Source organism: Caballeronia sp. LZ034LL (assembly GCF_031451215.1).
GTDB lineage: Bacteria > Pseudomonadota > Gammaproteobacteria > Burkholderiales > Burkholderiaceae > Caballeronia.
On the sequence record NZ_JARUXR010000001.1, the window covers coordinates 2039976 to 2154194 of the forward strand.

The window sequence follows — 114219 nt, forward strand, 5'->3', positions numbered from 1 at the left end:
CACTGCAACAGCCATCGCACCAGCCGCAACTGCCGCCGCGCTCACACTGCGCATTCCCAGCTTGACGATGGCTCCCGCACTCATCGCCATCATGCCCATTGACACCATGCTGCCGACACCCTCCGGCAGCGTCGACAGATATTCCATCGGATCGAGCACGAAGCCCACGTGCGGATGCGGCAGAGGCATGACGACGCCCGCCGGCGTCTGAATCATGTGCACGTCCACGCCGATGACGGGCGTCAGGTGCGTGACCGCCGGCATGCCCATTAGGCTTCTTCCCTGCCGATCAGCTCGAAATCGATCGCCTGCCAGCAGAACAAAGACGCCCGTGAATCACTGCGAAAACACAGCCAATCCTTATGCACCGCCATCAGGCGGCGATCAACCAAAAAGGTTAGGTGCTCTGTCAGCATCGTGCGCTCTAAGCCTCGTTAATCGAAGCTATCGAGCCTGCTGCATCCGGCACTGCAACGGAATGATTAAAGTCTGAAAATGCGGAGGTGAGCGAGCGCTGGGAAAAACGTCGCAATGCTCACGTTGATCGAATTACCCGCACACCGCCTGCGCGTAATCAAGAAACCGGAAAGCAAAAGCCCAGTCACACGGACTGGGCCTGGCATCTGATGTCACTGGCCCGCCCTACACGACTCGAACGTGTGACCTACGGCTTAGAAGGCCGTTGCTCTATCCAGCTGAGCTAAGGGCGGATATCGACGCGCGCGGCATGAATGGCACAACCTACCGCGGATCTGAAGAGTCAGCGATTTTACCTCATTCCCGGTCGCCCGCGTCCCGCTTCGCCTAGAGCGGCTGCGGATGCATCATGAACCAGCCGAAGAAGAAGATCCCCGCGATCACGCAGTACACGCCGAACGACGCCAGCTTGCCGTGCCCTTCGAAGTAACGCATCAGGAAACGCACGCTGAGATAGGCCGCGATGCCCGTCAGCACGCCGCCGAGCACCGAATCAAACAACTGGCCCGGTGCATGGAACAGCTTCGGCAGTTCGAGCACGCCCGCCGCGAAGATGATCGGCGTGCCGAGCAGAAACGAAAACTCCGCTGCCGCCTCGGCCGTCAGGCCAGCGCCGACACCCGCGATCATCGTCAGGCCGCTGCGCGAAAAGCCCGGAATCAGCGCGCCGATCTGCGCCAGTCCCACCAGAAACGCCTGTTTGAACGTGAGCTTCTCCGGCGCCTGCAGCGCGCGGCGCTTCTGCAGCCGGTCGCCGAACCACAAAAACACGCCATTGACGATCAGCGCGGCCGCCACGATCCGCAAATCGTGAAAAAGTGCCTCAAGGCGCTTTTCGAGCAGCAAGCCGACGATGCCCGTCGGAATCGTACCGATGATGAGCGCCCACATCATGTGGCCGTCGTCGTTCTTGCGGCCGCCGAGCGACGCGAAGAAACCGCGGATCAGCGCAACCCAGCGCGCGCGGAAATACCACAGCAAGGCAATCGCGGTGCCGAGATGCAGCGCGACAAGAAACGGCAGCAACTGCGGTGCATGCTTGTCGATATGCATGCCGATCAGTCCGGGCACCAGCAAGGTATGGCCAAGACTGCTGACGGGGAAGAGTTCGGTAACGCCCTGCAGGACGCTCAGGAATACGAGAAACCACAGAGTCACGCGTCGGTCCTTTTTCGGGAAGGGAGGGACGCGCCGTGCAATGCATCCCGGCATCCCGCGCGTCGCGCGAAGCCGGACGAGGCGTACAGGGAGATCAGGCAGGAAGGCTGGATGACACGGCGCACAAACGGTCCCGATTATGCCGACAGGCCTATCGAGCGCCAAGCGCTACCGCACACAAAACAGCACACAAAAGACACCGACAGACAATCGTCGGCGGAACGACAGACTACAGAAAGCAAACTAGAGCAAACCCGAAAGAAACACCCTTGTGCAAGCCGCGATGCATCGGCCGGTCAGGCCTTCAGCTTGTACAGAAAAAGCGCCGTGCTCGCCCCGAAAAGGCCGAACATCGCGACACCCATCGCCATTGCCAGATCCATGGTCACTCCTTGTCCGTCTGGTTCCCAACACTCGGCACCTATCAGACCATATCGGCCGGACATCGGTCAGTCGCAATTTCCCGCAAAGGGTTTCCATGTAGAAAATTTGAGGCAGAATCGTCCCACTCGCGAGCAGCGCCGTCCTGCTGTCTGCTTGTCCCGACGCGCGCAAGCCCTACCCTCAATGGAGTGCACGGCCATCATGTCAACGCAACAGGAAATCATCGAAATCGAGCGCGACGGCGCCGCCCTTCTGCTCGCGCCGCATGCCGGCGGGCGGCTCATGACCTGGCGGGTCGGCGGCGAGCCCGTCATTCACTGGCCCGACGCGCCCGACTGGTCCAACCCCGCCAAGATCCGCGGCGGCAATCCGCTGCTGTTCCCGTTTCTCGGAAGGCATTTCGTCGACGGGCAGATCGGCCATTGGCGCGATCCCGAAGGCATCGTCCACGCGCTGCCCACGCACGGCTTCGCACGCGACCTGCCCTTCACCTGGACCCGCGACGCCGATGGCCACGGCGTGCGCATGACCCTCGTCGACAGCGACGCCACCCGCGCCGGCTATCCGTTCGCGTTCCGCTTCGAGGCGGCCTACCGCATCGTCGATGCGCACACGCTCGAGGTGGAACTCACCACGTCGAATCCGGGTGAAGTGCCGCTCCCCTACTACGCCGGCCATCACTTCTACTTCCATCTGCCGCACGGCCAGCGCGCCGAAAGCAGCGTGCAGCTGCCGCACACCGAACGCCGCCGGCAGTTGCCGGACGGATCGATCACCGCCGCCGAAGCAGGCCTGGCGAGCTACTCGCTGGCCGATCCGGCCATCGTCGACGTGTTTCACTGCCTCACGCGGCAGCCCGACGAACCGATGCTGCTGAACCTGCCCGGTCTCGGGCGCACGGTGCGCCTCGAACTGCAACAGCCCGATTCGGTGCCGTGGTATGCCGTCACCACCTGGACCGAATCGGATGCGTCGGACTTCTACTGCGTCGAACCGTGGATCGGCCTGCCGGACGCCATCCACAACGGCCGCGGCCTGCGCTGGCTTGCGCCCGGCAAGACCGAAACGGCGTCGCTCAGACTGGTCGTGACGCCCGCGGAATAATGCGCCGCGAGCGGCTTTCTGTTCGGGCAAACCCGAGCCTGTAAAATCCTGCCTTTCTTTCCGCCGCGCGCCAGTGCTCCGACTCCGCGCGGCGACGCCTTGCGAGGTCAGGTTTGCAAACAGGAATTCGACGGCTCGTCTGCACGTCACTCATCGCAGTGCTGGCCGCCTGCGGCTCCGCGCCGGTCGGGCCCGGCTTCTATAGGGTGGAGCGCGGCGACACGGTATCGAAGATCGCGCGCGCGAAGCGCACCAGCGTCGCCAACATCGCGCGCTGGAACGGGCTCTCCAATCCCGACGCCATCGAGGTCGGACAGGTGCTGCGCGTCGCCCCGCCCGCCGGCAGCGCGACATCGGCGACATCGTCGGCGGCCTCGTCCGGCTCGACGGATGCCAGCGCCGGCACCCCGTCGGCACCGCAACCGCCGGCACAGGCCAAGGCCGGACCGGGCGTGTCACTCGTCTGGCCTGCGCAGGGCAGCGTGATTCGCGGTTTCGACGGCAAGAATTCGAAGGGCGTCGACATCGCCAATGCGGCGGGCACGCCCGTCATCGCGGCGGCGGCCGGCAATGTGGTCTACGCGGGCAACGGCCTGCGCGGCTACGGCAACATGCTGATCATCAAGCACGACGACGACTACCTGACCGCCTACGCGCACAACCGCGCCCTGCTGGTGAAGGAAGGCCAGACCGTGCAGCAGGGCCAGCAGATCGCCGAAATGGGCGATACCGACAGCAACCGCACGATGCTGCATTTCGAAGTGCGCTACATGGGCCGCTCGGTGGACCCGGCGCGCTATCTGCCGTCGCGCTGAACGCGCGGCGGACGTTACAAGGAAGATCGATGAAGCTGAAGAAGAGGATGAACGCTGCCGCCGTCTGCGTGGCGCTTGCATTGACTGGCGCGCTCGCAGGCTGCGCGCATACGACGAAGATGACCTACCTGCCTTCGGGCGACACCGGCTTCGCCATCAATTGCAGCGGCGGCGATGCTGCCACCAGTTGGGCCGCTTGCTACAAGCAGGCGGGAGAGACCTGCGGCGCCTACGGCTATGACGTGATTTCAAAGGATGCCGACAACGGCGCGACGGCCGGCGGCTCGGTGGGCGGGATCTTTGGAGCGAACATCAAGAATCGCTCGATGGTGATCCGCTGCAAGCAATGATGGCTGTCCCGGCGGCGTGACGGCCGACGACCGGCCGCTCGCCACTCACGCGCTTTTTTCAGGCGTCGGAACCGGCCATGGCATCGTCTTCGGGGAGCGTGTCGGCCGGTGTGCGCCAGTGTCCCGACAATGGATCGATCCGCGCGGCAAACGCGAACAGCGAGGCCAGGCCCAAGGGGGCGACGACGGCGAAAACCCACAGCAGATTCATGATCGATACAAATTGAAACAATTCGTTGGATCATACCTGTCCAGCAAAATATTCGCTTGAATGTTTCGTCAGTGCGTGCGGCAGGTAGCAATTTCCGGATCTTTCTGAGCGGCCGACCCGGCGCCTCGGCCTCGCAACCCCTCGCATCCCCTTTGCAACCGGTTACGCTCCGAAACAAGCGCATACAGCCCTGCTCCACGCGCCTTCTTAGAATGTTTTCAGCCCGTGCGGTATCCGCGCGAACAGCCGACGCGGGTCAGAGGCCCCGGTGCGTGCGCATCGGGGCTTCGCCTTCACGCCGGCCGCAACGAGCGTTATTGCGGTTGGGCCGGCGCGATGATCATCGGCGGCGTCATGTCGGTGGGCACGCCCTTGTAGTCGGGCGGATCCTGCGGCGGATGCTTGTGATTCGGGGCGTCTGCGCATGCGGACAAGCCGAGCGCCAGCGAGAAGACAGTGACAAATGCAAGAACATTACGCGGCATGGTGCTCCCGGACAGGGTTGGACAGGCATCGGCTGAACGGACGGCCGATTGAATCTGATCGGACCTTCATCGGAGCGTTCAATCACGCGCCGAACGGACCTCAGAAACGGCAAAGGGGTTACAAGCCGTAACTTGTAACCCCTTCGTGTGTGGTGGTCGGAGCGATAGGATTCGAACCTACGACCCTCTGATCCCAAATCAGATGCGCTACCAGGCTGCGCTACGCTCCGACGAGCCGCGAATTGTAGCGTGCCGGCCACGCGTCCGCAATGCCGCACATGCATGCTGCTTGGCAACCAGGCGGCAACCACGCGGCAAGCACGCGGCAAGCACGCGCGGGCATGCAACTTCCTGTAACGGAGCCCGCGCGTGAACCTGCGCATCCCCCTTTCTCAGCGGAGACAAGCGATGAACCTCATTCTCTGGCGCCATGCCGAAGCCGAAGATCAGGCGCCGAGCGATCTCGCCCGCCAGCTCACCTCGCGCGGACGCAAACAGGCACAGGGCGTCGCGCGGTGGCTCAAGGCGCGCGTCGGCGATGACGCCATTTTGCTCGCCAGCCCCGCGACGCGCACGATCCAGACGGCCGAAGCATTCGGCGACCGCTATCGCGTCGTCGATACGCTCGCACCCGGCAACGGCGCGCAAGCCGTGCTCGACGCCGCGGGCTGGCCCGACGGCATCGGCGAGACGGTCGTGGTGATCGGCCACCAGCCGACGCTCGGCCGCTTGGCTGCCCTGCTCATGACGGGCACGGAAACGGAGTGGTCGGTGAAGAAATCGGGCGTCTGGTGGTTCCAGTCGCGCACGCGCGCGGGTGACGGCCAGACCGTGCTGCGCGCCGTCATCAATCCCGACCTGCTATGAGGTGAAACGGGTCACGCGAACGACGGCACGGATCAAGGCGTTTCACTGAAACGTCATTGCCATGCCATGCGAGCGTCATCGCGGATTACTACATTGGCGAGGACTCAAGCCACAGCCACGTCCTGTCGAGGAAAGCCAATGCAAGATCTGCCGACGCCCGTCCTGCAACTCGGAGCGGCATCCTTCTCGCTCGAATCGCGCCGTCATCTTCCGCGCACGTCCGAAACCCACACCGGACGCGAGCGCCTGCAAGTCTCATGGGCGCGCGACGACGACGCCCTGCGCGACGCCCAGCGCCTGCGCTATCGCGTGTTCTCGGAAGAGATGGGCGCGCATCTTTCCGGTCCCGCCGGACTCGACGTCGATGTCTTCGACGCCTATTGCGATCACCTTCTCGTACGCGATCTCGACAGCCTGCAAGTGGTCGGCACGTATCGCGTGCTGCCGCCGCATCAGGCCGCGCGTATTGGCCGCTTGTACGCGGAAAGCGAGTTCGACGTGTCGCGCCTTACGCACCTGCGTCCGAAGCTGGTCGAGGTGGGCCGTTCGTGCGTGCATCCCGACTATCGCAACGGTGCGGTGATCATGTCGCTGTGGGGCGGCCTCGCTGCCTACATGATGCAGAACGGCTATGAAACGATGCTTGGCTGCGCGAGCGTCGGCATGATCGACGGTGGTCACTACGCGGCGAATCTCTATACCTCGCTGTCCGCCGATGCACTGACGGCGCCCGAATACCGCGCGTTCCCGCATACGCCGCTGCCGGTCGAGGAACTGCGCACTGGCGCGAACGTCACTCCGCCGCCGCTGGTGAAGGGTTATCTGCGCCTGGGTGCGAAGATCTGCGGCGCGCCCGCGTGGGATCCAGATTTCAATACCGCCGATTTCCTCACGCTGTTCCGTCTCTCCGACATCAACGCGCGTTATGCGCGCCACTTCATCGGCGACATGCAGGGACGTTGAGCGGCACTGGCGGCGCGCGCTCAAAGAGAAGGCCCCGGCGCAATCATGCGGCGGGGCCTTCTTCGTTCAGGCATCAATGCTTCAATCACCCGTATAAACCACGCGATACGGACGTCCGATCTTCTCCCATTCCATGGCCTCCTGGACGAGGCTGTAATCGGTGAGCGGATTGTTCGTGACCCAGTCGCTCGGCAGACGCACTTCGAAGCCGCCGCCCGCCGTCCGCACCTCGATGCCCGGCAAGCCGACCTCCGCGCGCCGGCGCGACAACAACGCCGCGAGCCGCAGGCAGAACAGGAGCGTCCAGTCGACGTCGCGCGTCTGTGCGAGCTTGCCCAGCTTGCCCGCGTGTCCGAGCACGAGCGTGGCGAGACGCGCCTGATCGGTGCGTGAGAAGCCCGGCATGTCGGCGTTGCTGGTGATGTAGGCGGAGTGCTTGTGATAGGCGCTGTGCGCGATCGACAGCCCGATCTCATGCAGCGACGCCGCCCATGCCAGGAACATGCGGTTCTCTTCGCGCAGGTCTTCGTCGGGCTCGCCCAGTTGATCATGGAAGCTGATGGCGAGCTCGCCGATGCGGTCTGCCTGCGCCGCATCGACGCCATAGCGCCGCTTGAAGCCCTCCACGGTGACCGTGCGCATGTCCTGATGCTGCGAGCGACCCAGCAGGTCATAGAGCACGCCGAGACGCAGCGCGGCGTCGGTGGTGTCGGCATAGTCGATGCCCAGTTCCTCGAACACGCCGAGCATAATCGACAGTCCGCCCGCCAGCACCGGCACGCGATCCGGCTTGAGCGCGGTGAGCTTCAGCCGGTTGACGTTCTCCGCCTTGATGACCGCGCGCTTCAGCCGCTCGAGGCCGCCGCGCGAGATGCCGTGCGTGATGCCTTCGTCGTTGAAGCCGTTCGCCTCGATCAGCTCCGCCAGCGCGCGCGCAGTCCCCGACGAACCGATCGCCTGATCCCAGCCGGTCTGCTTGTATTCGCTCGAAATGATCTGGATCTCGCGCTTGGCGGCGAGTTCGGCCTGGCGCATCGTGTATTCATCGACGTTGCCGGACGGGAAGAACTGGCGGCTATGGCTCACGCAGCCGATGTAGAGGCTTTCCATGTGGATCGGCGTGTAGTGCGAGCCGATGATGAATTCAGTCGAGCCGCCGCCGATGTCGACGACGAGACGCCGGCCCGCGATCGCCGGTACGGAATGCGCGGCGCCGGCGTAGATCAGGCGCGCTTCCTCGCGTCCGGCGATGACTTCGATCGGAAAGCCGAGCGCCGCTTCGGCTTCGACGAGGAAGTCATGCGCGTTCTTCGCGACGCGCAAGGTATTGGTGGCGACGGCGCGCACCTGGTCCGGATGGAAATCGCGCAGGCGTTCGCCAAAACGCTTCAGCGCGTCCCAGCCGCGCACTTGCGACGCGCGGTCGAGCAGCTTGTCCCGCGAGAGCCCGCCGCCGAGGCGGACTGGCTCGCGCAGCGCATCGACCTGATAGATCTGGCTGCCGGCGGGCGTTTCCTCGACCCGGCCGACAATCAGCCGGAAACTGTTCGATCCGAGGTCGACTGCGGCAAGAAGGTGGGGATGTGTGACCATCGGAGATCCAGAGAAAACGTGATGTGGGAGAGCACTGTTGCTTCGGCACTGCTATTTCGGCGTTGCTACTGCGGCATGGCTGCAGCCGCGCTGTTGCAGCGCACGAATTCCGCACGAATTCTATTGCATGCCGGCGCCTTCCGCGTCGCCTGCTTCGTGAACCCTTTCACGGGCGCAGTGCGCACGCTCCGAAGACGCTATTCGCATTGTGAGTAGAATTTGTGAAAATCGTTCTGTCATCAAAAATACATCAAACTGTGAGAGCATTCGAGCGCACCTTTGCCCCTTTGATCGAGACACCCTCCATCCTGCCGATGTCCATCCGCTATCCGCTCTTCAACCGCGAACTGGGCATATTAGGTTTCAACGAGCGCGTCCTCGCGCAAGCCGCCGATACGACGGTTCCCCTGTTGGAACGCCTGCGCTTCATCTGTATCACCAGCAGCAATCTCGACGAATTCTTCGAAGTCCGCATGGCGGGTCTGCAAGAGCAGATGCGCGACAACCCCGGCACGCTGTCGCCGGACGGCATGTCCTTGCAGCATGTGTACGACCTCGTGTCCGAGCGCGCGCAGCGTCTCGTGCGCCAGCAATACTCGATGCTGCATGACATCGTACTGCCGGCGCTCGAAATGGAAGGCATCTACTTTCACGGCGCCGAAAGCTGGAGCGAGCAACAGACCGCCTGGGCGCGCGATTATTTCCACAATGAACTGCTGCCGGTGCTGACGCCGATCGGCCTCGACCCTGCGCATCCGTTCCCGCGCGTGCTGAACAAGAGCCTGAACTTCGTCGTCGAACTGGAGGGCACGGACGCCTTCGGACGGCAGGCGATGATGGGCATCGTGCAGGCGCCGCGTGCGCTGCCGCGCCTTGTGCGCATGCCGGAAGCGCTGTCGGGTTATCCGCACGGTTTCGTGCTGCTGAGCTCGTTCATGCAGCATTTCGTCAACGAGTTGTTTCCGCACCTGATCGTGCGGGGCTGCAACCAGTTTCGCATCACGCGCAACAGCGAGCTGTTCGTCGATGAAGACGAGATCACCAATCTGCGGGTCGCGCTGCAGGGCGAACTGCCGGCGCGCCATCTCGGCAATGCGGTGCGACTCGAGGTATCGGCGGAAACGCCGCCGCATCTCGTGCGCCGTCTGCTCGACGAAAGCCAGTTGAGCGAGCGCGACCTGTACCGCGTCAACGGGGCCGTGAACCTGGTGCGGCTGATGCAGTTGCCGGAGATGGTCGACCGGCCGGACCTGAAGTTCGTGCCGCATATTCCGTCGGTGCCCAAGGCGATTTCGAACACGACCAATCTCTTCGATGCGATCGATCAGGGCGACATCCTGATGCATCATCCGTACGAGAGTTTTCAGCCTGTGCTGGAGTTGCTGCTGCAGGCCGCGAAAGATCCGCAAGTAGTTGCCATCAAGCAGACCATCTATCGCACGGGTACGGATTCGCCGTTGATGGATGCGCTTATGCAGGCGGCGCGCAATGGCAAGGAAGTGACGGTGGTGGTGGAACTGCTGGCGCGCTTCGATGAGGAGACGAATATCAGCTGGGCTTCGCAGCTGGAGGCTGTGGGCGCGCATGTGGTGTATGGCGTGGTGGGCCACAAGTGTCACGCGAAGATGGTGTTGATCGTGCGGCGTGTGTCGCAGGGCGGCAAGCTGGTGTTGAAGCGTTATGCGCATCTGGGCACGGGTAATTATCACCCGCGTACGGCGCGTCTTTATACCGACTTCGGCCTGATGACCGCCGACCAGGAAATGTGCGAGGACGTGCATCATGTGTTCCAGCAGTTGACTGGCATTGGCGGGGAGATTGCGCTGCATCAGTTGTGGCAGTCGCCGTTCACGCTGCACGCGAAGCTGATCGACGCGATTCGCGCCGAAGCCGAGCATGCGCGCCTTGGGCGGCGGGCACGTATCGTTGCGAAGATGAATGCGCTGCTCGAGCCTACTGTGATTGAAGCCTTGTATGAGGCTTCACGCGCGGGCGTGAAGATCGATTTGATCGTGCGGGGGGTGTGTTCGCTTAAGCCTGGGGTGGAGGATCTTTCCGAGAACATCACGGTGAGGTCCATCGTAGGGCGTTTTCTTGAACATCATCGGATCTTTTATTTTTATGCCAATGGCAAGGAAGATGTGTTCTTGTCCAGTGCTGACTGGATGGATCGCAATTTCTTCCGCCGCGTCGAGGTCGCGTTTCCGATCCGCGATCGGAGGTTGAAGCGGCGAGTCATCGCCGAGGGATTGTCCGTTTGTCTTGGGGATAATCAGTCGGCCTGGGTCATGCAGAGTGATGGGCATTATCGGAAACGCCGCCCCGGGAAGTCTATTCGCAATGCGCAATTAGGGCTCTTGGCTAAGTTCTGTTCTTGATTTTTGTTGAGCGCGGGGCTGTTTTCGTTTGCCTGCGCTTCTATCAACTTCCCGCTTTCGCGTCGGTCTATTAGCACTGCCCCTCCCCGGGGCGGGGGTAACTTTCTTTGCTGCTGCAAAGAAAGTCACCAAAGAAAGCAGCTTTTCTTCCCGCCCAGCGTCACTTAACGGCACGACACAGAACCCCGTTTCTGGCCCGGCAGTAGAGAGTGCCCTCATAGGCCACACCGGGCGTGGATCGCGGACCCACTGTGAAATCGCACCACAGAACAAACTGGTGCAGCCCCTGCATGCTCCGGCGCTGCGCTACGCGCCGCCGTCGGATCAATCGGGTCTGCCCGTGCCGGCTTGCTGACACATCCATCTCACTGCATCAGCCCAACGTTGGTTTCCCTTGCATACCCTTCGGCAGCGCGTAGCGCTGGGCCGGCGCTTCCAATGGCTGTACCAGTTTGATGAACGGCGCGTTGTGGCAGTGGGTCCGCGATCCAAGCCCCGCTTGGCCTTTGAGGGCACTCTCTATTGCCGGGCCAGCGAGGCAGTTCTGTGTCGTGCCGCTAGGTGACGCTGGGCGAGAAGAAAAGCTGCTTTCTTTGGTGACTTTCTTTGCAGCGGCAAAGAAAGTTACCCCCGCCCCGGGGAGGGGCAGTGCTAATAGACCGACGCGAATACGGGAAGTCCATAGAAGCGCTGGCAAACACGAACCCCTAAGCCGCGAGAGACTTCCGAAAAGCCGTCCGCGAAGCGGGAAACCTGACGACGAACGTACTCCCCCTCCCCACTTCGCTTGTGACATCAAGCTCCGCATGATGCCTCTGCAGCACATGCTTGACGATGGCGAGCCCCAAACCGGTTCCACCGGTATCCCTCGAACGGCTGCGATCCACGCGATAAAACCGCTCCGTGAGTCGCGGAATATGCTCCGCCGGAATACCAAACCCGCTGTCCCTGACAGAAAACACCGCGCGATCCTTGACCCGCTCCCACAAAACATCAATAGTCCCGCCGTCAGGCGTATACCGCACAGCATTCGTGACGAGATTCCCAAGCGCACTCATCACTTCCGTCTCGACGCCCGCCACGGTCAGCGAGTCATCGCTATGAAACGTAATCCGATGCCGCCCATTGGAAAGATTGTTCGCATCGTCCTCGATATGCCGGATCACCGAACGCATGTCCAGCACCTCATCGCCCGGCGGACGCATGTCGCCTTCAAGATTCGCCAGCACCAGCAAATCGCGCACGATGTTCTGCATCCGCAACGCCTGCTGGTTCATCATGTCGAGATACCGCATGCGATCCGCTTCATCGAGCGGCAACTCGCGCATCGTTTCGAGAAATCCCGACAACACCGTCAGCGGTGTCTTCAACTCATGCGAAACATTGGCGACGAAATCGCGGCGCATGGAATCCGTGCGCTCCAGCTCGGTGATGTCCTGCGTCAACACCAGCTTGCGATTGTCGCCATACGGAAACACCTGCACCGACACCGTGTACTTGCGGTTCACGCCCATGCCGCGCATCACGAGCGTCTCTTCGTAATGGTGTGAATTCAGATAGCGGATGAAGTCGGGATTCCGCACCAGATGCGTAATGTGCTGGCGCAAGTCGCGCTTCGCATCGAGCCCGAAATGCTGCTCGGCAATCGCGTTGCACCACTCGATCTGATCGTGATCGTCCAGCATCGCGACGCCATTCGGCGAAGCCTGGATCGCCTGGATGAAACGCGCATGCTGCTGCTCGACCTGCCGCACCTGGGCATGCCAGCGCTTCGCGAGCTTGTGCAGACGGTAGTAGATTTCGCCCCAAACGCCGAGCGCGCTCGGCACCTCGCCGTACACCGGCGCTTCCAGCAGACGCCACAGGCGCTGCATGTGATAGGTGACGAAGAAGCCCTGCACGACAAGCATGAGCACCGCGAAAGCCAGCGCGACGCGCACGCCGGCCAGCGCGCCAAGCGCGGCGCTGATGCCCGCGAGCAGCGCGAAGGACACGATGGCGCGCGTCCAGATGATGTTCATGGTGGCGATGAATCTGAATGACGTTGATACGGCAGAACTGACGAGAAACCTGGCAGCAGCCGCCCCGCCGTGTCACGCCCTGCTTCAGGCGCTCTTCGCGAGCCGGTAGCCGCTGCCGCGGACCGTTTCGATCATAGCATCGCAGCCGGCCGGCTTGAGCGCGGCGCGCAAACGCTTGATATGCACATCGACCGTACGCTCTTCCACGAACACGTGATCGCCCCACACCTGGTCGAGCAACTGCGTGCGGCTGTGGACTCGCTCCGGATGCGTCATGAAGAAGTGCAGCAGGCGGAACTCGGTCGGACCGAGATCGAGCTTGATGTCGTTGCCCGAATGACTCGCCGCGACACGATGCGTCGCCGGATCAAGCCGCAAGCCGTTGATCGCCACCACGTCTTCGGTCAACTGCGGCGCGCGCCGGCGCAGCACCGCCTTGATGCGCGCCATCAGTTCCTTCGGCGAGAACGGCTTCGTGACGTAGTCGTCCGCGCCGATCTCCAGTCCGAGCACCTTGTCTTGCTCGTCGCCACGCGCCGTCAGCATGATGATCGGAATGTGCTTGGTGCGCTCGTTGTTGCGCAGCTCGCGCGCGAATGCAATGCCCGACTTGCCGGGCAGCATCCAGTCGAGCAGCACGAGATCGGGCAGCACGTCACTGATCAGGTTTTGCGCCTGCTCCGCGTTATAAGCGCGGATGGGGCAATGCCCCGCATGCTGGAGATTCACCGAGATCAGCTCGGAGATCGAGGGTTCGTCTTCGACGACGAGGATACTGCTGGGCATCGGCACCTCTGGACCTTTTTGCTTGGGTTGTTACGCGGCGAATTAACTCAACGCCTCGCGTTCGAGCTGGTCGCGCGACTTGTGCCGCACGTCCGTGCCCTTGACGATGTAGATGATGAACTCGGCGATGTTCTTCGCGTGATCGCCGATGCGCTCCACCGCCTTAGCGATGAACAGGTAATCCAGCCCCGCTGAAATGGTGCGCGGATCTTCCATCATGTACGTCACGAGCTTGCGCACGAAGGCGCGGAATTCGTCGTCGATGGCCTTGTCGTCCCGCACGATCTGCGCAGCCGCCACCGTGTCCAGACGCGCGAACGCATCCAGCGCACGGCGCAGGATGGACACCGCCATCTCGCCCGACAGACGGATCTCGGCGATGTTCACCGTGCGGCCCGCGCCGTCTTCGTTGATGCGCTTCACGCGCTTGGCGATCTTCTCGGCTTCGTCGCCGGCGCGCTCGAGATTCGTGATGGTCTTCGAGATGGCCATCAACAGACGCAGGTCACGCGCGGCCGGCTGGCGGCGCGCGATGATGTTGCTGCACTCCTCGTCGATCTCGACTTCCATCGTGTTCAGACGCGCTTCCGCCGCGATCACCTGGTCGGCGATGCCGATGTCGAATTCGTTCAGCGCCTGCATCGCCGCGATGATCTGCGACTCGACCAGACCGCCCATTTCCAGCACCTTCGACGACACCGCATTAAGGTCGGCGTCGAACTGGCTTGAAAGATGTTTGTCGGACATGTGTGCTCCTTAAGCCTGTGTGTTTTGCCTGGGCTGACGATCAGCCAAAGCGGCCCGTGATGTAGTCTTCCGTTTCCTTGCGGGCCGGCTTGATGAAGATCTTTTCGGTATCGCCGAATTCGATCAGTTCACCCAGATACATATAGGCAGTGTAGTCCGAACAACGCGCCGCCTGCTGCATGTTGTGCGTCACGATGACCACCGTGTAATCGCTCTTCAATTCGGCAATCAGCTCTTCGATGCGGCCCGTCGAAATCGGGTCGAGCGCCGAGCACGGTTCGTCGAGCAACAGCACTTCCGGACGGATCGCGATGCCGCGCGCAATGCACAGGCGCTGCTGCTGACCACCCGACAGGCCATAGCCGCTCTGCTGCAGCTTGTCCTTCACTTCGGTCCAGAGCGCGGCCTTGGTCAGCGCCCATTCGACGCGATCGTCCATTTCCGAACGCGACAGCTGCTCGAACATCTTCACGCCGAACGCAATGTTGTCGTAGATCGACATCGGGAACGGCGTCGGCTTCTGGAACACCATGCCGACACGCGCGCGCAGCAGCGAGATGTCCTTGGTGGTGTCGAGCAGGTTGACGCCGTCCATCAGGATCTCGCCTTCGGCCCGCTGTTCCGGATAGAGCGCGTACATCTTGTTGAAGGTGCGCAGGAGCGTGGACTTGCCGCAACCCGACGGCCCGATGAAGGCCGTGACCTTCTTCTCGGGAATGCGCAGGTTGATGTTCTTCAGCGCGTGATACTTGTTGTAGAAGAAGTTGAGGTTGTTCACCTCGATCTTCGGCTTCATCGAATCCAGCGACGGCGCGCCGTGCGTCGGACGCACGCTGCCCGGCACCGGACCGCGCTCGACCGGCTTGTCTTCAGTCTTCGAATTCAGGTGGTTGACACCACTTTCGACCATATTCATGGAATCACTCCGCCCTTATTTCTTCGAGAAGATCGCACGCGCCAGGATATTCAGACCCAGCACGCCGAGCGTAATCAGGAACACACCGGCCCACGCGAGCGATTGCCACTGCGGGAACGGACTCATCGCGAACTTGTAGATCGTGACCGGCAGGTTGGCGATCGGCTGATTCAAGTCCATCGAGAAAAACTGGTTTGACAGCGCCGTGAACAACAAGGGCGCGGTTTCGCCGGTGATGCGCGCGACCGCCAGCAGCACGCCGGTGACGATGCCGCCCACCGACGCCTTCAGCGTGATCGACATCACCATCTTCCACTTCGGCGTGCCGAGCGCGAAGGCCGCTTCACGCAGCGCATTCGGCACGAGCTTCAGCATGTTCTCGGTCGTGCGGATCACGATCGGAATCTGCAGCAGCGCCAGCGCGATCACGCCGGCCCAGCCCGAGAAGCGGCCCATCTTCGCCACGACGATCGCATACACGAACAGACCGACGACGATCGACGGCGCCGACAGCAGAATGTCGTTGATGAAGCGCGTCACGCTCGCGAGCCAGCCTTTCTGGCCGTACTCGGCGAGATACACGCCCGCGAGAATGCCGAGCGGCGTGCCGACGAAGGTCGCGATCACGACCAGCAGGATGCTGCCGACGATCGCGTTGGCGAGACCGCCGCCATCGGTGTTCGGCGGCGGCGTGGACTGCGTGAAGAGATCGATCGACAGGCCGCCGATGCCGAGCTTGAGCGTCGTATAGAGAATCCATACAAGCCAGATCAGGCCGAAGGCCATGGCCGCGAGCGACAGCGTCAGCGCCACCGCATTGGTGCCGCGACGGCGGCTCTGCAGCTTCTGGCGGGTCGCCTGGAGGCGCGCCGGATCCTGGTTGAAAGTAGCGGGACGGCTCATTATTTACGGCCCTCCCCGCGTTCCATGCGCAGCAGCATCAGCTTGGAGAGCGCGAGTACGAAGAAGGTGATCACGAACAGAATCAGACCGAGTTCCATCAGCGCCGACGTGTGCAGGCCCGGGCTCGCTTCAGCGAACTCGTTGGCGAGCGCCGAGGTGATGCTGTTGCCGGGCGAGAACAGCGAGACGTTGTCGAGCAGGTTGGTGTTGCCGATCACGAAGGTGACCGCCATGGTTTCGCCGAGCGCACGGCCGAGGCCGAGCATCACGCCGCCGATCACACCGGCACGCGTATAGGGCAGCACGATCTTCCACATCACTTCCCAGGTCGTGCAGCCGATGCCGTACGCCGATTCCTTCAGCAGCACGGGCGTGACTTCGAAGACGTCGCGCATCACCGAGGCGATATACGGAATGATCATGATCGCGAGGATCACGCCGGCGCACAGGATGCCGATGCCGATCGGCGCGCCCTGGAAGAACATGCCGATCACGGGCACGCCGCCGAGCAGCTTGCCGAGCGGCTTTTCGAAGTATTCGGCGAAGATCGGCGCGAACACGAGCAGGCCCCACATGCCGTAGACGATCGACGGGATTGCGGCCAGCAGTTCGATGGCGACGCCGAGCGGGCGGCGCAGCCACGCGGGCGACAGTTCGGTCAGGAACAGCGCGATGCCGAAGCTCACCGGCACGGCGATGATGAGCGCGATCAGCGAGGTCGCGATGGTGCCGTAGATGGGCACGAGCGCGCCGAAGGAATCGCTGGGTGGATCCCACTCGGCACGCCAGAGGAACGACAGGCCGAACTTTTGAATGGTCGGCATCGACGCGATGAGCAGCGAAACGATGATGCCGCCCAGGAGAAGCAGCGTGATGACGGCTGCAAGCCGCGTCACGCCGCCGAAAATGATGTCGCCGAGCGGGCTGGGCGCGCGCTGGGTGTGCGCTGCCGGCACAGCCGACGATAAGTTGATGTCCGACATGGGAGCCTTGGTTTCGCTACGTGTCAGACCGCGCGACAGGCCTTTCGGCCTGCCGCGCGGCTTGCTTTGCTGCTGACTGTCCGCCGCCTCAACAGCTTAGGACAGTTTCATACGGCTGGTGCCTTACTCTGCGACGGACTTGCCCGAAGCGTCCTTGACCTTCGCCTTCCATTGCGTCTTGATTTCGGCAACGACCGAATCCGGCAGCGAGATGTAGTCGAGTTCGTTGGCAGCCTGACCGCCGTTCTTGAACGCCCAGTCGAAGAACTTCAGCGTTTCCGTGCCTTGCGCCGGCTTGTCCTGCGTGGCGTGCAGCAGCACGAACGTTGCGCCGACGATCGGCCATGCGTTCTTGCCCGGCTCGTCCGTCAGGATCTGGTAGAACGACTTCGACCAGTCCGCGCCCGCAGCAGCGGCCTTGAACGTGTCCGTCTTCGGCTCGACAACCGTGCCCGCCGAATTCTTCATGCCGACGTAGGTCATCTTGTTTTGCTTCGCGTAGGCCCATTCCACATAGCCGATCGCGCCCGGCAGACGCTGCACGAAGGCCGCGACGCCGTCATTGCCCTTGCCGCCCGTACCCGTCGGCCAGTTCACCGTCGAGCCTTCGCCGACCTTCGACTTCCAGTCAGCGTTGACCTTCGACAGATAGTTCGTCCAGATGAAGCTGGTGCCCGAACCATCGGCGCGGCGAACCACGGCGATGTCGGTATCCGGCAGCTTCGCCTTCGGGTTCAGCGCAACGATCGCCGGATCGTTCCACTTTTTGATCTTGCCGAGGTAGATGTCGCCGAGCACCTGGCCCGACAGCGTGACTTCACCGGCCTTGACGCCCGGCACGTTGATCACGGGCACGACACCGCCCACCACCGTCGGGAACTGGAACAGGCCGTCCTTGGCCAGCTCGTCGTCCTTCAGCGGAGCGTCCGAACCGGCGAAATCCACCGTCTTGGCGATGATCTGCTTGATCCCGCCCGACGAGCCGATGCCCTGGTAGTTCACCTTGCCGCCACCGGACTTCTGGTAGGCATCCGCCCACTTGGTATAGATCGGGGCTGCGAAGGTGGAACCCGCGCCGGTGAGGTCGGCTGCTTGGGCAGAAATTGCGAAGAGTGCACCAATCAGGCCAGCCAGCGCGGTGTGCATCAATTTCATTCTTGATCTCCAGTAGTGAGCGTGTGTCGTGTGCGTAGAGACGACACCGCGAAATATAGGAGGAGTTCGTGACAGTAATATGACTAATCGTGAAGGCCACGTGTCATTCCGCTTACGTGTTGAAAGTCGGATCTGGGACGATTTGTCAAATGATTGAACCCAAATAAAAAAGCGGGCATGCGCCCGCTTTTAGCAAAATGTGACAAATTTCAGTAAACGCTCACGAAGTCGCTTCCTTCACCACCTGAGCAATCGTTTCCGCGTGCTGAACGGCGTCCTGCTGGGCGGCCGCTTCCACCATCACGCGCAGGACCGGTTCGGTTCCGGAGGCACGAATCAAGACCCGTCCGTGCGATTCGAGGGAACGCTCGGCTTGTTCGACCGCGCGACGAATTTCCTCGCTGCTCTTCCAGTCGGCGCCGGCGCTCATGCGGACGTTGATCAGTTTTTGCGGAAACAGACTGACGCCGTCGAGCAGTTCGGCCAGCGACTTGCCGCTGCGCTGGATGGCCGCCAGCACCAGCAGCGCCGAGACGATGCCGTCGCCGGTCGAATGGCGATCCAGCGACAGGATATGGCCCGAGCCTTCGGCGCCCAGTTGCCAGCCGTTCTCGCGCAGCTTTTCGAGGACGTAGCGGTCGCCCACCGCGGCGCGCACGAACTGCACGCCGGCATCCTTCAGCGCGACTTCCACTGCCATGTTGGTCATCAGCGTGCCGACCGCGCCCTGCACCTGGCCGTCGGTCGCGATGCGGTCCTTGACGAGCACGTAGAGCAGCTCGTCGCCGTTATAGAGCCGGCCGGTCGAATCGACGATCTGCACGCGGTCGGCGTCGCCGTCGAGCGCAATGCCGAGATCGGCCTTGTGCTCCAGCACCGCGCGCACGAGCGCGTCGGGCGCGGTGGCGCCGACGCCATCGTTGATGTTGAAGCCGTTCGGCGCCACGCCGATCGACACGACTTCCGCGCCGAGTTCATGGAAGACGTGCGGCGCGACATCATAGGCGGCGCCATGGGCGCAATCGACGACGAGCTTGAGCCCGCGCAGGTCGAAATTCGCGGGGAACGTGCTCTTGCAGAACTCGATGTAACGGCCGCCGGCATCGTCCAGACGCCGCGCCTTGCCGAGACGCTCGGAGGGCGCGCATTCCATCGGCTGCTCGAGCTGCTGCTCGATCTCCAGTTCGACTTCGTCGGGCAGCTTGTTGCCGTCCGCCGAGAAGAACTTGATGCCGTTGTCGTTGTACGGATTGTGCGATGCGCTAATCACCACGCCCGCCGACAGGCGCAGCGCGCGCGTCAGGTAGGCGACGCCGGGCGTCGGCATCGGGCCGGCCAGCATCACGTCGACGCCCGCGGCCGAGAAGCCCGATTCGAGCGCCGCTTCGAGCATGTAGCCGGACACGCGTGTGTCCTTGCCGATCAGCACCGTCGGGCGATTGCCCTTTTTCTGATGGGCGCGATCCGCGCCGGCCAGCACCTTGCCGGCTGCGTAGCCGAGCTTGAGAACGAAATCGGGCGTGATCGGAGCGACGCCTACGCGCCCCCGCACACCGTCCGTGCCGAAATATTGACGTGCCATTGTTGCTTGACCCTCCTCGCGGACATATGGCGCCTGTTATAGGCCCGCGGATGTGTTGACGTTCGTTCTAAACTGGTGCCGTGCGCCTGCACCGTGATCCTTGCTGAGCTGAGTCCGCTGTCAATCGTGCTTGCCGGACGCGGCTTCCTGAGTGGCTTGTTGGGTCGCCTGCCAGATCTTGAGCGCATCGACGGTTTCGGCGACGTCGTGTACCCGGATAATCGCCGCGCCCTGCTCCGCCGCGCAAACGGCTGCCGCGATACTCGCCGCGAGACGTTCGCCGGCGCCGCGGCCGGTGACGGCACCCAGCATCGACTTGCGCGACATGCCGGCGAGCAGCGGCACATTCGTGCCGACAGGCAGCGTCTGACGCAGATGACCGAGCAGCGCGTAATTATGCGCCACCGTCTTGCCGAAACCGTAGCCGGGATCGAACGCGATACGCGAAGCCGCGATGCCTGCGCTGCCAAGCGCGGCCAAGCGCGCTTCGAAGAAGCTGCGCACGTCGGCGACGACGTCCTCATAGAACGGCTCGTGGACCTGCATCGTGCGCGGTTCACCGAGCATATGCATCACGCACAGGCCGCAATCGCTGTCCTTCACGGCATCGAGCGCGCCTTCCTGACGCAAGCCCCAGATGTCGTTGATCATGTCTGCGCCGGCATCGAGGACGGCGCGCATCACGGCGGGCTTGTAGGTATCGACGGAAAGCGGCACGTTGACGGCGCGCAAGGCCTCGACGATCGGCACCACGCGCTCCAGTTCCTCGTCGAGCGGCACCGGCGGCGCGCCGGGCCGGGTCGATTCGCCGCCGATGTCGATCATGTCGGCGCCATCGGCGAGCATTTTTTCGGCGCGAGCCAGCGCGTCTTCACGCGACAGGAAGCGGCCGCCGTCCGAGAAGGAATCGGGCGTGATGTTGAGGATGCCCATGACGAGCGGGCGCTCGAAGCGCAGCACGAAGCGGCCGCATTGCAGCGGCTCGGCCAATAGTGAAGATGCGTGCAAATTGCTCAAGCTGAGTGGCCAGGACAATACAGGCTGAGGAAAGTACTGCATTCCGTGCCCGGAAATTGAAAATGGGCCGGCGTGCGAAGCACACCGGCCCATCAACGGAAGCGTGAAACTCAGGCCGTGGCCGGCGCGTTGCCCGGCTTGACCTCGGTGCCGCTGCTGCCGCCCGGAGGCGTGTCGCCCGACGGCGGCGGCATGTTCTTCGGCGGACGCGGCGGACGATCGGACATGATGTCGGTGATCTGGTCGGCGTCGATGGTTTCCCATTCGAGCAGCGCCTTCGTCATCGCCTCGACCCGTTCGCGGTTGTCCTCGAGCAGCCTGCGGGCGAGCGCATATTGCTCGTCGAGGATGCGGCGGATTTCCGCGTCGACCTTCTGCTGCGTCGCCTCGGACACCGACTTCGCGCCCATCTTGCCGAACATGCCGTTTTCTTCGGTATCGACGTAGACCATCGTGCCGAGCACATCCGACATGCCGTAGCGCGTCACCATGTCGCGCGCCATCTTGGTTGCGCGCTCGAAGTCGTTGGAGGCGCCCGTGGACATCGAATTCAGGAACACTTCCTCGGCTGCACGGCCACCGAACAGAATGGCGATTTCTTCCAGCATCTTGTCGCGGTACAGGTTCACGCGGTCATGTTCCGGCAACTGCCAGGTGACGCCCAATGCCCAGCCGCGCGGCATGATCGTGACCTTGTGAACCGGGTCGGCGTGCGGCAGCAGCTTCGCCACCACCGCGTGGCCCGACTCGTGATACGCCGTGTTGCGGCGCTCTTCCTCGCGCATCACAGCCGACTTGCGCTCCGGACCCATGAAGATCTTGTCCTTCGCGTCTTCGAAATCCTGCATCTCGACGATGCGCTTGCCGCGACGTGCCGCAAACAGCGCGGCTTCGTTGACGAGATTCGCGAGATCCGCACCCGAGAAGCCCGGCGTGCCGCGCGCGATGACCGAAGCGTCGACGTCGTTGGCGATCGGCACCTTGCGCAGATGCACCTTCATGATGTGCTCGCGGCCGCGGATGTCCGGCAAACCGACATACACTTGGCGGTCGAAACGGCCCGGACGCAGCAGCGCCTTGTCGAGCACGTCGGAACGGTTGGTGGCGGCGATCACGATGACACCTGAATTCGCCTCGAATCCGTCCATCTCGACGAGCATCTGGTTCAACGTCTGCTCGCGCTCGTCGTTGCCGCCGCCCATGCCGGCGCCGCGATGACGGCCGACCGCGTCGATTTCGTCGATGAACACGATGCAAGGCGCATGCTTCTTGGCCTGCTCGAACATGTCGCGGACCCGGGCCGCGCCCACGCCGACAAACATTTCCACGAAGTCAGAACCCGAAATGCTGAAGAACGGCACCTTCGCCTCGCCGGCGATGGCACGTGCCAGCAGCGTCTTGCCGGTACCCGGAGGGCCGACCAGCAGCACGCCGCGCGGAATACGCCCGCCCAGCTTCTGGAACTTCTGCGGATCGCGCAGGAAGTCCACCAGTTCGGATACTTCTTCCTTGGCTTCGTCGCAGCCGGCGACGTCGGTGAAATTGATTGCGTTGTTGTTCTCGTCGATCAGCCGCGCTCGCGACTTGCCGAACGAAAACGCCCCGCCTTTGCCGCCCCCCTGCATCTGCCGCATCATATAGAACCAGAAACCGATGATCAGGATCGTCGGCCCGAGGTAATACAGTGCGGAAACGAGGGCGTTGGGTTCGTCATCAGCCTTGCCGCTGACCTGAACGCCGTATTTCATGAGATCGCCGACCATCCAGATGTCGCCCGGCGACACGATCTGGTATTTCTGGCCATCTGCCGGAGTAACCGTGAGATTGCGGCCCTGAACGGTGACGTTCTTGACTTTGCCGTTTTTCGCGTCGTCCATGAACTGCGAATAGGACACCCCTTCCTGCACGCGTGGCTTGTCGAACTGCTTGAACACCGTGAACAGCACCAGTGCGATCACGAGCCACACTGCCGCCTTAGAGAACATATTGTTGTTCAAAGCACCACTCCTCACTCATAGACGGGCGCCTACATAAACCTTGCGACGCCACCGAAGCATTCTAATCCAGACCGCTAACCCCTGCCATAAGGTTTAACTACCGCATAAATAGCGGCAGGGGCGGTGTTTTCGGCATAATCGGCGAATATATCGCTCTTATTCGCCGAATTTGTTTAAGGAGCCCGATCAGCCCGGATGCTTGAGCCGGCGCCCGAGTATGAACGTCTCCGACGATTTGTCGCGAGACGCCTTCGGTTTGCGCGGCGCCACCACTTTGAACTGGTGTTTGAACTTCTCGACAATCTGACTATAGCCGCTGCCATGAAAACATTTGACCAGCAGCGCACCTTCCGGTTTCAGATGGTTCTGAGAGAACTCAAGCGCCAGATCGCAGAGATGTTCGATGCGAGCCGCATCCGCACTCGCAACACCAGAGAGGTTGGGGGCCATGTCTGAAATAACAAGATCCACCTGACGCTCGCCGACCATTTCATCGAGTTGCGCGAGCACCTCGTCCTCGCGGAAGTCGCCTTGAAGGAACGTGACGTCGGAGATGGGCTCCATCGGCAGGATGTCGAGCGCGATGATCGTGCCGTCGATGCCGCCCTGGCGCTCGGCGTCGCGCTTCGAGCCCTGCGCCAGCTTGTTGCGTGCGTACTGGCTCCAGCTGCCGGGCGTCGAACCCAGGTCGACGATCACCATGCCCGGCTTGATGAGCTTGTCCTGCTCGTCGATCTCCTTGAGCTTGTAGGCGGCGCGCGCGCGATAACCTTCCCGCTGCGCCATCTTCACGTAGGGATCGTTGATGTGGTCGTGCAACCACGACTGATTGAAACGGTTTTTTGCCATTGAAACGAAAGTGAGGAGGCGCCAGCGACGAAAGCGCGCTGCACGCCGGTGCGTATTTTGCTGCATCGCGTGATGCTTTTAGCGGATAATACGCGGCTTGCTGGCCGGACCGGTCCTTGGGCGCTCGTGCGTTCCAAAACCCCGCTTCCGGCCTGTTTTGTTTTATGGTGGGCGACGGCGCGCGTCATGCGCGTCTGGTCACGGATCGCGTCGAATCGTCGCAACAGCGCACATGCTGCTACGTTGCCGCTGCGTGTTACCCGGCCGCCTACATTTTAGTCGAGTCCCTATTTTCTCATGCCAGCCCTGAAACTCTCCCCCGCCGAGCGCTCCGACCTGCGCTCCCAGGCCCATGCGCTCAAGCCCGTCGTGCTCGTCGGCGCGGAGGGTCTGACCGATGCCGTGCTCAAGGAAATCAACGTCCACCTCGAGGCGCATCAGCTCATCAAGGTGCGCGTGTTCGGCGACGAGCGCGAAGCGCGCATTGCGGTCTACGACGAAATCTGCGACCGCCTCAACGCCGCGCCGATCCAGCATATCGGCAAGTTGCTGGTGGTCTGGCGGCCGGAAGGCGCCGCGCCGAAAAGCCGTACTACCCGCACCCGCAGCACCATGCCGCCGAGCGCGGGCGAAGCCGCCGAGCGTGAAACCAAGGGCCGCGCGCCGCGCATCGTCAAGGCCGTAAAGATCTCGCGCGACGCACCGGCCTTCAAGAAGCCGAAGAAGCAGACCTTGAAGGTACTGGGCAACGAGCGTGTCACGGCGGGCGGCAACGTCAAGCGCGCGAAGAAGCGTCAGCCGAGCACCAAGCGTCAGCATCAATCGTCGAAATGATGAACGGCGCGTGCGCTTCTCGTGAAGCGCACGCGCCGCGCGAAACCAGCGGGCGTGATTAAGGTCAGCTGCGTGCGCGTTTCGCGGCCATCTTCGCCGACTTGTTCTTCGGCACGATGGCCACCGGCGCCGCGCCCGGCAAGCGCCAGACGAGCGCGATGCCGAACAGGCATTCAATCAGATAGATCGCGCTCGAGATACCATGCAGCACGCCGAACTGCTTTGCATACGGCGAGTTCGCGAGGTCGGTGCCGGCTTCCTGAGCGGCCATGCGCAGCGAGTTCATGAACGGCTGCAGGCCGAAATACCCGATCAGCACGCACAGCAGCATCATTGCGACGATCCAGCGCACGCGCTTGTAGTCGACGATGCCGCTCTTCACGTAGCGATTGCCGATCAGGATGAGCACCAGTGCGCTCACCACGCCGATGATCGCTTCAATGCGAAACAGTTGCGCGGCCACGGAGCCGGCCTCCGTCCGATCCAGCATCGAGAACAGGACCGGCGCCGCAATGAGGCCGAGGGTCAGCAAGCTGCCGACCCACACCATGGAAACGAGGCGAAAGACCCGGTGCGCCATCAGACGTAACGCACGGCGATGATTTCGTATTCGCGCGCGCCGCTCGGCGCCTGCACGGCCGCGACATCGCCCTCGGACTTCGAGATCAGTGCGCGCGCAATGGGCGAACTGACGGAGATGAGACCGTGATCGAGATCGGCTTCGTCGTCGCCGACGATCTGATACGTGACCGTGTTGCCCGACTCCAGGTCTTCCAGTTCGACGGTCGCGCCAAAGACCACGCGGCCTTCGGCTTCCACTTGCGTCGGGTCAATCACTTGGGCCGCGGCCAGCTTCGACTCCAGTTCCGCGATGCGGCCCTCGATGAAGCCTTGCTTTTCTTTCGCGGCATCGTATTCCGCGTTTTCCGACAGATCGCCTTGCGCGCGCGCTTCGGCGATCGCGTTGATGACTGCCGGACGCTCGACAGCCTTCAGGCGTTGCAATTCGTCGCGCAGCAGCTCCGCGCCGCGCTTCGTCAAAGGAATCGTGCTCATAGACAACCCACAAACAAAAACAGCCGTAAAAAAATTACCGCGGTTAAGCGCATCCCCCTTGGCGGGAGGACACCGCTTAACCGCGGCTCGTGAGGCTTGGACCTGTAATCGAAGCCTTAGTTTAGGCGAGCATGCAGGCCTTGTAAATCATAGACTTCCAAATCGCGGAGGTAACGCAAACCTTCCACCGCGGCCCGCGCACCCGACATGGTCGTGTAGTACGTGACCTTGTTGGCCTGCGCGCTCATGCGGATGGAACGCGAGTCGGCGATGGCCGCGCGCGTTTCGTCGACGGTGGTGAACACCAGCGCAATTTCACCGTTCTTGATCATGTCGACGATGTGCGGACGGCCGTCCTTCACCTTGTTGACGACCTTCACCGGAACGCCTGCCGCAGCAATCGCCGCGGCCGTGCCCTTGGTCGCAACGATCGGATAGCCGAGTTCGTGCAGCATCTGCGCGACTTCGACGGCCTTCGGCTTGTCGGCGTCCATCACGGTCAGCAGCACCGTGCCGGACTCCGGCAGACGCGAACCCGCCGCGAGCTGCGACTTGAAGAGCGCCTCGCCGAACGTGCGGCCCACGCCCATCACTTCGCCGGTCGAGCGCATTTCCGGTCCGAGCACCGGATCCACCGCCGGGAACTTGACGAACGGGAACACGGCTTCCTTCACGCTGTAGTACGGCGGAATGACTTCCTTCGTCACGCCTTGCTGCTTCAGCTTCTGGCCGACCATCGCGCGCGCGGCGATCTTCGCGAGCGGCAGGCCCGTTGCCTTCGACACGTACGGCACCGTGCGCGATGCGCGCGGATTCACTTCCAGCACGTAGATGATGTCCTGCTTCGAGCCGTCTTCCTGCGGCACTTGCTGGATCGCAAACTGCACGTTCATCAGGCCGATCACATTCAGCGCCTTGGCCATTGCGGCAGTTTGCCGCTTCAGCTCGTCGACGGTTTCCTTCGACAGCGAGTACGGCGGCAGCGAACAGGCCGAGTCGCCCGAGTGCACGCCCGCCTGCTCGATGTGCTCCATCACGCCGCCGATGAACACGTCGTCGCCGTCGGAGATGCAGTCGACGTCGCATTCGATCGCGTCGTTCAGGAAGCGGTCGAGCAGCACCGGCGAATCGTTCGACACCTTCACGGCCTCGCGCATGTAGCGTTCGAGGTCGCGCGGCTCGTGGACAATTTCCATCGCGCGGCCGCCGAGCACGTAAGACGGACGTACCACCAGCGGATAACCGATTTCCTCGGCCAGCTTGAGCGCTTCGTCTTCGGCGCGCGCGGTGCGGTTGGGCGGCTGGCGCAGGTCGAGATCCTGCAGCAGCTTCTGGAAGCGTTCGCGGTCTTCGGCTGCGTCGATCATGTCCGGCGACGTACCGATGATCGGCACGCCGTTCGCTTCAAGATCGAGCGCGAGCTTGAGCGGCGTCTGGCCGCCGTACTGCACGATCACGCCGACCGGCTTCTCCAGGTCGACGATCTCGAGCACGTCTTCGAGCGTCAGCGATTCGAAGTACAGACGGTCGGACGTGTCGTAGTCGGTCGAAACGGTTTCCGGGTTGCAGTTGACCATGATGGTTTCATAGCCGTCCTCGCGCATCGCGAGCGCGGCATGCACGCAGCAATAGTCGAACTCGATGCCCTGCCCGATCCGGTTCGGACCGCCCCCCAGCACCATGATCTTCTTCTTGTCCGTCGGGTTTGCTTCGCACTCTTCCTCGTAGGTCGAGTACATGTAGGCAGTCTTGGTCGCGAACTCGGCCGCGCACGTGTCCACGCGCTTGTAGACCGGACGCACTTTCATTGCGTGACGCTTCTTGCGCACGTCGGCTTGTTGCGAGCCGGTGAGCTTCGCGAGACGCCGGTCCGAGAAACCGCTCTTCTTCAGATACAGCAGTTCGTCGCGCGTCAGGCTTTCGAGCGTGCGGCCTTCGAGCGCCTTCTCCTTCAGGATGATCTGCTCGATCTGCGCGAGGAACCACGGGTCGATGGACGTCTCTTCGAAGATCTCTTCCATCGTCAGGCCGAGACGGAACGCGTCGCCGAGATACCAGATGCGGTCCGGGCCCGGCTCGCCGATCTCGCGGATCACTTCGTCGCGGCTCGTGGTCTTTTCATCGAGACCGTCGACGCCCACTTCCAGACCGCGCAGGGCTTTCTGGAACGATTCCTGGAACGTGCGGCCCATGGCCATCACTTCGCCGACCGACTTCATCTGCGTCGTCAGGCGCGAGTCCGCTTCGCGGAATTTCTCGAACGCGAAGCGCGGCACCTTCGTCACGACATAGTCGATGGTCGGCTCGAACGAGGCCGGCGTCTGGCCGCCGGTAATTTCGTTCTTCAGTTCGTCGAGCGTATAGCCGCAGGCGAGCTTCGCGGCGACCTTGGCGATCGGGAAGCCGGTGGCCTTCGATGCCAGCGCCGACGAACGCGACACGCGCGGATTCATCTCGATGACGACCATGCGGCCGTCCTTCGGGTTGATCGCGAACTGCACGTTCGAGCCGCCCGTATCGACGCCGATCTCGCGCAGCACCGCCAGCGACGCGTTACGCAGCACTTGATACTCTTTGTCGGTGAGCGTCTGCGCGGGCGCGACGGTGATGGAGTCGCCGGTGTGCACGCCCATCGGGTCGAGGTTTTCGATCGAGCAGACGATGATGCAGTTGTCCGCGCGGTCGCGGACCACTTCCATCTCGTACTCTTTCCAGCCCAGCAGCGACTCTTCGATCAGCAGTTCGCGCGTCGGCGAAAGATCGAGACCGCGACGGCAGATCTCTTCGAACTCTTCCTTGTTGTACGCGATGCCGCCGCCCGAGCCGCCCAGCGTGAACGACGGACGGATCACGGTGGGATAACCGCCGCTGCCCGTGGCCTCGGCGATCTGCGCTTGAACGGCGAGCGCTTCTTCCATCGAATGCGCGATGCCCGACTTGGCCGAACCGAGGCCGATCTTGGTCATCGCTTCCTTGAACTTCTGGCGGTCTTCCGCCTTGTCGATGGCTTCCGGCGACGCGCCGATCAGTTCGACCTTGTACTTTTCCAGCACGCCGTGATGGAACAGGTCCAGTGCGCAGTTGAGCGCGGTCTGTCCGCCCATGGTCGGCAGGATCGCGTCAGGACGTTCCTTCGCGATGATGCGCTCGACCACTTCCCATGTGATCGGCTCGATGTAGGTGACGTCGGCCGTGTTGGGGTCGGTCATGATCGTCGCGGGATTGCTGTTGACGAGAATGACCTTGTAGCCCTCTTCCCTCAGCGCCTTGCAGGCCTGCGCGCCCGAATAGTCGAACTCGCACGCCTGGCCGATGATGATCGGGCCCGCGCCGATGATGAGAATGCTCTTGATGTCTGTGCGCTTCGGCATAACTGTGCTCTGTGATGTTCTTTATGCGGTGACCTTCGTCGACTCCATCAGCTTGATGAAGCGGTCGAACAGATACGCGATGTCGTGCGGGCCGGGCGACGCTTCCGGATGGCCCTGGAAGCAGAACGCGGGCTTGTCGGCGAGGGCGAAGCCCTGCAGCGTGCCGTCGAACAGCGAGACGTGCGTGACCTTGGCGTTGGCGGGCAGCGTCGCGGCATCGACTGCGAAGCCGTGGTTCTGCGACGTGATCACCACGCGGCCGTCGTCCATGTCCTTCACCGGATGGTTCGCGCCATGATGGCCGGTCTTCATCTTCATGGTCTTCGCGCCGACCGCGAGACCCATGATCTGATGGCCGAGACAGATGCCGAAGGTGGGAATGCCCTTCGCGATGAACTCGCGCGTCGCGGCAATGGCGTAGTCGCACGGTTCCGGGTCGCCCGGGCCGTTCGACAGGAAGATGCCGTCCGGATTGAGCGCGAGCGCGTCGGCGGCGGTGGACTGCGCCGGCAGCACGGTCACGTGGCAGCCACGCTCGGCGAGCATGCGCAGGATGTTGTACTTGACGCCGTAATCGAACGCGACGACGCGGAACTTCGGCGCTTCCTGCTTGCCGTAGCCGCTGCCGAGACGCCATTCGGTCTGGGTCCACTCGTAGCTCTGTTCGGTCGATACGACCTTCGCGAGGTCCATGCCCGCGAGACCCGGGAACGAGCGCGCGAGGCCGAGCGCCTTCGATTCGTCATCGCTGCCGGCAAGAATGCAGCCGTTCTGGGCGCCCTTCTCGCGGAGGATACGCGTGAGCTTGCGGGTGTCGATGCCCGAGATCGCGACGACGCCTTGCGCCTTCAGGTAATCGGCGAGAGTCTGTTCGGAGCGGAAGTTGGAGGCGAGCACCGGCAGGTCGCGAATGATGAGGCCGGCGGCATGGACTTTGGTGGCCTCGACGTCCTCGGCGTTGACGCCGTAGTTGCCGATGTGCGGGTAGGTCAACGTGACGATCTGGCGGGCGTAGCTGGGATCCGTGAGGATTTCCTGATAGCCGGTGATGGCGGTGTTGAAGACCACTTCGCCGATCGTCGAACCGGGAGCGCCGATCGATTGACCACGAAAGACCGTGCCGTCGGCAAGTGCGAGAAGTGCGGGGGAAAATGACGGCAACACGGGAAGCTCCTTGGGGAACACCCTGTTACCGACCTGTCTGTCCGAAATTCAGGCTTGGCTTCCCGCTGCCCGAGGTACTCGGGCACTCGAGGCGCTCAAGGCGCGCGGGTTTCCTTCGCACAGTGACGGCGGCGGCTCGCGAGGCGCGCATCGCGGCTTGGACCGGCTCGCTCGCGCGCGGCAAGCGGGGTTTCGAAGCAGGCGAAGGGCGGCGTGCGGCGCGCGCTGGCTGGCGCAGCGAACGACGGTGAATGGGAGGTAGGCGCTAGGGTGCGGGTTGAAATGCTCAAACCTTCGAAGTATAGCGTGGAACAGCCATCTTCGCCAGATTCCGGATGCGTCCAGCCGCCCGGACGAGCCCTGTCATGAAAGCGGCTGGGGCGCTTCGGCGTCGTCCTTGCGCATCGTCCGGCCTGGCAGAAAGTACCAGACCGCGCTCGCCGCCTGCAGCGCGATCAGGCCGATCCACACGGTGACGTGGGCCGTCGCCGGATAGCGGCCGCCGTCGGCATGCCACAGCGACAGCATCGCGCCGACGCCGACCTGAAAGCCGAAGATCAGCAGGAAGATCACGAGCGTAAGCGTGGTATGCACCCGCCCGATCAGGTGCGGCGCGAAGTATTCCGCGGCGACCGCATAGCTCAGGATGCCCGTACCGCCGAAAAACCCGTACGCCGCGAGCAGGACGGACGGCGGGAGCGGCACGCGCAGCACCATCAGGATCTGCGTGGCGACGTACAGCACCATGCCGGTGCCGCAGAACGCGTACACCGACACGCCGCGCCGCTCCATGCCGCGCGCGGCCACGCCGAAACCGACGCAGCCGAGCATCATCGCCAGACCCAGCACGGAAACCAGCGCCGCCGCATGCGGGGGCGTGAGATCCATCACGTCGAGCAGGAAGGGGCGGATCCACAGCGACTGCATCGCGAAGAAAACGCCTTGCGTGACGACCGAAAACGACGCGAGCTTCCAGAACACGCCGCTTTTCAGGATGCTCCAGGTGCCCCGGAACTGCGTGATGACGTCGGCGCGCTGGTGCGGGTCGGTTTCCCCCCGGGCCGGCGCGCAGAGCAGGATCGCCGCCGCGACCACGAGTGTGAATGCCACGAGGCCGAAGCACACTTCCCGCCACGTCGCGACGTGCAGCAGCGACGCCAGCGGCGCCCCGACGACAACGCCGCCCAGGCCGCCGACCGCCATCGTGAAGCCGTTCACCATCGGCAGGCGGGCGAGCGCGAAATGTTGCGCGGAGGCCTTGAAGGCCGCGCTCAAACACACCGACACGCCGACGCCGATCAACAGCCGCCCGATCATCAGCCCCACGATGCCGTGCGCTGCGCCGAACACGCCGATGCCCGCCGCCGCGAATACCAGCATGCCGGCCGTGACGCGGCGCGGCCCGAAGTGATCGAGCAGCACGCCGACAGGAATCTGCGCAACCGCGAAGCCGATGAAATAGAGCGAGGTCAGCAGACCGAGATCGGCGGCGGAGAGGCCCAGGTCGTGGGTGATCAGCGGGGCGAAGCCGAGATTGACGCCGCGGAACACGTACGAGACGAAGTAGCCGGCGGCAAACAGGAAAAAGACGCGAAGACGAACGGAGGACAGCATGTGGAACGGGTATTTCCTGATTCTTCTGGACCGCCAGTGTAATCGGGGCCGGCAAAAGAAAACGCCGTCACCTTGGTGACGGCGTGGGATAGCGCTTCGGCGACTCGCGCCTGAAGCTACTTCTTCTTGCTGGTCTTCGTGCTCGTGGCAGCGTGCTTGACGGTGGTTTTCGCGGCGGCCGGCTTGGCTGCCGACACCTTGGTCACCTTGCCCGACGGATGCGCAGGCGCCTTGCCGCGCGACTTCGATTCCGGCACGCGCGTGCCGATCTTCGACACCCCGCCCGACGAACGGCTCGACGCCGCCACCGTCTCGACGCGCACCGGACCCGGCTCGGCCGGCACCGGACGGCCGTACGGCACGTGCAGCACGACCACCTGCCCCGGCATGAACATGTCGCCGCGGGTGCGGTTCCAGGATTTCACCTGCGAGGTGGAGACGTCGTAGCGGTCGGCCAGCGTCGACACAGACTGCTTGCGGCGCACGCGGATCACGAGCCGGCGCGTGTCGGGCACGTCGCGCTCGACGGCCAGCGTCGCGTTCGCGGCGACATCGGCGCTGATGTCTTCGTCGTCGTCATCGGTGCGCGGCACGACGATCGTCGAGCCCGGCTTCAGGCGCATGCCCGCCGGAATGCGGTTGACCGACATCAGCGTGTCCGCGTCCACGCCGATCTTCTCGGCGATCGCAGTGGGGCGCGCCCGCTCGGTGACCGTGTACGTGGTCCACGACGACAACGGCCCCGAATACGACGTCAGATTGCGCTGGAACGAAGCGGCGTTGTCGAACGGCAGCAGGATCTGCGGGTTGGTCGCGCCGAGAATCACCGGCTTCGCGAACGACGGATTGAGCGAGCGGAACTCCTCGACGCTCATACTGGCGAGCTTCGCGGCCATCGTCACGTCGATGTCGCGCGCGGTCGTGACCGTCACGAAATACGGGTGGTTCGGGATGTCCGGCAGCGTGAGCCCGTACATCTGCGGATTGCTGACGATGTTCTTCACCGCCTGCAGCTTCGGCACGTAGTTCCGGGTCTCGTTGGGCATGCGCAGACTTTCGTAGTCGGTCGGCAGGCCCGCGGCCTCGTTCCGCGCGATCGCGCGCTGCACGTTGCCCTCGCCCCAGTTATACGCGGCGAGCGCGAGATGCCAGTCGCCGAACATGTCGTGCAGACGCGAGAGATAGTCGAGCGCGGCGCTGGTCGAGGCCAGCACGTCGCGGCGCTCGTCCTGCCACATGTTCTGCTTGAGGTTGTAGTCGCGGCCGGTGCCCGGCACGAACTGCCACATGCCAGCGGCCTTCGCCACCGAAAGCGCCTGCGGATTGAACGCCGATTCGATGAACGGCAGCAGCGCCAGCTCGGTCGGCATGTGCCGCTGCTCGAGCTCCTCGACGATGTGATACAGGTATTTCTGCGAACGCCCCGTCATGCGCTCGACGTAATCCGGGCGCTGCGCGTACCAGTTGACCTGCATGTCGACCAGGTCGCTCTGCAGATCGGGAATCTGGAAGCCCGCGCGGATGCGGCTCCAGAGATCGGCGGAACCCACCAGCGAGGTGACCGGAGTCTTGTCGACGTCGATGGTTTCCTTGGCGGCCGCGGTGCGACGGATGGTATCGGCTACTTTCTGTTGCTGTTGCTCGGAAGCTGTGGCGGGTGTGTTGACAAGAGGATCAGACGCCGTCGGCCCTTGGCTCGCGCACGCGGCGAGCATCAGGACGGACAGCGCGCTAAGAATTAGTCGCATGGAACGTCTCGGCTTCCAAAGGATGAGGCTTGGAAATTTGCAGCCGATGGTACGGAACCACACCAAGGACGTCAATAAAAACGCACGCGAAAGCCCTGCAAAATCCGCGATCTAACAGCGTTTCCAACGTTTCGGATTAACTTGACCCGAAAAAACCGGGTCAGCGGAACTTATCCTTCCAGCCGCGCATCATGCGAAACGCCTCCAGCCGGTCCGCCACCGGCGCGCCGAATTGCTCTTCCAGACGCGTGTGGATGGCCGGAACGTCCGCGCGCAGGAACGGATTCACCGCCTTTTCGTGCGCGAGGGTGGTCGGCAGCGTCGGCTTGCCGGAGACGCGCAAGGCCTGCGCGGCGGCGTCCCAACGCGAGAGCGCGTCGTTGTCCGGCTCCACTGCGCGCGCAAAGCGGATGTTGGACAGCGTGTACTCGTGCGCGCAATGCACCTGGGTGGTGTCCGGCAGCGCGGCAAGCGCGTCGAGCGAGGCGAGCATCTGCTGCGGCGTACCCTCGAACAGGCGGCCGCAGCCGCTGGCGAACAGCGTGTCGCCGCAAAACAGATGCGGCGTGCCGTGCGGATCGGCCGCCTGGAAATACGCGATGTGGCCGGCCGTATGGCCCGGCACGTCGATGACGGAGAACGCGAGCGCGGGGTGCGCGATGTTCACCGGGTCGCCGCCCGAGAGGCGCTGCGTCAGATGCTCGATGCGCTCGCTGGCCGGGCCGTAGACCGGAACGCCGCCCTCGGCCGATCGGCGATCGAGCAGCGCTTTCACGCCGCCGACATGGTCCTGATGATGGTGCGTGAGTAAAATAGCGGTCAGCCGCCAGCCGCGTTTGGCGAGATACGCCTCGACGGGCGCGGCGTCGCCCGGGTCGACCACCACTGCATCGCGGCCGTCCGAGACGAGCCAGATGTAGTTGTCCTCGAACGCCGGCACCGGCACGTATTCCAGTGCACCTTGAGCTGGCGAGCTTCCGTCAAGCGATTCCATAGCGATCATCTATGCGTCAACCCGAACATGTCTGACCGAGCGATTATAGACTGGCCCACCTGGACGAGCTCTGCGCCCGGGCGCTACGTGCTCGACTGGGAGCAGGCGCAGCTCGATCACGTGGTGTCCGACATCTTCGGCTATCACGCGCTGCAGCTCGGCATGCCGCAGCTCGACGCCTTGCGCGAGAACCGCATGACCGGGCGCGCGCTCGTGCTCGACGCGGAAAGCGCATCCAGCGCGCCGTACACCCCGCCGCGCGCCACCACGCCCGGCGTCAGCGCCCTGCCCGCCGCCAGCGCGCCCGACGGCCGCAGCACCGTCTGGTGCGACCTGCTCGACCTGCCGTTCGAAGCGCAGAGCGTCGACCTGCTGGTGCTGCCGCACACGCTGGAATTCTCGCCGGATCCGCACCGCCTGCTGCGCGAAGCCGAACGCGTGCTGCTGCCGGAAGGCCAGTTGATCATCCTCGGCTTCAATTCGCTGAGCCTGTGGGGCGCGCGGCAATCGCTCGGCAAGGTGGCGGGCCGGCCGTTCGTGCCGTCGGCGCACGAGATGATCGCGTTCACGCGCATCAAGGACTGGATCAAGCTGCTCGGCTTCGACCTTGAACGCGGCCGCTTCGGCTGCTATCGTCCGCCGCTCGTCACCGACAAGTGGCTGCAACGCTATCAATTCATGGAGCCCGCCGGCGACCGCTGGTGGCCCATCTTCGGCGCGGCGTACATGATCACGGCCGTGAAGCGCGTGCGCGGCATGCGCCTGATCGGCCCGCGCAAGCTGAAAAAATCCGCGCTCGCCACCGGCCTCGCGCCGGTCGCCGCTCCGCATACGCGCAACGAGACTTCCATCGAGCCTTGATGACTGACGAATCTGCATCGAACACCGTAATCGACATCTACACGGACGGCGCCTGCAAAGGCAATCCCGGTCCCGGCGGCTGGGGCGCCCTGCTCCGCTTCGGCACGCTGGAGAAGGAACTGTTCGGCGGCGAAGCCGCGACCACCAACAACCGCATGGAGCTGATGGCGGTGATCGCCGCGCTCGAAGCCCTGAAGCGTCCGTGCCAGGCCGTGATCCACACCGATTCGCAATATGTCCAGAAAGGCATCAGCGAATGGATCCACGGCTGGAAGAAGAAGAACTGGATGACCGCCGCCAAGACGCCCGTCAAGAACGCCGACCTCTGGAAACGGCTGGACGCACTCGTGGCGCAGCATCGCATCGAATGGCGCTGGGTCAAGGGACACGCGGGCCATCCCGAAAACGAACGCGCCGACGCGCTCGCCAATCGCGGCGTGACCTCGCTCGCCGACAGCTAATCCGCAGCACGAATCACCGAATCCAAGACATCCCATGCGCCAACTGATACTGGATACCGAAACGACCGGCCTCAATGCACGGACCGGCGACCGGATCATCGAAATCGGCTGCGTCGAGCTGGTCAATCGACGGCTCACCGGCAACAACCTGCATCTCTACGTGAATCCGGAACGCGACAGCGATCCCGGCGCGCTCGCGGTGCACGGCCTGACGACCGAGTTCCTCAGCGACAAGCCGAAGTTCGCCGAGATCGCGGCGCAATTGCGCGACTTCATCGCGGGCGCCGAACTGATCATCCACAACGCGCCCTTCGACGTCGGCTTCCTCGACGCGGAGTTTGCGTTGCTCGGCTTGCCGAAGGTGAAGGAGACGGTGGGCGGCGTGATCGATTCGCTCGCGCAGGCCAAGCAGATGTTCCCCGGCAAGCGCAATTCGCTCGATGCGCTGTGCGACCGGTTCGGCATCAGCAACGCGCATCGCACGCTGCACGGCGCGCTGCTCGACTCCGAACTGCTCGCGGAGGTGTATCTGGCGATGACGCGCGGGCAGGAAAGCCTCGTCATCGACATGCTGGGCGAACAGCCGGCGGCGGGCGCGTCCGCCACGCCGCGCGAAGCCTTCGACGATCTCGACCTGCCGGTGATCGCGGCAAGCGCGGACGAACTGTCGGCGCATGAGGCCGTGCTCAACGAGCTCGATCGGGCCATCAAGGGCACGAGTGTATGGCGCGTGGAACCCGCGCCGGCCTCGGCGGAAGGCGATGCAGTCGCTGCGTGATTATTTTCGGATTTGCTTAAAGAGGGGCTAGACGAGATGCGGAACGCCTGACATAATCTCGTCTCTCTTCGGGTGGTTAGCTCAGCGGTAGAGCACTGCCTTCACACGGCAGGGGTCACTGGTTCGATCCCAGTACTACCCACCAGGATTCTGGTGTTGGTAAAGACAAGCACCGAAGATCAAAAAGGCTCAGGTTTAACGACCTGAGCCTTTTTTCATTTTCGCGTCGTCATCATCCGCCCGACGACGCCCAGATCCCGCGCGCCATGCCGCTCGCCGCGATCACCATGATCATCACGAGTCCCGCTTCCAGATCGCTCATCCACGCGAAACGGCGGGCGCGCGTGAGATCGATCGGCCCGCCCTGCGCCAGCGCCACGCGCCAGCGGATCAGCGCGAGCATCGGCGACACTTCGATCAGCAGGATCACGACAAGCGCCGTCATCTTCAGGTGGAATAGCGGCTCGTGCAGATAGTAGGCCGCGCCCTTCTCGAAGCCGCCGAAGGCGCGCATCGCGCCGGTCACGATCAGCACGATCGCCGTGATGCCCCAGACCGTGTCGGAGCGGAAGACATCGCGCAGACGAAGTTCGTTGGCCTGGACGGACTGCGTGGCGTCGAGCCGCCGCAACGCACGCGCGCGCGCCAGCACGGAGCCGAGCGCGAAACCGAAACCCAGCAGATGAAGCGCGGCCAGCATCCAGCGTATCAGCATGCTTTCCTCCCACTGCAACAGAACAAGGCGAAAGACGTGTACGTACTTGCGGCGAGGCGAGGTAAGGCGAGTTCAGGCGGCGCGCGTCAGATCTGGCGCAAGGTCGTATCGAGCGAGCGGGCGGCCTGGCGGTCGCTTTCACGCGCGATCGGCGCGCGAAACACCGTCGTGCGATTGTGCCCTGCCGCGGCCGGCGAGTCCCACAGCAATTCGACTCGGGCGCGCCGCGCGAACAGGCCGCGCCGCGCCTCACCGCGCGCATGGACGGCGGGCGTGGCGGGTTCGGTGACGGGCGCGAGCAGATTGCCCGACGGCGCGGCACGCTCGGACGGCTCGGCCCACTTGAGGGAAAGTTCGCGCGCATCGTACTGGCCGAGCTTGCGGCTCTCGGCCCAGACGACAGCGGTGCGCGTCACGGGATCGAGCGAAATGGCGTAGCGGCCGATGGCAAAGCGGCGCGCCGCGATATTGGTGCGCCAGAGCGCACGCGGACGGCAGATCCACATGACGACCGCATACAGCGCGGGGCCGACCAGCAGCCAGCCGTTCGTCTCCGTGAGCGCATGGATGAAGCTGCGTCCGCCGGACGCCCAGATGAAGGCGCCGACCGAGAACATCGCGAAACCGAAGGTCAGGAGCGCGAGCAGACGCAGCGCCTGCCGCAGCCATTGCGGCAGCGGATGGAGCGGCCGCTCGAGACGCGCTTTTGCGCCGGGCAACACGACCAGCAGGAAGATCAGCACGACGTTCACGCACGCCCACGGCGACGAGGTCATGGCGCGCAGCGAGGACAGATAGCCCATCTGCGACATCGATAACGCCCAGCGCGCCGCCAGCACCAGTCCGATGGCGCGCAGTGCGAAGACCGTGCCGGCGCCGGGTGCGGGGCTCGCGCTGGTTTGCCTGGTTCTCGCCAAAAGAAACTCCTGTCCACGTACGATGCTGGGCTGCTCCGCGCATTGCGAAGTCCGGGCCATTATAGGGAGATTACGGATCTCGTCAGAGGTTTCCACGAGCGTAGCGCGGTCTGGCGCTCCAAGAACCTTGCCGTGCGCTCCCGACTGTGTCTGATTACGACAACGCCCCGCGTGCCTTGAGGCGCGCGGGGCGTTTTTTGCAACTTACACCGCACCCGGGTGAACCCGGGCGGCGCCCGTTTAGCTGGCGTTGACTTCGCGCAGCACGGTGCGACGCTTCTGACGCAGCATCTCTTCGTACACGCTGACGTAGTTCGCAGCCATCACCTTCGATGAGAAGCGCGCTTCGAACGCAGCGCGGACTTTCTCGCGCGGCAGCGTGTCGAGACGCTTCACGGCGGCGATCGCGCTGAGTTCGTCTTCGACGACGAAGCCCGACACGCCGTTCTCGATCACTTCCGGCACCGAACCGCGATTGAACGCGATCACCGGCGTGCCGCAGGCCATGGCTTCGATCATCACCAGGCCGAAGGGCTCCGGCCAGTCGATCGGGAACACCAGCGCATGCGCGTTGCCGAGGAACTCGCGCTTTTCGGCTTCGCCGATTTCGCCGATGTACTCGACGTGCGGGAGCGCCATCAGCGGCTTGATCGTTTCTTCGTAATAGGCGCGGTCAGCCTTGTCGATCTTGGCGGCGACCTTGAGCTTCATGCCTGCCTGTCCGGCGATGCGGATCGCGCGGTCGAGGCCCTTCTCCGGCGAAACACGGCCGAGGAACGCGAGGTAGCCCGGCTCCACGTTGGGGATCGGCGTGAGCACGTTTTCCGGCAGACCGTGATACACGGTCGACAGCCAGTTGGCCTGTTGCAGCGGCTGACGCTGGTTGTCCGAAATCGAGATGACCGGCACGTCCTTGAACGTGTTGAAGATCGGCTGCAGTTCGGGCAGGTCGAGACGGCCGTGCATGGTCGTCAGGAACGGCACCGGCTGGCGCGCGAACAGCGAGAAGGGGTAATAGTCGATGTGGAAATGCAGCACGTCGAATTCTTCGGCGCGGCGGCACACTTCTTCGAGCAGCAGCATGTGCGGAGCCATCACGTCGCGGATGGTCGGGTCGAGGCGCAGTGCCTGCGGCCAGAATGCTTCGAGCTTGGCGGACGTCTGCGAATCACCGCTCGCGAAGAGCGTGACATCGTGTCCGGCTTCCACGAGTGCCTCAGTCAGATAAGACACCACGCGCTCCGTGCCGCCATACAGCTTCGGCGGAACAGCTTCGTGGAGGGGCGCGATTTGAGCGATTCGCATGTCGTGAAACTCCTAATGAAAGGTCAGGCTAAAAACTACAGTCGTTTTGACGTCGGGAGCGAATCGCTCGGCTCGGGCGAAGCTTTCCGCGGCGCGTGGGCCGCGGCGCAAAGGCTGATGCTCGAGTGAAGAAGCGGGGTCGCTGTTCACTGGTTCCTGCGCGGTCGATCGGACAAAGCAAGTGCAGTTCCATATCTCAAATATGCCGCGCGCCTGCAATTAACGCGCTTGCAACTGGACGGTTGACGGCAACTTGCAAAAAGCTGTCTACGGCCTAGGGAGAAACCCGGAGCGCATTATGGAGCTTTTTACACGCGCGCAGCGGCAGTCATTTCAACTTATTTACGTTGTTACAAGAGGGATACATTTTGCAAACCCCTGTTTATTAAGGTTGTTCTACATTGGAGGACGCGTTTTACAGGGCCTTCGGTCCGGGCAGTGCGGCATGGCTGCCCTGGAGGCCACGTCAGCCGAAGATTCGCTGCAAAGTCCGGCGCTGGCGCGCCACGTGCTTTTATCGCTGCTGGTCTCGCCTCTCGCTGTTGTCGGGCGAGCGATTGGGCGCAAAAAGTTGCCCAAAGTACTTACAATGCCCGCCGACGCCCTATGCCGGACAGACGGTGAACCGGACATAGGTCGGCGAACAATCATCGGCGGACAATCGGCGCTGTCGATACCGATGGAGCGCCACCCGAATTACCGCCGCAGCGATGTTCGGCCGCCCACATGGGCCGGATATCGGCGGCCCGAAGACGCCTTGCCCGTCCGCGATACTGGCTACAATCCAGTGATGGAGACGGCGCAGCGTCGCTTGATTGACGTCGGTCGCCCCGTGGCGGGCCAGATTTCGAAAGCCGCGGAAGTTTCAGCGGACGTGCCCGAAGGCGCAACACGCTCAACCGCTCTACGACCAAAAAAGACCATTGGACCAACTCACCGTCTCCCAGCGTAACGCGTACAACGCGAAGCTCTCGAGCTACGCGCATCATCCGCTCGCGTTCCTGATGCGCTACATCCGCCGGCATCCCGTCGCCCATGCGATCGTGCTCTTCAGCGTGTTCGCCGCGGTGGGCTGTGCCCTCGCCTCGCAATACGCGATCAAGCATCTGATCGACGTGCTCGGGCAGGGCCGCGGACACCCCGGCCCGCTGTGGGGCGCGTTCATGATCCTGGTGGGCCTGATCGCCGCCGACAACCTGCTATGGCGGGTCGGCGGCTGGGTGGGCGCCCATGTGTTCGTGATCGTCACCGGCGATCTGCGCAAGGATCTCTTCTCCTATCTCTCCGGCCACTCGCCCACCTACTTCTCCGAGAAGCAGCCCGGCATGCTCGCCAGCCGGATCACCGCGACCTCGAACGCCATCTACACCGCCGAAAACGTCATGGCGTGGAACGTCCTGCCGCCGTGCATCGCGGTGCTGGGCGCCATCGTAATGATCGTCTCGGTGAATCCGTGGATGGCCGCCGGCCTGATGACCGCATCGCTGGTCCTGGCGTTGATCCTCTATCGCCTCGCCAAGCGCGGCTCGGCGCGGCATCACAACTTTGCGTCGAAGGCGGCGTCGGTGGATGGCGAACTCGTCGACGTGATCGGCAACATGTCGCTGGTGCGCGCGTTCGGCATGACGTTCCGCGAGCAGAAACGCTTCGGCTCGACCGTGAAGGCCGAAATGGTTGCGCGCCAGCAGAGCCTGCTGTATCTCGAAAAACTGCGCCTGTTCCATGCGGTCGTCACGGCGATCCTCTCCGCCGGCCTGCTCGGCTGGGCCTTGTGGCTGTGGTCGAAAGGCCAGGCAACCTCGGGCGACATCGTGCTGGTCAGCTCGCTCGGCTTCACCATCCTGCACGGCACGCGCGACTTGGCCGTGGCGCTGGTGGATGTCACGCAGCACGTCGCGCGTCTCGCCGAAGCCGTGCAGACGCTGCTCGAGCCGCATGGCATGCCGGATCGCTCGGACGCGACGGAACTCGTGCCGCAAGGCGGACGCGTCGACTTCGAAAACGTCACGTTCGCATATCCGCGGCGCCGGCCGATTCTCGACAACTTCCATCTGCATATCGAGCCGGGCCAGCGCGTCGGGCTGATCGGCAAGTCGGGGGCGGGCAAGTCCACCGTGCTCGCGCTGCTGCAACGTTTCTACGAGACCCAGAAGGGCAGCATCAGGATCGACGGCCAGGACATCGGCTCGATCACGCAGGACAGCCTGCGTCATTCGATCGCGCTCGTGCCGCAGGATATCTCGCTGTTCCACCGCACCGTGTTCGAGAACATCGCCTACGGCCGGCCCGAGGCGAGCCGCGAGGAAGTGCTCGCCGCCGCCCGCGAGGCGCGCTGCACGGACTTCATCGAGGCGATGCCGGAAGGTTTCGATACGATCGTCGGCGACCGCGGCGTCAAGCTGTCCGGCGGCCAGCGCCAGCGCATCGCGATCGCACGCGCCATCCTGAAGAACGCGCCGATCCTGCTGCTCGACGAAGCGACCTCCGCGCTCGACAGCGCGTCGGAAGAAGCGATCCAGCAGGCGCTCGACCGCCTGATGGTGGGCCGCACGGTGATCGCGATTGCGCACCGTCTGTCGACGTTGCAGAACTTCGACCGCATCATCGTGATGAGCGCGGGCAAGGTCATCGACGACGGCTCGCCGCAGGAACTGCGCGAGCGTCCGGGGCTGTATCGCGAGCTGCTCGCGAAGCAGCACGGCAAGCTGCCGTCGATCGTCTCGACGCCGCACAAGCAGCCCGCCTGAGCGGGCTTGTCCCGCCCCAGCGGGCCTCAGCCCGCGTTGAGGTCGCGCAGGAAGTTGTCGCGCCAGACCGAGACGTTGTTGTCGCGCAGCTGCTGCATCATCTCGTTGTAGCGCGCGCGGCGCTCGGCCAGCGGCATCTTGAGCGCCGTGGCGAGTGCTTCGGCCATGCCGTCGATGTCGAGCGGATTCACGATCAGCGCGGCCGTCAGTTCGCGCGCCGCGCCCGCGAACTGCGACAGCACCAGCACGCCGGGATCGTCCGGATCCTGCGCCGACACATACTCCTTCGCCACCAGATTCATGCCGTCGCGCAAGGGCGTGACGAGGCCGACGTGCGCCTCGCGGAACAGCGCGGCGAGCACCGGCCGCTCGTATTGCCGATGGATGTAGCGGATCGGGGTCCAGTCGAGCTCGGCGTAGCGCCCGTTGATGCGGCCCGACTCCGCTTCCAGTTGCAGGCGGATGTCGCGATAGGCGTCGACGTCCGAGCGCGTCGGCGGCGCGATCTGCAGGAACGACACGTTATTGCGCTGATGCGGATCGTGTTCGACCAGGCGTTCGAACGCGCGAAACCGCTCGACCAGACCCTTCGAATAGTCCAGCCGGTCGACGCTCATCACGAGCTTGCGATGATGCAGCGTTGCCTTGACGATCTCAACATCGCGCCCGCTTTCGCCGTCTTTCGCCAGCGCGGCGATTTCATCGGGATAGACGCCGATCGGATACGCCGCCGCGCGCAAGCTCTGCCCGAACGCGCGAATGACGGCGGGCTGCGTGGCGTTGCGCGTGACCGCGCCGCCCGCCTCCGTCACGATGTATTCGCAGAACGCCTGCAGATCGGGCTCGGTCTGGAAGCCGAGCAGATCGAACGCGCATAGCGCTTCCATCAGCTCGCCATGCCGCGGCACGGCAAGCAGGATCTGCGGCGCCGGAAACGGAATGTGCAGGAAGAAGCCGATGCGGTTCGTCACGCCATGCGCCCGCAATGCCTGAGCGAACGGAATCAGGTGGTAGTCGTGGACCCAGATGACGTCGTCGGGCTTGAGCAGCGGCGCGAGCTGCGCGGCAAGCCAGCGGTTGACGCGGCAATAGCCGTCGAATTCGTTGCGGTCGAACTCGATCAGGTCGGGCCGATAGTGGAACGCCGGCCATAACGTCGCGTTGGAAAAGCCGCGGTAGTACTGATCGTAGTCGCGCCGCGACAGACCGATGGTCGCGAACGTCACCGGTCCGTGTTCCTCGAGCTTGATACCGGGCGGGGCGTCCGTGGGTGAAGACAGCACGTCGCCGCTCCAGCCGAACCACATGCCGCCGGTTTCCTTGAGCGCGTCGTACACGCCGACCGCCAGGCCGCCCGCCGCCGGGCCGCCTTCGGAGATCGGCGCCACCCGGTTCGACACGATGATGAGCCGGCTCACGCGTGCTTCCCCGCCGTGCCCGAGATGACCTGCAGCCAGTCGAGCAGCAGTTCGACCGACTCGATGCGCGCCCGCGCAACGGTATCGCCGGGACCGACCTTGACCGAGAGGCCATCGAACTCGTTGACCACCGCGAAGCCTTTCTCGTCGGTGAGATCGTCGCCGATGAACACGGGCCGGCGTCCGGTGAACGGCGGCTCGGCCAGGAACGCGCGCACGGCGCGGCCCTTGTCGACATCCTTCGGCTTGATCTCGTAGACCATCTTGCCCGGTTGCAGCACGTAGGCGTCGGCGTATTGCTGCACGAGACGCTCGGTCGCGGCGCGCGCGGCGGGTTCGCGTTCGGCCGCATTGCGATAGTGCAATGCGAGCGCCGCGCCCTTGATCTCGAGCAGCATGCCGGGGTTCGCGCTCACGACCTTCTCCAGCTCGTGTTCCATGCGCAGCAGGCGTTCGTCGTTGAAGCCGATGCGCTGCAGGTCGCCGTTGGCGTCGCGCCGTTCCGCGCCGTGCATGCCCGCGACGGGCAGGTCAGGCATGTGCAGGAAGGAATCGATATTGTCGATGCCGCGCCCCGACACGACCGCCACCGCGCCGTTGGTCGCGCGCCTGAGCGCCGCGAGGATGTCGGGCACCGAACGCGGCACGAAAATGCCGTCCGGCGTGGAGGCGAGTTCGACCAGCGTGCCGTCGAAATCGAAGAAAAAGGCGGTCTCGGCGAGCGAGAGGGAATCAGGGAGAATTTGCATCGATCTTGGGCCTGGTGTTTGGCTGGCGACACCCTGGACAGACGCCGCCAGACATGCGCGAAGTGTGGGCATCTTACCGCCTGAGGGCTTTCGGGCGAGCAGGCCGTTATCTTACAAATGCCGGCGCAGGGTCTTTCAGCGCGCTTTAAACGTGCTTGAAACGTGCGGCAAATCGTCTCGAAAAAGCCGGGGCGACGCGATGTTTTGCCGGTCATCAAGCAAAAGGCGTGTATTTTGCGACGTTGTCCTCGAATCATCCTGCAAGACGAATCCCGATGCACGCTTCGTTCCCAGCCTTTCTTGTCCGGCGCTTCATCGTCGCCGTTTTGACCCTGTGCGCGCTCGCCGCCTGCTCGAAGCCCGCCGAACCCTGGCATCTGACCGATGTATCGGGCCATCTGCCCGACCTGGACTTCTCGCTCGTCGATGACGGCGGCCGGCCCGTCACCGGCGAGTCCTTCGCGGGCCGGACCACGCTGGTCTACTTCGGCTACACGCATTGTCCGGATGTCTGCCCGGAAACCATGGCGCGGCTGATGCAGGTGCTGGAGCGCGTCGGTCCGGACGCGGACAAGGCGCGCATCGTGTTCATTTCCGTCGATCCCGCGCGCGACACGCCCGCACTGCTGCGCTCGTATGTGCGCGCCTTCGACGACAAGCATGCCGTCGGCCTCACCGGCACGGACCGCGCCATCGAGCGGGTCGCGCAGCGTTATCGCGTGGCGTATCAGATGGAAAAGCGCGCACCGGACGGCGCGTACGAGGTCACGCACAGCTCCGCCGTCTACATCTTCGACGCCGCAGGCCACGCGCGACTGCTCGCCACCGAGCAGGATTCCGCGGACGCCATCGCGACCGATCTGAAACGCGTGATCGACGCGAAGGCTTCCTGACCATGCATACCCTGCTCTACTGGCTCGACCCCTGGGAGCCGTCGCCGACGGTCGTGATCGCGGTGCTCGTCGCCGGCATCCTGTTCGCGCGCGGCGCGCGGCATGCGCGCGTGACGCTGGCGCGGCGCATCGCGTTCTGGTTCGGCCTGGGCGCGCTCTACGTGGCGCTGCATACGCGGCTCGATTACTTCTTCGAGCACGAGTTCTTCATGCATCGGCTGCAGCATCTGGTGCTGCATCATCTCGGGCCGTTCTTCATTGCACTGTCGTATCCCGGCGCGGCGCTGCGCGCGGGCATTCCGTTCGCGTGGCGCCGGCGCTGGCTGCGCCCGGCGGCGCAGAGCAAGGTGGCGCGCGGTTTCTTCGCCGTCGTGTTCAATCCGGTGGTGGCGGTCGTGCTGTTCGTCGGGCTGATCTACTTCTGGCTGCTCTCGCCGATCCACTTCAAGGCGATGCTGGATGCCCGGCTCTATCGCGTGATGAACTGGAGCATGGTCATCGATGGTCTGCTGTTCTGGTGGCTGGTGCTCGATCCGCGTCCGGCCCCGCCCGCGCGTCTCGCGCCCGGCAGACGGATCCTGATCGTGATCGCCGCGATTCCCCCGCAGATCATCCTGGGCGCGTACATCTTCTTCACGCCGCACGAGCTCTATCCGATCTATTCGATCTGCGGCCGCGCATTCACGTGGATCACGCCGATGCGCGACCAGCAGATCGGCGGCCTTCTGCTGTGGATCCCGGGTTCGATGATGAGCGTGATCGGCGCGCTGATCGCGCTGCGTCACTGGATGCGGCTCTCGGCGCGCACACGCCTGAGAAAGGAGAAAGGGCGCGGCGTGGATGCCGCGCCCGGCGGCGCCAAGGTCAAGGCAGACGCGGTCGCGTCATGAGCCGAAGCCGGGGCGGCGCATCCAGACGTGCGGAATGCCGTCCTCGTCGTGAATCCCCGACGACGACACGAAGCCGAACGCGCCATAGAAGCGCTGGAGATGCGCCTGCGCGTGCAGGCTGATGGGCTCGTCCGGCCATTGCGCGAGGATGTGCTTGAGCGCGCGTTCGAGCATCGCGTTACCGAGCTTGAGACCGCGGAACTTGGCCGTGGTCAGCACGCGGCCGATGCGCACGTCTTTCTCGCTGTCGTCCGGCGTTCCCGGCAGCAACACCCGCAGATAACCCGCGAGCGCGGGACGCTGGCCGTTCTCGCCGGCGCCATAGGCCAGCAGGTGCCACGCATCGATATCGAGACCGTCGATGTCGCCATACACGCAGTTCTGCTCGACGACGAACACCGCGCTGCGCGCCGCGAGCATGTCGTAGACCTCGGCGGTCGAGAGGTCGTCGAAGGCCTTCCAGCGCCATTCGAGTGAAGAGAGTCGGTCGGTCATGGGATTCCGGATGCGAGGAGTATCGCGATTATGCCGCGCTACGCCTGGCCGCGAATAAAGCGTAACGCGGTCATGCGCGAAGGCTGATACGCGAGAACTGCGGGCAAAAAGAAAAAGCCCTGACGGATCAGGGCTTTTCGAGTGGAGGCGCGGACCGGAGTCGAACCGGTCTAAACGGCTTTGCAGGCCGCTGCATAACCGCTTTGCTACCGCGCCGTATGCGGTTCCGGCTGCCGGTCATACGCCGGCTTCTTCACCAAACAAAAAGGGAAGCTTGGCTTCCCCTTTGATTGGAGCGGGAGACGAGTCTCGAACTCGCGACCTCAACCTTGGCAAGGTTGCGCTCTACCAACTGAGCTACTCCCGCAATGTCCTGCGATGCTGCTGTGTCACTTGTACCGCTGCTTCCGGCGTCACGCGCACTGTGCTTCAACGCTGACCACACCGAAAACTTTCTGATCTGGAGCGGGAGACGAGTCTCGAACTCGCGACCTCAACCTTGGCAAGGTTGCGCTCTACCAACTGAGCTACTCCCGCATTTTTACTGCCGCTCCTGCTGCACGTTTTTACCGCACTTCGCTGGTTTGCGTCGTGCCGTGCATCAGAGAAACGAGATTATGTAGAAGCTAAAGAAGCCTGTCAACAGTTTTGTGAGAGGAATTTTCCGTTTCGACGCAATTTTCCGCGCGCACGAATCTGAGCCGCATCTGAGCCGCATCTGAGCCGCATCTGAGCCTTTGCGCGACGGACGCATCACAGCATGCCGCCCCGTTCGCGAATCTGCGGCCACGCGAGCTTCATGTAGTAGAGCATCGACCAGACCGTGAGCACGGCGGCGACGTCGATGAGCCACAGCCCCCACACGCGCGTGTCGATCATCCACTGCGTGCCGGTGATCCTGAGCGGGCCGTAGAACAGCAGCATCGGGATGGCGACCATCTGGCACACGGTCTTGAACTTGCCGAGCTGATTCACCGCGACGCTCTTCGATGCGCCGATCTGCGCCATCCATTCGCGCAGCGCCGAGATGGTGATCTCGCGTCCGACGATCACCAGCGCGATCACCGCATTGAGCCGCGCCAGCTGCACCAGGACGAGCAAGGCGGCGGTCACCATCAGCTTGTCGGCGACGGGATCGAGGAACGCGCCGAACGCCGAGGTCTGGTTGAGCTTGCGTGCGAGGAAGCCGTCGAACCAGTCGGTGAGCGCGGCGAGCACGAAGATCAGCATGCCGAGCAGGTTGCGGTGCTCCGGGCTCATCATCATGTCCGGCAGATAGAACACGCCCACGACGAGCGGAATCAGCACGATCCGCAGCCATGTCAGAAAGATCGGTAGATTGAACGGCATGGGCGCAGGCGAGTGAAGGACATGTAAGGGAGCCGCCATTGTGCCGCGTCGCTCCCGCGCTCACAAGGCAGCGGCCCGGCAGCGACCCGGGCCGGCGCGCCCCGCGACGGGCTTGCTGTCGCGGGGCGCGCCGGTGCCGGTTCAATGCAACTGACGGTATATCTGCTGTGCTAGCGCAAGCGAGATGCCTTCGACACTGGCCAGGTCCTCGACGCTTGCCGCCTGCACGCCGCGCAATCCGCCGAAGCGCGACAAGAGCCGTTGACGCCGTTTCGCGCCGACGCCTTCGAGCTCTTCCAGCCGCGACGTCTGACGGGCTTTCGCGCGCTTGGCCCGCATGCCGGTGATCGCGAAGCGGTGAGCCTCGTCGCGGATCTGCGCGACCAGCATCAGCGCGGCGCTTTCCTTGCCGAGTTCGAGTGCGGGGCGGCCGTCGGCGAAGATGAGCGTCTCCAGTCCGACCTTGCGCCCTTCTCCCTTCGCGACGCCGACCAGCATGCCGTGATCGAGCCCGAGTTCCGAGAACACCTGCCTGGCGATTTCCACCTGCCCCTTGCCGCCGTCGATCAGCACGATGGTCGGCAGTGTGCCGCCCGCGGCGACCGGCTCGGCGCCATCGGGTGTGACGGTGGGATCGGCAGCATCGCCGGGCTGCAGGGTGGCGGCTTCGTCGGTGGCGTTGGCGGCCGCCTGCGCGACCAACTTCTCGTAGCGGCGTGTGAGCACCTGGCGCATCGCGGCGTAGTCGTCGCCGGGCGTGATGCCGGTGATGTTGTAGCGGCGATACTCGCCCGACTGCATCTTGTGATGATGGAACACGACACATGATGCCTGCGTGGCTTCGCCCATCGTATGGCTGATGTCGAAGCACTCCACCCGCAGTTGCGCGAGGTCGTCCATCTCCATGCCGAGCGTATCGGCGAGCGCGCGGGTGCGCGCCTGCTGCGAGCCCTGCTCCGACAGCAGCCGCGCGAGCGCGAGCCGCGCGTTCTGCTCGGCCATCGAGAGCCATACGCGCTTCTGCCCTTGCGGCTGGCGCAGCAGCGTGACCTTGTGGCCGGCCTGCTCGATCAGCAGATCGACGAGATCGCGGCTCGACGGCGCGTGACTCACGACGAGTACAGGCGGCACGCGATTGCCGATGTAGTGCTGCGCCATGAATGCTTCCAGCACTTCGGCTTCAAGGGCGTTTTCGCGGGGTTGCGGGTCGGCTTCGTTCTCAGCGGCGGCGGCATCTGCTTGGAGCTCCGTCACGGCCGCTACAACCGGCGCAGCAGCAGGTTCAGCGTCCTCCGCAACCGTTGCGTCTTCGAGCAGTTCCGGCAATTCCGGCAACTCATCCTCATCGCCCAGCGACAACGCGCTTTCAACATGCGTCGGAAAGTACGCCTTGTCGCCGAGATGCCGGCCGCCGCGCACCATCGCGAGATTCACGCATACCTTGCCGCCCAGCGCGACCACCGCGAGGATATCGACATCGCTCTCGCCGCCCACTTCGATCGCCTGCTGATGCAGCACCGTCGACAGCGAGCTCATCTGGTTGCGCACCGCCGCGGCCTGCTCGAACTTGAGATCGGCGGCGAAGGCGTGCATCTTCTGCTCGAGTTCCTTCATCACCTCGCCCTGCCGTCCGAGCAGGAAGCGCGACGCATTGGCGACGTCGCGCGCGTAATCCTCCTCGCTGATGAGTCCGGTGCACGGCGCGGTGCAGCGTCCGATCTGATGCAGCAGGCACGGCCGCGTGCGGTTGCTGAACACCGAGTCCTCGCAGGTCCGCAGCTGGAACACGCGCTGCAGGATCTGGATGCTTTCGCGCACCGCCCACGCGCTCGGAAACGGCCCGAAATACTGGTTCTTCTTGTCGACCGCGCCGCGGTAGTACGCCATGCGCGGGAACGTGTGGCCGGTGAGCTTGAGAAACGGATACGACTTGTCGTCGCGAAACAGGATGTTGTAGCGCGGCGCGAGCGCCTTGATCAGGTTGTTCTCGAGCAGCAGCGCTTCGGCTTCGGAACGCGTGACGGTGGTTTCGATCTTGCGGATGCGCGTCACCATCATCGCGATGCGCGGCGAATGCAGCGTCTTCGTGAAATAGCTCGACACGCGCTTCTTCAGATTGCGCGCCTTGCCGACGTACAGCACGTTGCCGCCGCCGTCGTAGTAGCGGTATACGCCCGGCAAATGGGGCAGTTGCGCAAGGGTCTTCTTCGGGTCGAACTCCGCGTCGGAAGCGGATTCGTGTGCGGCGGAGTCAGTCATGCAGCGAAAGTCGCGAGTGTCCCGCGCGAGGCGCGGCGCGAAGCCTGGATGGGGAGGCGCGCGCGGGCGCCAGGGCCGCGGTCGTTATTTGTCGGGTAGCCCGACTTTCTTGCGAAAGCCGGGCCCCCCGAGAACCGTACGTGCGAGTTTCCCCGCATACGGCTCAAATCTACAAACAAAGTCCTGTCTACTACAGAACCGGCTTAGTTACAACTAGTCTTCCAGCATGCACTTGCCGGTGGCAGTGCGGGTGAAGCAGCGCCCGGTTGGACAAGGCGTCGGTGCCACCATGCATCCGATATTCCAGATGATGGTCGTGCCAACCTGTTTCGTCCGTCAAGGCACAGCCACAATGCGCGCATAGCCCGCTTTGTGACAGATATAGCGCGGCCCACTGCTTCCGGTAGCGCATCTGTTCCCACATGCGCCCTTGCCGCAATGTCTCGCCATACTGCTCCCACTTAGGATCGAAAGGATTGAACTCGCCTTTGATCCTCGTGTGCCGTTTGATAGCTGTACCGCTAAGCTGGTACAGCTCATTCAGCCCCCAACTGCCGTCCTCGCGCTCCGTGCGAACGGCAAACACCCAATTCCGGGCACCAACAGAGTGAAAGTACTTCTGCTTCACCCATACAGCGCTCTTCTGCGGATGCCTCCGCTTCGACCACCGCCAGAGCTTCCGAAAAATCAGATGCTCCATCCGGCTGTACGTCTGCTTGGCCGAGACCGGACGGTGATACTGCGCCCATCCGCGCAACATCGGGTTCAGCAGTTGGACTAGATCCTCCTGCTTTACCGTTTTGTTGCCGCTGATCGTTTCCGCCACCTTGCGATAAAACGCTTGCGCGTTTTTCTTGCTCGGCTTGATGAGCAGCTTTCCCGAGTACTTCCGGAAATTCCACCCAAGGAAATCGAAGCCTTCGTCAATGTGGGTGATCCGCGTTTTCGCCTCTGACAGGTGCAAGCCTCGTACAGCAAGGAATGCTTCCACCCAAGGCCTGACCTCGTTTTCCAGAATCTCTTTCGAGTCGCCGGTGATCACGAAGTCATCCGCGTATCGCACCACATTCACTTTCAGCTTCTTTGCCTTTGCGATCCCGAATTTCGCACCGAGGTGCGCAATCAGTTCACGCTCCAGCCCGTTCAGCGTCACGTTGGCCAGCGTCGGGGAGATGATGCCTCCCTGCGGCGTACCGGCCTCAGTCGCCTGTAGCTGCCCCTTGTAAATCAGGCCAGCCTTCAACCACTTCCGGAGGATTTCCCTGTCCATGGGGACATGGTTTTCCAGCCAGTCGTGGTTGATGTGGTCAAAGCAGCCTTTGATATCCGCTTCCAGTACCCATCGGGACGAATCCTTCCGGGACGTACAAGCGCGTACCTGGCCCATAGCATCAGCCGTTGAACGATTGAGCCGGAACCCATACGAGTTCGGGTCGCTCGTCGACTCTGCTACCGGCTCCAAGGCCAGCAGATACAAGGCTTGCATCGCCCTGTCCCGCATGGTCGGAATGCCCAAAGGACGCTCCTTTCCATTGGCTTTGGGAATAAAGACTCTCCGTAATGGCAAAGGCTTATATCCACGCCGCTTCAACCTGCCGATGGCTTCCCACCGGCGCTCAGGCGAGTCCCACAGTTCGCGATCGACTCCAGCCGTTCGCGCACCCTGGTTCTGCGTAACACGTCGTACCGCGTACAACTTTGCGGACAACATGCGAGTCAGCATCCGTTGCAAGGCTTTCACCCTGCGCCAGTCACCTTCCCGCGTCGCCTTCGCAATTCGAATCTGCATCCCTCTCACGTTCCGCTCAACTTTCCGCCAATTAACGGCATTCCAGTTGACAGGCGCGTGGGAAAGCGCAGATCCGGTCTTTCGACCTGATACTTTCATGCTGCTCTCCTACTTGGAAAAAGTCCCCAGGCAGAAGGCGCATCTCCCCAGAGGGGCAGACACACCCCTCTGGGGAACAACAGACACCTCAATAGGAGCGCGTACGCCCCTATCTCGGACAAACACCTCAGTACGGGCGCATGCACCCGTACCTAACCAAGTTACAGAGGGTAGTCAGCCGCCTTGCGACGGTAGACCAGACGGAAGTCTGCCCGCTTTCGCGTGGGATGATGTCTCAACCCCTATCCGGGCCATTACAGCCTGACATTCGCTTTTTCCGTCCTCCCATACCTGCACAATCAACAGCGTCCCTTACGGTTCGCCTGCCAGCCAAAAGACAGCTGGCAACCATACAGGCTTACCACGTTCCCGGCATGTCACACGACTGACGTAGGTTCTGCCTATCCCCCGGTGGCTTAACAACGACGTAGCCCAAATTCTAAGTGGACTAACCAGCCACGTACCTTTTGGTTAGAGCCCGATGTTCAAGCAGCTTTGGCTCCTCACTGGTAACGAGGTTTATCAGCAGTTCACATACGTTAACCCTATCAGCCAGCCTAGCTCCTCGACCCCTTTGCTGCTAGGAGTGTCCAGACCGATCCCTCGCGGGAAGGGCCTGCCCGAAACCTCCGGAGGCTACATTGTCAGAAGAGCTTCACACCCCACCGTTGCCAGTGACGCATGTCTTCCTAGGCTACTGCTGGTCGTACAGCAGGTTCACTATCCTCGTCGTACAACTGACGAGGCCAAACAATGACACACCGAGCTTTCGCTCGTATCGGTTCGCGAATCCATTGCCGTTGAAGGCGCAGGAATTACATACATCACTCCACCCTTTCGGCGGAGGTGAAGCCGCGGACGGGGCGGAACCTGACGGTAATCAGGTCAATGCAGTGCGAGCTCTCGGAGAATGTGCTCTACCGAGACTCGTATGAACGAGACCCGGCAAACCTCTACCGGCTCTCGCTTCGCTAAAAGAGATACCCCGCTTCTGAGCAGTTGCGTCGAGGGACTCACGCCCCTTCCCGATGCTCCACGTGATACCTTCGCGACCGGTTAGGCTCATACAGACGCCTCCTTTGTCGCTAGTCGATGCCCCTTACGTTGGGGCTACCCGGACACGAGCGTGCGTGTCGCACTAGAATCGCCAGTTTAGAACATTACGCCGCGCGCCAACGTCCCATGTCCGAGCAGCCGCCCACGCCGTCCGCCACCCCGGAACTCGCCTGCGACATCTTTTGCGCGGTCATCGACAATTTCGGCGACATCGGCGTCTGCTGGCGGCTCGCGCGGCAGCTGCAAACGGAATACGGCTGGCGCGTGCGGCTCTTCGTCGACGATCTGAAAGTCTTCCACGCGCTCTGTCCGGCGGTCGACGCCACGCTGGCGCGGCAGGAAGCGATGGGCGTCGTGATCGAACACTGGCACGATCCCGCGCATGCCGGCGACAGGCTCGACATCGCGGACGTCGTGATCGAGGCGTTCGCGTGCGAACTGCCGCCCGCCTATGTCGCCGCGATGGCGCGGCGCGAGCGCCAGCCGGTCTGGGTGAATCTGGAGTATCTGAGCGGCGAGGACTGGGTCGCGGACTTTCACACGCGGCCTTCGCCGCATCCGCGTTATCCGCTCGAAAAGACGTTCTTTTTTCCCGGCCTCGGCGCAGGCACGGGCGGCGTACTGAAGGAACGCGATCTCGACGCGCAACGCCTGGCCTTCGATGCGCCCGCCTGGTGGCGCGAACACGTGCATGACGAGCCGCCGGGCGCCGACAGCACTGTCATCTCCCTGTTCGCTTACGAGAACCCTGCCGTAGACAGCCTGCTCGCGCAGTGGCGCGACGGCGCCCAACCGGTCGTGCTGCTCGTGCCAGAAGGACGCATCTCTGGCGCCTTGGCGCGCTTCTTCGACGTGCCGCGGTTCACGGCGGGCACGACGGCGCGTGCTGGCGCATTGCGGGCGCATGCGCTGGGATTCGTCGAGCAGCCGCGTTTTGACGCCTTGCTGTGGGCCGCCGACATCAACTTCGTGCGCGGCGAGGATTCGTTCGTGCGGGCCCAATGGGCCTGCAAGCCTTTCGTGTGGCACATCTATCCGCAAGCCGACGACGCCCATCTCCCCAAGCTCGATGCCGCCCTCGCCCACTACACGCAGGCGCTCGACGCATCGGCGCGGGCTTCGACAGAACGCTTCTGGCACGCGTGGAACGGCGCGGGCACGCCGGACTGGGCCGATTTCTGGCGTCATCGCCGGGCGCTGGAGGCGCGTGCCACAAGCTGGTCCCGTGAACTTGCGGGCATCGGCGACTTGGCGGGCAATCTCGTCGCGCATGTGCTGGCGCGCCTGCCTCGCGGGTGAGGGTTTTGCCGCCGCCCGCGCTCTGCCTCGCGCTGCCTCCTTCACGCGCGTCATCCGACTGGCCCAACGGGCAAAAACTCAGTTAAAATAAGCGGTTATCCGAGGAAGCAAGCGGTTGTAGGTTCTTTGCAGCGCACGGGAATCCCCACCGCAGTCAGCAGCGACGGCCAGAGCCCTGACGACAGCCTTCCTCGTTAGAACGCATTCACGCGTGGCGGCACCGCGCCGCTGCCGGATCGAATCATCCAGGCATATAGCCCTATCCATTCGTACAGGACCCAGTTTTATGAAGACCGCACAAGAACTCCGCGTCGGCAACGTCGTCATGATCGGCAGCGATGCCATGGTGGTGCAGCGCGCCGAGTACAACAAGTCGGGCCGCAACGCTGCGGTCGTGAAGATGAAGTTCAAGAACCTGCTGACGAACTCCGGCATGGAAACCGTCTATAAGGCGGACGACAAGTTCGACGTCGTGCTGCTGGACCGCAAGGAAGTGACCTACTCCTACTTCGCCGACCCGATGTACGTCTTCATGGACGCCGACTACAACCAGTTCGAAGTCGAAGCCGAAATGATGGGCGACGCGCTCAACTACCTCGAAGACGGCATGGCCTGCGAAGTCGTGTTCTACAACGAGAAGGCCATCTCGGTCGAACTGCCCACCACGCTTGTGCGCGAAATCATCTACACGGAACCGGCCGTGAAGGGCGATACGTCGTCGGGCAAGGTGCTGAAGACCGCCAAGCTGAACACCGGTTTCGAACTGCAAGTGCCGCTGTTCTGCAATATCGGCGACAAGATCGAAATCGACACGCGTACGAACGAGTACCGCAGCCGCGCTTAAGCGTCGCACTGCACCCGCCGGAGCCTCGCACGCAGCAACCCTCCGCGACGGCTCCCTGAACAAGCGCCCTTCCACGGGCGCTTTTTCTTTTGCATGAATTTTTTGACAAATTCAGGCAAACTTTACCGCTCGGGCCCTCATTCGATGAGCGCGCCTCCAACGAGCCAATCCCCGCAAAGGCTACCCCGTCCGGCCACGATCGGAAAAATCACCCGCGTGGCACGGTTCCTGCTGGAAACTTGCGATAACGATTTCAGAGCCGACATGCAAAAACCGCGTCCCATCACGAACCGGTTGTTGATTGTGGCGGCACTCGCGCTGCCGCCCTTCGCGTTGCCGGGATGCAAGTCGACGCCGCCGGCCGCAGCGCCCGCGTCCAGCCAGCCGGCGCCCGATGACGCAACCCTGGCCGCCCGCGTGAAGCAGGCATTGGCCGCCGATCCGCAGCTGAGATCGTTGCCGGTGAGCGTCGCGACTTATCGCGGCGTGGTGCAGGTTGCGGGCTATGTGGAATCGGATGCGCAGATCGAGCGCGCCCTGGCTGTGGCCCGTGGCGTGCCGGGCGTGCGCTCCGTGAGCAATGAACTGCATCTCAGGCCGCGCTGAGGCGGTCACCGGGGAACAGATGACACACGAAACACACGAGTAATGCAGGACGAGAACCGCAGCGGGTCGGGCGCCGGAGTCAGACAACGGCAGCGCCGCCCGCCCACGAAACACCGAAGCCCCGTGCCGCGCCGTTGCGGCCGGCACGCAGCGACGGTGCATTACAGTCCACTTTGAGACATTGGTCAGCCATGCCACACGCCCTGATTGTCGAAGACGATCCCAATAGCCTCTCAGGTCTGTCCGCGATCCTGTCGGCGGATGGTTTTTCCGTCGACACGGCGACGACCCTTGCCGAGGCACGCTCCGCGCTGACGCGCTTCATCCCCGATGTCGTGCTGATCGACCTGAATCTTCCGGACGGCAGCGGCCTCGATCTGCTGCCGAGCCTGCCCTCGCAACCGCCGGACGGCGCGTTGCCGGTGATCGTGATGACCGGCAATGCTACCGTGGAAAGCGCGATCGAAGGCTTGCGGCACGGCATCTGGGACTATCTGCTGAAGCCGGTCAACATTCCGCGCCTGCGCAGCCTGCTGGCGCGCATCCCGCGTCCGTACGAACTCACCGAGGAAGTGCAGGCGCTGCGCTCCACGCTGCGCGAACTCGGCCACTTCGGCGACATGACCGGCCGCAGCGCGGCGATGCAGCACGTCTACGATCTCATCGAACACACCGCGCCGACCGAAGCGGCCGTGTTGATCTGCGGCGAGCCGGGCACGGGCAAGAAGATCGCGGCGCGCACGATTCATCAGCTGAGCCGCCGCCGCAAAGGCCCGTTCGTCACCTTCGACTGCTCCGCGTACCGTCATTCCGGCACGGCCGGCGAGGCGCCGCAGCGCACGATGGAAAGCATCCTGTTCGGCCATGAGCGCAATGCCTATGCGGGCGCGGAGCATCGCGAACCGGGCCTGCTCGAACAGGCGGGCGGCGGCACGCTATTCCTCGACCAGATCGATTCGCTGCCGGCGCCGCAACAGGAAGCCCTGCTGCGCGCGCTCGATTCGCAGACCTTCATGCGGGTGGGCGGCAGCAACCGGATCATGACGGACTTCCGCCTGATCGCCGCGTCGCGCACGCCGATGCGCGAGGCCGTCGCGAGCGGTGCGATGCGCGAAGACCTGTTCCAGCGGCTGTCGGCTTCGTCGATCCTGCTGCCGCCGCTGAGCGAACGCGATGACGACATCGCGCTCATCGCCGAAGCGCTCGTCGACGAGCTCAACCGCGAGAATCACATCGCCGGGATCACGAGCGGATCGCCGAAACGCGTCAGTCCCGCGTTCATCCGCGAGTGCTTCGCGACCGAATGGCCGGGCAACGTTCGCGAGATGCGCGAGCGCGTGCGGCGCGCCTATCACGCGTCGGGTGAAACCATCGAGACACTGCGCGTCGATGAACCGGGCGGACTCGGCGGACGCGGCCTGAACGGCAGCAGCGTGCAGGTGACGGTGGGCACGGCGCTGGCCGACGTCGAGGACATGCTGATCCGCGCGACGCTCGAAGCGGTCGGCGGCACGCGCCATCGCGCAGCGACGCTGCTTGGCATCAGCCCGAAGACGCTCTATAACAAGCTGCAACGGATGAAGCTCGAGCCGTCGTGATGCTTCAACTGCTTTGACTGCATTAACGAAGCCCGAAAAAAACGCCACGATCGTGGCGTTTTTTTCATCTGGATCGTCCGGAAAGGAATCAGCCCAGCGTGTCCTTGATGAGCGCGCGTGCCGCCCGATACTCCGCCTGTCCCTGCAGTTTGTCCCAGCGCAGCGCCTTGCCGCGCGGCCGCATCTGCTTGAGCCGCTGCACCGACGCCTTCGACGGCGCATGGCGCAATTGCTTCAGCACCCGTCCCGCCTCTTCCGGCTGGTTGCAGATCAGCACCATGTCGCAGCCCGCCGCGAGCGCGGCGCTCGCCGCTTCGGTGAGCGTGCCGCCGGCGCGGGCCGCTTCCATCGAGAGATCGTCACTGAAGATCGCGCCGTTGAAGCCGAGCCTGCCGCGCAGGATGTCCTGCAGCCAGATGCGCGAGAAGCCGGCGGGTTTGTCGTCGACCTGGGTGTAGATGACATGCGCCGGGATCACCGACGCCAGCGACATGCCGAGCCAGTCATACGGACGCGCGTCGGCGGCGAGGATGTCTTCGAGCGCGCGGTCGTCGGTGGGCAGCGCCACGTGCGAATCGGCGGACGCGAAACCGTGACCCGGAAAATGCTTGCCGCAGTTCACCATGCCCGCGAGCGCCAGGCCGTGATTCAGGCTCTTCGCGAGCATCGTGACGACGCGCGGATCGCCATGCAGCGCGCGATCGCCGATCACCTTCGACTGCCCGTAGTTCAGATCCAGCACCGGCGTGAAGCTCATGTCGATGCCGCACGCGCGCAACTCGGACGCCAGCACATAGCCGAACGCGGTCGCGGTCTTCGTCGCGGCGAGCACGTCACGGTCCCACAGCTCGCCGAGCCGGCCCGGCGCGGGCAGCACCGTGAAGCCATCGGTGCGGAAGCGCTGCACGCGCCCGCCTTCGTGATCGACGGCGATCAGGATGTCCTCGCGCACGTCGCGGATTGCATCGGTCAGTGCGACCAGCTGCGCGCGGTTCTCGAAGTGCCGCGCGAACAGGATGATGCCGCCGGTCATCGGATGCGTGAGGCGCTCGATGTCGGCGTCGGACAGCGTCGTGCCGGCGACGTCGAGCATGACGGGGCCGGGAGTGCGTTTCATCGATTTCAATGGAAGCCCTGGATGAATGGAATGGATGTCAGACGCGCTCGGGCGTCTCGGCGATCACGAACGACACCGCGTAGTCGCGTTCGTCGCTGACCGTGACCTGCGCAGTGATGCCGCGCTGCGCGAGCCACTCGGCCAGTTCGCCGGACGCGACGCACACGGGCTTGCCGCTCGGCTCGTTGAGCGTTTGCAGTGCGCGCCAGGTCATCGGCCAGCGCATGCCGAGGCCGATCGCCTTCGAGAAGGCTTCCTTGGCCGAGAAGCGCGTGGCGAGAAACGCGAGGCCGCGCACTTCCGAGCGCGCGCGCCGGGCGTGATAGATGCGCAGTTCGTCCGGGCCGAGCACCTTCTCGGCGAACCGTCCCTTGGTGCGCTCCATGACCGCCGCGATGCGGCTGACCTGCGCGATGTCGGTGCCGATTCCGTAGATCGCCATGTGGACCCGCGCTTCAGCGTGCGTGGCCGGCGGCAAGACGCGAGGCGACCATGATCGCCTTCATCTCGCGGACCGCGTTGTCCCAGCCGGCGAAGATCGCATGCGCGACGATCGCGTGACCGATGTTCAGTTCGACGATCCCCGGCAGGGCGGCGATCGCCTGCACGTTGGTGTAGTGCAGCCCGTGCCCGGCGTTGACCTTGAGGCCCAGCGCATTGCCGAAATCGACGCTCCGTGCCACGCGCTCGAATTCGTCCTGCTGCGCGGCTTCATCGTGCGCCTCGGCATAGCGGCCGGTATGCAGTTCGATGACGGGCGCGCCTGCTTCCTGCGCTGCGCGAATCTGCGTCTCGTCCGGGTCGATGAACAGCGACACGCGCGCGCCCGCGTCGGCCAGTTGCCGGCACGCGGCCTTCACTTCTTCGAAGCGGCCCGCGACATCGAGGCCGCCTTCGGTCGTGACTTCCTGACGCTTCTCCGGCACGAGACAGACATCGTGCGGCTTGATCTCGCAGGCGATGTCGAGCATCTCGCGCGTCACTGCGCACTCCAGATTCATGCGTGTTTTCAGCAGCGGCCGCAGCGTGCGCACGTCGGCATCGACGATATGGCGGCGGTCCTCGCGCAGATGCAGCGTGATGGCGTCGGCGCCCGCTTCCTCGGCGGCCAGCGCCGCGCGGATCGGATCGGGATAGGACGTGCCGCGCGCGTTGCGCAGCGTGGCGACGTGATCGATGTTCACGCCCAGATCGATCACGTTCGCAGGCGACGAGAGAAAGAAGCTCATAGTTTTTGCAGGTCGATCAGTATCTGACGGGTGGCGAGCGGCGTGCCGCCCAGGTAATGATTCAGCAGGAAGCGCATCAGCGTCTTGCTCTGGGCCGCGGTCTGCGGGCTGGCGAAGTCGTCGCGCTCCATGTCGAGCAGCGTCTGGCCCGAGATCACCGGCCATGGCGGCGGAAGATCATCGGATGCTTCGCGCACGCCGCGGTCCGGATCGAACACGTAGCGGCCGTCGGGCGTCACCGGCTGGCGCGTTACGGTGCGCGTCAGGTTCATTGCATAGCCGGTTTCGCGCAGCAGCACGCGTTCGAACGAACGCAGCACTTGCACGGCGGGTTCGTCGTGGGCCAGGCGCGAGAGCGTCAGCACGTAGTGATTGAAGAGCGCGGGATGCGCGTCCTCGCGGGCGCAGAACTTCACCAGCAGCTCGTTGACGTAGAAGCCGCACAGCAGCGCGTCGCCCGCGAGCGGCAGCATGCCGCCGACCCACTCGGCCGTCGTCAGCGTGCGCACCTCGCCCTTGCCGGTCCACGACAGCCCGAGCGGCTGGAAGGTCTGCAACACGCCGCGTAGCGCGGAATGCGGACGCTTCGCGCCCTTCGCGACGAGCGCGACACGGCCGTGATCGCGCGAAAACACGTCGATGATCAGGCTCGTCTCGCGATACGGATAGCTGTGCAGCACGAAGCCCGGCTGTTCGGCAATGCGGAAGTCGGAACGCGGCGCGGCGCGCGGACGTTTCTCCGTGCTTTCCCCCGTGCTCGCTGCCGCGCCGCGCGTGCGCTTCTTCGCGACGCGTGCAGCCGGACGCTCGGTCGCGTCGAAATCGTCGTCAGGACGATCGTCGGCGGACGGCGTCATCCACGCGTCATTGGTGCCGTCGTCCATGAGTGGTGGCTCATCCGGTTCGGTCGCGGTTTATTCGTAGCCGTAGGCGCGCAGGCCGGCTTCGTTGTCGGCCCAGCCGCTCTTCACCTTGACGAAGGTTTCCAGGTACACCGGGCCGTCGAACAACTTTTCCATGTCGAGGCGCGCTTCAGTGCTGATCTGCTTCAGCTTCGCGCCCTTCTGGCCGATGATCATCGCCTTGTGGCCGTCGCGGTCCACCATGATGGTCGCGAACACGCGGCGCAGGCGGCCTTCGGTCTCGAACTTGTCGATCAGCACGGTGCTCGTGTACGGCAGTTCGTCGCCGGTCCAGCGGAACACTTTCTCGCGCAGGATTTCCGCCGCGAGGAAGCGCTCGCTGCGGTCGGTGAGATCGTCTTCGCCGTAGATCGGCTCGCCTTCGGGCAGATACGGCTTGAGCACGGTGAGCAGACGCTTGATGTCCTCAGGCTGCTTCGCCGCCAGCGGCACGATCTCGCGGAAATCGCGCAACGCCGACATCTGCTGCATGAACGGGAACAGCGAATCCTTGTCGCCGACGCGGTCGAGTTTGTTGGCGATCAGCAGCGTGGGCGTGCCGGGCGGAATCAGATTGAGCACTTGCTGGTCGTCCGGTCCGAAACGGCCGGCTTCGATCACGAACAGGATGGCATCGACGGAAGTGAGCGTCGAGGTCACCGCGCGATTCAGCGAGCGGTTGAGCGCGCCGCTGTGGCGCGTCTGGAAACCGGGGGTATCGACGAAGATGTACTGCGCGTCGCCGATGGTGTTGATGCCGGTGATGCGATGGCGCGTGGTCTGCGCCTTGCGCGAGGTGATGCTCACCTTCTGGCCGACGAGCCCGTTCATCAGCGTCGATTTGCCGACGTTCGGCCGGCCGACGATGGCGATCATGCCGCAGCGGAAACCGGGAGATACAGGAGTGTTCATAGTCGTGTGCAGCAAGGTTTCGTTGGAGCGCGGCGGAGCAAGCCGGGCTCGGGCGCGCGGCGGCGCGTGTCAGTGGCGTCAGTGACCGGCGTCGGCGGCGCGCGCGACGCGGCTCGCGGGCGCCTCGGCGGCGGCGCCTGCATCCGCGGCCGGTTCGGCGTGCACGGCCTGCTCCGCCGTGGCCGCTTCGCTTTTCACGACTTTCTCGGGCTTGTGGATCACCGCGCGTTCGGGCTTGTCGGCGGCGGCATAGGCGCCCGCCGACGGCTCCACGTGCGTCGCGCGGATCACCGCGAGCGGCGGCGTGGCTGCGGTGACAGCGGGACGATCGTCGGCGGCATGCGGCACGCCGTGGCCGCCGTGCTGGCGCTCGCGCCGGTCGGGCGAACGCAGGTCGAGCGCGGCCTGGATGCCGGTGACGCCGGGCACCACTTCCTGTTCGGCCAGCTTGGCCGAACGCGCGCCCTTGCGCTTCGGCTTGACGCCGAGCGTGGGCGCGGCGGCCACGACTTCGTCGAGCGCCTTCTTGGCCGCGGCCTGCTCGGCCGCGCGACGGCTGGCGCCGGAGCCGGACACCTTGATGTCGAGCTTGGGCACCGAGCATTCCACTTCGAACTGCTGGTTGTGCGCGGCGCCGTGCGTTGCGACGACCGTGTAGGTCGGCAGCGCGATCTTGTGGCCTTGCAGATATTCCTGAAGCAGCGTCTTGGCGTCCTTGCCGATGGTGCGCGGATCGATGTGATCCAGCACCGGCGTGTAGAGCCGCTTGATGACGGTCGCGGCGGCGTCGAAACCGCCGTCGAGGAAGATGGCGCCGAAAATGGCTTCGAGCGTGTCGGCCAGGATGGACGGGCGACGGAAGCCGCCGCTGCGCAGTTCGCCTTCGCCGAGCCGCAGGCCTTCCGAGACGTTCAGCGCCTGTGCAATTTCGTAGAGGGATTGTTGCTTGACCAGATTCGCGCGGACGCGGGAAAGATCGCCTTCGTCGAGTTTGCCGAATCGTTGAAACAAAAGCGCAGCCACCACGCAATTTAGAACGGAATCGCCGAGAAATTCGAGCCGTTCATTGTTCGTGGCACTGTGACTGCGATGGGTCATCGCCTGGCGCAGCAATTCCGCATTGCGAAATTCGTACCGCAGCCGGCTTTCCAGCGGAGAAGAGGGCATGGAGAGAGTATAACGCGGGCGCGACGGGCGACGATTGCGTCATCCGCCGCCGGAAAACGCGCGCGGAGACGGTGTTAGCCGCGCTTCTTCACGCCGTTTCGAAGCTTTTGTTTTGATGTTTTCGAAACGCCGGCTGTCATGCATGACGAGCCGGCGTCGCACGCATCATTCGAACGAGCCGATGCGTTTCAGATTGCCGAAGTTCATCCAGATGAAGAACGCACGCCCGACGATGTTCTGATCCGGCACGAAGCCCCAGTAGCGGCTGTCCGCGCTGTTGTCGCGGTTGTCGCCCATCATGAAGTAGTTGCCCGGCGGCACCTTGCAGGTCACGCCCTGCGCGTTGTAGTTGCAGTTGTCGCGGAACGGAAAGTCTTCGGCGCCCATGATGTAAGGCGGCACCTGCGGATTGTTCAGGATCGCATTCTTGCGGCCCTTGCCGAGGTCTTCCATGAACTGCTTCGAGTACCCGATGCTCTCGCTGTCGAAATAGTCGGGCATCGGCGTTTCGGGCACCGGCTTGCCGTTGATAGTGAGCTTCTTGTCTTCGTAGGCGACCGTGTCGCCCGGCAGGCCGATCACGCGCTTGATGTAGTCGACCGACTCGTCTTTCGGATAGCGGAACACGACCACGTCGCCCCGTTGCAGCGGACTGCCCTGCGTGATCTTGGTGTTGCTGATCGGCAGGCGCAGACCGTACTCGTACTTGTTCACGAGGATGAAGTCGCCGACGAGCAGCGTCGGGATCATGGAGCCGGACGGAATCTTGAACGGCTCGATGATGAACGAGCGCACCACGAAGACCGCCAGGATCACCGGGAAAAAGCTCGCCGTGTATTCGAGCCACCACGGCTGGCGCAGCTTGTCGTCGCGCATGCGGGCGCGGGTCTGGTCGGCGTTCTCGTCGGCGAAACGCTCGCCCACGCGCTCCTGCTGACGGTTGAATTCGGCGACGGCGGCCTCGGCGGCGCGACGCCGTTGCGGCAGGAACACCAGCTTGTCGAGCACCCAGGCAATGCCCGTCAGCACGACGAGAATCAAAAGAATCAATGCAAAATTCATCAATCGCTTCCGGTTGTTATCGTTGTTTGCCCGACGGACGAGCCGCCGGGCGGAACGGCGCGGACATCACTCGTCCACGCGCAGGATGGCCAGGAAGGCTTCCTGCGGAATCTCGACCGAGCCGACCTGCTTCATGCGCTTCTTGCCGGCCTTCTGTTTCTCGAGCAGCTTCTTCTTGCGCGAGATGTCGCCGCCATAGCACTTCGCCAGCACGTTCTTGCGCAGCGCCTTGATGTTTTCGCGCGCGATGATGTTGGAGCCGATGGTCGCCTGAATGGCCACGTCGTACATCTGGCGCGGGATCAGTTCGCGCATCTTCGACGCCACTTCGCGCCCGCGATACTGGCTCTGCGAACGGTGCACGATGACGGACAGCGCATCGACCTTGTCGCCGTTGATGAGCATATCCACTTTAACCACGTCCGCCGCGCGATATTCCTTGAACTCGTAATCCATCGACGCATAACCGCGCGACGTGGACTTCAGGCGGTCGAAGAAGTCGAGCACGATTTCCGCCATCGGGATTTCGTACGTGAGCTGCACCTGGCGGCCGTGATACTGCATGTTGATCTGCGAGCCGCGCTTGGCCGTGCACAACGTGATGACCGAGCCGACATATTCCTGCGGCATGTACAGGTTCACGGTGACGATCGGCTCGCGCACTTCGTCGATCTTCGGCGGCTCCGGCATCTTGGCCGGATTCTCGACCATGATCGTGGTGCCGTCGCTTTGCAGGACTTCGTAGATCACGGTGGGCGCGGTGGTGATCAGGTCCATGTCGAACTCGCGCTCGAGCCGCTCCTGCACGATTTCCATGTGCAGCAGGCCGAGGAAGCCGCAGCGGAAACCGAAGCCGAGCGCCTGCGACACTTCCGGCTCGAACTGCAGCGAGGCGTCATTCAGCTTCAGCTTTTCGAGCGATTCGCGCAGCGCGTCGTACTGGTTCGCTTCGACCGGATAGAGGCCGGCGAACACCTGCGGCTTCACTTCCTTGAAGCCCGGCAGCGGTTCGGTTGCCGGACGGGTCGCGACGGTGACGGTATCGCCGACCTTCGCCGCCGTCAGTTCCTTGATGCCCGCGATCACGAAGCCCACCTGCCCCGCCGACAGCTCCGGGAGGTTGGTCGACTTCGGCGCAAACACGCCGACGTGCTCGACCGGATATTGCGCGCCGGTCGCCATCATCTTGATCTTGTCCTTCGGCTTGAGCACGCCGTTGACGATGCGCACCAGCATCACGACACCGACGTAGTTGTCGAACCACGAGTCAATGATCAGCGCTTGCAACGGGGCTTCGGGATCGCCTTTCGGCGGCGGCACTTTCGCGATCAGCGATTCGAGCACGTCCGCCACGCCGAGGCCGGTCTTCGCGCTGCAATGCACGGCGTCGGCGGCGTCGATGCCGATCACGTCCTCGATTTCGGTGATGGCGTTCTCGGGGTTCGCCGCCGGCAGGTCGATCTTGTTCAGCACCGGCACCACTTCCACGCCCAGTTCGATGGCCGTGTAGCAGTTGGCGACGGTCTGCGCCTCGACGCCCTGGCTCGCGTCCACCACGAGCAGCGCGCCTTCGCACGCGGACAGCGAACGGCTGACTTCGTAGGAGAAGTCGACGTGTCCGGGGGTATCGATGAGGTTCAGGTTGTAGACCTGGCCGTCGCGCGCCTTGTAGGTCAGCGCCGCGGTCTGTGCCTTGATGGTGATGCCGCGCTCGCGCTCCAGGTCCATCGAATCGAGCACCTGCGCTTCCATCTCGCGGTCGGACAAGCCGCCGCACAACTGGATGATGCGGTCGGCGAGCGTCGACTTGCCGTGGTCGATGTGCGCAATGATCGAGAAATTACGAATATGGTCCATTCAGTGCCGCAAGCCAGAAAAAGCGAAAAAGGCGCGCCCTCAGCAACCCGGAGCACGCCTTGAAAATTTCGGGGAAAACTTCGGCATTTTAGCCGAAAACGGGTTCGACCCGCCGGTTTTCGGCGCGCCGCGAGCGCCAAGCGCCGCGTCATGCGCGACCCGCCGCCAGTGCAGCGTCCACTGCTTCGGCATCGAGCCGGTAGTGGCACAGCTCGACGCCGTCGAGCGCCAGGACGGGCACGAGCTCGTCGTAGCGGGCCTCGAGCACCGGATCCTGATCGATGTCGATCCATTCGATCGCCGCGCCGTGCCGTGTCGCAATCGGCTCCAGCGCGGCGCGCATCTCCTCGCACAGATGGCACCAGGCGCGGCCGTAGAGCTTGAGGGCCGGCATGGTCATCGCGACGCTTACTTCTGCGCCGGCACGCGCGGACGCAGCGGCACGAACTGCGTGTTGTCGCCGCGCCGTACGAGCACCGCGATCATCTTGCTGGCGTCGAGATTCTGCGCGACCGCCTCGAATTGCTTCGCGCTCGTGATGTCGGTGTCGCCCACGCGCAGGATGATGTCGCCCTTCTGGAAGCCCGCGCGCGCCGCCGGACCTTCTACTGCATCCACCTGCACGCCGTTGTTCAGCTTGAGCGTCTTCTTCTGCTCGGCGGGAATGTCGCTGACGGCAAGCCCGAGCGAGTTGCTCGCGCGTTCCTTCGGCTGCGGCGCCTTCTTCTGTTCGGTCTTCGCGACCTTGTCCGGCTGCATCTCGGCCACGACGATCGGCAGATCGCGCGTCTGGCCCTTGCGCCAGACGGTAATCGTGGCCTTCGTGCCGGGCTTGGTATCGCCGACCATGCGCGGCAGGTCCGTCGCGGTCTCGACGCTCTGGCCGTTGAAACGCGTGATGATGTCGCCCGGCTGCACGCCGGCCTTGTCCGCCGGACCGCCCGATTCGACGCTCGACACCAGCGCGCCCTGCGCCTTCGGCAGTCCGAGCGAATCGGCGACGTCCTTCGTCACCTCGCCGATCGCCACCGCAATGCGGCCGCGCGTCACCTTGCCGGTGGTCTTGAGTTGATCGGCGACGCGCATCGCTTCGTCGATCGGAATCGCGAACGAAATGCCCATGAAGCCGCCGGTACGGCTGTAGATCTGCGAGTTGATGCCGATCACCTCGCCCGCCATGTTGATCAGCGGACCGCCCGAGTTGCCCGGATTCACCGCGACATCGGTCTGGATGAACGGCAGGTAATCGCCGGTATCGCGGCCCTTCGCGCTGACGATGCCCGCGGTCACGGTGTTGTCGAGGCCGAATGGCGAGCCGATCGCGAGCACCCATTCGCCGACCCGCACCTTGTTCGAATCGCCGATGGTGATGGCCGGCAGGTTCGTCGCGCTGATCTTCACCACGGCGACGTCCGTGCGTTCGTCCACGCCGACGAGCCGTGCCTTGAATTCGCGCTTGTCGGTGAGCGTGACGTAGATGGTGTCGGCGTCATCGACGACGTGAGCATTGGTCATCACGTAGCCGTCGGTGGACAGGATGAAGCCCGACCCGACGCCGCTGCTTTGTTCCGAATTGTCCTGGCTGTCGTCGGGCGCGTTGCGGCTGCCGCCCTTGCCCTGATCGCCCTGGCTGCTGCCGCCGTTGTTGCCGCCGCCATTATTGCCACCGCCGCCGCCTCCGCCGCCGCGGGGCGGCTGGCCGGGCATCGGAATGCCGAAGAAGCGGCGGAAGAATTCGGACATGTCGCCGTCGTCCATGCCGGGCGGCAATCCGCGCAGGTCGCTGCCGGAACCGACGCGCGACGTGGTGCGGATGTTCACGACGGAGGGGCCGACCTTGTCGACGAGCGTCGTGAAGTCCGGCAGATTCACCGTGGGCACCGCCGCCGCCGTTTGCGAGATGAACGGCAGGCACACGGCGAGCGCCGCGGCCGCGATGAACTTGCGCAGCGAGTAATGGCTCATGAGCGGGAGACCGGAATCCGGATTACTTGGAAGGCTTGTATTCTATGGTAGAAGCAAATTGCTGCAACGTGGCTTGCGGCACCTCGCCCAGCAAAGTGATCCAGAAATCCCCGCGCCGCTTCACGAGCACATGCGTGGCGCCGCTATTGCCCGCGCCTTCCTTGCGGGTATTTTTCTCGACCGGCTCCACGAAAACCGAAATGGTCGCGAGACCGTCCGAAAACACCGCCTGATCGACAGGAATCGGCGGTTGTCCCGGCTGGCTCGACGCCATCGGACGGCGCAGTTCGCGAATCTTGCGGAACCCGGCGATGTTCGGCGTGAGCTGCCAGCCTTGCGCCTCCATGTCGACCGGCTGCACCGGCGGCCGGACGACCGTCCAGCCGGACGTGCTGCGGATACCGTTGGCGATCGGCGTCTTGTCGCCCGGACCGCCGATCTTCACCTGCGAGAACGACAGCTGTTCGAGCACCTGGCCATCGGCGTCGAGCGTCTGCGCGCGCAGCAGCAGGCCGGTCTTGGCATCGGCCCAGAGCTTGTAGGCGAAACGATAGGAATCTTTCGGATCGAGTTCGAGCACCGTGGTGTCGAGCCCCGCGACGCGGTCGTTGCCGAGCAGCTTCGGCTCGTAGGCGGCGAGCACCTGCGCGCCGCTCGTTGAAAGCAGCGCCGGGAAGGAATCGCGGTTCTGCCGCTGTTCGACCACCAGCAAATGACGCTCGGGCACGAACGTGAACATGTCGTCGTCGTGGCGCAGCATCTTGCGCGGCGCGCCATCCAGGCTTTCGAGCGATTCATATTCGCCGTCGCCGCGCGTGGCGACATGCGTAATGCGCGAAGACTGCACCGTCGCGCCGCGCTGATAGACGAACGTGCCTTCGTAGTTCTGCTGCTGCGCCGCTTCGTGAATGCGGTCGAGCAGCGTGGCGGCTGATTTGCGCGCGGCGGCGGGATCGTCTCCCTGGGCGAAACTGCCCGATGCCGCCGTCAACAACACGGCTGCGCAAAGCATGAATGCCGGCAGCCGTCCCCAATGGTTCGTTTTGTTCAACCGCACACTCGGCATCAAATTATTGGTCCTGCGAGGTAGCCGCCGCGCGAATCAAGGGCATCGAACCGGGCATTACAGGCTGTTGGGAAAACTGCTGATGCGCTTCCAGATACTGGTCCAGATTGGCGTCGCGAATGATGTTCGCCTCGACGATCGGCGAGCGCGTGGTCGTTGCCGGCACGGATGCCATGGCGACGCGCTGCATCGAATTCGCCGGGGTGACGCTGGCCACTTGCGCACCGCCGTGGCTGTCCACGCCCTGCAGCTGCGGCACGACGATCCACGTCAGCGTGGCGGCCGCCGCAGCGACCGCGAATGCCGGCATCACGCGACGGCGCAGCATGCCGCCGCGCGCTTTCGCCGCAGGCAGCGCCGCCGGGGCCAGCACATGCGCCTCGGCTTCGAAACGTTCGGAGAAGGCGGCCATGAACGCGCTGCTGCGCGCCGGGCTGACCGCGAGATCGTCGGAGCGCAGCGCGTCTCCGATCAGGTGATATGCCGACCACGCCGCGCGGTCGTCGTGTTTCAGTTCCGCGAGAAACTGGCCGAGGTTGCCAATTTCGTCAACCGACTCACCGTCGACGAATGCCGACATGCGTTCGCCGCGCGAACCTGCTTGCGTCTGATTTTGCACCGAGACCGACCCCATGATGCTCCCCATCTCTTTGACCCACACCCGTAGTGACACCAACTGACCCAGTTATCGCGTCCCTGTCCCGTGGATGACCGCCGCTTACCAGCGTTTGCCTTCGGGAGTGTCCAACAACGGACGCAATTTTGCCGCAATGGCTTCTCGAGCACGAAAAATTCTCGACCTGACGGTGCCGATGGGGCAATCCATCATCTCGGCGATTTCCTCGTAACTCAATCCTTCGATTTCCCGGAGCGTGATGGCGGTGCGAAGCTCCTCGGGCAACAGCGCCATCGCAGCATTGACCGTCTGTGCGATCTGCTTGCTCATCAACATCGACTCGGGCGTGTTGATATCCCTTAGTTGGTCGGCGTCGGAGAAAGTTTCCGCTTCTTCGGCATCTGCTTCGGTAGAAGTGGGCGCCCGGCGTCCTTGCGTGGCAAGGTAGTTCTTTGCCGTATTGACGGCGATGCGATACAGCCAGGTGTAAAACGCCGATTCACCCCGGAATTGCGGCAGCGCACGATAAGCCTTGATGAAGGCGTCCTGGGCGACGTCCTCGACCTCAGCGGGGTCCCGCACGAGGCGCGAGATCAGTCGAATGATCTTGCGGTGGTATTTGGCGACCAGCAGTTCGAACGCGGCCTTGTCACCCTTCTGCACACGTTCGACCAGCAATTGGTCGATTTCTTTTTCGCTCACCTGGGAAATCCGTTTGACTTTGGTCTGTTGCGCGGAGGGCTATTGTAACGGCCCCGCTTGTAAGGCAACTGGAACGCTCATCAGACGTTACAGTCGTTACAGGTGGGAAGCCGCGCTGCGGCGGGCCTGCACGGCGAGCTGGCGGAAGGTTTCGGGGTCGATGCAATCCGCCGCGACGAGCAGCGTTCCGGCCTTCCTGTGCGCGCTCGCGAGACGCAGCGCGAGCAGCCAGCCGCCCCATTGCGCACAGCGCGCGATGCGCGCGTGACAGATGCCGCCGTCCGCATGCAAGAGCGCGAGGCCGTCAGCATGCAGGTGGATGGCCACGGGTTGGGCGCGCATCCATCGATACGATCCCAGTCCGAGCACCGCCGCGGTCAGCGCGCACGCCACGGCCGCATGACCGGCGTGGTCCGTGTGAGCGAAGACGCACTGGAACACCGCGGCACAGGCAAGCGCCAGAAAGCCGGCCAGCGCCGCGCGCAGAAAGCGCGACGGCCGCAGCGGAATGCCCGGCGTGAAGCCGGTGTCCCGATGCGGCCGGATCACGCGCGCGCTCGTCATCCCGATTGCCCTGACGGCGCGCGGCAGACTCAGTGACGCTTGAAGACGAGCGAGCCGTTCGTGCCGCCGAAGCCGAACGAGTTCTTCACCGCCACGTTGATCTTCATGTCACGCGCGGTATTGGCGCAGTAGTCCAGGTCGCACTTCGGATCCTGGTTGAAGATGTTGATGGTCGGCGGCGACACCTGGTTGTGGATGGCCAGCACCGTGAACACCGATTCCAGGCCGCCCGCGCCGCCCAGCAGGTGGCCGGTCATCGACTTGGTGGAGTTCACGACGGCCTTCTTCGCCTGATCGCCGAGCGCACGCGTGATGCCGATGGTCTCGGCGATGTCGCCGAGCGGCGTGGACGTGCCGTGCGCGTTGACGTAGTTCACTTCGTCGGGGTTGACGCGCGCGTTCTTCATCGCGTTGACCATCGCACGGCGGCCGCCGTCGCCGTCTTCCGGCGGCGCGGTCATGTGATAAGCGTCGCCGCTCATGCCGTAGCCCAGGACTTCGGCGTAGATCTTCGCGCCGCGCGCCTTCGCGTGTTCGTACTCTTCGAGCACCATCACGCCCGCGCCCTCGCCCAGCACGAAGCCGTCGCGGTCCGTGTCCCACGGACGGCTGGCGGTGGCGGGATCGTCGTTGCGCTGCGACAGCGCGCGCGCCGCCGCGAAACCGCCGATGCCGAGCGGCGACACCGTAGCCTCGGCGCCGCCGGCGATCATGACGTCGGCGTCACCGTATTCGATGAGACGCGACGCCTCGCCGATGCAGTGCAGACCGGTCGTGCAGGCGGTGACCATCGACAGATTCGGACCCTTGAAGCCGAAGCGGATGGACAGATGGCCCGAGATCATGTTGATGATCGAGGCCGGCACGAAGAACGGCGAGATGCGGCGCGGGCCGCGATTGAGCAATTCGGTCTGCGTGACTTCGATCATCGGCAGGCCGCCGATGCCCGAGCCGACCACCACGCCCACGCGTTCCGCGTTGTCCTCGGTGATCTCGAGGCCGCTGTCCTGCATGGCCTGGACGCCTGCCGCGAAGCCGTAATGGATGAAGGTATCCATATGGCGCGCTTCCTTGGCGGGCATGTAGTCCTCGATGTTGAAGCCCTTCACTTCCCCCGCGAAACGCGTGGAGAAGTTCGTGGCGTCGAACTTCGTGATGTTGGCGATACCCGACTTGCCCGCGACCAGATTGGCCCAGCCGTCGGCAACGGTATTGCCGACAGGCGAAACGAGCCCCAGGCCTGTAACAACAACTCGACGACGGCTCACGGTAACCCCTTATCCATAGAATGACGAAATACAAAAGCCACAGCGGCCACAGGAAACCGCCCTGTGTGCCCTGTGGCTTTCAAACTGGTCTTTGCAGCGACTGAGCATCCAGCTGTTCAGCGATGCGCCGCTGGCCCTCAGTACCTCAGGCCTTGACGTTGGCGCGAGCGTAATCGATCGCTTGCTGCACCGTGGTGATCTTCTCGGCTTCTTCATCCGGAATTTCCATGCCGAATTCGTCTTCGAGCGCCATCACCAGTTCAACGGTATCGAGCGAGTCAGCGCCCAGATCGTTCACGAACGACGCTTCGTTCTTGATTTCAGCTTCCGCCACGCCGAGTTGTTCGGCGACGATCTTCTTCACGCGCTGTTCGATGTTGTCCATGCAGCCCTCCGAGGGGAAAAAAGTTCAAAAATACGAGTGCGCGCATTTTATCAGGTTTGGACCCGCAAAATACGGCGCTTCAGTTCCATGCTCCGCTGTCCGGCGCGCTTCCTCAAGCGGGCTGCCGGGGCTTTGCGATGATTCCTTGCCGCCGCGCGGCAGCGGTGCGCACGATGCGCTTCAGAGCATATAGCGCGCCCGTCCGGCGCGGATATTAAGCGAAAACCGGCAAAATTCCTATTCAACCTTACATGTACATGCCGCCATTCACGTGCAGCGTCGTGCCCGTGATATAGCCGGCGTACGGCGAGGCCAGGAATGCCACAGCATGCGCGATATCTTCCGGGCTGCCCAGTCGGCCAAGTGGTATGGATGCGGTCAGCGCGGCACGCTGCTCTTCGGGCAGCACTTTGGTCATGTCGGTGTCGATGAAACCCGGCGCGATGCAGTTCACCGTGATGCCGCGGCTGCCGATCTCGCGCGCCAGCGCCCGCGTCATGCCCGCGACACCGGCCTTGGCCGCCGCGTAGTTGGCCTGGCCGGGATTGCCCGACGAGCCGACCACCGACGTGATGTTGATGATGCGGCCGCCGCGCGCCTTCATCATCGGGCGCAGCACCGCGCGCGACAGACGGAAAACGGCGCGCAGGTTGGTGTCGATGACGGCGTCGAACTCGTCGTCCTTCATGCGCATTGCGAGCTGGTCCTTGGTGATGCCCGCGTTGTTCACCAGCACGTGCAGGCCGCCGAATTCCTTCACGATGCCGTCGATGAAGGCGTCGCCCGCTGCGTCGTCGTTGACGTTCAGCACCGCGCCGCGGCCCTTGCCGCCCGCCTGCGCCAGCGCCTCGCCGATGCTCGCCGCGCCGCCTTCGCTCGTGGCCGTGCCGATGACCGTCGCGCCCTGCTTCGCGAGTTCGAGCGCAATCGCCCGTCCGATGCCGCGCGACGCACCCGTCACGACCGCTACCTGTTTTTCAAGGCTCATGATGTCGTTCCTTATGTCGTTCAGCCAGCAATCAGTTTGCGCGTGTCTTCGAGCGAGGCCGGATCGAAGATCGAAGCGCCGGTCAGGTTGCCGTCGATGCGTTTCGTCAGTCCCGCGAGCACCTTGCCCGGACCGCATTCCACGACGTGCGTGACGCCGTCGCGCGCCATCGCCTGCACGCATTCGACCCAGCGCACCGGGCCCGCGGCCTGGCGCACGAGCGCGTCCTTGATTGCGGCCGGATCGGAGACGATCGCGACATCGATGTTATTGATCAGCGGAATCTGCGGCGCCTTGATCTCGATCTTGGCGAGATAGTCGCGCAGCTGGTCGGACGCAGGCTTGAGCAGCGACGAATGGAACGGCGCCGACACCGGCAGCGGCAACGCGCGCTTGGCGCCCTTTGCCTTCGCAACTTCGCAGGCCTTCTCGACCGCCGCCTTTGAACCGGCGATCACGACCTGCGCGGGCGCATTGAAGTTCACCGCTTCGACCACCCCCGCCGACGCCGCTTCGGCGCACACGGCGCGCACGGTGTCGTCGTCGAGACCGAGGATCGCGGCCATGCCGCCCTGGCCCACCGGCACGGCGTTCTGCATCGCCTGCGCACGGAAACGCACGAGCGGCACGGCGTCCGCGAACGCCAGCGCGCCGGCCGCGACCAGCGCCGTGTATTCGCCCAGGCTATGGCCCGCGACGAGCGCCGGCTTGAGTCCGGTTTCCTGCTCCCACACGCGGTAGATCGCGTACGCGGCCGTCAGCATGACCGGCTGGGTGTTGGTCGTCAGATTGAGGTCTTCGGCGGGGCCTTCGGCGATCAGCTTGCCGAGATCCTGGCCGAGCGCGTCGGACGCCTGCTGCAGCGTCTCGCGCACGATGGCGTGGTCAGCGAACGCGTTCAGCATGCCGATCGATTGCGAACCCTGCCCGGGGAAAACGAACGCAAATTTCATATCGTCCTCGTTGTCTGGAATGCGCCGCGATGCCTTCGCGGACCGCGCGCTGCTTGGGCGCGCGGGGTCTGTCACGAAGGGATATCAGCGGCAGATAGGTGAAGTGATTGGAGAAGTGCGGCCGGGGAATCAGTAGCGGATGACCGATGCGCCCCAGGTGAAACCGCCGCCCACGCCTTCGATCAGCAGATGGTCGCCGCGCTTGATGCGGCCGTCGCGCACGGCGACGTCGAAGGCGAGCGGAATCGACGCCGCCGACGTATTGCCATGCTCGCCGACCGTCACCACCATGCGCTCGGGCGGCAGATGCAGCTTGCGGGCCGTGCTTTGCATGATGCGGATATTGGCCTGATGGGGGATCAGCCAGTCGATGTCTTCCGGCGTGAGCTTCGCGCGCTCGAGCGCTTCGACGGCGACCTTCTCCAGCACGTTGACGGCGAGCTTGAAGACGGCCTGGCCGTCCATGTGCAGGAACGCGCTGCCTTCGACCACGCCGCCGTTCACGTTACCCGGCGTGCAGAGGATGTCCGAATGGCTGCCGTCCGCGTGCAGCGCGCTCGACAGCACGCCCGGCTCTTCCGACGCCTGCAGGATGATGGCGCCGGCGCCGTCGCCGAACAGCACGCAGGTGGTGCGGTCCTTGAAGTCGAGGATGCGCGAGAACGTTTCCGCGCCGATCACGAGCGCCGTGCGGGCAAGGCCGCTGCGGATGAAGCTGTCCGCGGTGGCCACGCCGTAGGCGAAGCCGGAGCAGACCGCTTGCACGTCGAATGCGGCGCCGTGATTGCGGATGCCGAGCTTGTTCTGCAGCAGGCAGGCCGTGCTCGGGAACACGAAGTCCGGCGTGGACGTGGCGACGATGATCAGATCGATCAACTGGGGGTCGATGCCCGCCGCCTCGATGGCCCGCTGCGATGCGATCAGCGCGAGGTCGCTCGAGGTCTGGTTCGGCGCCGCGAAGTGGCGCGCGTGAATGCCGGTGCGGGCGACGATCCATTCGTCGCTGGTCTCGACGCCCTGTTTCGCGAGACGATCGGCCAAGTCCTGATTCGTGACGCGCTCGTCCGGCAGATAGCTGCCGGTGCCCAGCACGCGGGAGTAGAGATTGGTTTGAGCCATTATGCCTTCGAATGTAGCGCAGTTCCGGACTCGCCCGGCGGTTTCGGCTGCGAGTTTGGCTGTGATGCGGGCTGTGCTGCGGGCTGCGTGTCAGGGAGCGCGTCTGGCTGCGGAGCCGCCTGCGGATCTTCCGGGACAGCAGCGACGCCGGCTGCGAGCGACGCGGCGGGCGCATTCTCTTCCATCGCGCGCACCAGGCGTTCGAGCACGCCATTTTTGACGGCATCATACCCGCGTTTGATCGCCCACTCAAAACCGAAGGCCTCGGCCGAGCCGTGGCTCTTGATGACGAGCCCGCGCAGGCCCAGCAAGGCTGCGCCGTTGTATTGCGCGGGATCGACACGGCGCTTGAAGCGCTTGAGCACCGGCAGCGCGACGAGCGCCATCAGCTTCGAGGCGAACGAGCGGCTGAACTCTTCCTTGATGATGTCGGCGAGCATCTTCGCGAGACCTTCCGAGGTCTTCAGCGCGACATTGCCGACGAAGCCGTCGCACACGACGACATCCGTCGTGCCCTTGTAGATGTCGTTGCCTTCCACGTTGCCGTAGAAGTTGAGCGTGCTCGCCCGCAGCAGTTCGCCCGCGCGCTTGATGGTCTCGTTGCCCTTGATGACTTCTTCGCCGATATTGAGCAGACCGATGGTCGGCCGCTCGCGGCCTTCAATGGCCGACACCAGCGCGTGGCCCATCTCGGCGAACTGCAGCAGATGCTCGGGTTCGCAATCGACGTTGGCGCCCAGGTCGAGCACCGTGGTGTAGCCCTTCTGGCTCGGCATGGCGAACGCGATGGCCGGCCGTTCGATGCCGGCAAGCGTCTTCAGCACGTAGCGCGAGACCGCCATGAGCGCGCCGGTGTTGCCGGCGGAAATGCAGGTCTGCGCCGCGCCTTCCTTCACGAGGTTGAGCGCGACGCGCATCGACGAATCTTTCTTCTTGCGCAGCGCGACTTCGACCGGGTCGTCCATGGCGACGACTTCGCTCGCGGCGACGATGCTCAGGCGAACTTCGTCGAGTGCCTTGCACTTCCTGAGCTGGGCGCGGATAGGCTGCTCGAGACCGACGAGCATGAGATGCGCGTCGGGATGCGAGCGCACGAAACTGACGGCAGCGGGAACGGTCACGGCCGGACCGTGGTCGCCCCCCATGCAGTCGATGGTGATCTTTACAGTCATGGAACGCGACGAATTTCGGACACAAAAAAGCGGCAGTGAAATGCCGCCTTCTTGTCGTACCGGGAAAGTGTCAAGAGCGAATTGCGCCCGAGCGCCCGCAGAATGGTTTCCGCGAGCCGGACGGGCGACGGGGAACGCTTAGTCGTTCTTCGTCTTGATGACTTTCTTGCCACGATAGTAGCCATTCGGGCTCACGTGGTGGCGGAGGTGCACTTCACCCGTGCTCGGCTCGACAGCCAGCGGAGCCGTCGTGAGGAAGTCGTGGGAACGGTGCATGCCGCGCTTCGACGGCGACTTCTTGTTTTGCTGAACTGCCATGATTACTCCAGAAAAATTTTGCGAATTCTAACACAGCCCGATCCGCCGACAGCCCTCGGCCGTACGGCCATCGGGTGCGCACATCGCGCTACCTGTTTGTTGCGTGCTACAAAACCTGTTCAGTGCATCAGTGCTTGCCGCCGCCGGAACCGCCCGGCTTGAGCTTTTCCAGCACCGCAAACGGATTCGGCTTGTCTGCCTGTTCCGCCGCACTGTTTTCTTCCGACTCGTCGTCCGCGCTGCCTTCGGCACTACCCGAGAGCAGGCTTTCGTGCACCTCGGGACACACGGTGTGCTTGGGCACGAGCGGCAAGGACAACAACAACTCCTCTTCGATCAAGTCGATGAGATCGAACTGGCGCGAGCCCACGATCACTTCGACTTCATCGTCGTCGAGCGGATATTCGTCCGCTTCTTCCTCCGTCGCAACGATCCGATAGGTGGCATCGACATCGAGATGCTGCGAATACGGCGAAAGACAACGCTGACACCTGAGCCATACCGAGCCATGGACCGCGAGGCGCAGATACGGCTGCGGCGCTTCCACGCCGTCGTCCTGCAATTCCGGCTGGGTCGAGCCCTCGGCCTGCCAGGTGAAGACGGTATCGTCTTCTCCTGCTGCCGGACCACCCGACGCACCCGACGCATCCGACACATCCGACACATCCGACACATCGGTTGGCACTTCGGCTAACATGCGCGGCATCTGCGATATGCGCAGTGCGCCGGCTGCCTGCCTGCCGCTGGTGGCGAATTCGAAAATGTCGAGCGCGCGCAGATCGGCGGGGCTCGCAGGTTTGCCAGGATTCCGGGTCATGTGCGCTCCTGCTGGTGCTTGCTTGTGCCTTGCTTGTGCCTTGCTTGGCGGGTGTTTCCGAGGATGCTTCCGCGGTTACGCCCGATGAGCGCCCAGTATGCACCGCGACGCCGCATTCGGTCAGGCGTGGCTTGCCCGAATTTGCATCTGGCGGGCTTTCATGCTTTTGCGCTCGTGCCTTCTGCCTACCGGCTTCATCGGCGTTAGAACGAGAAGCTGCTTGCGCACCAACCGATGAAAAGCCCAAAATCATATCGGCTTTATTCTTTCGAGTCAAATACTTAAGCATCACGCCGCGCACCGCCGTTTTTTCCTTCTTTTTTACTGATTTTCCTTCATGTCCGACGCTTCAACTTCCCTTCCGCGCCTGATTCTGGCGTCGAGTTCACCGTATCGGCGCGCGTTGCTGGAGCGCCTGCGGGTGCCCTTCGAGGTCGTCGTTCCGGCGATCGACGAAACGCCGCTCGAACACGAAACACCGCAAGCAACGGCGCTGCGGCTCTCCGCCGCCAAGGCGCGCGCGGCGGCAGAGCGTGTCGCGGAATCCGGCGCGCTGCTGGTAATCGGCTCGGATCAGGTCGCGACCTTCGACGGCCGGCAGATCGGCAAGCCCGGCACGCACGACAAGGCCGGCGAGCAACTGCGCGCGATGCGCGGCCGGAGCGTCGAGTTTCATAGCGCCCTGTGCGTCTTCGACAGCCGCACGAACGACACCCAATCCGCCGACATCGTCACGCGCGTGCGCTTTCGCCACTATTCGGACGCGCAGATCGAAACCTATCTGCGCGCCGAAACGCCCTACGATTGCGCCGGCAGCGCGAAATCCGAGGGCCTGGGGATTGCATTGCTGGAAGCGATCGAATCCGACGATCCCACTGCGCTGATCGGCCTGCCACTGATTGCGCTGACGGGCATGCTGGCCCGCGCCGGCCTGCCGGTACTGGGGGCGCAATGAGCGGCGTCCTCTATCTGATCCCGAACACGCTCGGCGAAGGCGACGCCGCCGCGCTCGCGCAGGTGCTGCCCGATCCGGTGCGCGCCCGGGCGGCCGCGCTGGGGTACTACATCGGCGAGAACGCCAAGACCACGCGCGCATTCCTGAAGAAAGTCGGCACGGAACGGCCGATCCAGCAGATCGACGTGCGCGAACTGAACGTCAAGACGCCGCCGGGCGAGATCGACAGGCTGCTCGCGCCGATCCTCGCCGGCGCCGACGCCGGGCTGGTGTCCGAGGCGGGCTGCCCGGCCGTCGCCGACCCGGGCGCACTGCTGGTGCGGCGTGCGCACGATCGCGGCGTGAAGGTGGTGCCGCTCGTCGGACCGAGCTCGATCCTGCTGGCGCTGATGGCCTCGGGCATGAACGGCCAGAGCTTTGCGTTCAACGGCTATCTGCCCGTCGATGCCGCGGAGCGCGGCAAGCGCCTGCGCGAACTCGAGCAACTGTCGCGCAAGGCCAGTCAGACGCAGATTTTCATCGAAACGCCGTATCGCAACCGCGCGATGCTCGACACGCTGATCGCCACCTGCGCGCCTTCGACGCTGATCTGCGTCGCCGTGGATCTGACCTTGGCCGGTGAAACCATCGTCACGCGCACGGCGGCCGACTGGAAGAAGAAAGCCGCGCCGGACCTGCAGAAGCGTCCGGCGATCTTCCTGCTGCTCGCGTCCTAATGCCCTGACGATCAGCGCAACTGGAACCGGCCGCCGAGCGTCAGCGCGCGCACGGCGGCATCGCCCGCCGATGCGCCGAAGCGGCGCACCACGCGCTCGCTGATGCTTTCCTTCTGGGTGTAGTCGACGATGTCCGGCTGCTTGATGACTTCGCGCGCGACATAGCCGGCGTCGCCGAAATCGTCCGCGAGGCCGAGCGCGACGCTCTTCTCGCCAGTCCAGATCAGGCCAGAGAACATCTCGGGATCGTCTTTCAGACGCTTGCCGCGGCCCTGCTTCACGGCGTCGATGAACTGCGCGTGGATCTGGTCGAGCATGTCCTGCGCGTGGGCATTCATCGCGGGCGTTTCGGGCGAGAACGGATCGAACTCGCCCTTGTTGGCGCCCGCCGTGTGCAGGCGCCGCTGCACGCCGAGCTTGTCCATCAGCCCCGTGAAGCCAAAACCGTCCATCAGCACGCCGATCGAGCCGACGACGCTCGCCTTGTTCACGTAGATCTTGTCGGCCGCGGCGGCGACGTAATAGCCGCCCGACGCGCAGATGTCGTCGACGACCACGTACAGCGGCGTTTTCGGATATTTCGCGCGCAGGCGCTTGATCTCGCCGTACATGATGCCCGCCTGCACCGGACTGCCGCCCGGGCTGTTGATGCGCAGGATCACGCCGGCCGTGTTTTCGTCCTCGAAGGCGCTTTGCAGCGCGCCGTCGATGTTGTCGGCGCTGGCGTCGCCGGTGGCGGAAATCTCGCCCTGCAAGTCGATCAATGCCGTGTGCTTGCCGGCCTTCGCGGCCCGGTCGCCGGTGAAATCGAACACGCCCCAGGCAACCAGCGCGATGACGATCAGAAACAGGAAGCGGAAGAAGATGCGCCAGCGCCGGGCGGCGCGCTGCTCGCGAATTGCAGCCAGGGCGATGCGCTCGAGCGCTTCGCGCTCCCAGTTGTCGTTGCCGCGAGGAAGGTTGTCGGACATGCGTAGTTCAGGCGAGTGAGAGGATCGGGGTGATTCAGGCGGGCTGCAAGGAGGCATCGGGGAGCCAGAAGACCGCGCGGCCCTCAGGCGTGTCGCGCTCCTCGACCGTCACGGCGCGCAGACGGGCGCCGCGGCACGGACCGCCGACGCATTTGCCGGTGTCGGGCTGGTAGATCGCCCCGTGGGTCGCGCACATCAAGTATAGGCCCGAGCTCTCGAAGAACTGACCCTCGTTCCAGTCGAGCTCCATCGGCACGTGCGCGCAGCGGTTCAGATAGCCGTACGGCTTGCCGTCGTAGCGCACGAAGAAGACGACCGCCTCGCCGGCGGCGTCCGTCGCCGGCACGCGGACGCCCGCGCCGCCGTCGACGAGTGCTTCCGCTGCGCATACGCGCACCGCATCCCGCGCCGCTTCGCTCATGCGTGCTCCCTGAGCCAGCCGGCCAGCGACGCGACACTGTCCGCGCAGAAATGCGGCTTGAGCACCGCGAGCGAATCCGCCGGATGCGCGCCATAACCCACGCCGACGCCCGCCGCGCCCGCGTTGATCGCCATCTGCAGGTCGTGCGTCGTGTCGCCGATCATCACGGTGCGCCCGAGATCCTGGCCGAGTTCGCGCGTGAGCTCATGCAGCATGGCGGGATGCGGCTTGGAGAAGGTTTCGTCGGCGCAGCGCGTGCCGTCGAAGGCGCTCGTCAGGCGCGACTGGTCCAGCGCGCGATTCAGCCCGACCCGGCTCTTGCCCGTCGCGACCGCGAGGAAATAACCCTCGTCGCGCAGATCCTGCAGCATTTCGCGCACGCCGGAAAACAGCTCGGTTTCCTGCCCTTTCGTCAGGAAATGGAAGCGATAACGCTCGGCCAGACGCGGATAGTCGGCGGGATCGAGCGTCGGCGCGCAAATTTGCAGCGCATCCTTGAGTCCGAGGCCGATCACATAGCTGGCGGATTCGTCGGCGGGAACCGGCAGGCCCAGGTCGCGGCAGGCGGCCTGGATGCTGCGCGTGATGTGGACGGTCGAATCCATCAGCGTGCCGTCCCAGTCGAAAACGATCAGATCGAATTGCTTCCGCGGCATTTACGGTGTCTCACGATTTTTGAGTTGTTCGATGAAGCGCCGGCACTCGGCGGGCAGCGGCGCTTCGAACTGGATCGGTTCGCCGCTCGCCGGATGAGTGATCTTCAGCCGGTAAGCGTGCAGAAACATGCGTTTCAGCGACGCTTTCGCGCTCGGACGCGCCAGATCCTTGTTCAGTGCGAAGTCGCCGTACTTGGCGTCGCCCGCGATCGGCAGGCCGATGCTCGCCATGTGCACGCGGATCTGATGCGTGCGCCCGGTCTTCAGTTCCGCCTCGACCCACGCGTAATCGTCCCAGCGTTCGATCAGGTTGAACACCGTGTGCGACGGCAGGCCGTTTTCCTGGATGCGCACGCGGCGCTCGCCGTCGGCGGCGACGTACTTGTGCAGCGGCGCCTTCACGACGCGCCGGCGGCCCCAGTCGGCGGGCCAGTCGCCGTGCCCGACCGCGTAATAGCGCTTGTCGACGCGATTTTCCCGAATCTGCTCGTGCAGGTTGACCAGCGCGGCGCGTTTCTTCGCGAGCATCAGCACGCCGGAGGTTTCGCGGTCCAGCCGATGCACCAGTTCAAGGAACTTGGCGTGCGGCCGGGCGTTGCGCAGCTGCTCGATCACGCCGAACGCCACGCCGCTGCCGCCATGCACCGCAACACCCGAGGGCTTGTCGATGACGATCAGATGCTCGTCTTCGAACAGGATGGGAAATTCGGCGGCGGGCGCGTTTGACGACACCGGCGTTTCGTCCGCCTGAGCCGTCCGGATGGGCGGCACGCGCACCAGATCGCCCATTTCGAGACGATACGCGGCGTCGATGCGGCCTTTGTTCACGCGCACTTCGCCGCTGCGGAGAATCCGGTAAATATGGCTCTTTGGCACGCCTTTACAGACGCGCAGCAGGAAGTTGTCGATCCGCTGACCGGCGGCAGTCTCGTCGACTTCGATCATCGACACCTGTTCGCTCGCGACCTGTTTCTGGGAAGTTTTGCCTAACTCATTCATTCTGAATATAATTTGCGAGCAGTCTGAAAAGGTTGGCGCTTTAGATCAAGCACTGGCCGCGATTGATCAGACTGCACAGGTGCAAGCGATAAACCATCATTTTACTTGCGCCCAAGGTCGGTTGCTCACCCTGAATACAGAGAGCAGCGAGTTGCACGCACGGCGATATCACCGGCAGGGACGAAGCCCACAGGCGCGTTCGGTCGAGTCGATCGCCGGTCGGTAACGGATTTCTGGTCAAAAAGAATTTTATCGGCGAGAAGCGAAGGCGCCCGGTGCAACAACCGGTCGCCGCCTGAATCGGTCCTGCGCGAAATTGCGCATGAGCAGGAGAAACAGGCAATCGACGCTCGCCGGTTTTGCGAACAATTGCCGGCGGAATCGCTGCTGCGCTGTAATCTGCGAAGCGCGATCACGCCGCCATGAGGCGAGACACACGGCAGCCGGCCGATGGGCGCGATACAAGGCCCGCGGCGGCGCCGGCGCGGCCTGGCCGCAGGAAGGAACGGTCATGCAGCATCGCGCCGGTGTGCGCGAGACCGCTCTTCCGCGGCCACCGTTGGGAGGATTCAGGCGCTGCAAAGCGCGTCGGGCGGGCAGTGCGTCGGGTCGTTTCGGACTTCCCGGACGTCCGTCCGCCACGCCGCCGTCCATCCTCGCCACGCGCCGCGCGGCTCGACTTCGCCTCGCCGTTGTTTCGCAGGTGCCCCATGGCACGGCCGCCGCGCTGGCGGCTGTCGCCTGCTTTCGGCAATTCTCCCGCCAGAAATCCCGCTCCAGCGTGCTTTGTGACAACACACAAAAAAGCGCGGCTCGCCCGCCTTCCCGCCTCGCGCGCGTGACCTTCATCCGTCACTGACGCCGATTCGCCTGACGAGGGAGGACGAAAGCCGCTCTGGAGCCGTTCCATGAAACGCATGCTGTTTAACGCGACGCAGCAAGAAGAATTGCGCGTCGCCATCGTCGATGGGCAGAAACTCATCGACATCGACATCGAAACCGCCGGGCGCGAACAGCGCAAAGGCAACATCTACAAGGGAGTCGTCACCCGCATCGAGCCGTCGCTCGAAGCCTGCTTCGTCAACTACGGCGAGGACCGCCATGGCTTCCTGCCGTTCAAGGAAGTCGCCCGCCAGTATTTCCGCGACGGCGTCGACATGCGCTCCGCGCGCATCCAGGACGCGCTGCGCGAAGGCCAGGAACTCATCGTCCAGGTCGAGAAGGAAGAGCGCGGCAACAAGGGCGCGGCGCTGACCACGTTCATTTCGCTGGCCGGCCGCTATCTGGTCCTGATGCCGAACAACCCGCGCGGCGGCGGCGTGTCGCGCCGCATCGAGGGCGACGAGCGCCAGGAACTGCGCGAAACCATGGCGCAGCTCGAACTGCCGGAAGGCATGAGCATCATCGCGCGCACGGCGGGCATCGGCCGTTCGGCGGAAGAGCTGCAGTGGGACCTGAACTACCTGATGCAGCTGTGGCGCGCGATCGAGGCCGCGTCGCAGAGCGGCGTCGCCGGCCAGCCGATGCTGATTTATCTCGAATCCAGCCTCGTCATCCGCGCGATCCGCGATTATTTCCAGCCGGACATCGGCGAAATTCTCATCGACACGACCGAAATCCATGACCAGGCGCGCGCCTTCATGGACATCGTGATGCCCGACAACCTCTCGAAGGTGAAGCGCTATCACGACGACGTGCCGCTGTTTTCGCGCTTCCAGATCGAGCACCAGATCGAGACCGCGTACTCGCGCACGGTGCCGCTGCCGTCGGGCGGCGCGATCGTGATCGATCACACCGAGGCGCTCGTCGCCATCGACGTGAACTCGGCGCGCGCGACCAAGGGCGCCGACATCGAGGAAACCGCGACGCGCACCAATCTCGAAGCCGCCGACGAAGTCGCGCGCCAGCTTCGTCTGCGCGACCTGGGCGGCCTGATCGTGATCGATTTCATCGACATGGAATCGGCCAAGAGCCAGCGCGAAGTCGAGCAGCGTCTGAAGGACGCGCTCAAGCACGACCGTGCCCGCGTACAAATGGGCAAGATTTCGCGCTTCGGCCTGATGGAACTGTCGCGTCAGCGGCTGCGTCCGGCGCTGTCGGAAGGCAGCCACGTGACCTGCCCGCGCTGCAACGGCACGGGCCATATCCGCGACACCGAATCGTCCGCGCTGCAAGTGCTGCGGATCATTCAGGAAGAAGCGATGAAGGAGCACACCGCGGCCATTCATTGCCAGGTGCCGGTCGAGGTGACCGCCTTCCTGTTGAACGAAAAGCGCTCGGAAATCAACAAGATCGAATCGCGCTTCAAGGTCAACGTCGTCCTGATTCCGAACAAGCATCTCGAAACGCCGCATTACAAGCTGGAGCGCCTGCGTCACGACGACGCACGCCTCGACGACCCGCGTGCATCGTGGAAGATGGCCGTGGAAGCCGCGACGGAGCTCGAATCCGAGACCGGCTACAGCAAGCGCGCCGAAGACGTGAAGCCGAAGCAGGAAGCCGCGGTCAAGGGCATCACGCCCGAGAAGCCCGCGCCGAGCGCGCCGGTCAAGGCCGCTCCGGTCGAGGCCGCGCCCGTTGCGGTGCCGGTGCCGGCGAGCGGCGGATTCATCGCGTGGATCAAGAACCTGTTCGGCATCCAGCCGGAAGTGAAGCCCGCTCCGGCTCCGGTCGAGGCGCAACCCGCCGCGCGTCCGCAACGTGAGCGCAGCGAACGCGCGGGCAGCGGCGATCGCAACCGCAACCGCCGCAGCGGCGGCGCCGGCCGCGATGGCGCGCAAGCAGGCAGCGCGAGCAGCGGCAATGGCAGCACGGGCAGCAACGGCGCGGGCCGGCAAGGCGCCCGCCGTGAAGATCGCGAAGCGCGTGGCGGTCGTGAGGGACGCGAAGGTCGCGAACTGCGTGAAGTGCGCGAGCCGCGTGAAGCACGTGAGCCCCGCGAAGCGCGTGAACCGCGTGAGGCACGCGAGCCGCGCGAGGGCCGTGAGCCGCGTGAAGGCCGTGAGCGCAACGCCGAACGCGCTCCGCGTCCGGAAGCAGGCGAACGCCAGGAACGTCGCGAACGTGCGGATCGTGGTGAACGCGGTGCCGAGCGCGCCGATCGTTCTGAACGCGCCGATCGTCCCGAACGTGCAGAGCGCGGGGAACGGCCGGATCGTGGCGAACGCCGCAAGCCGCAGCCGGAAGCCGCCGTCGAAGCACTGACGCAAGGCGAAACGGTGGTGTCGGAAATCGTCGAATCGGCGCAGGTCGATGTGGACGCCGCAGGCTTCGACGCAGGATCCGCCGATCAGGGCGCGCGTGACGGCGAAGAGCGTCGTCGCCGTCGTCGTGGCCGTCGTGGCGGCCGCCGCGAACGCGAGGAAGATGGCATCACCGTGAATCACGCGGCTGACGTCGCGGAAGCCGAAGGCGCCGCCGACAGCTCTTCCGCACAAGCCGGCGTGTTCGACGCCGAAGCCGCGCAGGAAGTGTCGGCGCGTCGCGAAGCGCGCCCGGCGGCTGAGCCGGTCGATGCAGCGGCAGTACCGGCGCCGGTCGAAGCCGTGGCCGCACAGCCGGTGGAAGCGAAGCTGCAAGCGCCCGCGCCTGTCGTCGCTGAAGAAGCGCCGGTGGCCAAGGCTCACGAGGCCGAGCCGGTCGAAACGAATGCGTCGACGCCCGAAGCAGCTGGCTTCGACCTGTTCGCCAAGCCGGCTCCGGCGCCGTCGGTCGACAATCCGTTCGGTCCGTCGCCGAAGGTTGCCGAAACGAAGCCTGTCGATCCGTTCGCGCCCGTCGCCGACGAAGCTAGACCCGTCGAGGCTGCACCCGCTCCGGTCGAAACGCCGGCTCACGTGGAAACGCCGGCTCCGGCCGCTGTCGAAGCTGCGCCTGAAGCAGTTCCGGCGCCTGCCTCCGTGGAAGCCGAAGTGGCCGAACCGGTGAAGGTCGCCGCGGTTGCGCCGACGCCCGAAGCAACGGCCGTCGAACCCGTGCCGCCGATCGAAGCCGTCGAAGCGCAGGCGCCGGTTGCAGCAGAGCCGGTGCAGGCAGCCACACCCGCCGCGCCGACAGCACCCGCCGCACCCGCGACGGCCACGCCGATCGCCGCGGAAGCGCTTCAGCCGATGCTCGAACGTGCGGGCCTCGTGTGGGTCAACACGGACGCGACCAAGCTGCGTGAAGCCGATGCCGCCGCCGCCCGCCTGCCCGCGCCGGTGCGCGTGCCGCGCGAACGCAAGGCGCTGCCGCCGGCCGACACCACGCCGATGCAGCAGGTGGAAACCGGCAAGGGCACCCATTGAGCGATCATTGAGGGCTCTGCCGCCCGGCACGGCTTCGCGCCGTGTCCCGGGCGGACGCTGACGAAACGCCATCGACCCATATCGATGGCGTTTTTTTTCGTGCACCCGCCGCGCAGCGCTGTAAGAAAAGCGGGAAAACCAGACCCCGCGCGGGTATCCCCCTTGCGACTCCGATGAGCACCTTCCGTTAAAATGAAACTGTCATCGAACGATTCCCAACCATAAAACAAGACCGCAACGGTCGAGCCGAACCCCACTCATCATGTCCCGACGCATCATCCCCGTGACCGACATCAGCGCGATTCCGGCCTTCGCCGGCGTCGCTGCTGCGCCATCGGGGCTGCTCACGGACACGCTCGCGCGTCCTTTGCGCGACCTGCGCATCTCGGTGACCGACCGCTGCAACTTCCGCTGCGTGTACTGCATGCCGCGCGAAGTGTTCGACAAGGACTATTCGTTTCTGCCGCACGCCGCCCTGCTCTCCTTCGAGGAAATCGAGCGGCTGGCGCGCGTGTTCGTCGCGCACGGCGTCGAAAAGATTCGCCTGACGGGCGGCGAACCGCTCTTGCGCAAGAACATCGAATATCTGATCGAGCGGCTGGCGCTGCTGCGGACGCCCGAAGGCCGCCCGCTCGACCTCACCCTGACCACCAACGGTTCGCTGCTCGCACGCAAGGCCCGCTCGCTGAAAGACGCAGGGCTGTCGCGCGTCACGGTCAGCCTCGACGCCCTCGACGACGCGCTGTTCCGCCGCATGAACGACGCCGACTTCGCGGTCGGCGACGTGCTCGAAGGCATTGCCACGGCGCAGGCGGTCGGGCTCGCGGCGCTCAAGGTGAACATGGTCGTCAAGCGCGGCACCAACGACCAGGAAATCGTGCCGATGGCGCGTCACTTCAAAGGCAGCGGCGCCATCCTGCGGTTCATCGAATACATGGACGTCGGCGCGTCGAATGGCTGGAACATGAGCGAAGTGCTGCCGTCGGCGCAGGTGGTGGAGCGCATCGACGCGCATTTCCCGCTCGCACCGCTCGAAGCCCATACCGATGCCGAAACCGCGCAACGCTGGGGCTATCGCGACGGCAGCGGCGAAATCGGCGTGATCTCCAGCGTCACGCGCGCGTTCTGCGGAACCTGTACGCGCGCGCGGCTCTCGACGGAAGGCAAGCTGTACCTTTGTCTCTTCGCCGTCGCCGGACACGATCTGCGCGGACTGATCCGCGGCGGCGCCAGCGACGAGGAAGTCGCCACGTCCATCGCGCGCATCTGGGAAGCACGCGGCGACCGCTATTCGCAGTTGCGCGGCAGTGCGTCGGCTGAGTCGCGAAGCGACGGCCCGCGCGTCGAAATGTCGTACATCGGCGGCTGACGCAGGCCATTCGACCGTGCACGCCGCGCCCCATCCTCATGCTTTCTCCGACATCACGGCGCTCGTGCTGGCGGGCGGACGCGGCTCGCGCATGGGCGGCATCGACAAGGGCATGCAGCCGTTTCGCGGCGAACCGCTCGCGCTGCACGTGATGCGGCGTCTCGCCCCGCAAGCCGGCGCGCTGCTGATCAGCGCCAACCGCTCGCTCGACGACTACGCGCGACTCGGCGCGCCCTTCGCCGCGCGCGTCATCGCCGATACGCGCGCCGACTATCCCGGGCCGCTTGCCGGCATCGCGGCCGCGTTGCGCGAGGCGCGCACCGGCTTCGTGCTGACCGCGCCGTGCGACGCGCCGTTCGTCGACGAACATCTGGGCGCCGCGCTGCTGCAGGCGCTCGAAACGAAGGGTGTCGACATTGCGTATGCGGCTACGGTCGAGGCCTCCGGCGACGTGCAGGCGCATCCGGTGTTCGCGCTGCTGCGCACCTCGCTCGCCGACGACCTCGACGCCTGGCTGGACGTCGGCGAGCGCAAGGTGCGCGCGTGGTACGCGCGCCACACGGCGGCCGAAGTCCAATTTCACGATGTACGTGCGTTTTACAATGTCAACGATTTGCAGCAGCTGGCCGAGCTGGAGCGCGACTGACCGCTCAACCTGCTGTTCGCTCGCGTCCGCCCATGCGGCCTGATCCTTCCGGGCTGCTCGTTCCCTCCGCCGCCGTGGCCTAGCCTCACCGCCCGACGCAGGCCGCGATCCACTCCGATTCATGACCACGCCCAAGGAATTGTTCGCCTCCGTTGCTCAGTACGATCCGAATGCGCTGCCCGTCGAGGCCGCGCAGGACATCGTGCGTCAATGGGCGATGCCGCGCGGAGCCGATGCACCCGCCGAACGCGTGAGCCTGCACGACGCGCTCGGCCGCGTGCTGGCGGAGCACGTGATTTCTCCCATCGACGTCCCCGCCTTCGACAATTCCGCGATGGACGGCTACGCGTTCGCGGCCACGGCGATGACGGCGGTGACGGCAGTAACGGGCGGCGGCGCAACGGTCGAACTTCCGGTTGCGGGCACGGCATTCGCCGGCCGTCCTTTCGTGGCCACGTCCGGCGGGCGCGAATGCGTGCGCATCATGACCGGCGCGCTCATGCCGCCGGGCTGCGACACGGTGGTGCCGCAAGAGCAGGTCACCCGTGAAGGCGACACCATTCGCTTCGCCGTGACGGACATCCGCGCGGGACAGAATCGCCGGCTGGCGGGCGAGGATCTCGCCAAAGGCAAGCCCGCATTGGCCGCCGGGCGCATCGTGCGGGCGTCGGACCTCGGGCTGCTCGCGTCGCTCGGGATCGGCGAAGTCGCGGTGCGCAAGCGGCTCGTCGTGGCCTTCTTCTCGACCGGCGACGAACTGCGCTCGATCGGCGAAACACTGAGTGCGGGCAGCGTCTACGACAGCAATCGCTATACGCTCTTTGCGATGCTCCGGCGCCTGGGCGTCGAGACCCTCGATCTCGGCATCGTGCGCGATGACCGCGCCTCGCTCGAAACGGCGCTGCGTCACGCCACTCACAACGCGGACGTCGTCATCAGTTCGGGCGGCGTCTCGGTGGGCGATGCGGACTTCACGCGCGACCTGCTGAATTCGCTCGGCGAAGTCGCCTTCTGGAAGATCGCGATGCGCCCCGGCCGGCCGCTGGCGTTTGGCCGCCTGTGGTCGGGCGAGCGCGCGGGCGCGGGCAACTCGGCGCTGTTCTTCGGCTTGCCGGGCAATCCGGTCGCCGTGATGGCGACCTTCTACTTCATCGTGCGCGAGGCCTTGCTGGCCATGTCGGGTGCGCAGCGGCAGGCGCTCACGGCCCTGCGCGCCCGCGCCGCCGAACCGATGAAGAAACGCGCGGGCCGCACCGAATTCCAGCGCGGCATCGCGACACGCGAGGCCGACGGCGGCTGGCGCGTCGTCACAACCGGTCCGCAAGGCTCGGGCGTGCTCAGCTCGATGAGCGAAGCGAACTGCTTCATCGTGCTCGAGCATGCTCGCGGTGACATAGACGCCGGCGACGATGTCGAGATCGTGCCGTTCGACGGCCTGATCTGATAGCTGCGCCGCGCGCGCGTATCGCCGTAACCCTCATTCCTATATCGACAGACGGGGCACCCTTCCATGAAAAAACAGATTTCGTTCATCGCACCGGGACAGACCGCCAAGGCGCTGATCCTCGTTTATCTGACCTTCAGCGTGCCGATCGTGCTGCTGGGCGTCGTGGTCGCGTTCGTGCGCTATGGCTCGGTGGAAGTGAGCACGGTGACGAGCGCGCTGCTGCTCAACGCGATCCTCGGCTTCATCCTGCTGTGGATTGCCTGTCACGCGTACAACTGGGTGGCGTCGCGCTTCGGCGGCATCGAGATCACGCTGTCCGACGCGCCGGAGGAAGCATGAGCGCCGCCCTGATCCGCGCGGCGACGCCCGCCGATGTCGGCGCCGTGTTCGCGCTGATGCATGAACTGGCCGAATTCGAGAAGCTGACGCATCTGTTCGTCGCCACCGAGCAGGATGTGCACGATGCGTTGTTCGGCACGCGCCCCGCCGCCGAAGCGCTGGTGGCCGAGCAGGACGGCGCGGTCGTCTCTTATGCGCTGTTCTTCCAGAACTTCTCGACCTTCCTGGGCAAGCGCGGCCTGTATCTCGAAGACCTCTACGTGCGTCCCTCGATGCGCGGCAGCGGCCTCGGCACGCAGATGTTGAAGAAGCTGGCCGCGCTCGCGGTGGAGCGTCAATGCGGCCGCTTCGAATGGTCGGTGCTCGACTGGAACCAGAACGCCATCGACTTCTACGAAAAGATGGGCGCGACCGTGCTGCCCGACTGGCGCATCGTGCGCGTCACCGGCGAGCCGCTCGAACGGCTGGCCGTGTCTTCGTAATCAGATCTCGTCGTCGCCTTCGGGCGATGGCGCTTCACCAGAGCCGTCACCCAGCAGTCCCGCCGCCCGCTCTCCCGGCAACGCTTCCACATCGCGCAGCCGCTTGTTCATCTGCCGCGTGCGCGTCTGCGCCGCCTCGATGGAGCGCGTGACCGTTTCCAGCTGCGACTTGGTCCGCGCCAGCACGTCGCCGAACTTGCCGAACTCGGTCTTCACCGCGCCCAGCACCTGCCAGACCTCGCTGGAACGCTTCTCGATGGCCAGCGTGCGGAAGCCCATCTGCAAGCTGTTGAGCAGCGCGGTCAGCGTGGTCGGCCCGGCAATGCTCACGCGATAGTCGCGCTGCAACGCATCGCTCAGACCGGGGCGGCGCAACGCTTCGGCATACAGACCTTCGGTCGGCAGGAACAGCAGCGCGAAGTCGGTGGTATACGGCGGCGCAACGTATTTCTGCGCGATGGCCTTCGCCTCCGCGCGCAGCCGGCCTTCGAGCGCGCGCGCGGCGTCCTCGACCGCGGCCGGATCGGCACGTTCCTGCGCATCGATCAGACGCTCGTAGTCCTCGCGCGGAAATTTCGCGTCGATGGGCAGCCATACGGGCGTGGCGGCTTCATCGGATGTCGAGGACGCACCCGGCGCGTCATGACGGCCGGGCAGCTTGATCGCGAATTCCACGCGTTCGTTGCTCTTCGGCACCGTCGCGACGTTCTTGGCGTACTGCTCCGGCGTGAGCAGCTGCTCCAGCAGCGCTTCGAGCTGCACTTCGCCCCAGGTGCCGCGCGTCTTGACGTTGGTCAGCACCTTCTTCAGGTCGCCGACGCCCGCCGCGAGCGTCTGCATCTCGCCCAGCCCGCGGTGCACCTGCTCCAGCCTGTCCGACACCAGCTTGAACGACTCGCCCAGCCGTTGCTCCAGCGTGGCGTGCAGCTTTTCGTCGACGGTACGGCGCATTTCGTCGAGCTTCGTCGCGTTGTTCGCCTCGATGTCCTTGAGCCGCGCCTCGAGCGTCGCGCGCACTTCGCCGAGCCGCCGCTCGTTCGCCTCCGACAGCTGCGCGAGATGCAGCGAGATCGAATCGGCGAAGCGCTTCAACGCGTTGCCCTGGTCCTCGCGCGCCTGCTGGCTCTGCTGCGCCAGTTGTTGCGCGAGTGCGTCGAACTGGGCGTTCTGCACGCTCGAGGTGCTCGCGAGTTGCGTCGACAGCGTCTGATGGAACTGCGCGAAGCCGTTCTGCGCCTCCATGCGCGACACCCGCGCGCTCTCGGCGATGTCGCCGCGCAGGCCGCGTTCGAGCCGTTCCTGCGCGCGCGCGTGCGCCTCGCCCATGTCGTTGACGCGATCGGTGAGCGCCTCGAACTCCTCGTGCATGCCGCCCTGCGACGGACGCCGCAGCGTCACGACCAGCGCAATGAGCGCAATCACCAGCGCGAGCGCCAGTACGGCGACCGCGCCCACCAGCAGTTCCATCATTTCTTCAGTACGCCCGGGTTGATCGGGTTCGGCGGATTGCCGGCGCGCGGACCTTCGCCGAGTGCGGCGATCAGGTTGTCGGCGGCGAGATTCGCCATGGCGCGGCGCGTGGCTTCGGTCGCGCTGGCGATGTGCGGCGTCAGCACGACGTTGTCGAGCACCAGGAAGTCGGGATTGAAGTTCGGCTCGCCTTCGAAGACATCGAGGCCCGCCGCGGCGATGCGCTTGTCACGCAACGCGGCGATCAGCGCGGCATCGTCGACGATACCGCCGCGCGCGATGTTCGTGAGCGTCGCGGTCGGCTTCATCAGCGCGAGTTCGGCAGCGCCGATCGTGTGATGGCTCTCCTTCGAATACGGCACGACGAGCACCACGTGATCCGCGCGCTTCAGCAAGTCTTCCTTCGACGCGTACTCCGCATTCAGCGCGGCCTCGATCTCGGGCGCGACGCGCGAACGGTTGTGATACATCACGCGCATGTTGAAGCCGCTCGCCCGCCGTGCGAGCGCCTGGCCGATGCGCCCCATGCCGATCACGCCGAGCGTCGAGCCGTAGACGTCGGCGCCGAGGAAGGAATCGAAGGACCATTTCTGCCACTGGCCCGCGCGCAGGAAATGCTCCGACTCGGTCACGCGGCGCGCGGCTGCCATCATCAGCGCCCAGCCGAAGTCAGCGGTGCTTTCGTTCAGCACGTCCGGCGTGTTGGTGCCGAGCACGCCGTGCGCGTCGAACGCCGGCATGTCGAAGTTGTTGTAGCCGACCGCCATGTTCGCGACCACCTTCAGCTTCGGCGCGGCGGCGAGTTCGGCGTCGCCGACGCGCTCGCCGGCCGTGAACGCGCCGTCGCAACCTGAGAGACGGCGGACGAACTCGTCCTGCGGCAGGACATCGCCCATGTTGGCGTCCACATCGAAATGTTGTTTCAGCCGCTCGATGACATCAGGGAACGTGGATCGCGCGACAAGCACTTTCTTCTTCATTGCCTACTCCCGGAAAAATAGCCAGCCCAGCATGGCGAAAAGCGGCAGCAAGACGACGCCCGACCACGCCATAAAGCCGAAGAAACCCGGCATGCGCACACCGCGCGACTCGGCGATCGCCTTGACCATGAAATTCGGCGCGTTGCCGATATACGTGTTCGCGCCCATGAAGACCGCGCCCGCCGAAATGGCGGCAAGCGTGGTGGCGTCGGTGGTCATGAGCGTGTGGGCGTCGCCGCCTGCGAGATTGAAGAACACGAGATAGGTGGGCGCGTTGTCGAGAAACGACGACAGCAGGCCCGTGGCCCAGAAATACGCCAGGTCCACCGGCTTGCCGTTCGCGTCGGACACCGCGTGTACGATGCCCGCAAACGCGCCGTCCGCGCCCGCGCGCAGGATGGTGATGACCGGCGCGATGGTGACGAAGATCGCGGCGAACAGTCTGGCCACTTCGGCGATGGGCGCCCAGTCGAACGCATTGCCCTCGCGCGCGCGTTTCGGCGTCCATGCGAGCGATGCCAGCAGCACGGCGGCAAGCAGCACGTCGCGCACGAGATTCTGCAACTGCACCTGCGTGCCGAATACATCGAACGCGATGCCGGGCTTCCACACGCCGCTCATCAGCACGAGCGCGACGATCGCCGCGAGCAACGCGAAGTTGATCTTCCCGTCGATGCCGAGCGATGTCGTATCAGGCGTCGGGTCGAGTGCCGGCAGGCCGGCATCGTGCTTGCGCCAATAGTGGCTGTCGAGCAGATAAAACAGCGCGAGCAACACGACGCAAAGAAGCAGCATGGGCAGCGCGAGATGCAGCGTGGTCAAGAAAAATCCGACGCCGTTCAGGAAGCACAGGAACAGCGGCGGATCGCCCAGCGGCGTGAGCGAGCCGCCCGCATTCGCGACCAGAAAGATGAAGAACACAACCACGTGCACGACGTGCTTGCGGTTGTCGTTGGCGCGCAGCAATGGCCGGATCAGGAGCATGGCTGCGCCGGTCGTGCCCATGAGGCTCGCGAGCACGGTGCCGAGCGCGAGCAGTCCGGTATTGAGCCGCGCCGAGCCATGCAGGTTGCCGCGCACGCAGATGCCGCCCGCCACCGTATAGAGCGCGGCCAGCAGGATGATGAAGGGAAGATATTCTTCGAGCAGTGCGTGCAGCAGCACGCCGCCCGCAGTGCCGGCCCCGAACACGACGGCGAACGGAACGAGAAACGCGAGCGCCCAGGCCGCCGCGATCTTGCCGTAGTGGTGATGCCAGACCTTCGCGGCCACGAGCGGAAAGACCGCGATGGACAGCAACACGCCGACGAACGGCAGGCCCCACGCGGCCGAGAGCGTCGCGCCGTCGAGCGTGGCTGCCGCCGCGGGATTCGTGACCGACGCCAACGCAGCAAGCAGGACGCTGCCAAACAGAAGCCGCATAAGACTCAGGCTCCGCGCACGACGATGACGTGCACGCGATACGGCCCGTGCGCGCCGAGCACGATGGTCTGTTCGATATCGCCGGTGCGCGACGGTCCCGAGACGAAATTGACCGCGCGCGGCAGTTCGCCTCGCTCGGCGCGGATGAGCGCAAAGGCGTCTTCGTGCGCCGCGACGATGCGCGACGCCGGCACGATGGCGATATGAGTGGCAGGCAGCAGCGCGCCGGATGCAGGCGTTTCGGCGCCGGACAACAGCACGAGCGAACCGGTCTCCGCAGTGGCGCAGAAACAGCCGGTGATGCCGACGAGATCGGCATCGGCGGGCTTGCGCAATGACACGTGCAGGCCGGCTTCGGCAAACGGCAGGTCAGCGAGCGCGGGCCACGCGACGACCTCGGTCGGAAGATTCAACGCCTGAAGATAACGCGCGGCTTCGGCGGGGGTTTCGGCAAGCGACTCGACTTCGGCGACGGTGGTGGCAAGGCGCTCGGCCTCCAGCCTGAAGCGCGCGATGAGTTCTTCGCGCGTCTGCGGCAGCGGCGGACGCGGGCCCGCCGGATGCCGCTCGACATACTCCTGCGCCGCGGCGCGCTCGGCGTCCGTCGGCTCGCCGCGACGGCCCTGCGCACTGCGGATGCGCGCGAGAATGGTGCGGCGCGCGGCCGATGTATCCATGGTGCCGTCCTCTTTCCTCTGCAATGCTGCTGAATGCGTAGTGGTGAATGCCTGACCCGAATCGATCAGCGACGCGTCGAATTATAGCGAGCGGGGTTCACGCGCGAACCTCGGCCGGACGGCCTGGGCCGAGTGCGCAAACGAGGCACGCACCGCAGCACGCGTCAGAGTTCGCCCACCGGCTGCTCGATGCCGAACACCTGGCGCAGGTAGGCGAGATACGCGCGGTCGTCGCACATGTTCTTGCCCGGCGAGTCCGACAGCTTCGCCACCGGCTGTCCGTTGCAGCGAACCATCTTGATGACGATCTGCAGCGGCTGATAGCCGAGGTCGTTGGTGAGATTCGTGCCGACGCCGAATGCCAGCTGGCAGCGGCCACGGAAACGCTCGTAGAGCTGCAGCACCTTGGGGATATCGAGCGCATCCGAGAACACGAGGATCTTGGTGCGCGGATCGCAGCGGTTCTCTTCGTAATGCCGCAGCAGGCGCTCGCCCCAGTCGAAGGGATCGCCCGAGTCGTGCCGCGCGCCGTCGAAGAGCTTGCAGAAGTACATGTCGAAGTCGTTCAGGAACGCCTTCATGCCGTACACGTCCGACAGCGCGATACCCAGATCGCCGCGATATTCCTTGGCCCACATCTCGAAGCCGTAGATCTGCGAATCGCGCAGGCGCGGACCCAGCGCCTGGCACGCCTGCAAGTACTCGTGCGCCATGGTACCGAGCGGGCGCTGGCCGTGCTTCATCGCGTAATAGACGTTGCTCGTGCCGGCGAACTGCGCGCCCAGGCGTTCCTTGAGCGTCAGCACGACTTCCTCGTGCCATTGCTTGGAGAAGCGGCGGCGCGTGCCGTAGTCGGCGATCTTGCAGTCGGAATATTCGGGCGGCGTGGCGAGCAGCTTGATCTTCTCGCGCAGGCGCTCGCGGCCGGTTTCGTATTCGGGCTTGCGCTGGGTGTTGCGGAAATACACCTCGTTGACGATCGCGAGCACCGGAATCTCGAAGAGGATCGTATGCAGCCAGGGCCCTTCGATGTCGATATCGATCTCGCCGTTGTTCTTCGCCGAGGGCGCGATGCGAATGGACTTCTCGTTCAGATGGAACAGCGCGAGGAAGTCGATGAAGTCGCTCTTGATGAAGCGCATGCGCCGCAGATAGTCGAGTTCTTCTTCCTTGAAGCGCAGATTGCAGAGCTGCCGGACTTCGTCGCGAATTTCGTCGATGTACGGCGTGAGATCGACATTCGGCGTGCGGCAGCGAAAGCGATACTCGGCGTTCGCTGCCGGAAAATGATGCAGCACGACCTGCATCATCGTGAATTTATAGAGGTCGGTGTCGAGCAGCGAAGTGATGATCATGGTTCTGGCTGAAACATCCACGCGAAAAGACGACGCACCGGTTCGAGCCGCCTGCCCCGCTGGCCCGATGCTGTCTCGATGTGCATTGATGACGGACGGGCTTGCCTCGAAGAGACTCTGACCCGATTACGCCCCGCAGGTCATGTTACCCGAATGTGCGCGCCGGCATGGGGCATGGACGCCCTTTCAAGCCCGCTGCAAAGGCTTACCGTACCGCATATACCAACATCACGAATCGATATAAGGCAGGCCTTGCGGGCGCTCGCGTCCGTTTTTCCTATTACGCTACAATACGCGTTTCCGCAAGCGCACCTCCCGGCCCATGCAGCCGCCCAGGGCGCAGCCCCCACGAATTCCGCATGCAGGAGCCTGAATGACTCACGTTGTGACCGAAAGCTGCATCAAGTGCAAGTTCACCGATTGCGTGGACGTGTGCCCGGTGGATTGCTTCCGCGAAGGTCCCAACTTTCTCGCGATCGATCCGGACGAGTGCATCGACTGCGCCGTGTGCGTCGCCGAATGCCCGGTCAACGCGATCTACGCCGAAGAAGATGTGCCCGGGGATCAGCAGCACTTCACTGAACTGAACGCCGATCTCGCCCGCAACTGGCCGAGCATCACCAAGACCAAGGCGCCGCTGCCGGAGTCGGACGAGTTCAAGGACGTCAAGGAAAAGCTGAATCTGCTCGAGCGCTGATATCTCCCGCATGTCCGGCACGTCCGGCATCGCCCGGCGTCTCATGTGAAATGCGCGCCCCTTCTTCAGCTTATCGAATGAAGATTGGGCGTTGACAGCAAAGCACCACCCCCCTATAATTTCGCTTCTCTGCTGTAGATGTTCCCCGATAGCTCAGTCGGTAGAGCGCCGGACTGTTAATCCGTAGGTCCCTGGTTCGAGCCCAGGTCGGGGAGCCAAGAGCTTCAACACGAAGTTTCTTCAAAAGCTCCAGCAAGCGTTGTTCAAAACCCAGTCTCTTGGCTGGGTTTTTCATCTCAGCTTCAGATGTTGTTAGTTGTTCCCCGATAGCTCAGTCGGTAGAGCGCCGGACTGTTAATCCGTAGGTCCCTGGTTCGAGCCCAGGTCGGGGAGCCAAAAAGGCTTCATCGCAGGATCCAGCAAAAGCCCAGTCTTTCGACCGGGCTTTTTGTTTTTGCGCGCCGGTTTTCTTCCCTCTACGCGTCATCACCGTCCAAGCGGAGTTCGTTTAACCGTTTGTATAATTTCTCTACGTCGATCAATGCATTAGATAATCGACAAGGAGAGAAACGATGCGCTGGGTCATCCTGTTGATCTTCATCGTCTGCGCGGCCTACACGCACTGGCGTGGCAAGGTTCGCCACGGTTTCTTCCGGCAGCTTTCCGACCATTCGACCTTCATGTCGCCGGTGAACGGCTTCGTCTACCTGTTCTCGCGCGTGCCGCCCACGCCGTATCTCCACACTTCCCTCTTCCCCGAACTCGCGCCGCTCAAGACGCACTGGCAAACCATCCGCGCCGAAGCCATGGCGCTGCACGAAGCCAGCAAGATCCAGGCGGCGGCCCAATACAACGACATCGGTTTCAATTCATTCTTCCGACGCGGCTGGCGACGCTTCTATCTCAAATGGTATGACCACCCGCATCCGTCGGCCGTGGTGCTGTGCCCGCAAACGCTCGCGATCCTGCAAGGCATTCCCACCGTCAAGGCGGCGATGTTCGCAATGCTGCCGCCTGGCGGCACACTGACGCTGCATCGCGATCCCTACGCGGGTTCGCTGCGCTATCACCTGGGCCTCGTCACGCCGAACAGCGACGGCTGCGCGATCGTCGTCGATGGCGAGCGCTACGCGTGGCATGACGGCGAAGAAGTCGTGTTCGACGAAACCTATCTGCACTGGGCGGAGAACAAGACCGAGGTGGAGCGCATCATCCTGTTCTGCGACATCGAGCGGCCGATGAAATATCGCTGGGCGCAGGCGGTCAATCACGTGGTCGGCGGTTTCCTGATGCGCGCGGCGGCGTCGCCGAACGAAGTCGGCGACCGCACCGGCGGCTTGAATCACGCGTTCAAGTATCTCTATTCGATCCGGCTCGTCGGCAAGCGCCTGAAGGCATGGAACCGGACCGTGTACTACATCGTCAAGTGGCTGCTGTTCGGCGGCATCGCGGTGGCGATCTTCTGGCGATACTGACGCTCCGCACACGCCGCTTCACGCGAGCCACACCAGCGTGAGCGAGCGCACGCCTTGCGCGCCGCGAATCAGCACGCCCTCGATATCCGCCGTCGCCGACGGCCCGGTCACCAGCACCGCATAGCGCGCCGTCCTGAAGTCATCGCGCCGGTAGACCTGCTGCAAGCCTTCCACGAGCTGCGCCGGATCGAGCAGCACGACCAGATGCTGGGCCAGATAGCCGATCGAGTTCACGACATATTCCTGCTCGCTGAACCACACCGAGCCGGTTTCCGCGACGCCGAAGCGCCCTCTGACGACCGCGACATCGACATCCTGGAGCGACGCCGGCACCGTATCCGCGGCGAGCGGCCGGTTCCCCGCGACACCCGGCACGGCCGACGCGATCACCTTCGCGTCCGCAAAGCGCGCGGCGATCAGCGCGTTCACGTCCTGCACACTCGATGCCTCGACACACGTGCCGCCCATCGCGGCAAGCGCCGTGCTGAAGCGCTCCTTCAGGTCGCCCGGCGGCGCCGGAAACAGCGGCACCTCCGGCCGCGGACGCGCGGCCGGCTGCGCCGCGCGGATCTTCGAGAGAAAAGCTTCGCGACTCGTCATTTGGCCGGCTTCCGGTTTTTCCTATACCACTCGTGAAAGGTCTCGGCGGGCGCTTCGGGCAGTTCGCGCTGGCGCCCCCAGATGTTGAGCGGGTTATAGAGCACGAAGTTGGGCAGACGCTTGAGCGCGCCGCCCAGCGACGCCACGCTCGCGCGATACAGCGTCGGGCTCGCCAGCAGCCGCCCCGCCATCTTGAGCACTTCCTGCTTGACGAAGGGCACCTCGTGTTTATCCGCGATCACCTCGCGCCACTTGTAGATCTGCTCGTGAATGTTCACCTTCACCGGACAGACGTTGGTGCAGCTGCCGTTCATCGTCGAGGCAAACGGCAGCGCGCTGTAGCGCTTCAGGTCGTGGGTCGGATTGATGATCGCGCCGATCGGCCCGGAATACGTACCGCCGTACGACAGCCCGCCGCTTCTTCGATACACCGGACACGTGTTCATGCACGCGCCGCAGCGGATGCACTTGAGCGAAAACCAGAAGTCGTCCATCGCCAGGCGCTCGGAGCGGCCGTTGTCGACGAGGATGAAGTGCATTTCCGTGCCCGGCCGCGGCTGGCGGAAATGCGAGGTGTATTGCGTGATCGGCGAGCCGAGCGCGCTGCGCGACAGCATGCGCACGAACACACCGAGATCCGCGATGGTCGGAATGATCTTCTCGATGCCGATCGACGCGATATGCAGCGGCGGCACGTTCGCCGACAGGTCCGCGTTGCCCTCGTTCGTGCACACAACAACCGTGCCCGTCTCCGCGACCGCGAAGTTGCAGCCGGTCATGCCGGCGGTCTTCTCGCGCACGAAATACGGCCGCGTGTTCATGCGCTGGCTTTCCGCGAGATAGTGGATGTCGCTGTTCGCGGGATCGGTGCCGATGGTGCGCCCGAACAGTTCCGCCACGTCCGCGCGCAGCTTGTGGACGGCCGGAACCACCATGTGGCTCGGATCCTGGTGATCGAGCTGCTGGATGCGCTCGCCGAGGTCCGTCTCCATCACCGTGATGCCGCGCGGCTCGAGATAGTCGCGCATGTAGCATTCGTCGGTGAGCATCGACTTGCTCTTCACGAGGGCGGTCATGCCGCGCTCGCTCATCAGTTGGTAGACGAGTTCGTTGTGTTCCTGCGCGTTCGCCGCGAAATGCACGGTCACGCCGTTCTTCCCGGCCTGATCGGCGAACTGCGCGAGGTAGACCGCGAGATGCGACAGCGTGTGTTCCTTGATGCCCGACGCCAGATCGCGCATGGTTTCCCATTCGGCGATGCCGTGCGATTGCGCATCGCGCTTGGTGCGCAAGTCCCACAGGCGCTTGTCGTGGAAAGCGACGTGATCCGGTTTCTGCAGGAACGCGCCGGCGGCCTTCGCGTGATCGATACGGATGGTCTTGCTCATGCGCGCGCTCCGTTCAGCACCTGCGCGATATGGATGAACTTCGCCTCGACCTTCATGCGGTCGGCGCAGCCCTGCTGATGCATCAGGCACGACATGTCGCCCGACACGATGTACTCCGCGCCCGCGCCGACGTGATCGCTCACCTTGTCCTGCCCCATGCGCACGGAGACGGCCGCCTCGGTCACGGAGAACGTGCCGCCGAAGCCGCAGCATTCGTCGGGACGCGCCGGCGCGACGAACTCGATGCCCTTCACGCCTTCCAGCAACGCGCGCGGCTTCGAGTACGGCGTGCCCGCAACTTCGGAATTCGACGTCTCGCGCAGATGCCGCACCGCGCTGCAACTGTTGTGCAGCCCGACGCGGTGCGGAAACTCGGCCCACGGAAACTCGCGCACGCCGAGCACGTCGTGGAGAAACTCGACCAGTTCGAACGTGCTGCGCCGCACTTTCTGCACGGCGCTGGTCTGCTCGATCGCGGTGAAATGCTCGCGCACGTGATGCGTGCAACTCGCCGACGGCCCCACCACGTAGTCATAGTCGGCGAAATTGCGCGCGAACACGCGTTCCGCGCCGGCGGCGTCCTTGTGCGCGCCGCTGTTGGCCATCGGCTGGCCGCAACAGGTCTGGTCCTGCGGATAGTCGACATCGAGTCCGAGCCGTTCGAGCAATTCCAGCGTGGCGATACCGACTTGCGGATAAAAGGCGTCGATGAAACAGGGCACGAAGAGGGCGACTTTCATGAGGACCGATGGCGGATGTCGATTGCGGGAAAGGGGGCGACGCTTCTTGGTAAGCTTGTTTGGTAAGCTTGGTCTGACCAAGACTTTAAAGAGATGCGTGTTTCGTGTCAAACTCGGGCAAATTCCGAGTTTTCACGTCCCGTCTGCATCAATCGATGACCTTCCAGCCCGTCCAATCGCATTCCTACGCCCGCGTGCGCATCTCGGACGTCGTGTCCGGACAGATCCGCGAGTTGATCTCGAACGGCACGCTGCTGCCCGGCCAGCGCCTGCCCGCCGAACGCGACCTGGCCGAACAGCTGAATGTGTCGCGTCCGTCGCTGCGCGAGGCGCTGATCCGGCTGGAATCCGATGGCTTCATCCGCGCGGCGGCGCGCGGGGGTTTCGTCGTATCGCACGTGACGGCGCCGCTGGTGTCGCGCCCGCTTGCCGCGTTGCTCGACCAGCAGCCGGACGCCAGCGCCGACGTGCTGGAACTGCGTCACGGGCTGGAAACGCTATCGACGGCCTACGCCGCCGAGCGCGCCACCGAGGCCGATCTGGCGCGCATCGCCGCCGCGTTCGGTGCGCTCGAGGCCGCGGTGGCCAGCAAGAGCACGCGCATCGCGGAAAAGGACGCGGCCTTCCATCTGGCCATCGCCGATGCCACGCACAACGTCGCGCTGACGCACGTCATGCATGGGTTGAACGAGCTGGTGCGCGAATCGATGCTGACGTCGCATCGGCTGGTCGACTACGACGACGAAGTCGAGGCCAATCTCATGGCGCAGCATCGCGCGATGTTCGATGCGATCGTCGCGCGCAACCCTGCACGGGCGCGGGAATGCGCGGGCGAGCATCTGGACTATGTGCGGACGCTGTATCGCGATCGGCCGGCGCGTAAGCGGGCATAACGGACATCAGCGAGCGCAAGCGTAATGATTACGTAAGCTCAAGATAGGACAGGACCTACAAAGCTTTCGGACTCGCACGGCTAACGTGCGTGCGCCGCCTTCGCGATACTGGAACCGTCAAAAACAAACACGCGAAGGAGGACAACATGCCTTACTTGCTCGGATGGCTGCTCGGCGTGCCGGTGGTGGTTCTGGTAATTCTCTACCTGATCTTCCATTGAACGGACCCGATGTGCGACACATCGAAAGAACCCAGGGGCGTCGATACAATACGACGCCCCTCTTCTTTTCCGGATGATGTCGATGAAGCGTCCCGTCCTCGCCTTCGCACTGCTGGCCTCCTTCTACGGCGCGGGACTCGCGCATGCCGAGGAGATCGCCAGCGTCAATACCAACTTCCGCTTCACGGGCTCTGACCGCGTGACCGTCGATGCCTACGACGATCCGCTCGTGCAAGGCGTGACCTGCTACGTTTCGCGGGCGCGCACGGGCGGTGTGAAGGGCACGCTGGGCATCGCGGAAGATCCGACCGAGGCGTCGATCGCCTGCCGGCAGGTCGGCCCGATCAAATTCTCCCAGCCGCTCAAGCAGAAGACCGACGTGTTCTCGGCCGGCATGTCGTTCATCTTCAAGACGCTGCATGTGGTGCGCGTGGTCGATACGAAGCGCAACACGCTCGTCTATCTCACCTACAGCGACCGCATCGCGACCGGCAGTCCGAAGAACAGCGTGACCGCCGTGCCCGTGCCGGAAGGCACGACGATACCGGTGAAGTGACAACGTTATAAACTTCCCGTTTCCTTTCTTCATCCGCCATTTCGCCTTTACGCCATGAACGCCGCCCATTTCCGCGATGCCGCACGCTACTGGCGCTCGCCGCTCGTGCCGGACGCGGACATGGTGACCGCGGAATACTACGACCACGAATTCACGCCGCACTGGCACGACGCCTACACGGTGCCGGTGATCGAGGCCGGCGCGGAATGCTTCGACTATCGCGGCGCGCATCATGTGGCGGAAACCGGCTCGGTGCCGGTGATCAATCCGGGCGAAGTGCATACCGGCGCGCGGGCGGTCGATGTCGGCTGGCGTTATCGCGTGTTCTATCTGCCGGTGCCGTTCGTCGAGGACCTGGCGCACGATCTGTGCGGACAACGCGCCGTCGCGCCCCGCTTTCCGGATGACATCATCCGCGACGCCGATCTGGCACGTCGTCTCGTGCATGCGCATCACCTGCTGGAGCGCGGCGCGGATCCGCTCGAGGCCGAACTGGCTCTCGTCGATGCCGTCACCACGCTGGTCGGACGGCACGCGCTGGAGCACACGGGGGCGCTGTCGCTCGCCGCCGACGCGCAACGCGTCGAAACCATGAAATCGCGTCTCGCCGACGACCTGCTCGAACCCGTCACGCTCGCCGAACTGGCGCGCACGGTGGGCCTGTCGACCTTTCACGCCGCCCGGCTGTTCGCGCGCACGACCGGTCTCGCGCCGCACGCGTGGCGCAACCAGATGCGTATCGTGCGGGCGCTCCCCGCGCTGCGTTCGGGCGCGTCGGTCACCGACGTCGCAGCGGCCAGCGGCTTCACCGACCAGAGTCACTTCACGCGCCACTTCAAGCGCGCGTTCGGCGTGCCGCCGGGCCGCTGGCGCTGAGCATCCGGAAAGAAGCACCGCAAAGAAGCGACGGCAAGCGCAAGAACGTACAAGCCATCCGGACACCGCGTTGCGTATCCTCGCTGTCACAGGAGGAAATCTTGAAGGCAACATCTGCACAATCGTCCGCCATGCAGTCCGCGCGGCACTCTACTCGACCGTCCGCGCCGCCATCCGGCCAGGCACTGCGCGAATTCGCCGCCGGCGCCCGCGACACCCTTCCGATGATGATCGGCGCCGCGCCCTTCGGCGTGATCTTCGGCACGCTCGTCACGGCCAGTCCGCTCTCGCTGTGGCACGGCCAGCTGATGTCGCTCGCCGTGTTCGCCGGGTCGGCGCAATTCATCGCGGTCGGCCTGATCGCGTCGCACGCGAGCTTCGCCGTCATCTGGGCGACGACGCTCGTCGTCAATCTCCGTCATGTGCTCTATTCCGCGACGCTTGCGCCGTATGTCGCGCATCTGCCGCGACGCTGGCGCTGGGCGCTCGCCGCCGTGCTCACCGACGAAGTCTTCGCCGTCGCCTACGCGCACTATCAGAAGCGCAATCCCGGCGAGATCGGACCGCACTATTTCTTCGGCTCCGGCGTCGCGATGTATCTGAACTGGCAAGCGTGGACGCTCATCGGCCTGCTGTTCGGCGCGGCGTTTCCCGGCCTCAAGTCGCTTGGACTCGACTTTGCGATGGTCGCCACCTTCATCGCGATCATCGTGCCGCAGCTCGTCGCGGTGCGCTTCGTCGCGGCGGCGCTGGCCTCGGGCGTGCTGTCGCTCGCGTGGCAGGACTGGCCGTACAAGCTGGGCCTGCTCGCGGCGGTGCTCGTGGGCGTGGCGGTCGGCATGATGCTCACGCTGCGGGACCAGCGCGCGCAACGCAAGCAAGCTTCGAAGGAGCACGCGCAATGAATGCTGCCTCGAACTACGTGCTGCTCATCCTCGGCATGGCCGTGGTCACCTTTACGATCCGCGCCGCCGTCTTCGTGCTCGGCGAACGTCTGCCCTTCCCGCCCATCGTGCGCACCGCGCTCTCGTTCGTGCCCGTGACGGTGCTGACTGCCATCATCGTGCCGATGACCGTCTCGCCGCACGGCACCGGCGCCGAGCTCACCTGGCGCAATCCGCAGCTGGTGGCGGCGCTCGTGGCGGTCATCGTGTGCGTGCTCAGCAAACGGCCGCTGCTGACCATTGCGGTGTCCCTGACCGTGTTCTTCGTCTGGCAACTGCTGGTGTTGCGCTAACGTTTTCCCTCCATCGGCGTGCAAACCGCCTTCAAAAAGCGCCAAGAAAGCCTCAAGTTCCCGGAACCCGCGCCGATATCAGAAGCGAATGGCCTCCGCTCACAGAAGCGGCGCCACCAGCATCACCTGCTTCCGGCGTATCCGGAAGCGGAACCGGGAACCAACATGCGTCAAATCACCCTTTCGCTCCGCGAAGAGACGATCGCTTCCTTGCAGCGCGACTTCGACGCCTTCCTGCGTCTGTCGCTGAAGCTGGATCCGCAGTTCGTCACACCGTCGTTCGAAGACTTCTTGCGAGCGATCCTGCTCGACAACCACACGCCGCTCACCGAGCAGGCCGTGCAGCGCATGCTCTCGCACGGCCAGTACGCGTGGGCCAAGCGCGCGCTCGACAAGGAGTTTCCGGATGTCGTCGAGATCCTGATCCGGCAGGCGGCCGAACATGGCTTCGCGTTCGCGATTCGCGCCGACTGGACCGCGGAAGATCTCGTCAAGGCCTCGCGCGAATGGGCGGCGGCCATCGTCACCGAAGCCAAGGGCGACGTATCGCAAGTGGACATGCTGGCCTCGCAGATCAAGTCCGCGGCGGCGGACATTCGCGAAGTGGAAGAGAAGATGCAGACGCCCGCATGGCGGCTCGCCGATTCGCTGCGCCAGCGCGTCTACGAAATGAAGATTTCGGTGGAAACGAGCATCGGCTCGACGGCGCGCGAGAAGCTCGGTGAACTGCGCTGTCTGCTGCGGCTCGGCATCGTGTATGGCTCGATCCAGAAGCAGGAAGCGCAGCAAGTGCTCGAAATGCTGCGCTCGCTGCGCCCGGAACTGTTCGTCGAAGAGCCTTACGACGGCTACACGCGCTTCGCCGCCTGGCTGCGCAGCATTTTCTCGCCGCCGCGCACGCCGCGCGCCTCGCGCGCGCAGCGCTGATCGCGCGCCCGTCTTACTCCCACATCCCCTTCAGGCGCGCCGCGATATCCAGCTTGGCCTTCGCGGCTGCCGCCAGCCCCGCGGCTGTCGGCGCCGTGGGCGCGATCACCGGCGGCCAGGCCGCCGTCTCGAACTGCGGCAGCAGATGCGGCGGAATGAAGCGCGTACGCTGCGCCCACACGTGGCGGTCGCCGAGATGCGTCTGGTTGTGCACGTAGAAGCGCTGCGGCGTGATGACATGCAGGTCTTCCTTCGCACGCGTCATCGCGACATACAGCAGGCGCCGCTCTTCATCGATTTCCTCGTCGCTGCCCGTGCCCAGGTCGGACGGAATGCAGCCGTCCACGCCGTTCAGCACGAACACGTTGCGCCATTCCTGGCCCTTGGCCGAATGGATGGTCGAGAGGATCAGATAGTCTTCGTCCAGCAGCGGCACGCCGGATTCGTCGCTGGTTGCGTCGGGCGGATCGAGCGTGAGTTCGGTGAGGAAGCGTTCGCGCGTCGGATACGTCGACGCAATGCTCTCCATCTGCAGCACGTCGCCGATACGGATCGCCGCGTCCTCGTGATTGCGTTCGAGATGCGGCTCATACCAGCGGCGGATCATTTCGAACTCGGCGGGCCAGCCCGATTCGCGGCCGCACAGCTTCGCCATCAGCCCGACGAAACGCGGCCAGTCCTCGCTGGCGCGCGCCGGCGCCTGGAAACCGGCGATGGCCTGCGACGCCACTGCCTGCGGCGCGCTCACGCTGTCGAGCAGCCGCCCGGCCAGCGCCGGCCCGATACCCGGCAGCAACTGCGCGACGCGAAAGCCCGCGACGCGGTCGCGCGGATTCCCGGCCCAGCGCAGCACGGCGAGCACGTCCTTGACGTGGATCGAATCGAGGAACTTGAGGCCGCCGAACTTCACGAACGGAATGTTGCGCCGCGTGAGTTCGATCTCGAGCGTGGCGCTGTGATGAGCCGCGCGGAACAGCACCGCCTGCGACTTGAGCTTCATGCCGCCTTCGCGCGCCTCCAGCACTTTCTCGACGACATAGCGCGCCTGATCGGCTTCATCGGCGACGCTGACGACGCGCGGCTTCTGCGCCGACGCCTTGTCGGTCCACAGGTTCTTCGTATAGCGCTCGGATGCGAGCCCGATCACCGCGTTCGACGCTTCGAGGATCGGCTGCGTCGAGCGGTAGTTGCGATCCAGCGTGACGCTGGCGGCGGGCGGGTCGAAATGTCCGGGGAAGTCGAGAATGTTGCGCACCGTCGCGCCGCGAAACGAGTAGATGGACTGCGCATCGTCGCCGACGACGGTCAGGCCGCGCCCGTCCGGCTTCATCGCGAGCAGGATGGACGCCTGCAGGCGGTTGGTGTCCTGGTATTCGTCGACGAGCACGTGATCGAAACGGCTCGACAAGTCCGCCGCAACCGACGGCTCCGCCGCGAGATGCGACCAGTAGAGCAGCAGGTCGTCGTAGTCGAGCACGCTTTGCGACTGCTTGGCGTTCACATACGCGGCGAACAGGCGCTTCAGGTCGGCTTCCCACTCGCGGCACCAGGGAAACGACTGATCGAGCACCGTGGCCAGCGACGCGCCGGTGTTCACGACGCGCGAGTAGATCGAAAAGCAGGTGGACTTGGCCGGGAAGCGCTTTTCCTTCGACGACAGGCCGAGCTCGTGGCGCACGAGATTCATCAGGTCGGCGGAGTCTTCGCGGTCGTTGATGGTGAACGACGGCGCAAGTCCGACAAGATCGGCGTGATCGCGCAGCAGCCGCGCGCCGACGCTGTGGAAGGTGCCCGACCAGGTCAGTCCCTGCGCGATGGCGCTGCGCGTGCCGAGCGCCTGGGTGGCGATGCGCGTCACGCGCCGGGTCATTTCGAGGGCGGCGCGGCGCGAAAAGGTGAGCAGCAGGATGCGATGCGGGTCCGCGCCCTTCACCAGCAAGTGCGCGACGCGATGCGCGAGCGTATTGGTCTTGCCGGATCCCGCGCCCGCGATGACGAGCAGCGGGCCGCCACGGCGATCAGGTTCATCGACACCGAATTCGACCGCCTGGCGCTGCGCCTCGTTGAGCTTCGCGAGATAGTCCGCGACTTGTCTGGCGGTGGCATCGGCAGCGGTGTCGGCGGTATCGGGGAGCGTGAGCACGGGAACAAGGACGGGCGGGAAAAGAGTGACGCACACTGTATATCCATACAAGCTTTGCGCGCAAGTCTTTGCCAGGGCTCAGCTTTTGGCCCCAAAAAGAAACAAGCCCGGTTCGTCGGGAACCGGGCTCGCCGTGCTGCTCGATGCGTTCAGACGATCAGTCCGCCTTCTTCGCGTTCTTCAGCTTCGCGTCCGCAGCGGCTTCGTTGGCTTCGGACTGGGCTTCGGTCTTCTTCTTGTCGGCCTTGGCCTGCGCGACAGCCGCGTCCTTGTCGGCCGACGCCTGCTTCTTCGCCGCTTTCTGATCGGCCTTCGTCATCGGCGCGTCGCTGGTGGTCTGCGCGAACGAAACCGCGCTCGCGCTGGCCAGCGTCGCCGCGACGAGCGCGGCCAGGAATGCCTTCGATCCTTGCTTCATAAGTCCTCCCTTGAACGTTTCCGCCTGGACAGCGACTCGCTTAGTGATCCGCTTAGTGCTGCAGTCCCGTGTCCTTCGGCGTGCTCGGCTCGGTGGCGTTCAGTTCGGCCTTGGCGGCGTCCTTGTCGGCCTTGCGATTGATCTTCGCGTTCTTGACCTCTTCCTTGTAGTCGGCCTTGGCCTGCTGGCGCTGCGCCTTCAGTTCGGCCTTCGACGCCTTCTTCGACGCGCGGTACTCCGCGTTGGCCTGTGCGTTGGCGTTGCGGCGCTGCACGAGCGGATCGGTCGGAGCGGGCGCGACGAGGTTCTGCGGCGCCGGCGTCGCCGGTTGCTGGACCTGCGCGGGCATGGCGTTGCCGGGCATCTGGTTCGACATCTGGCCCGGCGCCGGCTGCATGGTCTGCGCCTGTGCGGGCGGGGGCGTCATGGGGGCCGGCTGCGTGCTTTGCGCAAAGGCGCTCGAAGCAGCGAGCGTGGCAATGGCGGTACCGATCAACAGATTGCGAGCTTGAGTCATGAGCGTGTCCTCTCTCTGGTTTGTGTGCCGCCGGAATGCTGTCCGCGCGGCGTTTGTCGATTTGGAAAGATGACCGAAGCTGTTTCAGTCAATTCGTCGGACCCCTCGGTGCGCGGACGAGTTCTCCGAAAGCTGTCATTGTTACCGACGGTTTCATCTGGCTACATTTGCCAACCAGACTGCTTTCGAACCGTTTACCGGGGTCCCGTTTGCAAGGAGCACGGCGCATGCCCGGCGCGTGGCGCCGGTGGTTTATGATGGACGTCTCCTTCCTGCAATCCTGCTTCGCCCGTCCATGCCGTCACTCCAATTCACCCTCACGGGCGACTTCGTCGAACTTCACAACCTGCTCAAGCTGATGGGTCTCGCAGACAGCGGCGGCTCCGCGAAAGCGCGCGTCGCCATGGGCGATGTCACCGTCGACGGCCACGTGGAACTGCGCAAGACGTGCAAGATCCGCGCGGGCCAGGTCGTCAAGCTCGACGGCCAGACCATCCGCGTGCGCGCGCCCGAGTGACGCATCGCGAAGTTTGAGCGTACGCGTCACGCGCTTGCCAAAAGCCCGGCATAAGCCGGCGCGTCATCGACAGGCCGCACGCGACGCAATAAGCTTGTCATCTTTCGTTTCGCGGCCTGGCCCCGAGAACGGCGCGGAATAATCCTGACGTCGGCACGGTCAGGAAGCTTGCGTCCCCACGCCGCGCCGCCACGCCGCCGCGTCCTCTCCGTTCGATTCGCTCTCAACCATGCAAGCCCAGACCACGCGCGCGCAGCGCGCGCATCAAGGACCGCCGAGCCTCACCCGTCACGCCGCCGACACCGCGCGCCTCGCGGCGCCGCTCGCCATCGCGCAGCTCTCGCAGATGGCGATGGGCGTCACCGACACCATCCTGCTCGGCTCGCTCGGTCCCGATGCGCTCGCCGCCGGCGGCCTCGGCGCGAATCTCTTCTTCGTCGTCGTGACGCTGCTGCAGGGCGTGCTGACGTCGGTGTCGGTATCGGTCGCGCATGCACGCGGCGCCAACGCCGACGAGCGCGTGCCGAGCATCTACTGGACCGGTTTCGTGCTCTCGCTGCTGCTCGCGGTGCCCGCCTTCGTGCTGCTGTCCTATGCCGAAGCCATCCTGCTCGCGTTCCACGAACCGGCGCTGCTGGCGAAGAACGTCGGCGAATACTGCGCGGTGCTGCGCTGGGGCACGCCCGGCAGTTTGATCGGCGTCGGCATGATGCGCGCGTTCCTGCCGGCCATCGGTGCGGCGCGCAGGTTGCTGTGGGTGTCGATCGGCGGGGTGTTCGTCAACGGCTTCCTCAACTACGGCCTGATTCACGGCGCCTACGGCCTGCCGCGCGAAGGCTTTCTCGGCTCCGCCGCCGCGACCACCATCACCGTCTGGCTGATCGCGCTCGCACTCGTCGCGTTCCTGCATTTGCGGCCGCGCTACCGCCATTTCGTCACGCGCACGCGGCCGCGCCTGCCGCTGATGAGCGAACTGTTCGGCATCGGCTGGCCGGTTGCGATCACCTACGGCGTCGAATCCACCCTCTTCCTCGCCACCGGCATGATGGTCGGCCTGCTCGGCGAAGCGCCGCTGGCCGCGCACCAGATCGCGCTCAACGTGGCGTCGGTGGCGTTCATGGTGCCGCTCGCGATCGGTCAGGCGGCGAACGTGCGCGTCGGCTACTGGGTCGGCGCGGGCGTGCCGGTCGCCGCGCGCCATGCGGGCTTCGTCGCGCTGGCGCTGGGCGTCGGCTTCATGATGTGCTCCGGCCTCGTGCTGATCACGGTGCCGCACGCGATCGTCGGCCTCTACCTGAAGCTCGACGATCCCGCCAATGCCCGCACCGTCGCGCTCGCTGCCTCGCTGCTTGGCGTGGCGGCGGTGTTCCAGATCGTCGACGGCATGCAGACCGTCGGCTCGGGCTGCCTGCGCGGCCTGCGCGACACCCGCGTGCCGATGCTCGCGGCCGCGTTCGGCTACTGGGGCGTCGGCTTTCCGACGGGCTATGTCCTCGCGTTTCACTTCGAACTGGGCGCGAAGGGCTTGTGGTGGGGACTCGCGGCCGGGCTCGCAAGTGTCGCCGCGCTGATGACGCTGCGGTTTCACCGGATCAGCCGGCGGTTCATCGAAACGGGCGCGGCCCCGAACCCGGACGCCGCCGATGCCAGCGCCGCCCCGCACGGCCACGCCTGATGCCTGATAAGCAAATGAGCTACATGACGAAATGCATGGCACGAATGCTTGGTTGGTGCGCCGCTCGTCCATGGTTACGATGAATCCGTCTCCTCCTTGAGACATCTGTGACAGGGGTTGTCAGCCCGCCTTCGACCAGGCGGGCTTTTTTTTCGTCACACGCTTTCGCCGACTTCCTCGTTCGCCATGCCACCGACGTCCGCAGGGCTGTTTCACGATTCCCCTTAGAATTGTTTCGATGACGTGGCGGGAGAACGCTTCTTGCTACGACGCTTCGTCCGCCACGCGCACCAGAGCACAAGCGACGGACGAGTCGAGACAACGAGAACGAGGAATCGAAGTGTCGGAAAGCCGGGGAATGCAGCGAGCAGCACGGCGTGGCGCGCCGGGCGTGCGAAAGGGTCGGCGCATTGCGCCGCGAGGAATCATTACAGGCGTGCGCGGCCTGGCCGCGGCGCTGCTGGCCGTCACGCTGCTCGGCGCCTGCGCCACGCGCCCGCCCGCGACGGCGTTCGACCGTCCGGCAAGCCAGGCCCTCCCGCCCGATACCGCGACGCCGCTCGAAGCCGCGCTGACGCCGCTCGAACGCCAACATCCGGAGCAGTCCGCGGTGCGTCTGCTGCCGACCGGTACCGACGCGCTCCAGGCCCGCATCGCGCTCGCCCGCGCGGCGACGAAGACGCTGGACATGCAGTACTACATTGCCGAGGAAGACAACACCGGCAAGCTGCTGCTCGGCGCGGCGCTGTATGCGGCGGATCGCGGCGTGCGCGTGCGGATGCTGGTCGACGACCTGAATTTCAAGGACATCGACCGGATCATGGCGGCGCTCAATTCGCACGACAAGATCGAGATCCGCGTCTTCAACCCGTACGGCAGCGCGCAGCGCAGCTTTGCCGAGCGCACGCAGAATTTCTTCACGAACCTGAATCACTTCACGCGCCGGATGCACAACAAGGCGATGATCGCGGACAACCAGATCGCGATCGTCGGCGGCCGCAATCTCGGCGACGAATACTTCAGCGCGAGTCCGACGCTGCAGTTCCGCGACCTGGACGTGTTCGCCGCCGGTCCCGTCACGCAGAAGATCTCCGCGAGCTTCGACGACTACTGGAACAGCCCGCTCTCCTACCCGCTGCGCGCGCTGAACAAGCAGAAGTTCGACCCCGCCGAGCTCGACAAGACCCGCGACGACCTGCGCGCGCACTGGCGCGCCCAGGCGGACCCGCTGAACGCCAAGCCGCTCAACGCGACGCCGCTGGCCCGGCAGATCGCGCGCGGGGAAATGGGCCTGGTCTGGGCGCCGACGGAGTTCTGGGTGGATTCGCCATCCAAGATCGAGCATCCGAGCGACGACTACCAGAGCCCGCCGATGAACCGCCTCGCGGAACTGCTCAAGCAGGCGCAGCGCGAGTTCCTGATCATTTCGCCCTACTTCGTGCCGCACGACGCCGGCGTGAACATCCTCTCCGACGTGACGAAGCGTCGCGTGCGCGTCGCGGTGCTGACCAATTCGCTTGCCGCAACCGATGCCGTCGCGGTGCAGGCGGGCTACGCGCCGTATCGGATTCCGCTGTTGCAGCACGGCGTGGAACTGTACGAATTCAAGCCGCTGCAGGTGGCGGGCGAAGGCAGTCCGCGCGCGGGCCTGTTCGGCTCGCAGTCGCGCGCCAGCCTGCATGCCAAGGCCTATGTGATCGATCGGAGTATCCTCGTGATCGGCTCCATGAATCTCGATCCGCGCTCGGCGAAACTGAACACCGAACTCGCGCTCGTGATCCACGACGCGTCCATCGCCAGCCAGGCCGCCCAGCTGTTCGACCACGGCACCGATCCGAAAGTCAGCTGGCGGGTCCAGCTCGCCACAGCGGCCGTCACCGAGGAGCTGCGGCGCACGGGAGCACCGCAATCGGGGCTCGTGTGGACCGCCGAGCAGGACGGCAGCCTCGTCACCTGGAATTTCGATCCCGAAGCAGGGTTATATCGCAATGCGATGACCGGCCTGTTTATGCTGTTGCCCGTCGACAAGCAGCTTTGATCCAACTTCGTAAGGACTTTCGAGCCATGACACAGAACGCGCAAGGCGACGTACGGATGGAGAAGGACACGTTCGGCGAGATCGCCGTGCCGAACGCCAAACTCTGGGGCGCGCAGACGCAGCGCTCGTTGCAGAACTTCAAGATTTCGACGGAAAAGCAGTCGCCCGAGCTGATCACGGCGCTCGCCGTCATCAAGCACGCCGCCGCCGAGGTGAACGACGAGCTGAAACAGCTCGACTCGAAGAAGGCGAAGGCGATCATGCAGGCCGCGCAGGAGAT

At 64.4% G+C, this 114219-nt stretch carries 106 protein-coding genes, 8 tRNA genes and 1 pseudogene (1 of these 115 cut by a window edge); 40 read left to right on the plus strand and 75 right to left on the minus strand.

The genetic code is table 11. The features are described from left to right. From QCE83_RS09360 to QCE83_RS09375, 4 genes are all read right to left on the minus strand, one after another. Positions 1-264, minus strand: a 264-nt coding sequence (locus tag QCE83_RS09360) for a hypothetical protein (protein ID WP_309809020.1), incomplete at its 3' end; no start/stop codon positions are given. Positions 265-269: 5 nt separating this feature from the next. Then, positions 270-416, minus strand: a complete 147-nt coding sequence (locus tag QCE83_RS09365) for a hypothetical protein (RefSeq protein ID WP_309809022.1) — start codon at positions 414-416, stop codon at positions 270-272. 217 nt (positions 417-633) lie between these two features. After that, positions 634-710, minus strand: a tRNA-Arg gene (locus QCE83_RS09370). Positions 711-804: 94 nt separating this feature from the next. Then, positions 805-1635, minus strand: coding sequence for an undecaprenyl-diphosphate phosphatase (locus tag QCE83_RS09375; protein ID WP_309809026.1), 831 nt, complete (start codon positions 1633-1635; stop codon positions 805-807). A gap of 585 nt (positions 1636-2220) precedes the next feature. Between QCE83_RS09375 and QCE83_RS09380 the strand changes: the two genes are divergently transcribed. The 3 genes from QCE83_RS09380 to QCE83_RS09390 all read left to right on the plus strand — a co-directional run bounded on the left by QCE83_RS09380 (position 2221) and on the right by QCE83_RS09390 (position 4288). Then, positions 2221-3123, plus strand: a complete 903-nt coding sequence (locus QCE83_RS09380; RefSeq protein WP_309809029.1) for an aldose epimerase — start codon at positions 2221-2223, stop codon at positions 3121-3123. Between the two features lie 113 nt (positions 3124-3236). Beyond that, positions 3237-3938 carry a peptidoglycan DD-metalloendopeptidase family protein gene (locus QCE83_RS09385; protein WP_309809030.1) on the plus strand — a complete coding sequence of 234 codons (702 nt, stop codon included), beginning with the start codon at positions 3237-3239 and terminating at the stop codon, positions 3936-3938. A gap of 29 nt (positions 3939-3967) precedes the next feature. Then, positions 3968-4288 carry a hypothetical protein gene (locus QCE83_RS09390; RefSeq protein ID WP_309809032.1) on the plus strand — a complete coding sequence of 107 codons (321 nt, stop codon included), beginning with the start codon at positions 3968-3970 and terminating at the stop codon, positions 4286-4288. A 58-nt stretch (positions 4289-4346) separates the two neighbouring features. Here the strand turns inward: QCE83_RS09390 and QCE83_RS09395 are convergent, their stop codons facing one another. The 3 genes from QCE83_RS09395 to QCE83_RS09405 form a co-directional block, all read right to left on the minus strand. After that, positions 4347-4499 (minus strand): hypothetical protein, encoded by a 153-nt coding sequence (locus QCE83_RS09395; RefSeq protein ID WP_309809035.1) that lies wholly within the window; start codon positions 4497-4499, stop codon positions 4347-4349. 314 nt (positions 4500-4813) lie between these two features. Further along, positions 4814-4984, minus strand: a complete 171-nt coding sequence (locus QCE83_RS09400; RefSeq protein ID WP_309809036.1) for a hypothetical protein — start codon at positions 4982-4984, stop codon at positions 4814-4816. A 153-nt stretch (positions 4985-5137) separates the two neighbouring features. After that, positions 5138-5214, minus strand: a tRNA-Pro gene (locus tag QCE83_RS09405). Between the two features lie 178 nt (positions 5215-5392). Here QCE83_RS09405 and QCE83_RS09410 point away from each other — a divergent pair. After that, a complete protein-coding gene (locus QCE83_RS09410) occupies positions 5393-5851 on the plus strand; it encodes a histidine phosphatase family protein (protein ID WP_309809037.1) in 459 nt (152 codons plus the stop codon). Between the two features lie 138 nt (positions 5852-5989). Continuing rightward, a complete protein-coding gene (locus tag QCE83_RS09415; RefSeq protein WP_309809040.1) occupies positions 5990-6814 on the plus strand; it encodes a GNAT family N-acyltransferase in 825 nt (274 codons plus the stop codon). A gap of 81 nt (positions 6815-6895) precedes the next feature. Here the strand turns inward: QCE83_RS09415 and ppx are convergent, their stop codons facing one another. Continuing rightward, positions 6896-8407 (minus strand): exopolyphosphatase, encoded by a 1512-nt coding sequence (gene ppx / locus QCE83_RS09420; RefSeq protein WP_309809042.1) that lies wholly within the window; start codon positions 8405-8407, stop codon positions 6896-6898. Between the two features lie 314 nt (positions 8408-8721). Here ppx and ppk1 point away from each other — a divergent pair, with 314 nt between their 5' ends. After that, entirely contained in the window at positions 8722-10785 is a 2064-nt protein-coding gene (gene ppk1 / locus QCE83_RS09425; RefSeq protein WP_309811608.1) for a polyphosphate kinase 1, read from the plus strand. 707 nt (positions 10786-11492) lie between these two features. Here ppk1 and phoR read toward each other — a convergent pair. From phoR to QCE83_RS09480, 11 genes are all read right to left on the minus strand, one after another. Beyond that, on the minus strand, positions 11493-12806 hold the full coding sequence (gene phoR, locus QCE83_RS09430) for a phosphate regulon sensor histidine kinase PhoR (RefSeq protein ID WP_309809044.1): 1314 nt from the start codon (positions 12804-12806) through the stop codon (positions 11493-11495). A gap of 84 nt (positions 12807-12890) precedes the next feature. Next, complete coding sequence (phoB, locus tag QCE83_RS09435) at positions 12891-13592, minus strand: phosphate regulon transcriptional regulator PhoB (protein WP_309809046.1); 702 nt, start codon at positions 13590-13592, stop codon at positions 12891-12893. A gap of 42 nt (positions 13593-13634) precedes the next feature. Next, a complete protein-coding gene (gene phoU / locus QCE83_RS09440) occupies positions 13635-14339 on the minus strand; it encodes a phosphate signaling complex protein PhoU (RefSeq protein WP_309809047.1) in 705 nt (234 codons plus the stop codon). A gap of 40 nt (positions 14340-14379) precedes the next feature. Next, positions 14380-15255, minus strand: a complete 876-nt coding sequence (gene pstB / locus QCE83_RS09445) for a phosphate ABC transporter ATP-binding protein PstB (RefSeq protein WP_309809049.1) — start codon at positions 15253-15255, stop codon at positions 14380-14382. Between the two features lie 15 nt (positions 15256-15270). Continuing rightward, positions 15271-16158 (minus strand): phosphate ABC transporter permease PstA, encoded by an 888-nt coding sequence (gene pstA / locus QCE83_RS09450; RefSeq protein WP_309809052.1) that lies wholly within the window; start codon positions 16156-16158, stop codon positions 15271-15273. Then, entirely contained in the window at positions 16158-17141 is a 984-nt protein-coding gene (gene pstC, locus QCE83_RS09455) for a phosphate ABC transporter permease PstC (protein WP_309809054.1), read from the minus strand. The genes pstA and pstC overlap by 1 nt, the downstream gene beginning before the upstream one ends. A 123-nt stretch (positions 17142-17264) precedes the next feature. After that, positions 17265-18296 carry a phosphate ABC transporter substrate-binding protein PstS gene (gene pstS / locus QCE83_RS09460; protein ID WP_309809056.1) on the minus strand — a complete coding sequence of 344 codons (1032 nt, stop codon included), beginning with the start codon at positions 18294-18296 and terminating at the stop codon, positions 17265-17267. Between the two features lie 220 nt (positions 18297-18516). Then, positions 18517-19878, minus strand: coding sequence for a phosphoglucosamine mutase (gene glmM, locus QCE83_RS09465; protein WP_309809059.1), 1362 nt, complete (start codon positions 19876-19878; stop codon positions 18517-18519). 120 nt (positions 19879-19998) lie between these two features. Then, the gene (folP, locus tag QCE83_RS09470; RefSeq protein WP_309811611.1) at positions 19999-20811 is read right to left on the minus strand and encodes a dihydropteroate synthase; all 813 of its coding nucleotides are present in this window, start codon (positions 20809-20811) and stop codon (positions 19999-20001) included. Between the two features lie 194 nt (positions 20812-21005). Then, the gene (ftsH, locus tag QCE83_RS09475) at positions 21006-22892 is read right to left on the minus strand and encodes an ATP-dependent zinc metalloprotease FtsH (protein WP_309809061.1); all 1887 of its coding nucleotides are present in this window, start codon (positions 22890-22892) and stop codon (positions 21006-21008) included. A gap of 186 nt (positions 22893-23078) precedes the next feature. Continuing rightward, entirely contained in the window at positions 23079-23741 is a 663-nt protein-coding gene (locus QCE83_RS09480; RefSeq protein WP_309811614.1) for an RlmE family RNA methyltransferase, read from the minus strand. A gap of 297 nt (positions 23742-24038) precedes the next feature. Here QCE83_RS09480 and QCE83_RS09485 point away from each other — a divergent pair, with 297 nt between their 5' ends. Next, positions 24039-24575, plus strand: coding sequence for a YhbY family RNA-binding protein (locus QCE83_RS09485; protein WP_309809063.1), 537 nt, complete (start codon positions 24039-24041; stop codon positions 24573-24575). 64 nt (positions 24576-24639) lie between these two features. Here QCE83_RS09485 and QCE83_RS09490 read toward each other — a convergent pair whose 3' ends face one another. From QCE83_RS09490 to gloB, 7 genes are all read right to left on the minus strand, one after another. Beyond that, a complete protein-coding gene (locus QCE83_RS09490) occupies positions 24640-25155 on the minus strand; it encodes a DUF4149 domain-containing protein (protein ID WP_309809065.1) in 516 nt (171 codons plus the stop codon). Then, positions 25155-25631, minus strand: coding sequence for a transcription elongation factor GreA (gene greA, locus QCE83_RS09495; protein ID WP_309809067.1), 477 nt, complete (start codon positions 25629-25631; stop codon positions 25155-25157). The genes QCE83_RS09490 and greA overlap by 1 nt, the downstream gene beginning before the upstream one ends. Before the next feature lie 116 nt (positions 25632-25747). Continuing rightward, positions 25748-29002: a carbamoyl-phosphate synthase large subunit gene (gene carB, locus QCE83_RS09500; RefSeq protein ID WP_309809069.1), complete on the minus strand. Its 3255-nt coding sequence runs from the start codon at positions 29000-29002 to the stop codon at positions 25748-25750. A 21-nt stretch (positions 29003-29023) separates the two neighbouring features. Further along, positions 29024-30166 carry a glutamine-hydrolyzing carbamoyl-phosphate synthase small subunit gene (gene carA, locus QCE83_RS09505; RefSeq protein ID WP_309809072.1) on the minus strand — a complete coding sequence of 381 codons (1143 nt, stop codon included), beginning with the start codon at positions 30164-30166 and terminating at the stop codon, positions 29024-29026. A 363-nt stretch (positions 30167-30529) separates the two neighbouring features. Then, positions 30530-31780 (minus strand): MFS transporter, encoded by a 1251-nt coding sequence (locus QCE83_RS09510; RefSeq protein WP_309809074.1) that lies wholly within the window; start codon positions 31778-31780, stop codon positions 30530-30532. 116 nt (positions 31781-31896) lie between these two features. After that, positions 31897-33528 carry a transglycosylase SLT domain-containing protein gene (locus QCE83_RS09515; RefSeq protein ID WP_309809076.1) on the minus strand — a complete coding sequence of 544 codons (1632 nt, stop codon included), beginning with the start codon at positions 33526-33528 and terminating at the stop codon, positions 31897-31899. A gap of 160 nt (positions 33529-33688) precedes the next feature. Continuing rightward, a complete protein-coding gene (gloB, locus tag QCE83_RS09520) occupies positions 33689-34531 on the minus strand; it encodes a hydroxyacylglutathione hydrolase (protein WP_309809078.1) in 843 nt (280 codons plus the stop codon). A gap of 18 nt (positions 34532-34549) precedes the next feature. On the opposite strand from gloB, the gene QCE83_RS09525 reads away from it, so the two are divergent. The 4 genes from QCE83_RS09525 to QCE83_RS09540 all read left to right on the plus strand — a co-directional run bounded on the left by QCE83_RS09525 (position 34550) and on the right by QCE83_RS09540 (position 36767). Then, positions 34550-35383 (plus strand): class I SAM-dependent methyltransferase, encoded by an 834-nt coding sequence (locus QCE83_RS09525; protein ID WP_309809079.1) that lies wholly within the window; start codon positions 34550-34552, stop codon positions 35381-35383. Beyond that, complete coding sequence (rnhA, locus tag QCE83_RS09530; RefSeq protein WP_309809081.1) at positions 35383-35844, plus strand: ribonuclease HI; 462 nt, start codon at positions 35383-35385, stop codon at positions 35842-35844. The genes QCE83_RS09525 and rnhA overlap by 1 nt, the downstream gene beginning before the upstream one ends. Positions 35845-35878: 34 nt before the next feature. Beyond that, positions 35879-36622 (plus strand): DNA polymerase III subunit epsilon, encoded by a 744-nt coding sequence (gene dnaQ / locus QCE83_RS09535; RefSeq protein WP_309809083.1) that lies wholly within the window; start codon positions 35879-35881, stop codon positions 36620-36622. A 70-nt stretch (positions 36623-36692) separates the two neighbouring features. After that, positions 36693-36767 (plus strand) — tRNA-Val (locus QCE83_RS09540). Positions 36768-36854: 87 nt separating this feature from the next. Here QCE83_RS09540 and QCE83_RS09545 read toward each other — a convergent pair. The 3 genes from QCE83_RS09545 to QCE83_RS09555 all read right to left on the minus strand — a co-directional run bounded on the left by QCE83_RS09545 (position 36855) and on the right by QCE83_RS09555 (position 39559). Next, positions 36855-37337 (minus strand): DUF2214 family protein, encoded by a 483-nt coding sequence (locus QCE83_RS09545; protein WP_309809084.1) that lies wholly within the window; start codon positions 37335-37337, stop codon positions 36855-36857. A gap of 86 nt (positions 37338-37423) precedes the next feature. Beyond that, complete coding sequence (locus tag QCE83_RS09550; RefSeq protein ID WP_309809086.1) at positions 37424-38254, minus strand: hypothetical protein; 831 nt, start codon at positions 38252-38254, stop codon at positions 37424-37426. Positions 38255-38494: 240 nt separating this feature from the next. Next, positions 38495-39559 carry a glycosyltransferase family 4 protein gene (locus QCE83_RS09555; RefSeq protein ID WP_309809089.1) on the minus strand — a complete coding sequence of 355 codons (1065 nt, stop codon included), beginning with the start codon at positions 39557-39559 and terminating at the stop codon, positions 38495-38497. A 923-nt stretch (positions 39560-40482) separates the two neighbouring features. Here QCE83_RS09555 and QCE83_RS09560 point away from each other — a divergent pair. Beyond that, the gene (locus QCE83_RS09560) at positions 40483-42306 is read left to right on the plus strand and encodes an ABC transporter ATP-binding protein (RefSeq protein WP_309809090.1); all 1824 of its coding nucleotides are present in this window, start codon (positions 40483-40485) and stop codon (positions 42304-42306) included. Between the two features lie 26 nt (positions 42307-42332). Here the strand turns inward: QCE83_RS09560 and otsA are convergent, their stop codons facing one another. Both otsA and otsB read right to left on the minus strand, forming a co-directional pair. Next, the gene (gene otsA / locus QCE83_RS09565) at positions 42333-43724 is read right to left on the minus strand and encodes an alpha,alpha-trehalose-phosphate synthase (UDP-forming) (protein ID WP_309809092.1); all 1392 of its coding nucleotides are present in this window, start codon (positions 43722-43724) and stop codon (positions 42333-42335) included. After that, the gene (gene otsB / locus QCE83_RS09570) at positions 43721-44473 is read right to left on the minus strand and encodes a trehalose-phosphatase (protein ID WP_309809095.1); all 753 of its coding nucleotides are present in this window, start codon (positions 44471-44473) and stop codon (positions 43721-43723) included. Before otsB ends, otsA begins: the two co-directional genes overlap by 4 nt. Before the next feature lie 275 nt (positions 44474-44748). Here otsB and QCE83_RS09575 point away from each other — a divergent pair, with 275 nt between their 5' ends. Next, entirely contained in the window at positions 44749-45366 is a 618-nt protein-coding gene (locus QCE83_RS09575; protein ID WP_309809097.1) for an SCO family protein, read from the plus strand. A gap of 2 nt (positions 45367-45368) precedes the next feature. Continuing rightward, positions 45369-46256 carry a cytochrome c oxidase assembly protein gene (locus QCE83_RS09580; RefSeq protein WP_309809099.1) on the plus strand — a complete coding sequence of 296 codons (888 nt, stop codon included), beginning with the start codon at positions 45369-45371 and terminating at the stop codon, positions 46254-46256. Here QCE83_RS09580 and QCE83_RS09585 read toward each other — a convergent pair. The 7 genes from QCE83_RS09585 to ltrA all read right to left on the minus strand — a co-directional run bounded on the left by QCE83_RS09585 (position 46251) and on the right by ltrA (position 52248). Further along, positions 46251-46751, minus strand: coding sequence for a GNAT family N-acetyltransferase (locus QCE83_RS09585; protein WP_309809101.1), 501 nt, complete (start codon positions 46749-46751; stop codon positions 46251-46253). The two genes, QCE83_RS09580 and QCE83_RS09585, sit on opposite strands and share 6 nt — an antisense overlap. Before the next feature lie 142 nt (positions 46752-46893). Continuing rightward, positions 46894-46967 (minus strand) — tRNA-Cys (locus QCE83_RS09590). A 75-nt stretch (positions 46968-47042) separates the two neighbouring features. Beyond that, positions 47043-47118: transfer RNA gene (locus QCE83_RS09595), tRNA-Gly, on the minus strand. A 94-nt stretch (positions 47119-47212) separates the two neighbouring features. Beyond that, positions 47213-47288: transfer RNA gene (locus QCE83_RS09600), tRNA-Gly, on the minus strand. Positions 47289-47504: 216 nt separating this feature from the next. Beyond that, positions 47505-48101: a CDP-diacylglycerol--glycerol-3-phosphate 3-phosphatidyltransferase gene (gene pgsA / locus QCE83_RS09605; RefSeq protein WP_309809103.1), complete on the minus strand. Its 597-nt coding sequence runs from the start codon at positions 48099-48101 to the stop codon at positions 47505-47507. Between the two features lie 141 nt (positions 48102-48242). Further along, a complete protein-coding gene (gene uvrC, locus QCE83_RS09610) occupies positions 48243-50360 on the minus strand; it encodes an excinuclease ABC subunit UvrC (protein WP_309809106.1) in 2118 nt (705 codons plus the stop codon). Between the two features lie 190 nt (positions 50361-50550). Next, positions 50551-52248, minus strand: a complete 1698-nt coding sequence (gene ltrA / locus QCE83_RS09615) for a group II intron reverse transcriptase/maturase (RefSeq protein ID WP_309809108.1) — start codon at positions 52246-52248, stop codon at positions 50551-50553. Between the two features lie 1182 nt (positions 52249-53430). Between ltrA and earP the strand changes: the two genes are divergently transcribed. From earP to QCE83_RS09635, 4 genes are all read left to right on the plus strand, one after another. Further along, a complete protein-coding gene (earP, locus tag QCE83_RS09620) occupies positions 53431-54603 on the plus strand; it encodes an elongation factor P maturation arginine rhamnosyltransferase EarP (RefSeq protein WP_309809111.1) in 1173 nt (390 codons plus the stop codon). A gap of 286 nt (positions 54604-54889) precedes the next feature. Continuing rightward, positions 54890-55447, plus strand: a complete 558-nt coding sequence (gene efp / locus QCE83_RS09625; RefSeq protein ID WP_309809113.1) for an elongation factor P — start codon at positions 54890-54892, stop codon at positions 55445-55447. Between the two features lie 264 nt (positions 55448-55711). Further along, a complete protein-coding gene (locus QCE83_RS09630) occupies positions 55712-56053 on the plus strand; it encodes a BON domain-containing protein (protein ID WP_309809115.1) in 342 nt (113 codons plus the stop codon). Positions 56054-56244: 191 nt separating this feature from the next. Next, a complete protein-coding gene (locus QCE83_RS09635; RefSeq protein ID WP_309809117.1) occupies positions 56245-57651 on the plus strand; it encodes a sigma-54 dependent transcriptional regulator in 1407 nt (468 codons plus the stop codon). Positions 57652-57739: 88 nt separating this feature from the next. Here QCE83_RS09635 and nagZ read toward each other — a convergent pair whose 3' ends face one another. From nagZ to QCE83_RS09745, 22 genes and pseudogenes are all read right to left on the minus strand, one after another. Continuing rightward, a complete protein-coding gene (gene nagZ / locus QCE83_RS09640; protein ID WP_309809119.1) occupies positions 57740-58768 on the minus strand; it encodes a beta-N-acetylhexosaminidase in 1029 nt (342 codons plus the stop codon). A gap of 37 nt (positions 58769-58805) precedes the next feature. Beyond that, the gene (gene acpS / locus QCE83_RS09645; RefSeq protein ID WP_309809121.1) at positions 58806-59210 is read right to left on the minus strand and encodes a holo-ACP synthase; all 405 of its coding nucleotides are present in this window, start codon (positions 59208-59210) and stop codon (positions 58806-58808) included. Between the two features lie 13 nt (positions 59211-59223). Further along, on the minus strand, positions 59224-59997 hold the full coding sequence (gene pdxJ / locus QCE83_RS09650) for a pyridoxine 5'-phosphate synthase (RefSeq protein ID WP_309809123.1): 774 nt from the start codon (positions 59995-59997) through the stop codon (positions 59224-59226). After that, on the minus strand, positions 59994-60881 hold the full coding sequence (recO, locus tag QCE83_RS09655; protein WP_309809126.1) for a DNA repair protein RecO: 888 nt from the start codon (positions 60879-60881) through the stop codon (positions 59994-59996). The genes pdxJ and recO overlap by 4 nt, the downstream gene beginning before the upstream one ends. A gap of 30 nt (positions 60882-60911) precedes the next feature. Then, complete coding sequence (gene era / locus QCE83_RS09660) at positions 60912-61811, minus strand: GTPase Era (RefSeq protein ID WP_404984407.1); 900 nt, start codon at positions 61809-61811, stop codon at positions 60912-60914. Positions 61812-61889: 78 nt separating this feature from the next. Further along, the gene (rnc, locus tag QCE83_RS09665; protein ID WP_309809129.1) at positions 61890-62978 is read right to left on the minus strand and encodes a ribonuclease III; all 1089 of its coding nucleotides are present in this window, start codon (positions 62976-62978) and stop codon (positions 61890-61892) included. Between the two features lie 165 nt (positions 62979-63143). After that, entirely contained in the window at positions 63144-64040 is an 897-nt protein-coding gene (lepB, locus tag QCE83_RS09670; protein WP_309809130.1) for a signal peptidase I, read from the minus strand. A gap of 66 nt (positions 64041-64106) precedes the next feature. Beyond that, on the minus strand, positions 64107-65897 hold the full coding sequence (lepA, locus tag QCE83_RS09675; RefSeq protein ID WP_309809133.1) for a translation elongation factor 4: 1791 nt from the start codon (positions 65895-65897) through the stop codon (positions 64107-64109). Between the two features lie 148 nt (positions 65898-66045). After that, complete coding sequence (locus QCE83_RS09680) at positions 66046-66297, minus strand: glutaredoxin family protein (protein WP_309809135.1); 252 nt, start codon at positions 66295-66297, stop codon at positions 66046-66048. 8 nt (positions 66298-66305) lie between these two features. Continuing rightward, the gene (locus QCE83_RS09685) at positions 66306-67862 is read right to left on the minus strand and encodes a DegQ family serine endoprotease (RefSeq protein WP_309809137.1); all 1557 of its coding nucleotides are present in this window, start codon (positions 67860-67862) and stop codon (positions 66306-66308) included. A 22-nt stretch (positions 67863-67884) separates the two neighbouring features. Next, on the minus strand, positions 67885-68928 hold the full coding sequence (locus tag QCE83_RS09690; protein ID WP_309809139.1) for a MucB/RseB C-terminal domain-containing protein: 1044 nt from the start codon (positions 68926-68928) through the stop codon (positions 67885-67887). A gap of 4 nt (positions 68929-68932) precedes the next feature. Beyond that, positions 68933-69562: a sigma-E factor negative regulatory protein gene (locus tag QCE83_RS09695; RefSeq protein ID WP_309809141.1), complete on the minus strand. Its 630-nt coding sequence runs from the start codon at positions 69560-69562 to the stop codon at positions 68933-68935. Between the two features lie 84 nt (positions 69563-69646). Continuing rightward, a complete protein-coding gene (gene rpoE / locus QCE83_RS09700; RefSeq protein WP_008342103.1) occupies positions 69647-70246 on the minus strand; it encodes an RNA polymerase sigma factor RpoE in 600 nt (199 codons plus the stop codon). A gap of 96 nt (positions 70247-70342) precedes the next feature. Beyond that, complete coding sequence (locus QCE83_RS09705) at positions 70343-70810, minus strand: protein YgfX (protein ID WP_309809143.1); 468 nt, start codon at positions 70808-70810, stop codon at positions 70343-70345. A gap of 29 nt (positions 70811-70839) precedes the next feature. Then, positions 70840-72078 (minus strand): beta-ketoacyl-ACP synthase II, encoded by a 1239-nt coding sequence (gene fabF / locus QCE83_RS09710; protein ID WP_309809145.1) that lies wholly within the window; start codon positions 72076-72078, stop codon positions 70840-70842. A gap of 145 nt (positions 72079-72223) precedes the next feature. Continuing rightward, positions 72224-72463, minus strand: coding sequence for an acyl carrier protein (gene acpP / locus QCE83_RS09715; RefSeq protein WP_004197638.1), 240 nt, complete (start codon positions 72461-72463; stop codon positions 72224-72226). 247 nt (positions 72464-72710) lie between these two features. Next, complete coding sequence (gene fabG, locus QCE83_RS09720; protein ID WP_309809147.1) at positions 72711-73451, minus strand: 3-oxoacyl-ACP reductase FabG; 741 nt, start codon at positions 73449-73451, stop codon at positions 72711-72713. Positions 73452-73471: 20 nt separating this feature from the next. Next, a complete protein-coding gene (gene fabD / locus QCE83_RS09725) occupies positions 73472-74404 on the minus strand; it encodes an ACP S-malonyltransferase (protein ID WP_309809149.1) in 933 nt (310 codons plus the stop codon). Positions 74405-74533: 129 nt separating this feature from the next. Continuing rightward, positions 74534-75523, minus strand: a complete 990-nt coding sequence (locus QCE83_RS09730) for a beta-ketoacyl-ACP synthase III (protein ID WP_309809150.1) — start codon at positions 75521-75523, stop codon at positions 74534-74536. A 170-nt stretch (positions 75524-75693) separates the two neighbouring features. Then, positions 75694-76695 (minus strand): annotated as a pseudogene (plsX, locus tag QCE83_RS09735) (phosphate acyltransferase PlsX); the annotation flags it as partial. A gap of 138 nt (positions 76696-76833) precedes the next feature. Continuing rightward, on the minus strand, positions 76834-77013 hold the full coding sequence (gene rpmF / locus QCE83_RS09740; protein ID WP_035501683.1) for a 50S ribosomal protein L32: 180 nt from the start codon (positions 77011-77013) through the stop codon (positions 76834-76836). Positions 77014-77140: 127 nt separating this feature from the next. After that, a complete protein-coding gene (locus QCE83_RS09745; RefSeq protein ID WP_309809155.1) occupies positions 77141-77830 on the minus strand; it encodes a YceD family protein in 690 nt (229 codons plus the stop codon). 337 nt (positions 77831-78167) lie between these two features. On the opposite strand from QCE83_RS09745, the gene QCE83_RS09750 reads away from it, so the two are divergent. Next, positions 78168-78785 carry a Maf-like protein gene (locus tag QCE83_RS09750; RefSeq protein ID WP_309809157.1) on the plus strand — a complete coding sequence of 206 codons (618 nt, stop codon included), beginning with the start codon at positions 78168-78170 and terminating at the stop codon, positions 78783-78785. Next, positions 78782-79501: an SAM-dependent methyltransferase gene (locus tag QCE83_RS09755; protein WP_309809159.1), complete on the plus strand. Its 720-nt coding sequence runs from the start codon at positions 78782-78784 to the stop codon at positions 79499-79501. The genes QCE83_RS09750 and QCE83_RS09755 overlap by 4 nt, the downstream gene beginning before the upstream one ends. 11 nt (positions 79502-79512) lie before the next feature. On the opposite strand, the gene QCE83_RS09760 is transcribed toward QCE83_RS09755, so the two are convergent. The 4 genes from QCE83_RS09760 to QCE83_RS09775 are packed head-to-tail and all read right to left on the minus strand — an operon-like array spanning position 79513 to position 82548. Then, positions 79513-80472 (minus strand): S49 family peptidase, encoded by a 960-nt coding sequence (locus QCE83_RS09760; RefSeq protein ID WP_309809162.1) that lies wholly within the window; start codon positions 80470-80472, stop codon positions 79513-79515. A 34-nt stretch (positions 80473-80506) separates the two neighbouring features. Next, positions 80507-80893: a Rieske 2Fe-2S domain-containing protein gene (locus QCE83_RS09765; protein WP_309809164.1), complete on the minus strand. Its 387-nt coding sequence runs from the start codon at positions 80891-80893 to the stop codon at positions 80507-80509. After that, positions 80890-81549, minus strand: a complete 660-nt coding sequence (locus QCE83_RS09770; RefSeq protein ID WP_309809166.1) for an HAD-IA family hydrolase — start codon at positions 81547-81549, stop codon at positions 80890-80892. The genes QCE83_RS09765 and QCE83_RS09770 overlap by 4 nt, the downstream gene beginning before the upstream one ends. After that, entirely contained in the window at positions 81550-82548 is a 999-nt protein-coding gene (locus QCE83_RS09775) for an RluA family pseudouridine synthase (protein ID WP_309809168.1), read from the minus strand. Positions 82549-83456: 908 nt separating this feature from the next. Here QCE83_RS09775 and QCE83_RS09780 point away from each other — a divergent pair. The 6 genes from QCE83_RS09780 to QCE83_RS09805 all read left to right on the plus strand — a co-directional run bounded on the left by QCE83_RS09780 (position 83457) and on the right by QCE83_RS09805 (position 91117). Then, positions 83457-86834 carry an Rne/Rng family ribonuclease gene (locus tag QCE83_RS09780; protein WP_309809170.1) on the plus strand — a complete coding sequence of 1126 codons (3378 nt, stop codon included), beginning with the start codon at positions 83457-83459 and terminating at the stop codon, positions 86832-86834. A gap of 262 nt (positions 86835-87096) precedes the next feature. Then, the gene (gene moaA / locus QCE83_RS09785) at positions 87097-88203 is read left to right on the plus strand and encodes a GTP 3',8-cyclase MoaA (RefSeq protein WP_309809172.1); all 1107 of its coding nucleotides are present in this window, start codon (positions 87097-87099) and stop codon (positions 88201-88203) included. 91 nt (positions 88204-88294) lie between these two features. Beyond that, entirely contained in the window at positions 88295-88849 is a 555-nt protein-coding gene (gene mobA / locus QCE83_RS09790; RefSeq protein WP_309811623.1) for a molybdenum cofactor guanylyltransferase MobA, read from the plus strand. 121 nt (positions 88850-88970) lie between these two features. Then, positions 88971-90293 carry a gephyrin-like molybdotransferase Glp gene (glp, locus tag QCE83_RS09795; RefSeq protein WP_309809174.1) on the plus strand — a complete coding sequence of 441 codons (1323 nt, stop codon included), beginning with the start codon at positions 88971-88973 and terminating at the stop codon, positions 90291-90293. 66 nt (positions 90294-90359) lie between these two features. Continuing rightward, positions 90360-90635: a hypothetical protein gene (locus QCE83_RS09800; RefSeq protein ID WP_309809175.1), complete on the plus strand. Its 276-nt coding sequence runs from the start codon at positions 90360-90362 to the stop codon at positions 90633-90635. Continuing rightward, positions 90632-91117, plus strand: a complete 486-nt coding sequence (locus tag QCE83_RS09805; protein WP_309809178.1) for a GNAT family N-acetyltransferase — start codon at positions 90632-90634, stop codon at positions 91115-91117. Before QCE83_RS09800 ends, QCE83_RS09805 begins: the two co-directional genes overlap by 4 nt. Here the strand turns inward: QCE83_RS09805 and QCE83_RS09810 are convergent, their stop codons facing one another. From QCE83_RS09810 to pncB, 5 genes are all read right to left on the minus strand, one after another. After that, positions 91118-92587 carry a DNA recombination protein RmuC gene (locus QCE83_RS09810; RefSeq protein WP_309809180.1) on the minus strand — a complete coding sequence of 490 codons (1470 nt, stop codon included), beginning with the start codon at positions 92585-92587 and terminating at the stop codon, positions 91118-91120. It abuts the gene before it with no gap. Then, entirely contained in the window at positions 92584-93567 is a 984-nt protein-coding gene (locus QCE83_RS09815; RefSeq protein ID WP_309809182.1) for a D-glycerate dehydrogenase, read from the minus strand. Before QCE83_RS09815 ends, QCE83_RS09810 begins: the two co-directional genes overlap by 4 nt. Positions 93568-93570: 3 nt before the next feature. Beyond that, on the minus strand, positions 93571-94989 hold the full coding sequence (locus tag QCE83_RS09820) for a sodium:proton antiporter (RefSeq protein ID WP_309809184.1): 1419 nt from the start codon (positions 94987-94989) through the stop codon (positions 93571-93573). 5 nt (positions 94990-94994) lie between these two features. After that, positions 94995-95666, minus strand: coding sequence for a lactate utilization protein C (locus tag QCE83_RS09825; protein ID WP_309809186.1), 672 nt, complete (start codon positions 95664-95666; stop codon positions 94995-94997). Between the two features lie 164 nt (positions 95667-95830). Next, a complete protein-coding gene (gene pncB / locus QCE83_RS09830; protein ID WP_309809188.1) occupies positions 95831-97021 on the minus strand; it encodes a nicotinate phosphoribosyltransferase in 1191 nt (396 codons plus the stop codon). Positions 97022-97394: 373 nt separating this feature from the next. Here pncB and fdxA point away from each other — a divergent pair, with 373 nt between their 5' ends. The 4 genes from fdxA to lpxO all read left to right on the plus strand — a co-directional run bounded on the left by fdxA (position 97395) and on the right by lpxO (position 99193). Then, the gene (fdxA, locus tag QCE83_RS09835; RefSeq protein ID WP_309809190.1) at positions 97395-97718 is read left to right on the plus strand and encodes a ferredoxin FdxA; all 324 of its coding nucleotides are present in this window, start codon (positions 97395-97397) and stop codon (positions 97716-97718) included. Between the two features lie 142 nt (positions 97719-97860). Further along, a tRNA-Asn gene (locus QCE83_RS09840) sits at positions 97861-97936 on the plus strand. A gap of 102 nt (positions 97937-98038) precedes the next feature. Continuing rightward, positions 98039-98114, plus strand: a tRNA-Asn gene (locus QCE83_RS09845). Between the two features lie 176 nt (positions 98115-98290). Beyond that, the gene (lpxO, locus tag QCE83_RS09850) at positions 98291-99193 is read left to right on the plus strand and encodes a lipid A hydroxylase LpxO (protein ID WP_309809192.1); all 903 of its coding nucleotides are present in this window, start codon (positions 98291-98293) and stop codon (positions 99191-99193) included. Between the two features lie 18 nt (positions 99194-99211). On the opposite strand, the gene QCE83_RS09855 is transcribed toward lpxO, so the two are convergent. From QCE83_RS09855 to QCE83_RS09865, 3 genes are read right to left on the minus strand one after another with little or no spacing between them, the layout of a single operon-like run. After that, positions 99212-99793 (minus strand): LUD domain-containing protein, encoded by a 582-nt coding sequence (locus QCE83_RS09855; protein ID WP_309809194.1) that lies wholly within the window; start codon positions 99791-99793, stop codon positions 99212-99214. Further along, positions 99790-101181: an LUD domain-containing protein gene (locus tag QCE83_RS09860; protein ID WP_309809197.1), complete on the minus strand. Its 1392-nt coding sequence runs from the start codon at positions 101179-101181 to the stop codon at positions 99790-99792. The genes QCE83_RS09855 and QCE83_RS09860 overlap by 4 nt, the downstream gene beginning before the upstream one ends. Then, positions 101178-101921, minus strand: coding sequence for a (Fe-S)-binding protein (locus tag QCE83_RS09865; protein WP_309809199.1), 744 nt, complete (start codon positions 101919-101921; stop codon positions 101178-101180). The genes QCE83_RS09860 and QCE83_RS09865 overlap by 4 nt, the downstream gene beginning before the upstream one ends. Positions 101922-102076: 155 nt before the next feature. On the opposite strand from QCE83_RS09865, the gene QCE83_RS09870 reads away from it, so the two are divergent. From QCE83_RS09870 to QCE83_RS09895, 6 genes are all read left to right on the plus strand, one after another. Then, positions 102077-102814, plus strand: a complete 738-nt coding sequence (locus QCE83_RS09870) for an FCD domain-containing protein (RefSeq protein WP_309809201.1) — start codon at positions 102077-102079, stop codon at positions 102812-102814. A 303-nt stretch (positions 102815-103117) separates the two neighbouring features. Continuing rightward, the gene (locus QCE83_RS09875; protein ID WP_309809203.1) at positions 103118-103591 is read left to right on the plus strand and encodes a CreA family protein; all 474 of its coding nucleotides are present in this window, start codon (positions 103118-103120) and stop codon (positions 103589-103591) included. A gap of 54 nt (positions 103592-103645) precedes the next feature. After that, positions 103646-104467 carry an AraC family transcriptional regulator gene (locus tag QCE83_RS09880; RefSeq protein WP_309809206.1) on the plus strand — a complete coding sequence of 274 codons (822 nt, stop codon included), beginning with the start codon at positions 103646-103648 and terminating at the stop codon, positions 104465-104467. 131 nt (positions 104468-104598) lie between these two features. Then, positions 104599-105372: an AzlC family ABC transporter permease gene (locus QCE83_RS09885; RefSeq protein ID WP_309811627.1), complete on the plus strand. Its 774-nt coding sequence runs from the start codon at positions 104599-104601 to the stop codon at positions 105370-105372. Continuing rightward, on the plus strand, positions 105369-105704 hold the full coding sequence (locus QCE83_RS09890; protein WP_309809208.1) for an AzlD domain-containing protein: 336 nt from the start codon (positions 105369-105371) through the stop codon (positions 105702-105704). Before QCE83_RS09885 ends, QCE83_RS09890 begins: the two co-directional genes overlap by 4 nt. 165 nt (positions 105705-105869) lie before the next feature. Then, positions 105870-106631 carry a DUF4088 family protein gene (locus QCE83_RS09895; RefSeq protein WP_309809209.1) on the plus strand — a complete coding sequence of 254 codons (762 nt, stop codon included), beginning with the start codon at positions 105870-105872 and terminating at the stop codon, positions 106629-106631. Between the two features lie 13 nt (positions 106632-106644). On the opposite strand, the gene QCE83_RS09900 is transcribed toward QCE83_RS09895, so the two are convergent. The 3 genes from QCE83_RS09900 to QCE83_RS09910 all read right to left on the minus strand — a co-directional run bounded on the left by QCE83_RS09900 (position 106645) and on the right by QCE83_RS09910 (position 109709). Continuing rightward, positions 106645-108774, minus strand: a complete 2130-nt coding sequence (locus QCE83_RS09900; RefSeq protein WP_309811629.1) for an ATP-dependent helicase — start codon at positions 108772-108774, stop codon at positions 106645-106647. Between the two features lie 157 nt (positions 108775-108931). After that, a complete protein-coding gene (locus tag QCE83_RS09905) occupies positions 108932-109192 on the minus strand; it encodes a hypothetical protein (protein ID WP_309809211.1) in 261 nt (86 codons plus the stop codon). Between the two features lie 52 nt (positions 109193-109244). Beyond that, positions 109245-109709, minus strand: a complete 465-nt coding sequence (locus QCE83_RS09910) for a hypothetical protein (RefSeq protein WP_309809213.1) — start codon at positions 109707-109709, stop codon at positions 109245-109247. A 295-nt stretch (positions 109710-110004) separates the two neighbouring features. Between QCE83_RS09910 and QCE83_RS09915 the strand changes: the two genes are divergently transcribed. The 4 genes from QCE83_RS09915 to fumC all read left to right on the plus strand — a co-directional run. Further along, the gene (locus QCE83_RS09915) at positions 110005-110226 is read left to right on the plus strand and encodes an RNA-binding S4 domain-containing protein (protein ID WP_309809215.1); all 222 of its coding nucleotides are present in this window, start codon (positions 110005-110007) and stop codon (positions 110224-110226) included. 229 nt (positions 110227-110455) lie between these two features. Continuing rightward, a complete protein-coding gene (locus tag QCE83_RS09920; protein WP_309809217.1) occupies positions 110456-111901 on the plus strand; it encodes an MATE family efflux transporter in 1446 nt (481 codons plus the stop codon). 358 nt (positions 111902-112259) lie between these two features. Further along, on the plus strand, positions 112260-113939 hold the full coding sequence (locus QCE83_RS09925; RefSeq protein ID WP_309809219.1) for a phospholipase D family protein: 1680 nt from the start codon (positions 112260-112262) through the stop codon (positions 113937-113939). 26 nt (positions 113940-113965) lie between these two features. After that, positions 113966-114219 carry the 5' portion of a class II fumarate hydratase gene (gene fumC, locus QCE83_RS09930; RefSeq protein ID WP_309809221.1) on the plus strand. Its footprint extends 1153 nt past the window's final position, so only the first 254 of its 1407 coding nucleotides appear in the window; the start codon lies at positions 113966-113968; the stop codon falls past the right edge of the window.

Coding starts and splice junctions, on each gene's coding strand:
- glp (WP_309809174.1), top strand. CDS start 88,971: ATGACCACGCCCAAGGAATTGTTCGCCTCCGTTGCTCAGTACGATCCG.
- ltrA (WP_309809108.1), bottom strand. CDS start 52,248: ATGAAAGTATCAGGTCGAAAGACCGGATCTGCGCTTTCCCACGCGCCT.
- QCE83_RS09705 (WP_309809143.1), bottom strand. CDS start 70,810: ATGACGAGCGCGCGCGTGATCCGGCCGCATCGGGACACCGGCTTCACG.
- fdxA (WP_309809190.1), top strand. CDS start 97,395: ATGACTCACGTTGTGACCGAAAGCTGCATCAAGTGCAAGTTCACCGAT.
- QCE83_RS09855 (WP_309809194.1), bottom strand. CDS start 99,793: ATGACGAGTCGCGAAGCTTTTCTCTCGAAGATCCGCGCGGCGCAGCCG.
- dnaQ (WP_309809083.1), top strand. CDS start 35,879: ATGCGCCAACTGATACTGGATACCGAAACGACCGGCCTCAATGCACGG.
- rpmF (WP_035501683.1), bottom strand. CDS start 77,013: ATGGCAGTTCAGCAAAACAAGAAGTCGCCGTCGAAGCGCGGCATGCAC.
- QCE83_RS09870 (WP_309809201.1), top strand. CDS start 102,077: ATGACCTTCCAGCCCGTCCAATCGCATTCCTACGCCCGCGTGCGCATC.
- uvrC (WP_309809106.1), bottom strand. CDS start 50,360: ATGACTGACTCCGCCGCACACGAATCCGCTTCCGACGCGGAGTTCGAC.
- QCE83_RS09410 (WP_309809037.1), top strand. CDS start 5,393: ATGAACCTCATTCTCTGGCGCCATGCCGAAGCCGAAGATCAGGCGCCG.
- pstC (WP_309809054.1), bottom strand. CDS start 17,141: ATGTCGGACATCAACTTATCGTCGGCTGTGCCGGCAGCGCACACCCAG.
- QCE83_RS09635 (WP_309809117.1), top strand. CDS start 56,245: ATGCCACACGCCCTGATTGTCGAAGACGATCCCAATAGCCTCTCAGGT.
- QCE83_RS09810 (WP_309809180.1), bottom strand. CDS start 92,587: ATGATGGAACTGCTGGTGGGCGCGGTCGCCGTACTGGCGCTCGCGCTG.
- ppx (WP_309809042.1), bottom strand. CDS start 8,407: ATGGTCACACATCCCCACCTTCTTGCCGCAGTCGACCTCGGATCGAAC.
- QCE83_RS09690 (WP_309809139.1), bottom strand. CDS start 68,928: ATGCCGAGTGTGCGGTTGAACAAAACGAACCATTGGGGACGGCTGCCG.
- QCE83_RS09915 (WP_309809215.1), top strand. CDS start 110,005: ATGCCGTCACTCCAATTCACCCTCACGGGCGACTTCGTCGAACTTCAC.
- QCE83_RS09630 (WP_309809115.1), top strand. CDS start 55,712: ATGCAAAAACCGCGTCCCATCACGAACCGGTTGTTGATTGTGGCGGCA.
- era (WP_404984407.1), bottom strand. CDS start 61,811: ATGAACACTCCTGTATCTCCCGGTTTCCGCTGCGGCATGATCGCCATC.
- otsB (WP_309809095.1), bottom strand. CDS start 44,473: ATGCAAATTCTCCCTGATTCCCTCTCGCTCGCCGAGACCGCCTTTTTC.
- QCE83_RS09580 (WP_309809099.1), top strand. CDS start 45,369: ATGCATACCCTGCTCTACTGGCTCGACCCCTGGGAGCCGTCGCCGACG.
- QCE83_RS09415 (WP_309809040.1), top strand. CDS start 5,990: ATGCAAGATCTGCCGACGCCCGTCCTGCAACTCGGAGCGGCATCCTTC.
- QCE83_RS09380 (WP_309809029.1), top strand. CDS start 2,221: ATGTCAACGCAACAGGAAATCATCGAAATCGAGCGCGACGGCGCCGCC.
- lepB (WP_309809130.1), bottom strand. CDS start 64,040: ATGAATTTTGCATTGATTCTTTTGATTCTCGTCGTGCTGACGGGCATT.
- recO (WP_309809126.1), bottom strand. CDS start 60,881: ATGGACGACGGCACCAATGACGCGTGGATGACGCCGTCCGCCGACGAT.
- moaA (WP_309809172.1), top strand. CDS start 87,097: ATGTCCCGACGCATCATCCCCGTGACCGACATCAGCGCGATTCCGGCC.
- QCE83_RS09515 (WP_309809076.1), bottom strand. CDS start 33,528: ATGCGACTAATTCTTAGCGCGCTGTCCGTCCTGATGCTCGCCGCGTGC.
- QCE83_RS09895 (WP_309809209.1), top strand. CDS start 105,870: ATGCGTCAAATCACCCTTTCGCTCCGCGAAGAGACGATCGCTTCCTTG.
- QCE83_RS09780 (WP_309809170.1), top strand. CDS start 83,457: ATGAAACGCATGCTGTTTAACGCGACGCAGCAAGAAGAATTGCGCGTC.
- lpxO (WP_309809192.1), top strand. CDS start 98,291: ATGCGCTGGGTCATCCTGTTGATCTTCATCGTCTGCGCGGCCTACACG.
- QCE83_RS09770 (WP_309809166.1), bottom strand. CDS start 81,549: ATGCCGCGGAAGCAATTCGATCTGATCGTTTTCGACTGGGACGGCACG.
- QCE83_RS09730 (WP_309809150.1), bottom strand. CDS start 75,523: ATGGCTCAAACCAATCTCTACTCCCGCGTGCTGGGCACCGGCAGCTAT.
- acpS (WP_309809121.1), bottom strand. CDS start 59,210: ATGGCGATCTACGGAATCGGCACCGACATCGCGCAGGTCAGCCGCATC.
- QCE83_RS09875 (WP_309809203.1), top strand. CDS start 103,118: ATGAAGCGTCCCGTCCTCGCCTTCGCACTGCTGGCCTCCTTCTACGGC.
- phoB (WP_309809046.1), bottom strand. CDS start 13,592: ATGCCCAGCAGTATCCTCGTCGTCGAAGACGAACCCTCGATCTCCGAG.
- QCE83_RS09805 (WP_309809178.1), top strand. CDS start 90,632: ATGAGCGCCGCCCTGATCCGCGCGGCGACGCCCGCCGATGTCGGCGCC.
- QCE83_RS09920 (WP_309809217.1), top strand. CDS start 110,456: ATGCAAGCCCAGACCACGCGCGCGCAGCGCGCGCATCAAGGACCGCCG.
- QCE83_RS09905 (WP_309809211.1), bottom strand. CDS start 109,192: ATGAAGCAAGGATCGAAGGCATTCCTGGCCGCGCTCGTCGCGGCGACG.
- QCE83_RS09510 (WP_309809074.1), bottom strand. CDS start 31,780: ATGCTGTCCTCCGTTCGTCTTCGCGTCTTTTTCCTGTTTGCCGCCGGC.
- efp (WP_309809113.1), top strand. CDS start 54,890: ATGAAGACCGCACAAGAACTCCGCGTCGGCAACGTCGTCATGATCGGC.
- earP (WP_309809111.1), top strand. CDS start 53,431: ATGTCCGAGCAGCCGCCCACGCCGTCCGCCACCCCGGAACTCGCCTGC.
- pdxJ (WP_309809123.1), bottom strand. CDS start 59,997: ATGAGCTTCTTTCTCTCGTCGCCTGCGAACGTGATCGATCTGGGCGTG.
- gloB (WP_309809078.1), bottom strand. CDS start 34,531: ATGATCGCTATGGAATCGCTTGACGGAAGCTCGCCAGCTCAAGGTGCA.
- pncB (WP_309809188.1), bottom strand. CDS start 97,021: ATGATCATCACTTCGCTGCTCGACACCGACCTCTATAAATTCACGATG.
- QCE83_RS09680 (WP_309809135.1), bottom strand. CDS start 66,297: ATGACCATGCCGGCCCTCAAGCTCTACGGCCGCGCCTGGTGCCATCTG.
- QCE83_RS09860 (WP_309809197.1), bottom strand. CDS start 101,181: ATGAGCAAGACCATCCGTATCGATCACGCGAAGGCCGCCGGCGCGTTC.
- lepA (WP_309809133.1), bottom strand. CDS start 65,897: ATGGACCATATTCGTAATTTCTCGATCATTGCGCACATCGACCACGGC.
- QCE83_RS09555 (WP_309809089.1), bottom strand. CDS start 39,559: ATGCGAATCGCTCAAATCGCGCCCCTCCACGAAGCTGTTCCGCCGAAG.
- QCE83_RS09485 (WP_309809063.1), top strand. CDS start 24,039: ATGCCAGCCCTGAAACTCTCCCCCGCCGAGCGCTCCGACCTGCGCTCC.
- rnhA (WP_309809081.1), top strand. CDS start 35,383: ATGACTGACGAATCTGCATCGAACACCGTAATCGACATCTACACGGAC.
- QCE83_RS09685 (WP_309809137.1), bottom strand. CDS start 67,862: ATGAGCCATTACTCGCTGCGCAAGTTCATCGCGGCCGCGGCGCTCGCC.
- QCE83_RS09365 (WP_309809022.1), bottom strand. CDS start 416: ATGCTGACAGAGCACCTAACCTTTTTGGTTGATCGCCGCCTGATGGCG.
- QCE83_RS09880 (WP_309809206.1), top strand. CDS start 103,646: ATGAACGCCGCCCATTTCCGCGATGCCGCACGCTACTGGCGCTCGCCG.
- QCE83_RS09390 (WP_309809032.1), top strand. CDS start 3,968: ATGAAGCTGAAGAAGAGGATGAACGCTGCCGCCGTCTGCGTGGCGCTT.
- fabD (WP_309809149.1), bottom strand. CDS start 74,404: ATGAAATTTGCGTTCGTTTTCCCCGGGCAGGGTTCGCAATCGATCGGC.
- QCE83_RS09545 (WP_309809084.1), bottom strand. CDS start 37,337: ATGCTGATACGCTGGATGCTGGCCGCGCTTCATCTGCTGGGTTTCGGT.
- QCE83_RS09745 (WP_309809155.1), bottom strand. CDS start 77,830: ATGACCCGGAATCCTGGCAAACCTGCGAGCCCCGCCGATCTGCGCGCG.
- QCE83_RS09820 (WP_309809184.1), bottom strand. CDS start 94,989: ATGCGGCTTCTGTTTGGCAGCGTCCTGCTTGCTGCGTTGGCGTCGGTC.
- pstS (WP_309809056.1), bottom strand. CDS start 18,296: ATGAAATTGATGCACACCGCGCTGGCTGGCCTGATTGGTGCACTCTTC.
- QCE83_RS09490 (WP_309809065.1), bottom strand. CDS start 25,155: ATGGCGCACCGGGTCTTTCGCCTCGTTTCCATGGTGTGGGTCGGCAGC.
- QCE83_RS09695 (WP_309809141.1), bottom strand. CDS start 69,562: ATGGGGTCGGTCTCGGTGCAAAATCAGACGCAAGCAGGTTCGCGCGGC.
- QCE83_RS09525 (WP_309809079.1), top strand. CDS start 34,550: ATGTCTGACCGAGCGATTATAGACTGGCCCACCTGGACGAGCTCTGCG.
- QCE83_RS09765 (WP_309809164.1), bottom strand. CDS start 80,893: ATGAGCGAAGCGGCGCGGGATGCGGTGCGCGTATGCGCAGCGGAAGCA.
- carB (WP_309809069.1), bottom strand. CDS start 29,002: ATGCCGAAGCGCACAGACATCAAGAGCATTCTCATCATCGGCGCGGGC.
- QCE83_RS09825 (WP_309809186.1), bottom strand. CDS start 95,666: ATGGATACATCGGCCGCGCGCCGCACCATTCTCGCGCGCATCCGCAGT.
- QCE83_RS09755 (WP_309809159.1), top strand. CDS start 78,782: ATGAGCGGCGTCCTCTATCTGATCCCGAACACGCTCGGCGAAGGCGAC.
- QCE83_RS09395 (WP_309809035.1), bottom strand. CDS start 4,499: ATGAATCTGCTGTGGGTTTTCGCCGTCGTCGCCCCCTTGGGCCTGGCC.
- pgsA (WP_309809103.1), bottom strand. CDS start 48,101: ATGCCGTTCAATCTACCGATCTTTCTGACATGGCTGCGGATCGTGCTG.
- pstA (WP_309809052.1), bottom strand. CDS start 16,158: ATGAGCCGTCCCGCTACTTTCAACCAGGATCCGGCGCGCCTCCAGGCG.
- pstB (WP_309809049.1), bottom strand. CDS start 15,255: ATGAATATGGTCGAAAGTGGTGTCAACCACCTGAATTCGAAGACTGAA.
- nagZ (WP_309809119.1), bottom strand. CDS start 58,768: ATGAAACGCACTCCCGGCCCCGTCATGCTCGACGTCGCCGGCACGACG.
- folP (WP_309811611.1), bottom strand. CDS start 20,811: ATGGGCATCCTCAACATCACGCCCGATTCCTTCTCGGACGGCGGCCGC.
- phoR (WP_309809044.1), bottom strand. CDS start 12,806: ATGAACATCATCTGGACGCGCGCCATCGTGTCCTTCGCGCTGCTCGCG.
- QCE83_RS09865 (WP_309809199.1), bottom strand. CDS start 101,921: ATGAAAGTCGCCCTCTTCGTGCCCTGTTTCATCGACGCCTTTTATCCG.
- QCE83_RS09400 (WP_309809036.1), bottom strand. CDS start 4,984: ATGCCGCGTAATGTTCTTGCATTTGTCACTGTCTTCTCGCTGGCGCTC.
- QCE83_RS09800 (WP_309809175.1), top strand. CDS start 90,360: ATGAAAAAACAGATTTCGTTCATCGCACCGGGACAGACCGCCAAGGCG.
- QCE83_RS09815 (WP_309809182.1), bottom strand. CDS start 93,567: ATGAAGAAGAAAGTGCTTGTCGCGCGATCCACGTTCCCTGATGTCATC.
- QCE83_RS09925 (WP_309809219.1), top strand. CDS start 112,260: ATGCAGCGAGCAGCACGGCGTGGCGCGCCGGGCGTGCGAAAGGGTCGG.
- mobA (WP_309811623.1), top strand. CDS start 88,295: ATGGGCGGCATCGACAAGGGCATGCAGCCGTTTCGCGGCGAACCGCTC.
- QCE83_RS09910 (WP_309809213.1), bottom strand. CDS start 109,709: ATGACTCAAGCTCGCAATCTGTTGATCGGTACCGCCATTGCCACGCTC.
- glmM (WP_309809059.1), bottom strand. CDS start 19,878: ATGGCACGTCAATATTTCGGCACGGACGGTGTGCGGGGGCGCGTAGGC.
- QCE83_RS09775 (WP_309809168.1), bottom strand. CDS start 82,548: ATGAATGAGTTAGGCAAAACTTCCCAGAAACAGGTCGCGAGCGAACAG.
- greA (WP_309809067.1), bottom strand. CDS start 25,631: ATGAGCACGATTCCTTTGACGAAGCGCGGCGCGGAGCTGCTGCGCGAC.
- fabG (WP_309809147.1), bottom strand. CDS start 73,451: ATGAGCCTTGAAAAACAGGTAGCGGTCGTGACGGGTGCGTCGCGCGGC.
- QCE83_RS09575 (WP_309809097.1), top strand. CDS start 44,749: ATGCACGCTTCGTTCCCAGCCTTTCTTGTCCGGCGCTTCATCGTCGCC.
- rnc (WP_309809129.1), bottom strand. CDS start 62,978: ATGCCCTCTTCTCCGCTGGAAAGCCGGCTGCGGTACGAATTTCGCAAT.
- phoU (WP_309809047.1), bottom strand. CDS start 14,339: ATGTCCGACAAACATCTTTCAAGCCAGTTCGACGCCGACCTTAATGCG.
- QCE83_RS09585 (WP_309809101.1), bottom strand. CDS start 46,751: ATGACCGACCGACTCTCTTCACTCGAATGGCGCTGGAAGGCCTTCGAC.
- ppk1 (WP_309811608.1), top strand. CDS start 8,722: ATGTCCATCCGCTATCCGCTCTTCAACCGCGAACTGGGCATATTAGGT.
- QCE83_RS09750 (WP_309809157.1), top strand. CDS start 78,168: ATGTCCGACGCTTCAACTTCCCTTCCGCGCCTGATTCTGGCGTCGAGT.
- acpP (WP_004197638.1), bottom strand. CDS start 72,463: ATGGACAACATCGAACAGCGCGTGAAGAAGATCGTCGCCGAACAACTC.
- QCE83_RS09480 (WP_309811614.1), bottom strand. CDS start 23,741: ATGGCAAAAAACCGTTTCAATCAGTCGTGGTTGCACGACCACATCAAC.
- QCE83_RS09760 (WP_309809162.1), bottom strand. CDS start 80,472: ATGTCCGACAACCTTCCTCGCGGCAACGACAACTGGGAGCGCGAAGCG.
- QCE83_RS09890 (WP_309809208.1), top strand. CDS start 105,369: ATGAATGCTGCCTCGAACTACGTGCTGCTCATCCTCGGCATGGCCGTG.
- QCE83_RS09885 (WP_309811627.1), top strand. CDS start 104,599: ATGCAGTCCGCGCGGCACTCTACTCGACCGTCCGCGCCGCCATCCGGC.